Annotated in this window: 100 protein-coding genes (1 of these 100 running past the window's edge); 44 read left to right on the forward strand and 56 right to left on the reverse strand. The window is 46.4% G+C overall.

What is annotated here, in order from left to right:
• From PV783_RS01965 to PV783_RS02015, 11 genes are all read right to left on the reverse strand, one after another.
• Positions 1-521, reverse strand: partial view of an efflux RND transporter periplasmic adaptor subunit gene (locus PV783_RS01965; RefSeq protein ID WP_079471256.1) — the start only. 865 nt of this gene lie to the left of the window's left edge; 521 of the gene's 1,386 nt are visible here — the first part of the coding sequence; the start codon lies at positions 519-521; the stop codon falls past the left edge of the window.
• 25 nt (positions 522-546) lie between these two features.
• On the reverse strand, positions 547-1,902 hold the full coding sequence (locus PV783_RS01970) for a TolC family protein (protein ID WP_420986970.1): 1,356 nt from the start codon (positions 1,900-1,902) through the stop codon (positions 547-549).
• A 149-nt stretch (positions 1,903-2,051) separates the two neighbouring features.
• Complete coding sequence (locus PV783_RS01975) at positions 2,052-2,717, reverse strand: ABC transporter ATP-binding protein (protein WP_079471258.1); 666 nt, start codon at positions 2,715-2,717, stop codon at positions 2,052-2,054.
• 80 nt (positions 2,718-2,797) lie between these two features.
• On the reverse strand, positions 2,798-5,206 hold the full coding sequence (locus tag PV783_RS01980) for an ABC transporter permease (protein ID WP_420986971.1): 2,409 nt from the start codon (positions 5,204-5,206) through the stop codon (positions 2,798-2,800).
• 11 nt (positions 5,207-5,217) lie between these two features.
• Positions 5,218-7,602 (reverse strand): ABC transporter permease, encoded by a 2,385-nt coding sequence (locus tag PV783_RS01985; protein ID WP_420986972.1) that lies wholly within the window; start codon positions 7,600-7,602, stop codon positions 5,218-5,220.
• 16 nt (positions 7,603-7,618) lie between these two features.
• Complete coding sequence (locus PV783_RS01990; protein ID WP_420986973.1) at positions 7,619-10,015, reverse strand: ABC transporter permease; 2,397 nt, start codon at positions 10,013-10,015, stop codon at positions 7,619-7,621.
• 152 nt (positions 10,016-10,167) lie between these two features.
• On the reverse strand, positions 10,168-12,555 hold the full coding sequence (locus PV783_RS01995) for an ABC transporter permease (RefSeq protein WP_420986974.1): 2,388 nt from the start codon (positions 12,553-12,555) through the stop codon (positions 10,168-10,170).
• A 4-nt stretch (positions 12,556-12,559) separates the two neighbouring features.
• Positions 12,560-14,917, reverse strand: a complete 2,358-nt coding sequence (locus tag PV783_RS02000; protein WP_420986975.1) for an FtsX-like permease family protein — start codon at positions 14,915-14,917, stop codon at positions 12,560-12,562.
• Between the two features lie 2 nt (positions 14,918-14,919).
• Positions 14,920-17,331 carry an ABC transporter permease gene (locus PV783_RS02005; protein ID WP_420986976.1) on the reverse strand — a complete coding sequence of 804 codons (2,412 nt, stop codon included), beginning with the start codon at positions 17,329-17,331 and terminating at the stop codon, positions 14,920-14,922.
• 27 nt (positions 17,332-17,358) lie between these two features.
• On the reverse strand, positions 17,359-18,048 hold the full coding sequence (locus tag PV783_RS02010) for an ABC transporter ATP-binding protein (RefSeq protein WP_079471266.1): 690 nt from the start codon (positions 18,046-18,048) through the stop codon (positions 17,359-17,361).
• A gap of 47 nt (positions 18,049-18,095) precedes the next feature.
• Positions 18,096-19,343 carry an efflux RND transporter periplasmic adaptor subunit gene (locus PV783_RS02015; RefSeq protein ID WP_420986977.1) on the reverse strand — a complete coding sequence of 416 codons (1,248 nt, stop codon included), beginning with the start codon at positions 19,341-19,343 and terminating at the stop codon, positions 18,096-18,098.
• Between the two features lie 216 nt (positions 19,344-19,559).
• Here PV783_RS02015 and PV783_RS02020 point away from each other — a divergent pair, with 216 nt between their 5' ends.
• The 5 genes from PV783_RS02020 to PV783_RS02040 are packed head-to-tail and all read left to right on the forward strand — an operon-like array spanning position 19,560 to position 25,550.
• On the forward strand, positions 19,560-20,909 hold the full coding sequence (locus tag PV783_RS02020; RefSeq protein WP_079471268.1) for a sigma-54-dependent transcriptional regulator: 1,350 nt from the start codon (positions 19,560-19,562) through the stop codon (positions 20,907-20,909).
• A 56-nt stretch (positions 20,910-20,965) separates the two neighbouring features.
• Positions 20,966-22,306, forward strand: coding sequence for a sensor histidine kinase (locus tag PV783_RS02025; RefSeq protein WP_420986978.1), 1,341 nt, complete (start codon positions 20,966-20,968; stop codon positions 22,304-22,306).
• 37 nt (positions 22,307-22,343) lie between these two features.
• The gene (locus PV783_RS02030; protein WP_363432620.1) at positions 22,344-23,018 is read left to right on the forward strand and encodes a lysoplasmalogenase; all 675 of its coding nucleotides are present in this window, start codon (positions 22,344-22,346) and stop codon (positions 23,016-23,018) included.
• 19 nt (positions 23,019-23,037) lie between these two features.
• A complete protein-coding gene (gene nadB / locus PV783_RS02035; protein ID WP_079471271.1) occupies positions 23,038-24,636 on the forward strand; it encodes an L-aspartate oxidase in 1,599 nt (532 codons plus the stop codon).
• 53 nt (positions 24,637-24,689) lie between these two features.
• The gene (locus PV783_RS02040; protein WP_079471272.1) at positions 24,690-25,550 is read left to right on the forward strand and encodes a lysophospholipid acyltransferase family protein; all 861 of its coding nucleotides are present in this window, start codon (positions 24,690-24,692) and stop codon (positions 25,548-25,550) included.
• A 71-nt stretch (positions 25,551-25,621) separates the two neighbouring features.
• On the opposite strand, the gene PV783_RS02045 is transcribed toward PV783_RS02040, so the two are convergent.
• The 5 genes from PV783_RS02045 to PV783_RS02065 all read right to left on the reverse strand — a co-directional run bounded on the left by PV783_RS02045 (position 25,622) and on the right by PV783_RS02065 (position 29,712).
• The gene (locus PV783_RS02045; RefSeq protein ID WP_420986979.1) at positions 25,622-26,128 is read right to left on the reverse strand and encodes a BON domain-containing protein; all 507 of its coding nucleotides are present in this window, start codon (positions 26,126-26,128) and stop codon (positions 25,622-25,624) included.
• 121 nt (positions 26,129-26,249) lie between these two features.
• A complete protein-coding gene (locus PV783_RS02050) occupies positions 26,250-27,653 on the reverse strand; it encodes an MBL fold metallo-hydrolase (protein WP_420986980.1) in 1,404 nt (467 codons plus the stop codon).
• 134 nt (positions 27,654-27,787) lie between these two features.
• On the reverse strand, positions 27,788-28,147 hold the full coding sequence (locus PV783_RS02055; RefSeq protein WP_012788619.1) for an ArsR/SmtB family transcription factor: 360 nt from the start codon (positions 28,145-28,147) through the stop codon (positions 27,788-27,790).
• Between the two features lie 213 nt (positions 28,148-28,360).
• Complete coding sequence (gene tsaB / locus PV783_RS02060; protein ID WP_420986981.1) at positions 28,361-29,038, reverse strand: tRNA (adenosine(37)-N6)-threonylcarbamoyltransferase complex dimerization subunit type 1 TsaB; 678 nt, start codon at positions 29,036-29,038, stop codon at positions 28,361-28,363.
• A gap of 8 nt (positions 29,039-29,046) precedes the next feature.
• Positions 29,047-29,712 carry a 3-hydroxyacyl-CoA dehydrogenase family protein gene (locus PV783_RS02065; protein ID WP_079471278.1) on the reverse strand — a complete coding sequence of 222 codons (666 nt, stop codon included), beginning with the start codon at positions 29,710-29,712 and terminating at the stop codon, positions 29,047-29,049.
• A 98-nt stretch (positions 29,713-29,810) separates the two neighbouring features.
• Between PV783_RS02065 and PV783_RS02070 the strand changes: the two genes are divergently transcribed.
• Entirely contained in the window at positions 29,811-30,194 is a 384-nt protein-coding gene (locus tag PV783_RS02070) for a RidA family protein (protein WP_111577317.1), read from the forward strand.
• Between the two features lie 54 nt (positions 30,195-30,248).
• On the opposite strand, the gene PV783_RS02075 is transcribed toward PV783_RS02070, so the two are convergent.
• On the reverse strand, positions 30,249-31,919 hold the full coding sequence (locus PV783_RS02075; RefSeq protein WP_420986982.1) for a L,D-transpeptidase family protein: 1,671 nt from the start codon (positions 31,917-31,919) through the stop codon (positions 30,249-30,251).
• A gap of 166 nt (positions 31,920-32,085) precedes the next feature.
• Here PV783_RS02075 and PV783_RS02080 point away from each other — a divergent pair, with 166 nt between their 5' ends.
• Positions 32,086-32,412: a cupin domain-containing protein gene (locus PV783_RS02080; protein WP_079471282.1), complete on the forward strand. Its 327-nt coding sequence runs from the start codon at positions 32,086-32,088 to the stop codon at positions 32,410-32,412.
• 36 nt (positions 32,413-32,448) lie between these two features.
• Here the strand turns inward: PV783_RS02080 and PV783_RS02085 are convergent, their stop codons facing one another.
• The 3 genes from PV783_RS02085 to PV783_RS02095 all read right to left on the reverse strand — a co-directional run bounded on the left by PV783_RS02085 (position 32,449) and on the right by PV783_RS02095 (position 35,610).
• Entirely contained in the window at positions 32,449-33,999 is a 1,551-nt protein-coding gene (locus tag PV783_RS02085; protein WP_079471283.1) for an Rne/Rng family ribonuclease, read from the reverse strand.
• Between the two features lie 456 nt (positions 34,000-34,455).
• Complete coding sequence (locus PV783_RS02090; protein WP_079471284.1) at positions 34,456-35,298, reverse strand: tetratricopeptide repeat protein; 843 nt, start codon at positions 35,296-35,298, stop codon at positions 34,456-34,458.
• Positions 35,299-35,322: 24 nt separating this feature from the next.
• Positions 35,323-35,610 (reverse strand): HU family DNA-binding protein, encoded by a 288-nt coding sequence (locus tag PV783_RS02095; RefSeq protein WP_073084475.1) that lies wholly within the window; start codon positions 35,608-35,610, stop codon positions 35,323-35,325.
• Between the two features lie 220 nt (positions 35,611-35,830).
• On the opposite strand from PV783_RS02095, the gene mutY reads away from it, so the two are divergent.
• The 6 genes from mutY to PV783_RS02125 all read left to right on the forward strand — a co-directional run bounded on the left by mutY (position 35,831) and on the right by PV783_RS02125 (position 41,723).
• The gene (gene mutY, locus PV783_RS02100) at positions 35,831-36,904 is read left to right on the forward strand and encodes an A/G-specific adenine glycosylase (protein ID WP_420986983.1); all 1,074 of its coding nucleotides are present in this window, start codon (positions 35,831-35,833) and stop codon (positions 36,902-36,904) included.
• Positions 36,905-37,101: 197 nt separating this feature from the next.
• Positions 37,102-37,560: a single-stranded DNA-binding protein gene (locus PV783_RS02105; protein WP_079471287.1), complete on the forward strand. Its 459-nt coding sequence runs from the start codon at positions 37,102-37,104 to the stop codon at positions 37,558-37,560.
• Positions 37,561-37,683: 123 nt separating this feature from the next.
• Entirely contained in the window at positions 37,684-39,036 is a 1,353-nt protein-coding gene (gldE, locus tag PV783_RS02110; protein ID WP_227024458.1) for a gliding motility-associated protein GldE, read from the forward strand.
• 22 nt (positions 39,037-39,058) lie between these two features.
• Positions 39,059-39,661 (forward strand): hypothetical protein, encoded by a 603-nt coding sequence (locus tag PV783_RS02115; protein WP_420986984.1) that lies wholly within the window; start codon positions 39,059-39,061, stop codon positions 39,659-39,661.
• 72 nt (positions 39,662-39,733) lie between these two features.
• Positions 39,734-40,303: a DUF3109 family protein gene (locus PV783_RS02120; RefSeq protein ID WP_363432589.1), complete on the forward strand. Its 570-nt coding sequence runs from the start codon at positions 39,734-39,736 to the stop codon at positions 40,301-40,303.
• Between the two features lie 46 nt (positions 40,304-40,349).
• A complete protein-coding gene (locus tag PV783_RS02125; RefSeq protein ID WP_111577313.1) occupies positions 40,350-41,723 on the forward strand; it encodes a LutB/LldF family L-lactate oxidation iron-sulfur protein in 1,374 nt (457 codons plus the stop codon).
• Here the strand turns inward: PV783_RS02125 and PV783_RS02130 are convergent, their stop codons facing one another.
• From PV783_RS02130 to carB, 5 genes are all read right to left on the reverse strand, one after another.
• Positions 41,724-42,929, reverse strand: a complete 1,206-nt coding sequence (locus PV783_RS02130; protein ID WP_420986985.1) for a TonB family protein — start codon at positions 42,927-42,929, stop codon at positions 41,724-41,726. It lies immediately after the preceding gene.
• Complete coding sequence (locus PV783_RS02135) at positions 42,922-43,500, reverse strand: RNA polymerase sigma factor (RefSeq protein ID WP_079471295.1); 579 nt, start codon at positions 43,498-43,500, stop codon at positions 42,922-42,924. The genes PV783_RS02130 and PV783_RS02135 overlap by 8 nt, the downstream gene beginning before the upstream one ends.
• A 153-nt stretch (positions 43,501-43,653) precedes the next feature.
• Positions 43,654-45,168, reverse strand: a complete 1,515-nt coding sequence (purH, locus tag PV783_RS02140) for a bifunctional phosphoribosylaminoimidazolecarboxamide formyltransferase/IMP cyclohydrolase (RefSeq protein WP_420986986.1) — start codon at positions 45,166-45,168, stop codon at positions 43,654-43,656.
• Positions 45,169-45,180: 12 nt separating this feature from the next.
• On the reverse strand, positions 45,181-47,277 hold the full coding sequence (locus tag PV783_RS02145; protein ID WP_420986987.1) for a ComEC/Rec2 family competence protein: 2,097 nt from the start codon (positions 47,275-47,277) through the stop codon (positions 45,181-45,183).
• Positions 47,278-47,736: 459 nt separating this feature from the next.
• On the reverse strand, positions 47,737-50,553 hold the full coding sequence (gene carB, locus PV783_RS02150) for a carbamoyl-phosphate synthase large subunit (protein WP_111577308.1): 2,817 nt from the start codon (positions 50,551-50,553) through the stop codon (positions 47,737-47,739).
• A 201-nt stretch (positions 50,554-50,754) separates the two neighbouring features.
• Between carB and PV783_RS02155 the strand changes: the two genes are divergently transcribed.
• The 4 genes from PV783_RS02155 (at position 50,755) to PV783_RS02170 (ending at position 53,456) form a co-directional block, all read left to right on the forward strand.
• Complete coding sequence (locus PV783_RS02155) at positions 50,755-51,369, forward strand: hypothetical protein (RefSeq protein ID WP_420986988.1); 615 nt, start codon at positions 50,755-50,757, stop codon at positions 51,367-51,369.
• Positions 51,370-51,569: 200 nt separating this feature from the next.
• Positions 51,570-51,812: a hypothetical protein gene (locus PV783_RS02160; protein ID WP_079471300.1), complete on the forward strand. Its 243-nt coding sequence runs from the start codon at positions 51,570-51,572 to the stop codon at positions 51,810-51,812.
• Between the two features lie 50 nt (positions 51,813-51,862).
• Positions 51,863-52,789, forward strand: coding sequence for a DUF692 domain-containing protein (locus PV783_RS02165; protein WP_420986989.1), 927 nt, complete (start codon positions 51,863-51,865; stop codon positions 52,787-52,789).
• A 4-nt stretch (positions 52,790-52,793) separates the two neighbouring features.
• Positions 52,794-53,456 (forward strand): hypothetical protein, encoded by a 663-nt coding sequence (locus PV783_RS02170; RefSeq protein WP_420986990.1) that lies wholly within the window; start codon positions 52,794-52,796, stop codon positions 53,454-53,456.
• Here the strand turns inward: PV783_RS02170 and PV783_RS02175 are convergent.
• Both PV783_RS02175 and PV783_RS02180 read right to left on the reverse strand, forming a co-directional pair.
• Positions 53,451-54,605: an MFS transporter gene (locus PV783_RS02175; RefSeq protein WP_079471303.1), complete on the reverse strand. Its 1,155-nt coding sequence runs from the start codon at positions 54,603-54,605 to the stop codon at positions 53,451-53,453. The two genes, PV783_RS02170 and PV783_RS02175, sit on opposite strands and share 6 nt — an antisense overlap.
• Before the next feature lie 27 nt (positions 54,606-54,632).
• Positions 54,633-55,379 carry a DeoR/GlpR family DNA-binding transcription regulator gene (locus PV783_RS02180; protein WP_079471304.1) on the reverse strand — a complete coding sequence of 249 codons (747 nt, stop codon included), beginning with the start codon at positions 55,377-55,379 and terminating at the stop codon, positions 54,633-54,635.
• An 83-nt stretch (positions 55,380-55,462) separates the two neighbouring features.
• On the opposite strand from PV783_RS02180, the gene PV783_RS02185 reads away from it, so the two are divergent.
• Complete coding sequence (locus PV783_RS02185; RefSeq protein ID WP_079471305.1) at positions 55,463-56,020, forward strand: 5' nucleotidase, NT5C type; 558 nt, start codon at positions 55,463-55,465, stop codon at positions 56,018-56,020.
• Between the two features lie 19 nt (positions 56,021-56,039).
• Here the strand turns inward: PV783_RS02185 and PV783_RS02190 are convergent, their stop codons facing one another.
• Positions 56,040-56,579: a hypothetical protein gene (locus tag PV783_RS02190; protein WP_111577303.1), complete on the reverse strand. Its 540-nt coding sequence runs from the start codon at positions 56,577-56,579 to the stop codon at positions 56,040-56,042.
• A gap of 146 nt (positions 56,580-56,725) precedes the next feature.
• Complete coding sequence (locus PV783_RS02195) at positions 56,726-57,325, reverse strand: helix-turn-helix domain-containing protein (RefSeq protein WP_079471307.1); 600 nt, start codon at positions 57,323-57,325, stop codon at positions 56,726-56,728.
• A 490-nt stretch (positions 57,326-57,815) separates the two neighbouring features.
• Here PV783_RS02195 and PV783_RS02200 point away from each other — a divergent pair, with 490 nt between their 5' ends.
• From PV783_RS02200 to PV783_RS02215, 4 genes are all read left to right on the forward strand, one after another.
• Positions 57,816-58,091: a hypothetical protein gene (locus tag PV783_RS02200; protein WP_079471308.1), complete on the forward strand. Its 276-nt coding sequence runs from the start codon at positions 57,816-57,818 to the stop codon at positions 58,089-58,091.
• Positions 58,092-58,348: 257 nt separating this feature from the next.
• The gene (locus PV783_RS02205) at positions 58,349-59,494 is read left to right on the forward strand and encodes a tetratricopeptide repeat protein (RefSeq protein ID WP_363432564.1); all 1,146 of its coding nucleotides are present in this window, start codon (positions 58,349-58,351) and stop codon (positions 59,492-59,494) included.
• A 112-nt stretch (positions 59,495-59,606) separates the two neighbouring features.
• Positions 59,607-61,520, forward strand: a complete 1,914-nt coding sequence (gene acs / locus PV783_RS02210; RefSeq protein WP_079471310.1) for an acetate--CoA ligase — start codon at positions 59,607-59,609, stop codon at positions 61,518-61,520.
• A gap of 73 nt (positions 61,521-61,593) precedes the next feature.
• Complete coding sequence (locus tag PV783_RS02215; protein ID WP_420986991.1) at positions 61,594-62,538, forward strand: alpha/beta hydrolase; 945 nt, start codon at positions 61,594-61,596, stop codon at positions 62,536-62,538.
• 175 nt (positions 62,539-62,713) lie between these two features.
• Here PV783_RS02215 and PV783_RS02220 read toward each other — a convergent pair whose 3' ends face one another.
• The 6 genes from PV783_RS02220 to PV783_RS02245 form a co-directional block, all read right to left on the reverse strand.
• The gene (locus PV783_RS02220) at positions 62,714-63,280 is read right to left on the reverse strand and encodes a L,D-transpeptidase family protein (RefSeq protein ID WP_079471312.1); all 567 of its coding nucleotides are present in this window, start codon (positions 63,278-63,280) and stop codon (positions 62,714-62,716) included.
• Positions 63,281-63,409: 129 nt separating this feature from the next.
• Positions 63,410-66,349: a M16 family metallopeptidase gene (locus PV783_RS02225; protein WP_420986992.1), complete on the reverse strand. Its 2,940-nt coding sequence runs from the start codon at positions 66,347-66,349 to the stop codon at positions 63,410-63,412.
• A 155-nt stretch (positions 66,350-66,504) separates the two neighbouring features.
• Positions 66,505-66,846 carry a hypothetical protein gene (locus tag PV783_RS02230; RefSeq protein ID WP_420986993.1) on the reverse strand — a complete coding sequence of 114 codons (342 nt, stop codon included), beginning with the start codon at positions 66,844-66,846 and terminating at the stop codon, positions 66,505-66,507.
• A gap of 29 nt (positions 66,847-66,875) precedes the next feature.
• Positions 66,876-67,814 carry an outer membrane beta-barrel protein gene (locus PV783_RS02235; protein ID WP_079471315.1) on the reverse strand — a complete coding sequence of 313 codons (939 nt, stop codon included), beginning with the start codon at positions 67,812-67,814 and terminating at the stop codon, positions 66,876-66,878.
• 19 nt (positions 67,815-67,833) lie between these two features.
• Positions 67,834-68,901: a hypothetical protein gene (locus PV783_RS02240; protein ID WP_420986994.1), complete on the reverse strand. Its 1,068-nt coding sequence runs from the start codon at positions 68,899-68,901 to the stop codon at positions 67,834-67,836.
• 23 nt (positions 68,902-68,924) lie between these two features.
• Positions 68,925-69,410, reverse strand: a complete 486-nt coding sequence (locus PV783_RS02245) for an RNA polymerase sigma factor (protein WP_079471317.1) — start codon at positions 69,408-69,410, stop codon at positions 68,925-68,927.
• Between the two features lie 382 nt (positions 69,411-69,792).
• On the opposite strand from PV783_RS02245, the gene kbl reads away from it, so the two are divergent.
• The 4 genes from kbl to PV783_RS02265 all read left to right on the forward strand — a co-directional run bounded on the left by kbl (position 69,793) and on the right by PV783_RS02265 (position 73,932).
• The gene (kbl, locus tag PV783_RS02250) at positions 69,793-70,980 is read left to right on the forward strand and encodes a glycine C-acetyltransferase (protein WP_079471318.1); all 1,188 of its coding nucleotides are present in this window, start codon (positions 69,793-69,795) and stop codon (positions 70,978-70,980) included.
• Positions 70,981-71,149: 169 nt separating this feature from the next.
• On the forward strand, positions 71,150-71,959 hold the full coding sequence (gene blaOXA, locus PV783_RS02255; protein WP_420986995.1) for a class D beta-lactamase: 810 nt from the start codon (positions 71,150-71,152) through the stop codon (positions 71,957-71,959).
• A 148-nt stretch (positions 71,960-72,107) separates the two neighbouring features.
• A complete protein-coding gene (locus PV783_RS02260; RefSeq protein ID WP_079471319.1) occupies positions 72,108-73,127 on the forward strand; it encodes a VWA domain-containing protein in 1,020 nt (339 codons plus the stop codon).
• Between the two features lie 10 nt (positions 73,128-73,137).
• On the forward strand, positions 73,138-73,932 hold the full coding sequence (locus PV783_RS02265) for a tetratricopeptide repeat protein (RefSeq protein WP_336388878.1): 795 nt from the start codon (positions 73,138-73,140) through the stop codon (positions 73,930-73,932).
• 542 nt (positions 73,933-74,474) lie between these two features.
• Here the strand turns inward: PV783_RS02265 and PV783_RS02270 are convergent.
• The 4 genes from PV783_RS02270 to PV783_RS02285 all read right to left on the reverse strand — a co-directional run bounded on the left by PV783_RS02270 (position 74,475) and on the right by PV783_RS02285 (position 81,300).
• Positions 74,475-75,599 (reverse strand): efflux RND transporter periplasmic adaptor subunit, encoded by a 1,125-nt coding sequence (locus tag PV783_RS02270; RefSeq protein ID WP_310274337.1) that lies wholly within the window; start codon positions 75,597-75,599, stop codon positions 74,475-74,477.
• A 40-nt stretch (positions 75,600-75,639) separates the two neighbouring features.
• Positions 75,640-78,882 (reverse strand): efflux RND transporter permease subunit, encoded by a 3,243-nt coding sequence (locus PV783_RS02275; protein WP_420986996.1) that lies wholly within the window; start codon positions 78,880-78,882, stop codon positions 75,640-75,642.
• A gap of 36 nt (positions 78,883-78,918) precedes the next feature.
• Complete coding sequence (locus PV783_RS02280; RefSeq protein WP_079471322.1) at positions 78,919-80,334, reverse strand: TolC family protein; 1,416 nt, start codon at positions 80,332-80,334, stop codon at positions 78,919-78,921.
• A 102-nt stretch (positions 80,335-80,436) separates the two neighbouring features.
• The gene (locus tag PV783_RS02285) at positions 80,437-81,300 is read right to left on the reverse strand and encodes a helix-turn-helix domain-containing protein (protein WP_420986997.1); all 864 of its coding nucleotides are present in this window, start codon (positions 81,298-81,300) and stop codon (positions 80,437-80,439) included.
• 143 nt (positions 81,301-81,443) lie between these two features.
• On the opposite strand from PV783_RS02285, the gene ispG reads away from it, so the two are divergent.
• The 6 genes from ispG to PV783_RS02315 all read left to right on the forward strand — a co-directional run bounded on the left by ispG (position 81,444) and on the right by PV783_RS02315 (position 87,288).
• Entirely contained in the window at positions 81,444-83,405 is a 1,962-nt protein-coding gene (gene ispG, locus PV783_RS02290) for a (E)-4-hydroxy-3-methylbut-2-enyl-diphosphate synthase (protein WP_420986998.1), read from the forward strand.
• Positions 83,406-83,486: 81 nt separating this feature from the next.
• Positions 83,487-83,789, forward strand: a complete 303-nt coding sequence (locus PV783_RS02295) for a hypothetical protein (RefSeq protein ID WP_079471325.1) — start codon at positions 83,487-83,489, stop codon at positions 83,787-83,789.
• Between the two features lie 215 nt (positions 83,790-84,004).
• Positions 84,005-85,003: a c-type cytochrome gene (locus PV783_RS02300; protein WP_420986999.1), complete on the forward strand. Its 999-nt coding sequence runs from the start codon at positions 84,005-84,007 to the stop codon at positions 85,001-85,003.
• 21 nt (positions 85,004-85,024) lie between these two features.
• Entirely contained in the window at positions 85,025-85,444 is a 420-nt protein-coding gene (locus tag PV783_RS02305; protein WP_420987000.1) for a DsrE family protein, read from the forward strand.
• A gap of 10 nt (positions 85,445-85,454) precedes the next feature.
• Positions 85,455-86,372, forward strand: coding sequence for a molybdate ABC transporter substrate-binding protein (locus PV783_RS02310; RefSeq protein ID WP_420987001.1), 918 nt, complete (start codon positions 85,455-85,457; stop codon positions 86,370-86,372).
• A gap of 22 nt (positions 86,373-86,394) precedes the next feature.
• Positions 86,395-87,288 carry a LysR substrate-binding domain-containing protein gene (locus PV783_RS02315; protein WP_079471328.1) on the forward strand — a complete coding sequence of 298 codons (894 nt, stop codon included), beginning with the start codon at positions 86,395-86,397 and terminating at the stop codon, positions 87,286-87,288.
• Positions 87,289-87,304: 16 nt separating this feature from the next.
• Here the strand turns inward: PV783_RS02315 and PV783_RS02320 are convergent, their stop codons facing one another.
• The 6 genes from PV783_RS02320 to PV783_RS02345 form a co-directional block, all read right to left on the reverse strand.
• A complete protein-coding gene (locus PV783_RS02320) occupies positions 87,305-87,811 on the reverse strand; it encodes a GNAT family N-acetyltransferase (protein WP_111577292.1) in 507 nt (168 codons plus the stop codon).
• 28 nt (positions 87,812-87,839) lie between these two features.
• The gene (locus PV783_RS02325) at positions 87,840-88,589 is read right to left on the reverse strand and encodes a metal-dependent hydrolase (RefSeq protein WP_420987002.1); all 750 of its coding nucleotides are present in this window, start codon (positions 88,587-88,589) and stop codon (positions 87,840-87,842) included.
• A 110-nt stretch (positions 88,590-88,699) separates the two neighbouring features.
• A complete protein-coding gene (locus PV783_RS02330) occupies positions 88,700-89,191 on the reverse strand; it encodes a lipocalin family protein (RefSeq protein ID WP_079471331.1) in 492 nt (163 codons plus the stop codon).
• A gap of 129 nt (positions 89,192-89,320) precedes the next feature.
• Positions 89,321-89,812: a hypothetical protein gene (locus PV783_RS02335; RefSeq protein ID WP_336387573.1), complete on the reverse strand. Its 492-nt coding sequence runs from the start codon at positions 89,810-89,812 to the stop codon at positions 89,321-89,323.
• Positions 89,813-89,943: 131 nt separating this feature from the next.
• Positions 89,944-90,417, reverse strand: coding sequence for a hypothetical protein (locus PV783_RS02340; protein ID WP_079471333.1), 474 nt, complete (start codon positions 90,415-90,417; stop codon positions 89,944-89,946).
• Entirely contained in the window at positions 90,408-90,908 is a 501-nt protein-coding gene (locus PV783_RS02345; protein ID WP_420987003.1) for an RNA polymerase sigma factor, read from the reverse strand. The genes PV783_RS02340 and PV783_RS02345 overlap by 10 nt, the downstream gene beginning before the upstream one ends.
• A gap of 317 nt (positions 90,909-91,225) precedes the next feature.
• On the opposite strand from PV783_RS02345, the gene PV783_RS02350 reads away from it, so the two are divergent.
• Genes PV783_RS02350 through PV783_RS02360 form a run of 3 tightly spaced genes read left to right on the forward strand, consistent with a single transcriptional unit; the run spans position 91,226 to position 94,089 of the window.
• Positions 91,226-92,497 carry an acetyl-CoA hydrolase/transferase family protein gene (locus PV783_RS02350; protein ID WP_420987004.1) on the forward strand — a complete coding sequence of 424 codons (1,272 nt, stop codon included), beginning with the start codon at positions 91,226-91,228 and terminating at the stop codon, positions 92,495-92,497.
• A gap of 52 nt (positions 92,498-92,549) precedes the next feature.
• Positions 92,550-93,521, forward strand: coding sequence for a lipid A-modifier LpxR family protein (locus PV783_RS02355; protein ID WP_420987005.1), 972 nt, complete (start codon positions 92,550-92,552; stop codon positions 93,519-93,521).
• Positions 93,522-93,546: 25 nt separating this feature from the next.
• A complete protein-coding gene (locus PV783_RS02360; protein ID WP_420987006.1) occupies positions 93,547-94,089 on the forward strand; it encodes a hypothetical protein in 543 nt (180 codons plus the stop codon).
• Here the strand turns inward: PV783_RS02360 and PV783_RS02365 are convergent.
• Positions 94,076-94,552 (reverse strand): SRPBCC family protein, encoded by a 477-nt coding sequence (locus tag PV783_RS02365; RefSeq protein ID WP_336387577.1) that lies wholly within the window; start codon positions 94,550-94,552, stop codon positions 94,076-94,078. The two genes, PV783_RS02360 and PV783_RS02365, sit on opposite strands and share 14 nt — an antisense overlap.
• A gap of 106 nt (positions 94,553-94,658) precedes the next feature.
• On the opposite strand from PV783_RS02365, the gene PV783_RS02370 reads away from it, so the two are divergent.
• Together PV783_RS02370 and recR are read left to right on the forward strand one after the other, a co-directional pair.
• The gene (locus PV783_RS02370; protein ID WP_079471338.1) at positions 94,659-96,116 is read left to right on the forward strand and encodes an Ig-like domain-containing protein; all 1,458 of its coding nucleotides are present in this window, start codon (positions 94,659-94,661) and stop codon (positions 96,114-96,116) included.
• 60 nt (positions 96,117-96,176) lie between these two features.
• Entirely contained in the window at positions 96,177-96,797 is a 621-nt protein-coding gene (gene recR, locus PV783_RS02375) for a recombination mediator RecR (RefSeq protein ID WP_079471339.1), read from the forward strand.
• An 88-nt stretch (positions 96,798-96,885) separates the two neighbouring features.
• On the opposite strand, the gene PV783_RS02380 is transcribed toward recR, so the two are convergent.
• Complete coding sequence (locus PV783_RS02380) at positions 96,886-97,104, reverse strand: hypothetical protein (RefSeq protein ID WP_079471340.1); 219 nt, start codon at positions 97,102-97,104, stop codon at positions 96,886-96,888.
• Positions 97,105-97,527: 423 nt separating this feature from the next.
• Here PV783_RS02380 and PV783_RS02385 point away from each other — a divergent pair, with 423 nt between their 5' ends.
• The 6 genes from PV783_RS02385 to PV783_RS02410 all read left to right on the forward strand — a co-directional run bounded on the left by PV783_RS02385 (position 97,528) and on the right by PV783_RS02410 (position 103,419).
• Positions 97,528-98,544, forward strand: a complete 1,017-nt coding sequence (locus PV783_RS02385) for a homocysteine S-methyltransferase family protein (protein WP_079471341.1) — start codon at positions 97,528-97,530, stop codon at positions 98,542-98,544.
• A 45-nt stretch (positions 98,545-98,589) separates the two neighbouring features.
• The gene (gene metH, locus PV783_RS02390; RefSeq protein ID WP_079471342.1) at positions 98,590-101,355 is read left to right on the forward strand and encodes a methionine synthase; all 2,766 of its coding nucleotides are present in this window, start codon (positions 98,590-98,592) and stop codon (positions 101,353-101,355) included.
• 126 nt (positions 101,356-101,481) lie between these two features.
• Positions 101,482-102,246 carry an exodeoxyribonuclease III gene (locus tag PV783_RS02395; RefSeq protein WP_420987007.1) on the forward strand — a complete coding sequence of 255 codons (765 nt, stop codon included), beginning with the start codon at positions 101,482-101,484 and terminating at the stop codon, positions 102,244-102,246.
• Between the two features lie 12 nt (positions 102,247-102,258).
• Positions 102,259-102,561 carry a DUF4286 family protein gene (locus tag PV783_RS02400; protein ID WP_420987008.1) on the forward strand — a complete coding sequence of 101 codons (303 nt, stop codon included), beginning with the start codon at positions 102,259-102,261 and terminating at the stop codon, positions 102,559-102,561.
• Between the two features lie 316 nt (positions 102,562-102,877).
• The gene (locus PV783_RS02405; RefSeq protein ID WP_029465307.1) at positions 102,878-103,147 is read left to right on the forward strand and encodes an HU family DNA-binding protein; all 270 of its coding nucleotides are present in this window, start codon (positions 102,878-102,880) and stop codon (positions 103,145-103,147) included.
• Between the two features lie 152 nt (positions 103,148-103,299).
• Positions 103,300-103,419, forward strand: a complete 120-nt coding sequence (locus PV783_RS02410) for a 30S ribosomal protein THX (protein WP_079471345.1) — start codon at positions 103,300-103,302, stop codon at positions 103,417-103,419.
• Between the two features lie 75 nt (positions 103,420-103,494).
• Here PV783_RS02410 and pdxH read toward each other — a convergent pair whose 3' ends face one another.
• Positions 103,495-104,142: a pyridoxamine 5'-phosphate oxidase gene (pdxH, locus tag PV783_RS02415; protein ID WP_420987009.1), complete on the reverse strand. Its 648-nt coding sequence runs from the start codon at positions 104,140-104,142 to the stop codon at positions 103,495-103,497.
• 85 nt (positions 104,143-104,227) lie between these two features.
• On the opposite strand from pdxH, the gene PV783_RS02420 reads away from it, so the two are divergent.
• Positions 104,228-105,346 carry a DUF3298 and DUF4163 domain-containing protein gene (locus PV783_RS02420; RefSeq protein WP_159454371.1) on the forward strand — a complete coding sequence of 373 codons (1,119 nt, stop codon included), beginning with the start codon at positions 104,228-104,230 and terminating at the stop codon, positions 105,344-105,346.
• A gap of 68 nt (positions 105,347-105,414) precedes the next feature.
• Here PV783_RS02420 and pyrH read toward each other — a convergent pair whose 3' ends face one another.
• The 8 genes from pyrH to PV783_RS02460 form a co-directional block, all read right to left on the reverse strand.
• Entirely contained in the window at positions 105,415-106,128 is a 714-nt protein-coding gene (gene pyrH, locus PV783_RS02425; RefSeq protein WP_079471347.1) for a UMP kinase, read from the reverse strand.
• A 201-nt stretch (positions 106,129-106,329) separates the two neighbouring features.
• The gene (tsf, locus tag PV783_RS02430; RefSeq protein WP_079471348.1) at positions 106,330-107,154 is read right to left on the reverse strand and encodes a translation elongation factor Ts; all 825 of its coding nucleotides are present in this window, start codon (positions 107,152-107,154) and stop codon (positions 106,330-106,332) included.
• Positions 107,155-107,286: 132 nt separating this feature from the next.
• Complete coding sequence (rpsB, locus tag PV783_RS02435; RefSeq protein WP_079471349.1) at positions 107,287-108,282, reverse strand: 30S ribosomal protein S2; 996 nt, start codon at positions 108,280-108,282, stop codon at positions 107,287-107,289.
• 92 nt (positions 108,283-108,374) lie between these two features.
• Entirely contained in the window at positions 108,375-108,764 is a 390-nt protein-coding gene (gene rpsI / locus PV783_RS02440) for a 30S ribosomal protein S9 (RefSeq protein WP_079471350.1), read from the reverse strand.
• 14 nt (positions 108,765-108,778) lie between these two features.
• A complete protein-coding gene (rplM, locus tag PV783_RS02445) occupies positions 108,779-109,222 on the reverse strand; it encodes a 50S ribosomal protein L13 (RefSeq protein WP_079471351.1) in 444 nt (147 codons plus the stop codon).
• Positions 109,223-109,489: 267 nt separating this feature from the next.
• Positions 109,490-110,866, reverse strand: coding sequence for a RagB/SusD family nutrient uptake outer membrane protein (locus PV783_RS02450; protein ID WP_420987010.1), 1,377 nt, complete (start codon positions 110,864-110,866; stop codon positions 109,490-109,492).
• Between the two features lie 53 nt (positions 110,867-110,919).
• Positions 110,920-113,985 carry a SusC/RagA family TonB-linked outer membrane protein gene (locus tag PV783_RS02455; RefSeq protein WP_420987011.1) on the reverse strand — a complete coding sequence of 1,022 codons (3,066 nt, stop codon included), beginning with the start codon at positions 113,983-113,985 and terminating at the stop codon, positions 110,920-110,922.
• Positions 113,986-114,258: 273 nt separating this feature from the next.
• A complete protein-coding gene (locus PV783_RS02460; RefSeq protein WP_336387581.1) occupies positions 114,259-114,951 on the reverse strand; it encodes a zinc metallopeptidase in 693 nt (230 codons plus the stop codon).
• Between the last annotated feature and the right edge of the window lie 392 nt (positions 114,952-115,343).

Here is a 115,343-nt window from a genome sequence, read left to right on the forward strand (position 1 = left end):
TGTTGCACGGCGGCGTTATAGTCTGCCAGGGAAGCGAGATAGGTGGCTTCCGCTGTTTCAAACTCTGACCTGGAGATCACTTTCTGGGCAAGGAGTTCTTTGTTCCTGTTGAAGGCAGCCTTGTTTTGATCAAGACGGGCTTTAAAGGAGTTCAGCGCCGCAGCGGAATTGGCCAGCTGCGCCTGCGACTGGCTCATGGAAGCCGCGGCTTTGTCTACCATCGATCCGTAGATATCTGCGTATATCCGTGCCAGTACCTGTCCTTTTTTCACGGAATCACCTTCCAGGATGGGCAGGTCTGTGATTTCACCTGAAACGTCGGAGCTTACTTTTACTTCTATTTCAGGATAAATTTTACCGCTGGCGGTAACCACTTCTATAATATTTCTATTAGAAGCATTGTCTACAGCAACTTTAATTCCTTCTTCTTTACCAATAACCCCGGACGCTTTAAGCACCAGGAACAAAATAACGAGTGAACAAAGTATGCCTATGAACCAGTAAAGTTTTTTCTTCTTCATAAAGCAATTTAATTTCCAGGGTTGGCTACAGTGATATTTTCTGGTCCCTGTAGAATTCCAGCAATTTCATTTTAAATATGTAATCGTATTGAGCAAGCACCTTGTTTACCTGCGCATTATACAATTTACTTTGCGTTGTGATATAATCAATGGTGTTCATTAATCCGAGATTGAAGCGTTTGGTGGCAAAATCATACGCTTTCTGGGCCGCCATTACCCCTGTGGCAGATGCGTTATATTTCTGTAAAGCAGCTACTGCATTGGCATGGGCGGTATAAATATCCTGCCTGAGCTTTTGGTGATCCAGGTCACGGATCAGCTCCTGGCTATATATATTTACTTTGGCTTTGGCTACGGTAGTACGTTGCTGCCAGCCATTAAAAATAGGAATGTTAAGTGTTAACCCAAGATTTTTCCTGTAGGTATTGCTGATCTGGTCATGAAACGGCAGCACTTTCGTTTGCGCAATATCTTCATAATAGTTATTGGCGTAGTAGGTACTGAGGCCGCCGCTGATGCTCAGGTTGGGATACAGCTGCGCTTTGGCCGCCTGGTATGCTTTAGTGGCGCTCTGGATTTTCAGTTCGTCCGATTTTACCAGCGGGTAGTTGGTTAAAGCGGCGCTATACACCATTTCCGGCGCCATTTCCTGCAGGGCAGCTAATGGCAGGGAAGAAATATTTTCCGGTACATCCGGTTTAAAAGGAATTTCAAATCCGAGGTTGAGGTATGCCTTCATCTGGAGAATAGCCAGGGTCACATTATTCTGGGCGGTAACCAGGTTGCTGCTGTCCAGCGCCAGCTGCGCTTCGAGGTCGGCCTGGTTGCTTTCCGGTACGGATCCCGCGATCACCAGCTTTTTGGTGTTATCCAGGTTGGAGTTGGTAAGGCGTACGTTTTCTTCGTTTACTTTCTCCGTTTGGATATTGAGCAGTATCTGCAGGAAGGCGGTGGCTACGTTAAAAGCGAGGTCGTTCCTTGCTTTTTCCAGCAGGAAACTGTTAGCCTGTGCATCCAGTTTGTTGGCGGCAATTGTTTTTTGCTGATAAAACCAGCTGAAAAGGTTCGCCTGCATATTCAGGTTACCGCTGGAGTTAAACACGGTTTGGTTAACATACTGGTTATCTCCCAGGCTGGCACTTCTACCATCAGTATACCCTCCTGTTACTGATCCGCTGAAACCAGGGATCATTTGCAGGCGGCTTTGCTGTAAAGTGAGATCTGCCAGGCGTTTCTGTACTTCCTGTTGTTTAACCGTCAGGTTATTTTGCAGTGCATAATCCACACAACGTTGTAAACTCCACGTATCCTGCGCATCAGCGGAAGTTATGTTAGCAAACAATAAAATCAGGATTGCTCCTGCTATTCGGGATATTCTCATAACATTCCAAAAATATAATAATTGTGATGATACTTTTCCACCCTTCTTGATAGAAGGCAAAAATTTAGTAGGTATGGCAGTATACCTCACTAATTGAGCGTACAACATAATCTTTTTTTTACAGAATTCTTAAAACTGATCCGCCTTTATTATGGTTGAATATGTCCATCGCGGATCTGGATAACGCGGTTGCCATAGGTGGCATTCACGTCTGAGTGGGTTACCTGCACAATTGTAATTTTATCCTGTTCGTTCAGGTGTTTAAACAACTGCATGATCACCTTTGCCTGATCGGAATGCAGGTTACCGGTGGGTTCGTCGGCCAGGATCACCCGGGGTTCCGCTACAATAGCGCGGGCAATACCTACCAGCTGTTGCTGTCCGCCGGATAACTGATTGGGGAACAGATCTTTTTTGGCCACCATGTTAAAGCGGTCCAGCACATCTGCCACCCGGCTTTTTCTTTCTGAAGCAGGTATATTCTTATACAGTAACGGCGTTTCAATATTTTCGTACACGGTTAACTCATCTATCAGGTGATATGCCTGGAACACAAAGCCAATGGAGCCCCTGTGCAATTGGGTCCGTTTTTTCTCGTTCATCTTGTCTACACGCTCTCCCTCAAATAAGTACTGTCCCTCGGATGGTTCTTCCAGTAAACCCAAAATATGCAGTAAGGTGGATTTCCCGGAACCGGAAGGTCCCATAATAGATACAAACTCGCCTTCATTGATCGTGAGGTCAATATCTTTCAGGATGTAATTTTTTCCGAATCCTACCGGGTAATGCCTGGAAATTTTCTGCAATTGTATCATGATCGGTAATTTGTTTTTTAATTTACATTGATATTTTCTGCATATCGGCTCAGCAATATAATTAAAAGTAGCTGCTCCGGTTATTCAGATTTTAGTGCGTTGACCGGGTTACTCAAAGCCGCCCTGATCGTTTTTATACTCATAGTAGCCAATGCCAGTATAGCCATTAGTCCGCCGCCGGCGGCAAACACCCACCAGCTGAGCGGCGTGCGGTAAGCATAGGACGACAGCCAATGCTGCATGGCCCACCACGACAACGGGATAGCCAATACGAAAGCAATACCTACCAGCTTCATAAAATCGCTGGTGAGCAGGGTCACCATCTGCCATACGGAAGCGCCCAATACCTTCCGGATGCCAATTTCCCGGGTGCGCTGGTTAGTGGTAAAAATAACCAACCCCAATAACCCCAGCGCGCTGATAAAGAATGCCAGTCCCGCACACCAGTTTAAGAGCTGCCCTGTACGTCGTTCTTCTTCATATAAAGCTTCTATACTTTTATCAAGAAAATTATAGCTGAAGGTTTCCCGTGGGTACACTTCTTTCCAGGCTTTCTCCATCTTTTCAAGTGCATGCTTCCAGACGATACTGTTTTCGCCGGGGGCCCGCAAAAGCACGTGCATGTTGCGGTGTTGCCACAACGCATCACTTGTCAGGGCCAGTGCCGGTATTTCCTTACGGGTGCTGCTGGTGTAAAAGTTTTTCACCACGCCTACTACCGGGTGACCCTGTACTATTTCCCCGATCACATCCTGCGGATTACGGAATCCCAGCGCAGTTACTGCTTTTTCATTTAACACCCATTCCGCAATGGTATCGCTGGTGCGCAGGTTTCTGCCCGCCACAAATTTCAGGTCATATAGTTTTGCATAGGCACTGTCGCCATACCGGATCTCCACATTCTTATTGATTTCTTTATCTCCTTTATGATAACTGAAGGTGCTGCTTACAAATCCCCTGAATAAAGGCGGCATTCCTCCCTGGCTTACCAGGGCGATTTCCGGGATAGCCGACCACTTTTCCTGGAGTGTGTTACGCTGACTGGCCGCATAGCCGCGAAAAGGAGTGCGTACCGTTACCACGGCATCTTTCCGGAAGCCGGGATCGCGGCTCAGCGAAAAGTGCACCTGTTTGCTCACGATGATGGTAGCTATGATAAATACCTGCGCTACCACGAACTGTGATACCGTTAAGGTTTTACGCAGCCATAATTTTCCTGCGGCCGACTGCACCTGTGTTTTTAATACCGCTACCGGCTCAAACCTGGCCAGCACCATTGCCGGGTAAATACCTGCCAGCAGCGTAATGGCGATACACAGTCCGGCCAGGAACAGCGCCGTTTGCCAGCTGTACAGGGTCATCGCCGTTAAACCAACTGGTAAAAAAGAGTGGAATGCCATTATCAGCAAAGGCGTGATCAATGCAGACAGGATGCATGCCAGCAAAGTAAGCAACAACGTTTCACTGAGAAACTGGGTGATCAGCTGGGGGAAACTGCTTCCCAGCGATTTGCGGATACCGGTTTCCCTGGCCCTGCGGGCGGCCTGGGCGGTAGTAAGATTAATAAAGTTGATCCCCGCCAGCAGCAACAACGCCAATGCTACGCCACCCAGCGCATATAACCGGGTTAAGCTGGCCGGCCGGCCCTGTGCCGTATAATCTTTATTGAAATGAATATCGCGCAGCGCCTGCAAATGCAGGGTGGTTTTGGTATAATCAGCTACCCGGTGCTCATCTTTCAGTTTTGTGAGCTGCGCAGTTACTTTCGGTACATTGGCCGATGCGTTTAGTTTTACGAGTAGCTGTGAACTGGCATTCACACTATTCCACTGGTCGAGGCTATACATTTCTTTTAACCCATTGCTCTGCAGCGTAGCCAGCGAAATGAATTCTTTGTTGGCAAAATCAGAGGGATATTGCAGGTCGGCCACTATTCCACTTACTGTTGTACGAATGGTATCGTCATAAATAATTTCCTTCCCCAGTACCGCCTCCGCGGGCAATCCCGGGAAATAGGCGGCCGCCTTGCCGGAGGTTAATACCACTTTAAATGGCTGCTGCAAAGAGGTTTCAGGAGATCCTGCCAACCACTGATGCGGGATAAGACTGAAGTAATTTTTATCTGCATAAATAATATCCTTTCCGTTCTTAAAATCCTTTCCGTTAACGGTAATCCTGCCGGTGATGTCATTCTCAAAAAACGGCGCTACTGTTTCGGCGGCAGGAATATAATTTGCCACCATGCCCGCTACCGGCGCGGCAATGCCAGAATTTTTAATGATATCGCCGTTGAAATCAATTTCCGTTACCACCCGGTAAATATGGTCGCCATCCTTTTCAAACCGGTCGAAGCTGTTTTCATAATGTACCACCAGGTACACCATCAACGCCGCGCTGATGCCCACTACCAGCCCCATGATATTGATTATGGAGAAGGCTTTGTTGCGCCAGATACTTCTGAAAGATACCAGTAGAAAATTCTTTAGCATGATACAAGTGTTTATTCTGATCTCAGACTTTTAACCGGGTTCATTAATGCTGCTTTTACCGACTGTAAACTCACCGTGAGCAAGGCTATTACAATAGCGATAGCACCTGCCAGCAGGAAAGTACCTGCATGTAAACGGGTATGATAAGCAAAGCCTTCCAACCATTGATGCATGGCATACCAGGCAAACGGGGAAGCGATACAAAGCGATATCAGCACCAGCTTAATAAAATCTTTCGACAGCAAGGCCACCACGCTGGTGGCAGAAGCGCCCAATACCTTGCGGATGCCCACTTCGCGGGTACGTTGTTCTGCAGTAAACGCAGCCAGTCCCAGTAAACCAAGACAGGAAACAAGGATAATAACGATAGAAAAGGTTGATAAAATGGTACCGGTTCTGAATTCCGATTTATATAATCCGTTAAAGTCTTCGTCCATAAAATGATACGCGAAAGGCACTGCGGGCAGATAATCTTTCCAGATGCTTTCTATTCCCGCTATTACCTGTTGCTGATTATCCCCGGAAGTTTTAACGAGGATTTCCCCAAACCATTCATATTCCGGGAAAACAACGATGGGTTCTATTTTGCTTTTCATAGAAGCAAAGTGAAAATCTTTCATCACGCCTTTAATTGTTCCGGCGCGGCCATTCATCACCATCCGCTTTCCTGTTGCGGTTTCGGCTGTCCAGCCCAGTTGCTTTACCGCGGTTTCGTTGAGAAAGAAGTGGTATACCCGGTCTTTATCTTCTTTTAAAACATCCAGTATATCTGCGTCGGTTAAGTTTGCGCCGGCCAGCAATGAAATCCCCATTGTTTGCAGGTAATCTTTCTCCACAGGGATAGCGGTAATATTCATGCTATAGTCTGCCGGTTTCCCTTCCAGGCTGCCAATCGTATATCCACCACCTACCGATACCGGTGAGTCGTAGGATGCACTTACGTATTTTACACCTGATTGTTGCAAGAGCCGGCCTTTAAACGTTTCCAGCATCTGCCGGTTAAAGTTTTCTCCCGACAGCACCAATACCTGCGACCTGTCCAGTCCTATTTTCTTATGCTGGATATATTTCAGCTGGTTGCCCATCACCAGTGTGCAGATAATAAAAAACACCGAAGCCGCAAACTGAAACACTACCAGGCTTTTACGGATGCTGCCGCCCGAACCATGCATCACCCTTCCCTTTAATACCTGTACCGGCCGGAAGCCCGACAGGAACAGGGCCGGATAAGTACCTGCAAAAAAAGTAGTACAAAGAAAAATACCAGCCAGCCATAGGTAGATGTGGTAGCTGCCCAGTCCGAGCTTCAGGGTAGTACCGGCCATGTTGTTAAATGCCGGCAACAGTACCAAAGCAATCATTATTCCCAGTACCATCGCGCAAAAGGAGATCAGCGTAGACTCTGCAATGAACTGCCAGAACAGCTGTCCGCGTACTGCGCCCAGGGCTTTCCGCACACCGATTTCGCGGCCTCTTTCCGCAGAACGGGCCGTGGCCAGGTTCATAAAGTTGATGCACGCAATCAGCAACAACAACGCCGCGATAATGGTAAGGATATAATTATAGCGGATATCCCCGCCTGGTTCTGTTGAATTTAGAGAGATAGAATGGAGATGGATACCGGGTACAGATTCCGGCACAAAACCGAACGTAACGCCACTCCTGGTAGCATTGCCCATCTGTTCTTTTACCAGGTTGGTTAACCTGCCTTGCAGCGCACCGGCAGTAGTGTTGTTTGCCAGTTGTATGTACGTATAATCATTCGCGGAATTCCAGGTGTCTTGTTTGCCCAGCGAGGCATAGCTGGCTATAAAATCAAACTTCAGGTGCGTGTTCGCAGGAGGATCTATTGCCACACCGGTTACCTGGTATTCCTTTCTGTTATTAATCTTTAGCGTTTTACCTACTATATCAGTAGTTCCAAAGTACTTCCTGGCCATCGTTTCAGACAGCACTATCATATTGGGGCCACTCAACACAGTAGCTGCATTTCCCGCTATCAGCGGGAAAGAAAACATGTTGAAAAAGGCGGGATCTGCGTAAAGAAAGCTATTCTCGTTCATTACCTTATCCCCGTAGGCCACTGTGGTAGCCGAAGGATAAACCCTGGAGATGTATTTCACTTCCGGGAAATCTTTCATCACCGGCGCCAGTCCGCCCGGCGTGAGGGCGGTGTGAGTCACCGGCTGGTCCTTTTCGCCATAGTCGAGACGGATACGGTACAACTCCGCCGCATGCGCGTGGAACTGATCATACGTCCATTCGTTCCGGAGGTACAGCGCCAGCAGTATGAAACAGGCAATGCCCGCAGAAAGCCCGGTGATATTGATCGCCGAGTACAGCTTGCGTTTCATCAGATTTCTTACCGCTGTTTTCAAATAATTACGCCACATCATAGGTGATATTTTAACGTTAATCCCTGGTTAAACTGTTTACGGGGTTTGCCAGCGCAGCTTTCACCGACTGCAAACTCACGGTTAAAAAAGCAATGCATACCGCCAGCAGCCCTGCTACCCCGAATACCCACCAATGAATGGTGGTATGGTATTCAAATCCTTCCAGCCAGCGGTGCATGAAATACCAGGCTGCCGGGGTGGCTATCAGTACTGCCACAAGTACCAGGCGGAGAAAATCTTTCGACAACAACAACACAATACCACTCACAGATGCACCTAATACTTTACGGATACCAATTTCTTTTTTACGGTGCGCCATCACCAGCACGGCAATTGCAAATAATCCCATGCAGGAAATGATCACGGCGAGAACAGCGCCACTCATAAATATCTTTGAAAACCGTTGTTCCTGTCTGTATAACCGTTGTGCATTTTCATCGAGGAAAGAAGGATCGCTTTCTGCCAGTTCATTAATACCTTTCCAGAGCGTAGTGATCTTTTTCAGTGAGGCTACCGGGTTGTGGGTTTCCACTTTTACGAAGATATAGTTCAGGGGAGCATTCATGATCATCACCAGCGGATCAATTTTCTTGTGTAACGATTCAAAGTGATAATCCTTTACCATGCCAATTACATGTACCGGCGGCTCATCGTCGCTCATCCGGAAAGTTATGCCTACCGGATCTGTTACGCCCAGTTGCTTCGCCATCAGTTCATTGATTACTACAGCACTGCTGTCTGTTCCGTATTCCCGGGAGAAATCGCGGCCGGATAATATTTTGAGGTCCAGCGTTTTGGCGTAGTCGTAATCTACTGCGAGGCATTGCGTGGAAACGTGGCGGTCTTTATAGATGAAGCCCCGGGTCCAGTTGCCGGAAGAGCCATCTTTTCCCATGCCCAGGTTTAACATGCTGCCGCTCACGCTTCTTACCTCACCCATTTCGGCGAGCCTGTTTTTCATGGTAGTGATATCCGAAGGCGTGGCATTATCGAGCGGGATACTGATCACCTGGGAAGAATTATATCCTAACGGGGCCGACTGTATGAAATTAAGTTGTTGCCAGATGATGGACGTGCAACTGATCAGCACTACCGCCACCATAAATTGTACAACAATGAGTCCGTTGCGGACACCACTGCTTTTACCCATGCCCATCTTGCCTTTCAGCACCTGCAGGATATTGAGCCGCGCCACTTTCCAGGCCGGGTAACCACCTGCCAGTAACGTGATCAGGAAGAAGCCGGCAATAGTGCCGGTTACTACCCATATATTACGGAATACACTCAGCGCAATATGATGCCCGAACACCTGGTTGTAATAAGGCAGCAGGAGTATCATCAGCCCCAGGCTCAGTACCAGCGCAAAGCAGCACAACAGGAACGCTTCTGCCCAGAACTGCAGCAGCAGCTGACCATTCTGCGCCCCGAGGGATTTCCGCAAACCTATTTCACCACTGCGGGCAAAGGATCTGGCTATAGAGAGATTAATAAAGTTGATAGCGGCAATACCGATAATCAGCGTAGCAAGGATGATCATCAGCCAGGGATAAAATTTATTCAGGCCACTGTAAAAAGAGCTGTCTGCGTCCAGGTGGAAATCTTTCAGCGGAAGTCCTTTCAGGTAAAACACGTTTTTAACGCCCCCTGCGTTTTTTTGCAGGTCTTCTATCTTCCCTTTATAATATTTGTTCACCACCATGTTCATATTTTTCTCGAAAGAAGTTTTACTGACGCCCGGTTCCAGCTGAACAAACAAAGGAAAATTTGATGCGCTCCAATCGTTTTTGGTGCTATTATATTCGGGTTCATTTTCAAACCGTGTGAGCAACTCGAAATACATCCCTGAGTTATCGGGAATATCGGCGGCTATTGCGCTTACAATGAAAGGCTGCCATTTACCATTCAGGTTCAGTTCCACAGTTTTACCTACCCCATCGGTATCTTTAAACAGGATTCCCGAAGCGCGCTTTGTGAGTACTACCTGGTTCAGTTGCTGTAATGCACTATTCTTATTTCCCTTAATCACCGGGAAGGTAAACATCTTCAAAAAATCCTTGTCTACCATTTGCGCACCCAGGTAGTAATGATTGGCGCCATATCTTACCGGCACATTATACCCGGCTATAAACGTGATACCTTTTACGCCCGGTACCTCTTTCTGCAAAGCCACTGCCAGTGGTTTCGACATACTGGAACCTGTTTTCACCTGGCCGCCGGTGTCTTCGATACCAATCAGCTGGTATATATCTTTCCCGTTCTCATGAAAATTATCGTAGGTCCATTCCCGGTATGCAGTAAGAGACAAAAGTAGTGCGGCACACAATGCGGTACTCATTCCCACAATGTTAACGGCGGCGAACACTTTTTGTTTCCGCAAATTTCTCCAGGCAATCTTTAAGTAACTCTTTAACATACGGCTATATTTAAAGTGATAAAAAATAAAAGCAGGGCGTGTAGACACACACTCTGATTTGCTGTTCACTTGTTATTCTATCTTTAATGCGTTTACCGGGTCCCTGATGGCGGCTTTCACGGCAAATTCTATGTAATTGAATAGTAGCATAGTCAATCGTTTCTCAGGTTATCTGCCGGGTTCACTTCAATAGCTCTCCAGGTTTGTGAAAAAATGGTGACCAGTGCCAGGAATACCAGGAATAAAAAGCTTCCCAGCATTGCCAAAATGCCTGTGCTTACCCGGTAAGCAAATATCTGCAGGAAAAGCAGGCTACTGATATATCCCAGTGGCAGGGCAATACATCCCGCTATGACGATTAATTTTATATAGTTTTTAGACAAAAGCATTAACAGCCCCGCCGCACTGGCGCCCAGTACTTTGCGGATAGCGATTTCTTTTCTGCGGGTAAAAGAGGTATAGGCTACAATGCCCAGCAGTCCTAATGCAGCTATCAAAGTGGTAATGAACACCAGGAAACCCAGCATGGAAACCACCTCTCTTCCGTCGCGGCTACCTAGCTGCTCATCCATCCATTCCGAGGTGAATATTTCCCCGGGATGCATAGCAGCCCATATTTTCTTCACGTCTGCTACCTGCTGTTCTTTATCTCCTTTCAGCATTGCTAACTGCAGCTGATGGAATTCGGCAGGCACAAAACGGATCGCCATCGGGCGGATATTTACTTCTATCGGCTGGAAGTTGAAATCTTTTACTACGCCAATGATACTTACAGGCAGGGAATCGGACAGGAACAAGGTTCTTCCGATAGCGTCTGCAGGAGATTTTATACCCATTACGCTGACCGCCTTTTCGTTGATAATAATATATTGTTCTTTTTCAGCAGAAGCGGATTCGGGGAAAGTAGTGCCAGCCATCAATCTCAGGTGCATTACTTTGAGGAAGTCCGCATCCCCGGCGTAGTAACCAAATTCCATTCTATCCTTGCTCTCACCAGTGCGGATAACGCAAAAGTTACAATGTCTTGGCATTCCTAATGTTCCGGAACTGGCAGTGGCTGTTCCCACATCCTTCAATTGCAGCATCCGCTCCTTCATCCGTTGGAAATCCGCATCCGCCAGCGGTACATTCAGGATATCTTTACGATAGAAGCCCATGTCCTTAATGGCTTTATAATGGAATTGCCGATACACTGTTACGAGGAAGATGATGGCGGTTAACGACAGGGAAAACTGGATGACGATGAGTGTTTTTCTTAATCCCAGTCCGCCAAACAGTTTAATATCGATGAGGTTCTTTAATACCTTAGCCGGCTGAAAAACAGATAGGGCCCATGCGGGAATAGCGCCTGCCACTATACCAATGACGATGCTGAACAAAAGGAATAGCATAAGCAACCGGGGCTCCAGCAGATTGTTGTCGGGAACCGGTAATCCCCTGAAATGCGTGGACTGCATCAGCAACAGCAATAAAACCGCCATGATCAGCGATAATATACACATGATCACAGATTCCGTAATAAACTGTAAAAATATCTGCCAGCGTTGCGCGCCATTTACTTTCCGCACGCCTACTTCTTTGGCCCGCTGTAAAGAACGCACAATGGATAAATTGGTGTAGTTAAAACAGGCGCAGATAATCAGCCCCAATGCCACGCCTATTTCTGCCAGTATTTTGCCCCAGGGCGGCGTACCGCCGATGTCGTCCACCAGCTCCTGCGATGGTGTGATTTTGCTAAGCGCCTGTGGCTCAAAAGCCATGCTGCCCTGTCCTTTCTGTACCAGTCCGTCGTAGCGGTGGGCCTGGTCTTTCAGGGCAGATTCCAATGCCGATAACTTTTCGCCGCGACGCATCACCACATAGGTATAGCTGCTTTGTACCTGGTCCCAGTTATTCAGTTTGTCCGGCAATACTTTACTTTGTTCCAGTAAAGGCACAGACGACATCGCCGCAAAGGCTTCGTAATCGATATGTGATTTGGAGGGTGCAGGTTCCATTACCCCACTAACGATAAAGCTGCCAAAGCGATCGAACTGGATTACTTTTCCCATCGGATCATTGGTGCCAAAAAAGCGTTGGGCTGTTTCTGCCGTAAGTACAATACTATTGGGAGTAACTAACGCGGTGCGGGGATCACCTGCGGCCAGTTTAAAGCCAAACACCTCAAAAAAGGAAGGCGTGGCAAATGTCCCGCTGATATAGATCTTCTTCTTATCTATTTTCCCTTCTCCGTTCAAAACACCGTATAAAGTAGCCTCATTTTCAACGGCAGCATAATTATTTTTCAACGCCGCACCCATTGGCAAGGGCACACTGGCCATATGATATTTTCTTCCGTCCGGCGTTTGCGCATGGGTAGTGATTCTCCAGGTACGCGAAGCAGCAGGGTGAAAGTTATCATAACTGAAATTTTCCCTGACGGAGATCAATACGATCAGGCATACCGTCATACTCACCGCCAGCCCGGCTATGTTGATAAAGGTAAACAACCTTTGCCGCTGCAGATTTCTGAATGTTATGACGATATAACGCTTGAACATAAAATTACTCGGCTTTTAAAGATTTTACAGGATTGGCCATAGCGGCCTTCACCGACTGGAAACTCACCGTTGCCAACGCTATCACCACTGCCAGCACACCGGCAATGATAAAGATCCAGGCAGATAAATTTGTATGATACGCAAACCCGGATAACCAGTTATTCATCATGTACCAGCTGATAGGCGTGGCCAGTAAGATACCAATGATCACCAGGGTCAGGAATTCTTTTGAAAGCAAACGGGTAACGTTCATTACAGAAGCACCCAAAACTTTGCGGATACCAATTTCCTTTTTGCGCTGCTCGGCAGTAAAAACGGATAATCCGAATAGTCCCAGGCAGGATATCAGGACCGCCACCACCGCAAATACCTGCGCCAGTTTACGCAACATCGTTTCCGACCTGTACATGTTGTCAAACGTTTCATCAAGGAAATGGTAATCTACCGGGTAGCCGGCGTTCAGTGTATTGAACACCTTTTCTACAGCCGCCACCTGGCCGGATACTTCTCCTTTTGCCAGGCGGATCATCATATAGCCGTTATCCTTTGGTTCCAGCATCATCACCATTGATGAAATATTTTCCCGCATAGAAGCAAAATGATAATCCTTTACCACGCCGATAATTGTTCCTTTTCCTTTCCAGAAACTGATCTGTTTTCCTAACGGGTGTTTCATGCCCATTACACGGGCGGCTGTTTCATTGATGATATAAGCGCCGGAGTCTGAAGCAAAATCACGGGAGAAATCGCGGCCTTCCTTCATCGTCATTCCCATAGTGGAAACATAGTCGTATCCCACCTGTTGCGGCGCGGTATTTACAATCAGCTTATCGGGTTTTCCTTCCCAGCCCAGGTCGGCACTTGTACCGCTAATAGACAGTGGCAGGAAACTGTTGTAGGTAAACGACTTTACCTGCGGCAGCTGCGCCAGCGATTGCTCAATAGCGTTCTGGTTGGCAGAAAAGCCTTCATCCAGCTCTATATACATTACATTTTCTTTGTCAACCCCCAGGTTACGGTGGTAGATATACTGCATCTGGTTGTAGATCACTACGCTGCTCACAATAAAAATGAAAGAGAGTACAAACTGCAGCACCACCAGGTTTTTCCGGAACAGGGAAGCGCCGCTGCCGCTGCTCAGGTCACCTTTCAATACCTTCACCGGCAGGAAACGCGACAATACAAAAGCAGGGTAACTGCCGGCCAGCAAGCCGGTCACCAGTATTACACCCAGTATCCCTAACAGGTATTTAAGGGTAACAGGCAACGTAAACGTGATATGTTTGCCTGTAAAATTATTGAACGCCGGCATCAGCAGGTATACTATTGCTGCCGCAGTAACGGCTGCAATAGCGCACATCAGGATTGCTTCCCCGGTAAACTGCAGCATCAGTGAAAGCCTGGAGGCACCCATTGATTTACGTACACCTACTTCCCGGGCTCTTTTGGAAGCCTGTGCCGTGGATAGGTTCATGAAGTTGATACAGGCTATAGCCAGTACAATAAGTGCCGTAATAAAAAACAAACGCACATATTCAATTCTTCCGCCGGCTACTTTTCCATTTTCATATTTTTCATGCAGATAGATGTCCCGGAAAGGTTGCAGCCATACGTCGTTCTTATTGCCGGGGTTAAGTTTAGCGTAGTGTTGCTGCATCTTTGCAGTGAGACGGGAAATATCCGTACCGGGTTTTATCACCATGTAATTATAAATGCTATAACTACCTGGTTTCAGCAGCCAGGGATCTTGCTGCAGGGAAAGCGCAAAGGGCAGGATAAAGTCAAACTGAATGGATGACGCAGCGGGTACATCTTTCACGATAGCCGTTACCTGTAATGCATTGTTCTTTTCCACGTTAATGATCTTTCCTACCAGATCGGTGGTGCCGTAATATTTTTTTGCAAATGATTCAGTCAGTACAATGGATTTGGGTTGCGTCAGCGCGGAATGTTTATCTCCGGCTACTACCGGAAAATCCATCTCTTCCAGCAGGTTAGACGTGGCGTATATATAATTTTTTTCCAGGCCGGATTTCTGCGCGGTTTTAAACAACATATTGCTATAAGTCGTGCGCACTTTCACGTTCGCCGTTATCTCCGGGAAATTATCTTTCAGATCATCTGCCAGTACAACAGGTGTAGCCGTCATGGTACGTATACCACCCCAGTCGACATTCGCCTGCAGCCGGTAAATATTCTTCCCGTTTGAATGGAACTTATCAATACTGTATTCATCCAGTACCCAGCAGAGGATAAACATGCACACTGCCATACCAAAGGCCAGCCCTGCGATATTCACCGCAGCGAAAAACCGGCTTCTTTTCAGACTCCTCCAGGCAATGCGGAAATAGTTCTTAATCATGTTTATTCAGATCTAAGTGATTTAACCGGATTCATTAATGCCGCTCTTACAGATTGCAAGCTGACGGTACACAATGCTATCAGCACTACCACAACGGCAGTGAGTAAAAACACCCACCACTCAACGTGTACCCGGAAAGCAAAGTTCTGCAGCCATTTTTCCATACCGTACCAGGCTATGGGAGAAGCAATGCAGATACCTATCAAAACCAGTTTGAGAAAGTCTTTCGATAACAACAATGAAATATTGGCAACAGAAGCACCCAGCACTTTGCGGATGCCGATCTCTTTGGTACGCTGCCGGGAAATGAGCATAGACAATCCCAGCAGGCCCATACAGGCTATAAAGATGGCGAGGCCGGAGAAGATACCGAATAATTTGCCCAGTGTACGTTCAGAGGCATACTTCGACTGTATATCAGCTTCCACAAAGGTGAAATTAAATGGTACGTCCGGAACGATGCTGTTCCATGCGGCTTCCACACGCTTTAATATCGCCTTCTGATCGCCGGCGGCAAGCCGCAGTGTAATGATAGCTACCTCTTCCTGCCTTACCATGTAAATGATAGGATCTACCGCCGATTGCAGCGAGCGGAGGTTAAAATCTTCCACTACTCCTATAATGGTGCCGTGCCTGCTCATATAGCCTGGTCGCCATTCAATCCGTTTACCCACAGCATCATCTTTAAATCCAAACTGCCGTGCGGCGGCCTGGTTTATGATATAGGCATCAGATGAATCAGTGGCCAGCGCCGGGTTAAAATCACGTCCGGACACCAGTTTGATACCGGTTGTTTTAAGCAGGTCAAAATCCGATTGAATGATCCCCGCTACGAAACCTTCTTTATCATCTTCACCCTCACGTACTACCGGGTTATTGTTAAACACGCCACTGCCCATTAAAAAGTTATGCATGGAAGCCTGCTGCACACCTGACTGGTTTAAGAAAGAAGATTTCAGCAGTGCAACTTTAGCGCTGCCATCCACGCCGGACAGGTATATATTTACGAGATGCTCTTTGTCGAATCCGAGGTTCTTTGTTTGCCAGTAACGAAGCTGGGAAAATACCACTACCGTGGAAATGATCAGCGCTACGGCTACCGCAAATTGCGCCACTACCAATCCACGACGTATCAGCACACGGGAACCGGAAGTAATAAAATTGCCTTTCAATACGCGTACCGGTATCAAACCAGACAGGTAAAGCGCAGGATAGCTGCCGGCTACCAGGCCAACAACCAGTACCAGCAATAATAAACCAGCATATAAAAAACTATCTGCGGAAGAAAGTAATAACAGTTCTTTACTTGTAATGGTATTAAACAGCGGCATTACCAGGCCCACCAGCAAAATAGCCAGCACAAAAGAAATGATACTGATCACCAGTGATTCTGTGAGAAATTGCATGACAAGGCTCTTTCTTTCAGCGCCCAGCACTTTACGTAATCCTACTTCCTTTGCTCTTTCATGCGCCCGTGCAGTGGTGAGGTTCATAAAGTTGATACAGGCAATCAGGATCAGGAAAACGGCTATAGCAATGTATAACCAGATCAACGGAGAATTATCCACTCCTTTGTCGCCTTCCGGGTGCAGGTGTACATTTTGAATAGGTTGTAATTCCAGCGCAAACTGTATATTATGCCGCTTCAATATTCCACCAATATGAGTGGATACAAAAGCTTTTAATTCTTTGGTGAGTTTATCAGGATCTGTATGATCGGCCAGCTGCACATAGGTAACATTGTTGCCGAACATGAACCACTGGTTTTCCACGTCGTTTCCCGCTTTTAATCCTTCTTTAAGCATCGTGGAAAACGACATGATCATCGTCATGCGAAGATCTGTATTAGCCGGAAAGTCCTTTGCCACGCCGGTTACCGCGCAGCTGTAGCCATTCCCTACCTTTATCAGTTTACCAATTGGGGATTCATTTCCGAAGTATTTTTTTGCAGCAGATTCGGTTAATACAATGGAATAAGGTTCTTTTAAAACAGTAGCAGGATTCCCTTCCAGTAAAGGGAAATTGAATACCTGGAAGAAGGGTTCATCGGCAAAGGCCGTATTTTCTTCCCAGATTCTTTTATCTCCTGCAGTATAAAGTGTACTCCCCGGTGCGAAAATGCGCACGGATTCTTTTATACTGCTGATATCTTTTTTCAGATTGGGACCAATAGGAAACTGGGTAGCGGCGCCGTAATCTGTGTTACCGGTTGGGCGGGTGCTTTGAGTTGTAACGCGATAAAGGTTATCCGTATTATGGTGGAACCTGTCAAAACCCAGCTCATCGCGCACATACAGCGTAATCAGTATACAACAGGCCATGCCCACAGCCAGCCCGGAGATGTTGATCACCGTAATGAACTTATGGCGCTGCAAATGACGGACAGCAATTTTGAAATAGTTCCGAAACATCATGATGTGGTTTTAGAATGGCGGAAAAAATCACACATGAAACTGCTCCTTGATATTCTCTGTCACCACGCGTCCATCAAACAGGTTGATAATACGGTGTGCAAACCCGGCATCATATGGGGAGTGCGTTACCATGATCAGGGTGGTACCGGAGTTGTTCAGCTCCTGCAACAACTTCATTACTTCTTCCCCGTTGGTAGAGTCCAGGTTACCGGTGGGCTCATCCGCCAGTATCAGGTTGGGCTTGGCTACCACGGCGCGGGCAATGGCTACTCTTTGTTGCTGACCACCGGACAGCTGCTGCGGGAAGTGGTTACGGCGGTGCATAATGTTCATGCGTTCCAGCACCTCTTCTACCTTCACTTTTCTTTCAGCAGCGGGAACTTTCAGATAGAGCAGGGGCAATTCCACATTCTCGAAAACGGTCAGCTCATCAATGAGGTTAAAGCTCTGGAACACGAATCCAATGGAACCTTTGCGAAGCTGTGCTCTTTGTCTTTCACTCATACGCGCTACTTCCTTATCCCAGAAGTGATACTCGCCATCGCTGGGGTTATCCAGCAGACCCAATATGTTCAGCAAAGTGGATTTGCCGCAACCGGAGGGTCCCATGATCGCCACAAATTCTCCATCCTGCACTTCCATGTTAATACCATTGAGAGCAGTGGTTTCTACCTCTTCTGTTGTAAACAGCTTCTGTAAGTTAACAGTGCGTATCATAAGTGTTATTTATTTTAAATGCTAGTTTATATAAAAAAATGGATGAACTAAAAGGATAAAACATCTTTGTTACCGAAATTCTCATAAGAGGAAGTGATCACCTGGTCGCCTGGCTGCAGGCCTTCCAGTACTTCAAAATATAGCGGATTTTTGCGGCCCAGCGAAATATTACGTTTTACTGCGCGGTTGCCGCTTTTATCCACTACATATACCCAGTTACCACCGGTGTCGGAGAAAAATCCGCCGAGTGGTAAAAGGATGGCTTCTGCGGACTTACCCAATACAAGGCGGATAGGAGAGGATTGTCCACGGCGGATGCCTTCCGGCGTATTCTTTTCAAAGGTCATATCGGCCTGGAAACGGCCGCTTTTTACTTCGGGATATACCTTTGTAACCAGCATTTCGTAAGATTTGCCATCGAATTCGAAGGTGGCTTTCAACCCGGCAAATACCTGTGAAACATAGTGTTCGTCTATATCGGCGCGTAATTTAAATCCATTCAGGTCATCGATCTGGCCAATATTCTGGCCGGCGGTGATGCTGGAACCAACTTCCACGTCGATGGAAGAGAGCTGTCCGGATACCGGGGCGCGAACAATCAGGCTGTTCAGGTTTTCCCGCATCAGGTCCAGGTTACGCTGGGTTCTGGCCAGGGTGCCCTCCAGCTGGGTAATCTGTATTTTGGCATTGTCCAGCTGGTATTTCTGGGATTGCAGCTGGATATCTTTCTGACGGAGGAGTCCTTCCAGTTCAAATTTGTTTTTGTTGAACTCCTGGCGGGCAACGATCTTCTCTTCCACCAGTTGCTTGTTCCGGTCGTACAGATCCTGTGCAGCTTCTATCTTGGCGTCGATATCTGAAATGGTTTGCTGCATGGTAAATTCCTGCTGGCGGATGCTCAGGCGGGTATTCTGCAGTTCATTGCGTAAACGGTAGATCTCTGTTTCATGGTTTACAAAGTCCATCATCATACGCTGGTTATCCAGCCGCAGGATAGAGTCGCCTTCCTTTACCATACTACCTCCATCCAGGTACTTACGGCTTACATATCCGCCTTCAATGGCATCCAGGCGGATGGTTTTCAGGGGCATTACCACAGCGGTAACGGCAATATATACATCAAAGGTTCCTTTCTTTACTGTAGAGATAGTGATCTTGTCCTTTTCTACATTCAGGGTGGCCCGGTGATCCGCAAAAAGCAATGTATACAACAGCAGCATTGCTACTGCCGCGCCACCACCTATCATCAGGATGCGCTTTTTATTCCAAAACTTCTTTTCTAATTTTCTGTCCATGTTTTTTAGCGAAAAGTTTGCTGACCGGAGAAAGTCAATCCACATGCCAAAGCTGAAAACCGCTTACCAGCAACGTTTTCAGGGAAAAATGGTTTAAAAAAACGTCCTTTGCCGGACAAGCGGTGTCCATAATCGGACACTTTTAAAAGTTCCTGAAATTAGCTGTGGGTTTGAAAGAATCTTTGTTTAATATTGTCACCTATTCACCATTCGCATATGACTACCATGCAACCAGGAAAGATTTTAATTGTTGATGATGATGTAGATGTTTTACGTGCGGCCCGCCTGTTACTTAAAAGACATTTCGAACAGGTTGATTTTGAGAAGAATCCGCAAAAAATACCCTATCTCGTATCCAATTTCGATTACGATGTAATCCTGTTGGATATGAACTTTACACGCGACCTGAGCAGCGGAAAAGAAGGCTTTGAATGGCTCGATCGGATCCTGGATATAAAACCGGAAACGGCCGTTGTATTATTCACTGCTTATGGCGACGTGGAAATGGCGGTAAGGGCTATCAAGGCCGGTGCAGTTGATTTTGTGCTCAAACCCTGGGAAAACGAAAAGCTTCTTGCCACTATTCAAACAGCCTACAACAAACGTGCAGCCCAACAGGATAAACCACCTGCTGCGGTACATCATCCCGGCAACCAGGTAATCGGTAAAAGCCCCGGTATGCTCGCCGTATTTGATACCGTATCCAAAGTAGCCGCCACGGATGCAAATATCCTCATCCTCGGTGAAAATGGTACCGGTAAAGATATGCTGGCCCGCCAGATACATGCACAGTCGAACCGGAGCAGCAAACCCTTCGTAAGCGTAGACCTCGGCGCCATCAGCGAAACCCTCTTTGAAAGTGAACTGTTCGGCCACGTAAAAGGCGCCTTCACCGATGCCCGCGAAGACCGCGCCGGCCGCTTTGAAGAAGCCAACGGAGGCACCATCTTCCTGGACGAAATAGGAAACATTTCCATCCCCTTCCAGGCAAAACTGCTTACTGTACTGCAAAACAGGTCGGTTACAAAAGTAGGTTCCAATAAAAGTATACCCATCGACGTTAGACTGATCTGCGCCACCAACCGCAACATCTCGCACATGGCTGCGCAACACCTGTTCAGACAGGATCTGCTCTATCGTATCAATACCATCGAAATACACCTGCCGCCACTGCGTGAACGCGTGGAAGATATCATCCCGCTGGCAGAACATTTCCTGCAGCTGTACCGAGATAAATATAAACGCCCGGTAAACAGCATGCACGAATCACTCATCACCCAGCTGCAGCGGTACGACTGGCCCGGCAATATCCGCGAACTGCAACATGCACTGGAAAGAGCCGTGATCCTCTCACAGGGAAAAACACTCCAGCCCAAAGATGTGTTTGTGAAAAGTAACAACAACGCCGATCAGGCAATGGACACCGGCTATAACCTGGAAGAAATGGAACGCAACATCATTTCCCAGGCGATGAAAAAATGCAACGGCAACATCACCGAAGCCGCCAAAGAACTGGGACTTAGCAGGGCCGCCCTTTACAGAAGACTGGAAAAATATAACATATAGCCGTTGGCTTTCAGCGGTTAAATAATCACTGAAAGCCAATAGCTAAAAGCGCTCCAATGAATCGTTTCAGCATTAATATCAGCTTACGGGTTATCCTGCTGGCCGCCACGCTTACAGCCGCTATCTGGCTGTTCATGCACAGTATGCAGCCACTCACATTCCTGCTGATCCCGCTGGTATTAATACAGCTGTACGGTATCTATCATTACCTCAACCGGATTAACCGTAAACTCACGCTGTTCCTTGAGTCTATCCGCTACGAAGATTTCTCTATCCGCTTCAGCGCCGACAATAAACTCGGTAAAAGTTTCAGTATGCTCAACCACCAGTTCAACGAAGTACTGGAGGCCTTCCGCCAAACCCGGGCAGAGAAAGAAGCTAACCTGAAATATATCGATACCATTGTGCAGCACATCAGCATTGGAGTATTATCATTTGATGCAGAAGGCAAAATAGAACTCATTAACCCCGCGGCATTCCGCCTGATGGGCATCTACCGGCTGCGTAATATTCATGAGCTGAAAACAGTTCATCCGGGCCTGTCGGAATTACTGATGGAATTATCGTCGGGCAATAAAACGTTGTATGCTACGCGGCAGGAACAACAACTGTCTATTCACGCTGCCACCGTGCGTTTGCAGGGACGGCTCATCAAACTTATTTCTATCCAGAATATCCATTCGGAACTGCAGAAAAAAGAACTGGAAGCATGGCAAAACCTCACCAAAATATTGCGCCACGAAATCATGAATTCTGTAACGCCTATTGTATCGCTGATTGGTACCATGCAGGAAATTGTGGACCTGGATATAGCTCCCGGCGCACAACACCAGGAAGGGATCTCCGACTTACGAGAAGCCCTGCAAACAGTAGAAAGCCGCAGCAAAGGCATCATGAACTTTGTAAATGCCTACCGCGATTATACCACCCTGCCGCAACCCCAGTTTACTACGGTTAATGTAAGAACTCTGGTAAACTCCGTGAGCAGCCTGTTCCAGGCAGATATGAAGCAGGCAGGCATCCGGTTCTCCGTAGAAACAGAGGCCGAAAATATGGAGATCCATGCGGATATATCGCAGTTGCAAATGGTGTTGATCAACCTTGTCAAAAATGCAATGGATGCACTGGAACATACGCCGGAAGCAACCATCAGCATGAAGCTGTATCTTAACAACATCCAGCAGATATGCATTGAAATTACAGACAACGGCCCTGGTATTGATAAAGACGCCATGAACAAAATATTCATCCCTTTCTTTACTACCAAGAAGAAAGGGTCCGGCATTGGTTTAAGCCTGTCTCAACAAATCATACAAATGCATGGCGGACAGCTGAAAGTGATCAGTCCGGGCATTAACGGTAATGGCACTACGTTTTATATCCTGTTAAATACTTAGCAGAAATATTTGTAAATTACTGATACAATCCCTTTCCATGTTCCGCCCAAAGCATTTGGTTATTTACTTTCTTGTACTATTGGCTGATATCCTGTTGATTGCCTTTGGCAGGGAGGAATACCGGTATGCCACCAAGCCGCTGCTGATGATTTTACTGGCGGTGTATGTGTTGTATACCAATGTAAAAATGCCCCGTTCATTCCGTATCTTTTTATTGCTGGCATTATTCTTTTCTTCCCTGGGAGATGACCTGCTGTTGTTTGAAAACCTTTTCCTGCCGGGCCTCGGCAGCTTTTTCATTGCACAGGTGATGTATTGTGTCTTCTTCCTGAAAATAAGATACAGCAATCTGCCGGTACCGCTGTGCCGGTATCCGTACATATTCCTCAACGCTGTTGTCATTATCCTGTTTATTCTTTTCCTCCTGCCCTACCTGGGCAGTTTAGCCGTACCCGTTATCGCGTATTCAATCACCCTTTTCTTCCTGGTACAATGCGTACTGCATGCCTTTCATTTCCGGCGGCAACCTACCGGCTGGTATTCCCTGGCTGGCGCTATATTATTTGTGATTTCAGATGCCATGATAGCAGTGGGCAAATTCTATCATCCGTTTCCCGGTGGCGATATCCTGGTGATGCTCACCTATGGTTTTGCGCAATGGGGACTGGTGTATGGCAGTACGGAGTACTTCCGGGTAAAAATTAGCCGGTAATTCTTACTTTTGTCTAACTATGCAGCAAACAGACTTTCTTGTCATCGGTTCAGGAATTGCAGGGCTCACTTATGCGCTCAAGGTGTCACAACAATGTCCGGATAAAAAGATCACCGTCATCACAAAAAGCCGGGAGGATGAAACCAACACCAAATACGCCCAGGGCGGCGTGGCGGTGGTAAATGACCTGGAGAATGACAGTTTCGAGAAACATATAGAAGATACGCTCATCGCGGGCGACGGGCTCTGTAACGAACAGATAGTAAAGATCGTGGTAACCGAAGGGCCGGAAAGAGTGAACGAGATCATTGAATGGGGCGCCAACTTCGACAAAAACGCCGATGGCGATTTCTCTCTCGGCCGCGAAGGCGGGCACTCCGTTTTCAGGGTGATCCACCACAAGGATGTTACCGGCAAAGAAATTGAACGCGCGCTGCTGGAGGCCATCCACCAACGTCCAAATATAGAACTGGTCACACATTGCTTCGTTGTAGATCTCATCACCCAGCACCACCTGGGCTACCTGGTCACCAAATCCACGCCCGATATAGAATGCTATGGGGTGTATGTACTCAACCTCGCTACCAATAAAATAGAAAAGATCCTGTCTAAAGTAACGCTGCTGGCTACCGGTGGCAATGGCCAGGTATACCGCAGTACCACCAATCCCAACATCGCTACCGGCGATGGCGTGGCAATGGTGTACCGCGCAAAGGGCCGTATCGAAAACATGGAGTTCATCCAGTTTCACCCTACAGCCCTCTACCAGCCAGGTGTAAGCCCTTCCTTCCTCATCACCGAGGCAGTAAGAGGCGATGGTGGTATTCTCCGGAATATCCACGGGGAAGACTTTATGCACAAATACGATCCGCGCCTGTCGCTGGCTCCGCGCGATATTGTGGCCCGCGCCATCGACAGTGAAATGAAGATCACCGGTACAGAACATGTATACCTCGATTGCCGGCACATGGACCTGGAGAAGTTTATTCATCATTTCCCCAATATCTATGAAACCTGTAAGGCCGCAGGAATTGATGTGGCCCATCAGATGATCCCGGTATCGCCTGCCGCGCATTACAGCTGTGGCGGTATTAAAACCAATGAATGGGGTCTCACCTCTATCCGTAACTTGTATGCCTGTGGCGAATGCGCCAGCACCGGGCTTCATGGCGCCAACCGTCTTGCATCCAACTCACTGCTGGAAGCAATGGTGTTTGCCCATCGCTGTTTTATGGATGCCACGAGCAAAATAGATTTACTGGAGTTCAAAGAAAATGTACCCGACTGGGATGCCACCGGCACCAGCGCACCCAAAGAAATGATCCTGATCACCCAAAGTTTGAAAGAGCTGAAGCAGATCATGAGCGATTACGTAGGGATTGTAAGAACAGACGTACGTTTGCAACGCGCCCTCCGCAGGATGGATATCCTGCATGAAGAAACGGAAGACCTCTACGAAAAAACAATGGTATCACCGCAATTATGCGAACTGCGTAACCTCATTACGGCAGGATACCTGATCGTAAAAGGAGCCGCCTTCCGTAAAGAAAGCAGGGGACTTCATTTCAACACCGATTATCCGTTTAAGAGCGAACTGGTACAAAACATTGTACTGTAAGCTAAACGGCTGTCTTTCATTACCTTTGCGTTGGATTTACAACAATCAGGAATATGTATTATCTGCTGCTTGCTTTTTGCTATAGCCTTTCCATATTGCCATTCCCGGTACTTTACTTCATCAGCGACGTATTATACGTGCTGGTGTACTATGTGATCGGGTATCGCAGGAAAGTAGTGATGGAGAATCTGACCCAGGCCTTTCCGGATAAGTCAAAGGAAGAACTCACCCTTCTCGCTAAAAAATATTATCACAACCTTACCGATATGATGGTGGAAACCATCAAACTGCTTACCATGAGCAAAGCACAGCTGCAAAAACGGTTCCAGTGCGACCTTACGGTATTGCATGAATTATATGCACAGGGTAAAAGCTGCCAGTTACACCTCGGGCATAACTTTAACTGGGAGTGGGCAAACCTGTTTTGTATGCAGGGCGTGGCATTTCCATTCCTGGTAGTATATATGCCGCTTACGAGCAGGCCGGCCGACCGGATGTTCCGTCATTTCAGGGAAAAATTCGGCACCATCCTCATTCCTGCCAACGATATGGGCAACAGCATGCGGGCATGGACCAACAAACAATATTTAATTGCGCTGGTGGCAGATCAGAATCCAGGAAACCCGCGTAGCTGCTACTGGTACCCCTTCCTCAATAAAATGACGCCGTTCTACAAAGGCCCGGAAATGGGCGCTAAAAGAAGCAATATCCCCGTAGTGTTTGTGGACATCCGTAAGGTAAAAAGGGGTTATTATCATGCTTCACTGAAGCTGGCCTTTGAAAATCCGCAACAGGAGCCTGATGGCGCTATCACAGAAGCTTTTGTAAAATATCTCGAAAAAAATATTCATGAACAGCCTGAAGTATGGGTGTGGAGCCACCGGCGCTGGAAACATGAATATAAAGGGAAGTAAAAAATAGTTTTTTTACAGGAGATGGATACCTCATTATCTCCTGTGTTGCTTCATGCTTTTACCACACTATTTTATTTAACCTGTACGTTATTCGTTATTTTTTTTGCGGAGAACTGTTGTGCTATCTGCAGCATACTACGAACGTTTTTCTTTTTCACCATTCCGTCGAGGATAATTTCCCCGTTTGAAACAGTAACCCTAACGTTGTTAAACTTCCGGGCAGCGTACACAGAATCGAGTGAGTGTTTCAGGAGATCGTCAGTATTGGGTGCTGCCGGGGCAGGCGATGCCGGCTGGGCAGGCGGGGCTACTACGGCTGTTTTTACGGTAATATTATCCTGTACCGACTTCACTCCTTTCAATCCTTTCAACGCGTCTTCAGCGGCCGATTTGGCTACTTCATCGCTCACCTCACCACTAAGCATCACTACCCCGTTCTTCACATCTGCGGTGATACCGGGAATGTTACTCAGCTTTTCATTCACCTCTTCTTTTAACTCCGCATCCGAAGGTTTACAGGCGAACATCAGCATGTTCATAAACATCAGCAAGGCTATTGCCAGGGTTTTGATTGTCATGCCTAAACAATTTTGTAGCAAGAAGTTAACAAATACGCGGGGAATAGCCAAAAGAAAACGGGAGCGATAAGAAGAAGATTATGCCTCTTTTTATCGCTCCCGTTTAAAAATATAGCGAAAATTAGTTCAGTACTGTTTTTTCCTGAACTACCTGTAATCCTTTCTGGTCCTTCATTTTAGCGAAACCGCCTTCTATGTTACGCAAATTGTGGATACCTTCTCTTTTCATAATAGAGCAGGCAATGATGCTGCGGTAACCACCCTGGCAATGTACGTACAGGTTGTGATTATCTTCCAGGTCTGCTAATTTTCCCGGGTCCATCATATCACCGAGGGTAATGTTAAGCGCATTCTTGATGTGGCCATCAGCAAATTCGATAGGCTTACGAACGTCGATGATCACCAGGTTGGGATCATGCGGAATGTCCATTGCCAGTTCGTCTGCTTCTACGGTGATGATCATATCTTTTGCTTCGCCGGCTGCTTCCCATGCAGGGTAGCCACCATTCAGATAGCCGACAACGTTATCAAAACCTACACGTGCCATTCTTACCACGGTTTCTTCTTCTTTACCGATAGGGGTAACCAGGATAATGTCCTGGTCAAACGGCAGGAGGCTGCCGGCCCATTCCGCAAAGCGTCCTTCCAAACCGATGCTGATAGCGCCGGGTACATATCCGTCGCCAAATTCAGTAGCCGGACGTGTATCGAGGATCAGTGCTCCTGCTTTACCTTTTGCTTTGAATTCAGCAGGGGAAAGTGGCTGCATAGCCTTTTCCATTACTGCTTTCAACGCATCGTATCCTTCCTTGTTTATTTTTGCGTTGATAGGGAAATAAGATGGCGGTGTAGCTAAGCCGCTGGTCACTTCTTCTATAAATTTATCTTTATCTGTTGCCAGTAATGCGTAGTTGGTGGCTTTTTCCTCACCGATGGTGCTGTAGGTATTTGGTCCCAGGTTTTTGCCACAGGCAGAGCCAGGGCCGTGTGCGGGGTATACGATTACGGCATCCGGTAATGTTTTAATCCGGTTGTTGAGCGAATCGAACAGGTATCCGGCCAGTTCTTCTTTGGTGAGGTTGCCGCTGAAAAGATCGGGGCGGCCTACATCTCCAACGAATAAGGTATCTCCGGTAAATACGGCGTACGGCTGTTGCTGTTCGTCTGATAACAGGTAACAGGAAGATTCCAGGGTATGCCCGGGTGTGTGCAGCACTTTAAGGGTTACTGCGCCGATCTCAAATACTTCATTATCTTTTGCTATGTAAGAGTCAAAGCTGGTTTCAGCGTCCGGGCCATATACGATTTTTGCGCCGGTAGCTTCTGCCAGTTCCAGGTGTCCCGAAACAAAGTCAGCGTGAAAATGAGTTTCAAAGATGTATTTAATGGTAGCGTTGCGTTCTCTTGCCAGATCCAGGTATACTTCAATATCACGCAACGGGTCAATCACTACCGCGATCCCGTTGGATTCTATGAAGTATGCCGCTTCCGACAAACAGCTGGTGTACAATTGTTTTACGTACATGGTTTTTGATTTTTACAAATTTACAACTTCTGAGGCTGTACACTTATGGATAAAATCTATACCAAAATAAAAAAGTAGCCGTATGGCTACTTTTTTATATAATACTTTCCGTAGTGATACACGGATCAATGCTTTTAACCAACAAGTTCTTCCACAAACTTCGCCACTTCAGCAATACGTTGCTTGTTGATGGTGTAGTGAATAAACTTACCATCTCTTTCTGTAATTACAATGCCAGCACGCCTTAATATGGCGAGATGTTGCGATGCTACCGATTGTTCCAGACGCAATTTCACGTAAATCTCCGTCACGGTCATTTTCTTGTGATCTTCCAGCAGCTTAATCATCTGCTGGCGCAGCTTATGGTTGATAGCACGTAAAACCATAGCAGCTTTCTTTACGGCAATGTAATCCAATTTGATCTGGTCTTTTTCATTGGTACCTCTAGAAATAATAAGAGTATTAGAAGAGGTAGTTAATAATGTTTTTTCCATCGCATAATAGTTTTAAAAAAATGATGAAATGAAAGGGATCAACGGACAGTACTCGCAAACAGTTAGACAACAATTGCGGTAATCGATTTATACAAAAATATAATATCTATCACAATAAAAAAAATTTCCATACCTTAATTTATCATATATATGCCCCGGATACTTGCAAATTAGATGTAATTTGACTATTCTATGACAAAACTAAGGTATATGTCAGGGCTTTTGAGGGGAATAAAAGGGCTTGAGGTAGAACGGACTGAAATAAGCCAGGTCAACGAATAGCTTTTTTTCATAAGCCTGCGCCGACAAAGGCGCCATATGTGCAGCACTTATCACATATTCTGCAAAAATAGCGTTTTTGTGTGAAGATATCATTAGTTGCCATTTGGGGCTGCCATCCCCGAAGAAGTAGATCTGGTGCGCCGCCAACTGTTCATCAAGAGAATTTGGCTCCAGGATCATTGCCTGTGGCGGCATGATCTCCTGTAAGCGGGCATCATACAAGCCCATAAACACTTCCTGCCTGCGGGCGTCCAGCATAGGACAATATAACGCCTGTTCATTTTTTACTTCGGAGGTTAAACCCTGCGCCATCATCTGAAGCGTGGAAATGGCCAGCAGCGGCTTACTCCAGGCATAACATAATCCTTTGGCAGTAGCCACGCCTACACGTAGCCCGGTATAGGAACCCGGTCCGGCACTTACTGCTACCGCATCCAGCTGCGCAGGAACAATGCCCTGCTCCTTTAATATCTGCTGAACAAACACGATCATAGTGGCTGCATGGTCCTGCTGCTTTTCATTCACCAGCGTTTGAATCACCTGCCCATCGCGGGAAAGGCTTACAGAGCCTGTTGTTGTTGCGGTATCTATATTCAGTATAAGTGCCATGTAAAAAATTAAATCGCTTCGTAGGCTGTTTGTAATGAGGCTGCTACCTGGTACCGGTCGTCGCCGGTTGCATCATGTACCGCCTTTAATACTTCATACACCTGCTTTATGCCTATCCGTTCGCTCCATTCGAAAGGCCCGTAAGGATAGTTGGTGCCTAAACGCATGGAAGTATCAATATCCTCCGGCGTTGCAGTGCCTTCCTGCGCCGTAAGAAAAGCTTCGTTAATGATCATGCATATCACCCGCGGCGTTACCAGTCCTACAGCATCCGCTACCAGCAGGTATTCCCAGCCCAGTTTATACATGAGGGTATCCAGCGTTTCCTTTTGTCCTTCATCCAGCACTGTTACTTCCAGTACCGGCATATTCACCAGCCCGGTCAGAAAGTTGCAGCCCATGATATTGAATCCCTGCTCAAACGCATACTGGCCGATGATTTCGGTCAAAGACGTTTTCACTATCCCTGCCAGCACCGGGATTCCCGGATTTTTTGCATACACCATCGCATGATCCGGCCGGTCATCGAAAATAAGATCCAGCACCAGGTCAAATGCTTTGAGAGATAAGACCTCTTCCAGGCTTGTTTTCCATTGTACATCATGATGCTTCGCCATTCCCTTCTCCTGCAATTCATCAAAGCGCTGTGCATCTGCTATTACCAGGATATTCATGCGTTAAATTTCGGCAAACCTAATAAAGAATCACTAATTATAATGCATCTGCTCCGCATACATTGGTGCGTTCTCAATTATTATTTACTTTCGTTTTCATGGAAAAGCAAATCATTAACACCAACAATGCGCCCGCTCCTATAGGGCCTTATAACCAATCTGTGAAAGCAGGTAATACCCTGTATGTATCCGGCCAGATAGCCCTGGATCCCGTTTCCGGCGAGTTGATCAAATCCGGTATTGTGGATGAAACCCACCAGGTAATGAAAAATTTACAGGCCGTTCTTACTGCTGCCGGACTGGGGTTTGAGCACATCGTAAAAACCACCATCTTTATAACAGATATGAAAACTTTCCCGCAGGTGAACGAAGTATATGGCAGTTATTTCACCAGCGACTTCCCCGCCAGGGAAACCGTAGAGGTTTCAGGGTTACCTAAAGGGGTAAACGTAGAAATTTCTGTAATCGCAGTAGGAGCTTAACTTTACAGCAATACAGCGGAGAGAGAAGCTCTTCCCTCCGCTGTATTTCATATTTTATTTACCAAATAAAGAGGCTGCCAGTTTTTTATCGTGGCCATACACGTCATCCCTGAAATTCAACCGGCCCTCGCTATCTACAAAGGCGGTGAAGTACACAATGAAAACGGGTACTTTTTCTTTTATCGTTACAAACTTTTCTTTACCACCATTCATAGCGTCGTCAATTTTCTTTTCTGTCCAGGATGAATCGCCACGCAGCAGCCATTCTGCAAGGTGCTTGGGCTCTGCAATCCTGATACAGCCGTGGCTGAAGGAACGCTTGTTTTCTCCAAACAGGTAACGCGCAGGCGTATCGTGGAGGTAAATGTTATACTCGTTAGGGAACAGGAACTTCACTTTGCCGAGTGAGTTTTTACCACCAGGTTTCTGCCTTACGATGTAAGGAAAATTCGCTCCCGAATATCTCGCAAAATTGATAGAGCCCGGGGCAATAACTTTACCGCTGGCGCCCACTATTTCCATATTCTGACGGGCAAGATACCCGCTGCCGCTGCGTTTAAGGCCCGGCAGCACTTCACCGCCCAGGATACCCGGAGGTACATTCCAGTAAGGACTGAACACTACATAACGCAGGTCTTTTGTGAAAATAACCGTGCTGGCGCCCGGCTTACCCACTACCACATTACAGCTCCACGATAATTTCCCTTTATCATACACATGCATTTTAAACTGCGGGATATTTACCAGGATATAATCCGTGGTAGGCTCTATGGGCACCCAGCGTAAACGTTCCATATTGAGCAGGATCTTTTGAATACGATCCTGTACGGGCGTATTCAGTGCATCCAGTACGCCTTTGGTGATGAGGCCATCTTCTTTCAGTCCCATCCTCAGCTGGAAATTACGCAGCGCAGAATCCAGCGCTACTGTGAACTGACGGCTGGTATCGGTTCCTTTCAGGTCGCCATAGGCTTCCAGCCTGGTTTTCACTGCCGCAATTACTTCAGAAGAATCTCCTTTTTTGAAACTCTTCTGGGTGGTGCGGATGGAATCCCATTTGGTGGAAGATTCGATCTGCGCCAGTTTTTTCAGTTGCTGACGCAGCATGATATAGTGCCTGTTTACCGGTTCATCATCTTCAAAAGCATTCGTCTTTTTATTCACCATAGAGTCCAGCAGGCTCTCCATATCAATTTTCTTGCGGGGGATAAACCATTCCAGGTCTTTGGCGGAATCAGCGGTAAGTCCGCCCCATACTTTATTTCCATAGGCAAAGAATTGCGCGGTAAGCAGCATTTCAATGCGGGGAATGGCGGTATCACCGGGTTTCAGACCCACATCACTCACCAGCAGGGTATCTGTAAGCCGCTGCAGATCAGGGTTCATCAGGCTGCTGTCTTTAATACCATAGGCCGCGTCATTCTTCATCATGTTGATGAAGTTACCTGCCTGTTCAGTAAGACCATCTTTATTGATCCAGGCAAAATGGTAATCGCGTTTACGGTAAAAGTTGCGGATATATTCGTCATAGGCGTCATACGAGGTATGTGACTGCAGGAAATTATTTACATAGTTGCTGTCGATAGTTTGTTCAATATACTCCTGTTTGGTATAGTGAGTGGTATCTCTAGCTTTTGTTTTTTTCCGGGAGCCGCCCTGCTGCTGACAGGCAGCAAAAATAATCAGTGTCAGTAAGGCCAGTGAGGAGTAAAAACGTATAGTCATAAGCGTAATGGATGTTGAATTATTTACTTAAAACAAACATGACAATCAAACTGTTGGGATTGGAAGGGTATTATGTGGTAAATGTATGAAATATATATACTTATCGCTTCAGACCGTTGTTAAAATCTGGTGTATCAGCTATATTTAATATCTAAAAGATATAAAAATGAACAAACCTGCTCCTTTGGATACTATTCCTGTAAAAAATACGATTGCCGGGCATTATGGCCGGTTTGTGCATGGCAGTAAGAGTACATTGGCTTTCTGGGAGATAAAGGCGGGATTTGAATCGCCGGTACATCAGCATCCGCATGAGCAGATCACTTACATAGCGGAAGGTGTGTTTGAGATGAGCCTTGATGGCCGGAAGTATACGCTGAAGCAGCATGATACACTGGTGATTCCGCCGGATACGCCGCATGGCGGGCGTGCGCTGGAGGATTGTAAGATCATCGACAGTTTTAGTCCTGCCCGTGATGATTACAGATATTAAAAAGAAAAGGTCCTGGTTAAACCAGGACCTTTTCTTTTATAATTTAATTTCTTCGTCGTTAGCGTCAAAGAAGCGATATTCAGTAAGATGGTAATTGGAGTCAGCTTTGAGTTTTATCCATTTCTTATATTGGAAGTACCATTTCCATTGTTTGGATGCCAGGAATCCTTTGGTAAGGAAGGCATGCAATATAGGGTGAACGCGGATGGTAAGACCTTTGTGTTGGTGATTGAGCAGGTATTGCAGGTTCTTTTCGATGTCTTCGAGGATCAGCATGGATGCACCGATTTTGCCGGTTCCTCTGCAGGTAGGACAATCTTCTGCCACGGAGATGGTGATCTCAGGTTTTACCCGTTGGCGGGTAATTTGCATGAGTCCAAACTTCGAGATGGGCAGGATGGTGTGTTTAGCTCTGTCCTGGGCCATGAATTTCTCCATAGCTTCAAAGATAGCTTTCTTGTTTTCCGGCAGTTTCATATCAATGAAGTCAATGATAATGATACCACCCAGATCACGCAGTCTTAATTGCCGGGCAATTTCAGCAGCGGCTTCCAGGTTGGATGCGAGGGCATTTTGTTCCTGGTTGTTGCTGGAGCTTTTGTATCCGCTGTTCACGTCTACAACGTGCAGGGCTTCTGTGGCTTCAATGATGAGGTATACCCCGCTGTCGAGATTCACGGTTTTACCGAAGGAGGCTTTCACCTGCCGGGTAATCCCGAAGTTGTCGAATATGGGGGAACCGTTGTTGTAATAGTTAACGATATCAGACTTTTCCGGCGCAATCTTCTGGATGTACGTTTTGGTGTCAGTGTAGATATTTTTATCGTTTACAACGATGCGGTTAAAGCTCTCATTGAGCAGATCACGGAGGATACTGGCAGTTTTGGTTTGCTCGCTCAGGATCTTTTGCGGGGCTACGCCTCCACTGAGATTTGCCTGGATATTTTTCCAGGTTTGAACGAGGGTGGTCAGATCTTCGTGTAATTCTGCAGTTTTCTTTCCTTCAGCGGCGGTGCGTACAATAACGCCAAAGTTGGGCGTTTTGATGGCTTCCACGATTTTCTGCAATCTTTTTCTTTCTTCGGAGGAGTGGATTTTTTTAGAAACCGCAACAATATCATTAAAGGGTGTTAACACTATAAATCTTCCGGGTAAAGAAATTTCGCAGCTAAGGCGTGGGCCTTTAGAAGAAATGGGTTCTTTCAGAATTTGTACGAGGATATTGGGTTTGCCGCCCAGTACATCCGTAATTTTACCGGTCTTGACTATTTCCGGTTCATTTTTAAATTTGGTAAAATCAAATCCATCGGGCGTTTTATCGCTGATGGCCATTGAAGTAAATTTAAGAATGGAGCGGATATAGGGGCTGAGATCCGTGTAATGTAAAAAGGCATCTTTTTCAAAGCCTACGTCGACAAATGCAGCATTTAAGCCGGGTATCAGCTTTTTCACCTTACCCAGGTACAAATCGCCTACTGAGAAGTTAGGATTGCCACTTTCGTGATGTAACTCCACTAGCTTCTTATCTTCCAGTAACGCAATTTCCACCCCTGTGGGAGCCGCATTTATAATAAGTTCCTTATTCAAGCGTCCAAAATTTTAACCTTTAAAACTTCACCTTTATGCTATGCACACGGCTATTTAAGAACAGCTTACTGCATACCAAAACAATAGCTCACCTATAAAGTTAGCGTATTTCTTCACGTTCGTGATGAATGGATTGCTTAAGGGTTCAGCGATCACTGCAGGTAATGTCCGGAGAATTCAATTGCGGGATCTATGGAAACAACCTGCATGACTATAGCAATTTAAGAAGTAAATGCTAGAATCATGCAGGATATATGAAAATTTTTATCCGACCACCGCGCCGGGAGCATACCTTGTTAGTATAAATGGCGGGAAACTGGAGTAATTATTTCTTCTTACTTTTATGCCGGTTCTTTCTCAGTCTTTTTTTACGCTTGTGAGTGGCAATTTTATGTCTTTTTCTTTTCTTACCGCAAGGCATACGCTGATACTTTTTTAAATGATTGAAAAATAATATTATTGAATACTTTTAATGTAACTATCTACTTCTTTCTTCAGTTCCGGATCGGTCATGAGTTGTTTGCTTTTTTCAAACAGTTCAATCGCTTTCTTCTTGTCTCCCTTGCTCCGGTACGATTCTGCCAGCACAAATAACACTTTTGCATTATCCGGGTGGTTCTTCGCAACGCCTTCCAGTCTTTCGATAGCTTTATCGTACTGACCTGATGTAATAGCAAGGTTAGCTAAAGTAACCTGTGCGTCGATATTATCAGGGTGTGCTGCAACGACTTCTCTCAGCTTGGCTACGCCGGTCATAGGTTCACCGGTGTTCATGTACACCATAGCCTGTGATATTTTCAGCGTATCATTTGCCGGGTTCAATTGTATTGCCTGATCAAACAAAGTAATTGCCTGCTGGGCTTCCCATTTTGCTACACGCGGATCTTCTGCATGTTGCAAGTGGGCCAAAAATAAATTGGCTGCAAAGGTGAGGCTTTTTTCGGAATTTTCCAACTTAGCGGCTTCGCCAAGATAATATGCGGCTACGGGCAGCTGGTTGAGGCTGTCCCAGGTGTTGTACAATTGATGGTACGCGGCTATCTGTTGGGTTTTCACATCCCCGCGGACAACATTTGTTTCAATGGTATTTACCTGTAAAAGTTTTTCAGCAGGAATTTTCCCTTTTGCGGTTTCCAGCAGTTCAGAGAAGGCAATAGGTGCTACATCCTGTCCACCCTGCATAGGGGCGGCAGATGACATAGGTTTCTTTTCCGACCGGGGCACAGTACGGCCAAAGGCGAATAATATCACCAATAGTGCTACCGCAGCACCCACCAGAAGAACTTGTGATTTTTGCATCGCCTAAATTATTAGGCTGCAAAATTAAGAACTTTTGAGCTTCTTTACTTCAGCAACAAATTCTTTCGAAGGTTTAAATGCCGGAATAAAGTGCTCGGGGATCTCCACAGCTACGTTCTTCTTGATGTTACGCCCAATCTTGGCGGCCCGTTTTTTTGTGATAAAACTTCCAAACCCACGGATATAAATGTGTTCTCCGTTAGCAAGAGCTTCTTTCACCTCTTTAAACATGGCCTCAAGTGTGACTAACACATCAACTTTGGGGATGCCGGTTTTTTCAGCAATGTTGTTAATTAAATCAGCTTTTCTCATATGAAAGCGAGAGGATTACTTTACTCTCAAAGTTAATTTAAAAATTCTAATTGCTGAATTTTAAGCAAATAAATTTTATCATTTTTTCTTATAACTGGTATTGGCGATAAATTATATTTATTTGCAGGCCCGGAAATGGGTATCCGTTGTACCTTATAGGGTTTTTGTACAGCATTTGCCATATCAATATACTAAATAATTTTATTAAAATAATATATAAATGATATCACCCCGACAATTTTTTACCGAAAAATTACTGGAATGGAACCGGGAAACGAATACCCGCAACATGCCCTGGAAGGGTGAAAAAAATCCCTACCGGATCTGGCTGTCTGAAATCATTCTTCAGCAAACCCGCGTGGAGCAAGGCTGGCCCTATTATGAAAGATTCATCCAGCACTATCCCACCGTTAAAAAACTGGCTGCCGCACCAGATGAAGAAGTGTTCCGTTTATGGCAGGGATTAGGGTATTATGCCCGCTGTAAAAATATGTTGGCAGCCGCCCGGGAAATTACGGCTACCTATCAAGGTAAGTTCCCCGACCAGTATGAACAGATCAAAGCGCTCAAAGGAATAGGCCCTTATACCGCCGCCGCCATCGCCTCCTTTGCCTTCAATCTTCCCTACGCCGTGCTTGATGGCAACGTTTTCAGGGTCCTCTCCCGCTATTTTGGAATCGAAACACCTATCGACAGCACTGCCGGAAAGAAACAATTCGGCACTCTCGCCCAGGAACTGCTGCCACAGGGCCTCTCTGCCGAATACAACCAGAGTATCATGGACTTTGGCGCCGTGGTATGCAAGCCTCAGCAACCTCTTTGCGGGGAATGTGTGCTCCGCAAAAAGTGCGTGGCCCTGCATGAACAACTCGTTCCACATCTCCCGGTAAAAACAAAAAAACTCCTGATCAAAAAAAGATATTTCAATTATCTCCTTGTTCACTATAAGGAAGATATATATATCCGTAAGAGAACAGACAGCGATATCTGGCAGAACCTGCATGAGTTTGTGCTCATCGAAACAGCAGGCCCTTCAGACATCACGGCACTGCAATCGTCGGGAGCCTTTGACCCCATCCTGGGGAAAACGCCTTTTGAAATAGACCGGGTGTCGGCTCCGTTTAAACAACAACTTACCCATCAAACCATTCACAGCCAGTTTATCAGCATCACGGTGAAGAAGGCGCCGGCTATCCCGGGGTATACCCTGGTGCCCCGCAGCAGCCTGAATAACTACGCTTTTCCAAAGACCATCACAACCTTTCTGGAAAGTAATCACCTGCAATTATTCTAATAAGCACGCATAGAGAATAAAAATATACATTAAGTGTTAAGCCACTTCAGGAATAGTGCCCGGTAACGAAATCCGGCTTAACCTGCTGCCAGTAAGAAATTTTTCCCTATCGATTGGAAAAAAATATTAACTTTAAGAAGGTTGTTTATTTATTAAAAGAAGAACTTTTTAACAATAGACTAAAAAAACCTACAACTATGAGAGGTGTTAATAAAGTAATCCTGATAGGCAATTTGGGCAGAGATCCGGATGTACAGTTTCTGGAAGGAAATATCGCAGTAGCCAAATTTTCACTGGCTACCACTGAAACGTTCAAAGACAGAGCCGGCAAGCTCATTTCACAAACAGAATGGCATACGGTGGTGCTATGGCGGGGACTGGCCGAACTGGCGCAGAAATACCTGCACAAAGGTAGTCTTGTTTACATTGAAGGCCGCTTGCGCACCCGCAGCTGGGAAGACAAAGAAGGCAATAAGAAATTTGCCACCGAAGTTGTAGGAGATAACCTGGTTATGCTGGATAAACGCATGGACCTCAACAACCAAGATCACCCCATACCTCACCATAGCAGTACGGGTTCAGGCAGTGGAGAAAGTTTTCCGGGACTGGAAATCCCCCCTTCACTGAACGAACCAGCAGACGATCTGCCTTTTTAGTTGCAAAAAAATATTAAGTTTTAAATGTACGTAATCCCATATAGGGACATTACTTATATTTGCGTGCAGGGAAAGCAATTCCATGAATTACTTTCCCCTATTTTTTGATTAATTACATCAAAGTTGAACATCTTGGGCATCCTTCCGGCAAGCTACGTATCCTATTTTTTACAAGCCAGCGCACCAATTGGCGCCCCTAACGTGGTGGTATTTCTGCTTGTTATTTTTATTCTGCTCCTGCTAACCTTTATTGTTTCCGGTGCGGAAGTAGCCTTCTTTTCCCTTAACCACAAGGATCTGAATGTGCTTAAAACACGCCAGAATGCCTCGGGCAAACTGATCACCAGACTGCTGGAAAAGCCAAAATCACTGCTCGCTTCCTTACAAATTGCAGGTGTATTGCTCATGATCGCATTTATCATGATCACCAATTACCTCGTTACCCAGATGGAAGACCTGCAAACACTGCCGGTAGTATCCCTCCTGGTAAGGATTTCCGCGATCTGCCTCATCTTACTCTTCTTCGGCCAGATCCTCCCCCGGGTATGGGCCGCTCAAAACAATATCCGTTTTGCCACCTATTTCGCCTGGTTCGTAAGCGGTATCCATGCCACTATGGAACCCATCAGCGATTTTTTTGTTGGCCTAAGCACCAGCATCGAAGACCGCTTCTTTCACCGCGGCAGCGGCCCGGTAAATTACCAGGAAATCGATGAAGCCATCGAAATGAGCGTGGACGCCACCGCCTCCCAGGAAGAAAAAAATATCCTGAAAGGCATCCTTAAATTTGGCAATATCACCGTAAAACAGATCATGCGCGGCCGTTTGGACGTAAATGGCGTGGAATACGACAGCACTTTCGGCGATATCGTGAAAAGTGTAGCCGACCTGCATTATTCCCGTTTACCTGTTTATAAGGACAACCTGGACAATATCGTGGGCGTTATCCACACCAAAGACCTGCTCCCCCATCTCGACAAAGGCAATACCTTCGACTGGCACGAAGTAATGCGCCAGCCTTTCTTTGTGCATGGCCATAAACTGATCGAAGACCTGCTCTCTGAATTCCAGAGCAGACGGATGCACTTTGCCGTAGTAGTGGACGAATTTGGCGGTACCTCCGGCATTGTAACCCTGGAAGATATCATGGAAGAAGTGATCGGCGATATCAAGGACGAATTTGATGAAGAAGAATTTAACTACAACAAAGTAGATAACTTCACCTACGTATTTGAAGGCAAAACCATGCTGAACGACGTTTGCCGCATCATGAACATCTCTCCTGAAACATTTGAACCCGTAAAAGGCGAAAGCGACTCTCTCGGTGGTCTTATACTGGAACTGGCCGGAAAATTTCCTGAAGAAAACAGCGTTATTAACTACAATAACTTCGATTTCACTGTACTGGAAGTCAATAAAATGAGGATCCAGAAGGTACAGGTAACCATCAGGCCGGACGCTGCTGAAAAAGTGTAACTGCCTGTTAAATAAGCGTAAAATGCCAGCGATTAAAGGAAAGGCCCTCGCACTGATCATCGGCCTGATGTGTATATTTGCCTCCTGTGAAAACGTACCCACACCGAAGCCCAGAGGCTATTTCCAGGTAAAATTTCCGGATAGAAAATACCGCACCTTCGATATGCCCGGATATCCTTACACATTTGAATACCCGGCATACGCCAATATCGTCAAAGACACTTCCTTTTTTGGCGCAGCACCCGAAAACCCTTACTGGATCAATATAGACTTTCCCTCCCTGAACGGGAAAATTTATATGAGCTATAAGATCATCGGGCCCGGTAACAACAGCTTCCGCAAACTGGTGGACGATGCCTTTAAAATGACCTACAAGCATACCTATAAGGCAGAATATATCGATGAAAACAAGATCCATACAGCAAACAATGTAAGCGGTACCTTCTATGAAGTGGGTGGTAACGCTGCCTCCTCGAAACAATTCTTTGCCACCGATTCGGTAAAACACTTCCTCCGCGGCGCCCTCTATTTTGACGTTACGCCCAACGCAGACTCTCTCGCACCCGTTTACCGGTTCCTGGAACAGGATATGTGGCATATGGTGGAAACCCTGCGCTGGAGATAAGCCCTGAATGCTGTAACTTTGTGGTCTTAATAAGATTGTCTGTCTGCAATTTCAGGCAAAAGACCATTCCCGATGATTATCATTGACGATAAATACATAAGTGACGAAGTAATTGAGGAGCAATTTGTGTGCAATCTGTCTGCCTGCAAAGGCGCCTGTTGTGTAGCGGGCGACTGTGGCGCTCCACTGGATAAAACAGAAGTTAAAACCCTGAAGAAAATTTATCCGAAGATTAAATCTTACCTCCGGGAAGATGGTATCAAAGAAATTGAGCACACCGGTACCAATACTACCGACGATGAGTATGGATATGTTACCCCCATTGTAAACAAAGGCATTTGTGCATACGCCACTATAGACGATCACGGCATAGTAGGTTGTGGCATCGAGAAAGCATACAATGATGGAGTGGTTGATTTCAAAAAACCTATTTCCTGTCATCTCTACCCTATCCGTATTAAAAAATACGAAACATTTGAAGCAGTAAATTATGACCGTTGGGAGGTTTGCAAACCCGCCTGCAAGAACGGTAAAACCCTTCAGGTGCCAGTGTATCGTTTCCTTAAAGATGCTTTGATCAGAAAATACGGCACGGAATTTTATGAAGTGTTGGACAACATCGCAAGAAAAGAACACGGGTAAATCATTTTCGGATTTAACTATCTTTAATTAGGAATATTGCTTGCTTATGCATCAAACAGCATCTACTTTTCTGGAAGAAAGTGAAAAGAAAGCGTCTGATCTCGGCCACCGGCAGACGATCAACTTCAATATAGGCAAATACAATACAGCTGTAAAAGCCGGTAAACAACAGTTTACGGATTTACCCGGCGCAAGGGAAAGAGCCAAGAACATCAAGTGGAGAGCTATTGAGCACCTGGATAATCACCTGGAAGAATTCGAGCAAAACTTTACCCGTCGCGGCGGCAAGGTCATCTGGGCCGAAACTGCCGAACAGGTACAACAGGAAATACTGGCCATTTGCCAGGCCAAGCAATGCAAAAGCATCGTAAAAAGTAAGTCGATGGCTACCGAGGAAGTACACCTGAACGCCTTTATGGAAAGTAATGGCATCGAGTGTGTGGAAACTGATCTCGGGGAATATATACAACAACTCGACGGAGAACCGCCATACCACATCGTTACCCCGGCCATGCACAAAAGCAAGGAGGATGTGGCCCGCTTGTTTGCAGATAAACTTGGTACTGATCCCGGGCTTACACCAGAGCAACTAACACTGGTTGCCCGCGAAAAGCTCCGTCACAAATATCTCCAGGCGGAAATAGGTATCACCGGCGCCAACTTCATCATAGCAGATACCGGCTCCATAGCCGTTACAGAAAATGAAGGCAATGCGCGTTTAACCACGGCGTTTCCCAAAACTCATATTGTATTGGTGGGTATTGAAAAAGTACTCCCTTCTATTACAGACCTCAGCCTGTTCTGGCCTTTGCTGGCTACCTATGGTACCGGTCAGCAGATCACCGCTTACAACAGTATTTTCAGCGGCCCCCGGCAGGAAGGAGAAATCGACGGTCCGGAGGAAATGTATGTGATCCTGATGGACAATGGCCGTACCAACATCCTGCAGGATACTACTGCACGTGAAAGCTTATACTGCATCCGTTGCGGCTCCTGCCTCAATGCCTGCCCTGTTTATAAAAATATTGGCGGTCACTCATATGCCGCCACCTACAGTGGTCCTATCGGCGCTGTGATTACCCCTCACCTGAAAGGGATGGACTCTTACATGCACCTGAGCTTTGCCTCTTCGTTGTGTGGTAACTGTACTGAAGTATGCCCGGTGCGCATTAACCTGCATGAACTGTTGCTGCATAACCGTCAGAAAGCAGTAGAGGAAAACTATACTTCCGGGGGAGAGAAATTTGCCTGGTTTATGTGGAAGCAAGGCTGCAGCAGCCGCAAAATGATGAACTTAGCCAGTGGAAAAATGAAAAATTTCCTGCTGCGAAGATTCTTTGCCAAAAGCTGGGGAGATAACCGCGAACTACCTGTATTCGCCTCCAAATCCTTTAACCAGCAATGGAAAGAGCGGAAATAGCTACTTATCTTTCTGCACATTAAATTTTACCCTGACTTTTACTTTAGCGGGCTTTCCGTCTGAAGCAGGTATCCATGCCGGGCCTTCTTTGATCACCCGGATGGCTTCTGCATCACACGCATCATTCAGGTGACGGATAATTTTAAAGTCCTGCAGGCTACCATCCGGCATAACGGTAAAGGATACACGTACAGTACCGTTATATAGGTTATCCGGGTTAACAGTTTTGGTTTTAAGATAATTTTGAAAAGCGGTTTCCCCGGTTATAGGAGCAGGCGCCCGGTAGGCATTGATATCAGTATCGTCAGATGACACGTCTACTCCTGCCACCTTCCCTTGCAAGAATGCCTGAGTGCCGGAATCAGAAATGGCGCTTTCTTTGACAACAGTTACTGCACCCGTAACATTTTGTTTCTTTTGTATACCATAACCAATCACTACTACTTCGTTTAATGCATTCTTCTGACTATCCAGTTTACCCAGTGAATAATTATTTTGCCCCCTTATCATTATCTGTTTCTCTTTATTTGGTGCAGGAGGGACTGCAAAATTCCGCTGTTGTTCAGCGCGCTCCGCCTGAATGGCCGTGGCCGCAGCGGGAACACTACTATCGACATCAGGTACTCTTCTACTAACAGAAGGAACTGTTTTATCTGCCGCCTCATTTTTGGCGTAGGGTACTATTTTATCCGCTGCTTCAGTTACCGGCTCCTGTTTTGCCGTTTGCTTTTCGGCAGTTACCGGTTTAGCGGGTGTTGGAGGAGTATTTTTTTGGGCAGGATGATCAGCATTTGCCGGCGATGGTGCGGTGTCTCCATGTTCGGAGAATACAGACGCCGGTTCCTTCGCAGAATTAGATGTATTTACGCCGGCAATAGGCGTTTGCCGTTGCTGTTCCCACAGGAACCAGCCTGCAGAAAACATCAGCAGCAAAATGGCTGCCGCCGCGGCTATTCGATAAAACATCGGGCGGATGCGGCCTCTGGAGGCAATTCTTTCAGACAATCTGGCCGCAAGGTCTTCCTGGTGGGCGGTTTGTTCCGGCGTGTGCAAGGCATAGCCTTCCAGCGCATCAGCCAGGAACGGGTCGTCCAGGGCCTGACGCTCCAGGGCATGCATGGCTTTATCGTCCAGCTCTCCCGCCAGGTATTGGCGGATGAGTCCGGCGAGTTCTTCCGGTTTTATATGTGGCCGCTTGTCAGTCATTTTGTTGTTCCATACATATTTTCAGGTTCCGCTTTCCGTTCTGGATGTAGCTTTTCACCTTATTCATTTCATATCCGGTGATAACGCTCACTTCCCGGTAGCTCTTTTCCTTCAGGTAAAACAAGTCTACACTGCGTTTTTGTTCTTCCGGCAAGGTTTCCAGGCATTTTTCCATGCTCTGCAGGTTATCTTCCAGTGATACTCCGTTTTCATGATGCCCGTTTTCCCCGTTTTCCACAATGGGGTGATCATCAATAGACACCTGGCGGGATTCCTTATTTTTCATTGCCCGCAGCTTCATTAAACAATGATTGCGCGCAAGTACATGCAGCCAGCTTTTAAAATTCTGGACTTCATGTTGCTTCAGTTTTATAATTAACTCCTCAAAGATCTGCATTACTGCATCTTTGCTGGCTTCTTCATCAAAATATCTCAGGCATACGCCGTATACCAGGTTCATATAACGCTGGTAAAGGGCTGCAAGAAAATCCAGTTTGCCGGTGGTTTTAAACTCCCCGATCAACCAGGCATCATCTGCATCCTGCATGATATTTTGTTGGATAAAAGACATTTGTAGCTGCTATTCGCTTATGGTCCTCGCTTTTAGGATGATATTGATTTACAAGTCAACAATACTATTATTATTTTTTGAATATTATAAGATGAAAATAAGAAAGCACCGGGAAATTCCGGTGCTTTCTCTTATAAATTCTCATAATTACCGTTAGTGTCTGAAGTGACGCATACCGGTCATTACCATCACCATATCATGTTCTTTACAGAATTCGATGGAGTCATTATCCCTCATGGAGCCACCGGGCTGGATCACCGCAGTAATGCCATGTTCGTGCGCAATGCTTACACAGTCGTTGAAGGGGAAGAATGCATCAGAAGCCATTGCTGCGCCTTTCAGATCGAAGCTAAACTGGCCTGCCTTTTCAATAGCGTGGCGCAGCGCGTCGATACGGGAAGTCTGACCACAACCTTTACCAATCAGTTGCTGATCCTTTACTAATGCGATAGCATTTGATTTCAGGTGTTTGCAAACGATGTTGGCAAATTCCAGGTCAGATTTTTCAGCCGGTGTAGCTGGACGGGCCCCTACTTCATTCCATTCTTTGTAGTTACCATTATCGCTGTCCTGCAGCAAAACGCCATTCAATACATTTTTGAACATGTATTTGCTCTTTACCGGTTGTTTCTGTTCCAGGAGGATGCGGTTCTTTTTGGCCTGCAGTACAGTAAGTGCATCGGCATCAAAGCCCGGAGCGATCAGGATTTCGAAGAAAATTTCGCTGATGGATTCCGCAGTGGTTTTGTCGATTACCTTGTTGGTTACCAGTACGCCGCCAAAAGCACTTTCCTTATCGCCTGCCAGTGCTGCGTCCCAGGCTTCTTTCAGCGTAGCACGGGAAGCAATACCGCAAACGTTGGTATGCTTGATCACAGCAAAGGTGGTGGCTTCAAATTCCTGGATCAGCTGGCATGCAGCGTCTACATCCACCAGGTTGTTGAAGGATAATTCCTTGCCATGTAGTTTGTTGAAGATTTCGTTGAGGTTACCATAGAAAACACCACGCTGATGTGGGTTTTCACCATAACGGTTCACTTGTCCTTCCGGAATAGAGAGCTGGAAGTTTACGCCCGGCTCATTGTTCAGGAAATACTGGGAGATCGCCACATCATAGTGAGCGCAAACTTCAAATGCTTTAGCAGCAAAGCTTCTGCGGTCTTCAATGGTAGTAGCGCCGTTGTTATCGGTCAGTACTTTTTCGAGGTCGGCGTATTGATCTTTAGAAGCAACAATCACCACGTCTTTGTAGTTTTTGCCGGCTGCACGGATCAGTGATACTCCGCCTATATCAATTTTTTCGATGATGGTTTGTTCTACCGTGGTGCTCTTCACTGTTTCCTCAAATGGATACAGGTCAACAATTACCAGGTCTATTTCCGGAATCTGGTATTCCTTCAGTTGTTCCAGATCCTGTGGATTATCACGGCGGGCCAGAATACCACCGAATACTTTAGGATGCAGGGTTTTAACACGTCCACCCAAAATAGAAGGGTAAGCAGTCAGGTCTTCAACAGCTACACATTTCACACCCAGGTCCTCAATAAATTTTTGGGTACCGCCGGTGGAATAGATGGTAACACCTTGTTCACCTAATTTTTTAACAATGTTCTCCAGGTTATCTTTATAGAAAACGGAGATCAACGCTGATTTAATTTGCTTTTGCATGAATGGAAAACATTAGAAATTAATAACATAGGCTCCCTGGTCCGGAACCGAAAAGAAGCGCAAAGTTAACACGTAACAATCACTTTTCCATTTCTCAATCCTCCGCGAACTATTTGAAGCCGCAAAAATAAGCGTATCAAACGTATAAAAATCACCCAATCGCCTGATATCCAACGATGGATTACGTGTCAATAAAATATAATTGGTCCGGAATTTTTCAGGTGGCGCCCGATCCGGCAATGCGCTGTCTATGATCAGTAGCCGTTTTCCTTCAAAGCTCAGAAAGCGGCCATATTGCTGAAAAGAAGCCGGTTTGCCTGGATGAACGCGCAGGTTTGTGCGTGTATTCAGGAGTTGCTGCGCTACAGGTAATTGCCATACGCTGTCATTACCGGTAAATTGCACGAGGTTACCTTTAATACAGTCAATTGCCGTATAGGCGGGCACGTTATAAACAATGATACTGCATTGCGAGCGGCAGGCTACCACCCAGCTAACGCGGGCGATCAGCAATCCCCAGATACAAAGAAAGCCCATCCACAGGCCGGGCCGGAACCTGACCAGTAGCCACAGTGCCAGTACTGCAATGAGCACATAAAGCAATACCGTTTGCGCCAGTGAACAGTGAATATCCGTGATCAGCGCACCTGGCAGCTCTCCTATCCACCGGATGCAGTTGTTCATTCCGAGAATCATGTATTTCAATGCGCTTCCCAGCCAAACGGCCGGAGTCCCGAAGGGAGCCAGCAACAGCAGCATCACTTCTCCATAAATAATTACGGTAGATAAGGGCACCGCAATCAGATTAGCCGGCAAAAAGTAATTGGGAAACTGGTGAAAGTAAAATAAACTCACTGGTGTAGTGATCAGTTGCGCCGCCAGCGATACCGCCACCATTTGCCAAAGCCAATCTGCCCACCTGTATTTCCATTGGAACAGGCGGTAAATGGGCTGGTAAAAAAGCAGGATACTTAGTACCGCGAGATACGACAACTGAAACCCTGCATCCACAGCCAGGTAGGGATTAAAGCATAGTAATAAGGTAGCCGAAGCGGCCAATGTGTTGTAAATGCTGCTATGCCGGTGCAATACAAAACGCCCGATGGTAATGCCTGTAAACATCACTGCAGAACGAAGTACAGAGGCAGATGCACCGGTGAGTAATGCAAATCCCCACAGCACAAGCAAGATGATCACTGCTCTGGTAATATGCAGCCAGCGATGTGCCGGCAGCCATTGCAGCAACCATAACAAGGTACCATACAACAGCGCAAGATGCATCCCTGAAATAGCAATAACGTGTACAATGCCGGTATTACTATAACGCTGCACTACATCCCGGTCGAGGTCCTGGCGGTAACCAATAAGCAGCGCTTCCGCCATACCGGCTTCTGGTCCGTTTCCAATATATTTCTTCAGGTTATACAGGCAATAATCCCTCGCCCGCAGCAATAACCTGCGCACCGGGTGCCCGCGATTGCGCGGTAACCGGTAAAAATCTCCGTTGCGGAGATACAGCTGCTGATAAACCTGTTGCGTTACCATGTATTGCTGATAGTTAAACGCTCCGGGATTGCCGTTACATTTGATCAATTCAGGCCGTTTCCGGGCGATTAATTCATCTCCGTAATGAAGGGCAGGTGTAAGACTATCCTTGCCCGTATAAAGCAATAAACAGCCCTTTACTGGCATCCATTCGCCTTTCCTGCAGATGGCTATCACTTGTGCTGTGGTTTTAAAGGAACGGGGCTTTTCCTGTGGCGGTTCATTTATACGCAACAGGTAAAACGGCGTGTCTGTAGTGCATCTGTCATAAAACCCTTTACTGTGGCGGAGATCAGCATTATATAACAACAGGCCGCCGCAACAGCTGATCAACATAAAGAGGAGTATTCCCGGCAGCCAGGCGGCGGCAAACCGCCATTGCAGCGGTAGAAAACGAAACACTGATGTCCCTGCCATACAACAGCAGATCGATACAATGTATAAAACAGGATACACCGGGATATACAGCTGAAGAGTGATCCCAGCCAGCAACGGTACAACAATACGCAGAAAAGGCGCACGCTTCCAGCACATCACAACAAACAATGTAGATTCAAATTCCATGTAAGGGTTAACTTTTTATCGGGTAAACAAACCTCGTACTTATACGCAGCAAAAGCGTTTTGGAAATGTTAAAAAGGAAGATATTTTAGCCGCTAATATTTATATATGATAACATGAGAACTTTCACTTTACACAAATAAATTCCGGCAAATCACGCGAGATTAACTTCTTTTTAAGATATTAATAATCAATATATATTATATTATACATTATCTCATCTGTTATTGATTAGTTAACATCTCTTTTAAATATAATATTATTTGTAAACTGCATTACCGGTCACGCTATATGAATTGTATCAAGATTCAATAGTCGTGTCTTTAATGGTTATTTTGAGGGAAAAGAAGGAGCCTGATTTTTATCAGGCTCTGTTCATTTCAGATAAATCGATTTATACATAAAAAAGCCCTTCCGGTATACACCGGAAGGGCTTTTAATATTTGGTTCCTTCACAGGAAACTATTTGCTCAGATACATGCTCTTTTCTTTAAACAGCTGTCTGAAATATGGATCACGCAGATCCTTGATAAAGCGGATCGCTTCTCCCGTAGATTTCATTTCAGGGCCCAGCTCCTTATTTACACCCGGGAACTTATTGAAAGAAAACACCGGCTCCTTGATGGCAAAACCTGTGAGGTTCTTTACAATGGTAAAGTCCTTCAGCTTATTAGCGCCTATCATCACCTTAGTGGCAATGTTCAGGTAAGGTACCTGGTAAGCTTTGGCAATAAATGGTGTAGTACGGGATGCACGCGGATTGGCTTCAATCACAAACACATTACCATCTTTAATGGCAAACTGAATGTTGATCAAACCACGGATATCAAGCGCACGTGCAATCTTTTCCGCATAGTACTCCATAGTAGTTACTTCGATGGGCGACAGGTTGAAAGCCGGCAGCAACGCGTGGCTATCGCCACTGTGGATACCCGCTGGCTCAATATGTTCCATCACACCCATTACATGGAAGTCGGTACCATCAAAAATACCGTCTATTTCCGCCTCCTGGCAACGATCCAGGAAGTGATCAATCAATATCTTGTTACCTGGCAGATGTCTGAGCAGGCTCAGTACAGATTCTTCCAGTTCTTCTTCATTAATAACAATCCTCATACGCTGCCCACCTAACACATAGGAAGGACGTACCAGCACCGGGTAGCCCACTTCTTTCGCCACATCTATAGCGTCGTCTGTGTTGTAAGCGGTACCGTACTTAGGATAAGGAATGCCCAGTTCTTTCAGCATGTCGGAGAAACGGCCGCGGTCTTCCGCAATATCCATATTGTCAAAGGATGTACCGATGATCTTCACACCGTTTGCTTCCAGGCGCTTCGCCAGTTTCAGCGCAGTTTGCCCGCCCAGCTGAACGATCACTCCCTCCGGTTTTTCCAGCTCCACAATTTCCCAGAGATTTTCCCAGAATACCGGCTCGAAGTACAACTTATCCGCCATATCGAAATCGGTTGATACGGTTTCCGGATTACAGTTCACCATGATCGCTTCATATCCGCAATCCTGGATCGCCTGCAAACCATGCGTACAGCAGTAATCAAACTCAATACCCTGGCCAATTCTGTTTGGACCGGAACCGAGTACAATGATCTTTTTCTTATCGGAAGGAATGCTTTCGTTTTCTGTATCGAAAGTAGAATAGAAGTAAGGCGTTTTTGCTTCAAACTCTGCGCTGCAGGTATCTACCATTTTAAAGGTGCGGCGGATACCCAGTTCCTTACGTTTAGCGTATACTTCATCTTCATCGCAATCGCCAAACAGGATAGCCAGCTGCGCATCGGAGAAGCCCATTTTCTTGGCGTCTCTCAGCATATCAACGGAAACAGTCTGCAGATCAAGTTCCAGCAATTGTTTTTCCAGGTTAACGATATCCTGGATCTGGTGCAGGAACCAGCGGTCAATAAAGGTGAGCTGGTGAATATGTTTTACCGATACACCCGCCATCAAAGCATCTTTGATACGGAAGATACGATCCCAGGTTGGACGTTTTAATTTCTCGATCAACTGCTCACTCTTCATGAGTGATTTACCGTAGTAACCCAGTCCCAGTGCATCGTTTTCGAGGCTCTGACAGGCTTTCTGCAGGGCTTCAGGGAAAGTACGTCCGATAGACATTACCTCTCCTACTGACTTCATCTGCAGTCCTAAAGTATCATCAGCTCCTTTAAATTTATCGAAGTTCCAGCGCGGCATTTTAACGATCACATAATCCAGTGCCGGTTCAAAGAAGGCAGAAGTTGTTTTCGTGATCTGGTTCTCCAGTTCATCCAGTGAATAACCAATAGCCAGTTTCGCAGCAATTTTTGCAATCGGGTACCCGGTTGCTTTGGAAGCCAGTGCAGAAGAACGGCTTACACGTGGATTGATCTCGATGGCAATCAGCTCTTCGTTTTCAGGATTGAGGGAGAACTGCACATTACAACCACCGGCAAAGTTGCCGAGGTCGCGCATCATCACCATCGCTTTGTTACGCATGTCCTGGAAAGCAGTGTCGCTCAGGGTCATCGCAGGAGCCACCGTAATGGAATCGCCGGTGTGGATACCCATCGGGTCGAGGTTTTCCACGGTACAAATGATAACAACGTTATCATTCTTATCACGCAACAATTCCAGTTCATATTCTTTCCATCCGAGTACGGCTTTTTCCACCAGTACCTCGTGGATCGGAGACGCTTTCAAACCACGGTCCAGCGCTTCATCCAGGTCTTCTTTACTATGTACAAAACCACCACCGGTACCACCCAGTGTGAAAGAAGGACGGATTACCAGCGGAAATCCGATTTCCTGGGCGAACTCTTTCCCTTCCAGGAAGGAGTTGGCTGTTCTGGCAGGCGCTACAGGTATTCCCAGCCGGATCATCCACTGACGGAACTGTTCGCGGTCTTCTGCCTTATCAATGGCTTTGATGTCTACTCCAATCAGGCGAACGTTATTTTTTTCCCATATTCCCAGTTCGTCTACCTCCTTACAAAGGTTCAGCGCAGTTTGGCCGCCCATAGTAGGTAATACGGCATCTATCTGGTTTTCTTCCAGAATCTGCTCAATGCTTTCCACGGTCAGTGGCAGCAAATAAACCTTATCGGCCATCATAGGATCCGTCATGATGGTAGCCGGGTTGGAATTAATCAAAATCACTTTAATTCCTTCTTCCCGCAGCGAACGTGCTGCCTGGGAACCGGAATAATCAAATTCGCAAGCCTGACCAATAATAATGGGTCCAGAACCGATAATGAGTACAGATTTGATAGATGAGTCTTTTGGCATTTGTGTAATCTATTGAAAATGAAAAACCAAATTGATCTTTCTGCCGTGTGAGGGAACAAAAAAATCGTGCAAAGTTACGGGATTTGAAGTTTATAAACGGAAATAAATTTTGTTTTGGGAGAAGATTTTTTGAAAATGGATTGAATATAGATGGATTTATATAGAAGAAATACGTTATTTGGGAGAAATATCATTCCAGGTATGCAAGAAATTCCTGAAGCGTGGAAAACTGTTTTAAATAAATACGGAGGCCAGGCAACATTTATTGAGGGTGATTATATTCAGCCGAATTACTGCTTTAATTTTGCTTTTAATTATCATCTCACAGAGGGGCACTTATCCTTTTCCTGGAGACACACCAAAAATACCTATGAACAACAGCAAAAATTCAAATGGCACGCAGCCGATGATCCGAGGCGGGAAATTGGAAACATTTATGATACACAAACAGTACTATTGATGGAGCTACCGGCGCAAAAAAACAAGCTGAAAATTTATAATGCCGGTCCGGTCACTACTCTGTTAAGCCGGCTATACTCAGGCAAAATCAGCACAGGCCATGCAGACTTTGACAAAACCTTCATTACCATTGCTAAACCAGCCCTCATAGTGCCCAATCTGATGCCTTATCTGCACTTTTTATTACACCCCTCACTAGCTCCCTCGCTGACGCTTAATACCAGCTGGCAGGATGCACAAACTTCGCTGTTCTACCTGAGACTACAGATCAATCAATTGATAACAGACGAGCAGGACCTCGGATTCATACTGGCCAATACCCATAAACTAACCGACCAATTAAACCAATATAACTAGATATCACCCGGGTATTCCCCGCTCTCCATTTTCCCGTATAAATACTTATCATGATCTCATCTTATTCTCCTAACTTTATCATCCGCAGTTAAAATACTACGCTGCAACCCCAAAAAGACTGGCACTAAATTCTACAACAGCCCTGCCCCGCAGGGAATTCCTCTTTATTTCATATTTAAACACCCCAAAATTCAAACGTCATGCGTACAGCTGAAATTCATTACGGCGACAACGGTCACGTAGATGTTGCCGTTCCAAAAGGCACCAAAATGGAAGACATCACCAAACTGCAATCTATGGTGATCAAACAAATCAATCCCCGCGGATGCCAGGCATGCTTATCCGGCGTTCACTTTAACATCCGGGAAAAACTGGAACAGGTGATCAAAGTGGATCTGGATAAAATGGCTGTCATCAAAGACATTGCAATCAAACAACATTAATGCGGATGCCGTCCCGGCGCCACCGGGACGGCTCTTAAAACCTCCTCACCATGTCACAAGTATTATCAACAGCCAGGGTGGGCCATCTTTATCAGCAAACTATTCCGCAGCTGGGCGTAGGGCTTCTCTACAACCCTTCGCTGGAACTATACCTGGACGCATGCCCCGGTATCTGCGATTATGTGGAAATCATCCCGGATATGTTCTGGACTGATCGCGGGAACAATACGCCGCAACGGTTTGAAGAAATTGAATCGTGGATGAAAGTGCTGGATAAAATAGCTGCCACATATCCTTTAACTTCTCACAATATCTCCTACTCTCTCGGCAGTGCAGGCATCTTCGATAAAAACTATCTCTATAAAATGAAAGAATGGCACGAACGCTATCGCTTCAAATGGCATAGCGATCACCTCTCTTTCGTAAAAGTGCATAACGAACAACAGGAAGAACACAATGCCGGACTCGCCGTGCCGGTGCCCTATGATTACGAAGTGCTGGATATGATCGGCGGTCGCATCAATGCTATCAAACGTTCCATCAGCACACCTTTCCTGGTAGAAAACAATGTGTACTTCATCGACCTGCCCGAACAGGAACTCAGCGAAACAGCCTTTCTCAATGAGCTGTCGCGCGATACTTCCTGCGGCTTGCTGCTGGATATCCATAACGTATACACGAATGCGGTGAATCACCACTTCGATGCAAAGGCATTTATTGCACAGCTGGAATTGGATAAGGTCATCGAAATTCACATTGCCGGCGGAAACGAGATGGCCGGCATGTACACCGACTCCCACGCAGGACCCTGCCCGCCGGAAGTATGGGAGTTACTCGAGTATACGTTACCGTTAGTACCCAACTTATGCGGCATTACTTTCGAGTTTCATGAATCTTATTTTCACCTGCTGCAATTTGAAGGCGTTACCCGTGAGCTGAACAGGGCAAAAGCAGCCTGGAACCTTTATCATACCTGAAACTATGTCACTTTTATCTTTTCAGAAAGCACTCACAGATCTGATTGCCTCCCCGCAATTATGCCTGCAGCTGCGGAATGAGCCGGCAGCGGTATTATCACGGTACGATCTTACCAGCCGCGAACAACGGCGGTTGCAAACAGTGGTATACCAACAGGGCATGTCGGTAAGCTGCACCCTGTACCGGGTAAACAGGATCACACCCATTTACACGATGCTTCCGTATACCTGTTTTTTATTGGGAGAACAGCTGATGCCGGTAATAGAAGAATTTTGGGCCATCGACAACCGTTCAGATCTGCAATTCAAAAGGGAGATCAACATCTTTGGTGAATTCCTGTTACAGAAATTACTGAGCGGGGAAATTGTAAATCCTTACCTGCGGGAAATTGTAGTGATGGAACTGGCCATGAATGAATTGAAATTTTTACCGCGGGAGTTATTAATGGAAACAGGCGATGATGAAACAAGCATACATCCGCTGGTAAGGCTGGTGCCATTTGATCATCCGCCGGAACCCTTGCTCACCGCGCTTGCCGGCATGAAGTTACCTGAGCGGGAAGAAGATACCGGCGAATACTGGCTGATGCTCGATCACCGGGAAGAAGAACTTTCTTTCCGCGCGCTGCCCCATAAAAATGGAGCAGCGGCGGTAGCAGGATTATAATTTGATCCTGGACGACATGACCGCTATAGCAGCGCCCATTACGGCAATCATAGTAAAAGCCACGCCAAGATTGGTAGCCTGCGCTACAAACCCGATCAACGGAGGACCAAAAAGAAATCCGAAATAGCCGATAGTAGATACGGTGGCCAACGCCATTCCTGGTGGCAGTTTGGTAGATTTGCCCGCGGCACTGTATACCAGCGGCACTACTGCAGATACGCCCGCGCCCACCAGCATAAAGCCCAGCATAGCCGGAACGAAGTAAGGGAAGATAACAGCTACCAGCAAGCCACTGGCAGTGAGGCCACCGCTTATCAGCAACATCTTTTTAACGCCAAGCCGTGTAGTCAGGTAATCGGCCACAAAACGTCCGGATGCCATTGTACTCATGAAGGCAGCATAGCCGGCGCCGGACCATCCTTCCCTTACCTGTATCACCCTGCGGAAATATACCCCGCTCCAGTCAAACATAGTACCCTCGCAAATCATAGAGCACATCGCAATAATTCCAAGTGTAAACAGGAAGGCATCCGGTTTGCCAAATAAAGAAGGAGCATTGTTTTCATTGGTTACGCGTACTACCAGCCGGTTCATGGTAATGACAATAAGGATCCAGGAAACTGCGGTAATAATTAAAAAGTGATACACCGGCGCCAGGTGCAAACCTGTCATCCAGGTACCAAAAGCCGCCCCGGTAAAACCCGCTACACTCCACAATCCGTGAAACGAAGCCATAATGGAACGGCCGTACATAGCCTCCACACCTACTGCCTGTGTGTTCACCGCAATGTTGGCGAGGTTACCGAAAAAGCCAAAGAACACCAGGAATACGCTCAACTCCCAGGAAGTATGCGCAAGACCAAGCACCGGCAACACCGCCGCATACGCGACCGCTGCAATGAGCAATATCTGGCGGCTGCCATATTTCGATACCAGTATGCCGGCAACCGGGAGGGAAATAATAGAGCCCACCGGAAGTGCCAGCAGCACACTTCCCAGCCCGGCATCATTCAGGTTTAATGCCAGCTGAATATCCGGAATGCGGGAGGCCCAACTGGAAAAACATAGTCCGGTTAAAAAAAACAAGGCGCTCACCGCAATGCGTGTAGCTCTTTTATTAATCATTACCATCGATAGATCGTGTAACATCTTCGGTCAGATAAAAGTTAAAATTGATCAGATTACCTGTATTCCCAGGTTAATATACGGTTTCAGAGATGGCAGATCCGGATTGTCTGTAATAATAGTATCCAAACCTGTAATATCGCATACTTTAAAAGGTTCTGCCGTACCCATTTTATCACTGGTAGCCAGTGCAATGGTTTTATTGGCAGATTCCACCATCACGCTTTTCACATCTGCTTCCCCAAGATCCAGGCCCGTTACGCCTGCATCCGGATGCAAACTGCAGATGCCCAGAAAGCAAATATCCGCCCGCATTTTTTCCAGCATGCGGATGGTATCCATTCCACCGGCTGTTTGGGAATCCTTACCAATCAACCCGCCGGTGAAAATTACTTCAATCACAGGATGCTCTATCAGCTGTGCTACGATAGGTACGCTGTTCGTAATAACGGTAATATGAAGATTAGAAGGAAAGAGTTTAGCCAGCATTAAAGTAGAGGTACCCCCATCGAGAATAATGGTTTGCCCGTTGTGCAGGTACGCCAGGGCTTTGGTGGCAATATGCTTTTTATCATCTTCATGATATACGATACGCTCTTTAAAAGAGTAAGGATTCGGCGAATGCGGGATGGCGCCTCCCCTTACTTTGATCAGCTGCCCGTTTTGCGCCAGGGATTCGAGATCCCTGCGCACCGTATCTTCCGATACCTGCAAATCGCTGCTAAGCTCTGTTTGCAGCACTTTATGATCTGTTTGCAGCTTTTTGAGGATATAATCCAGCCTTTCCTCTCTCAACATGCTCATGCTATTTTATGCAATATTATGAAAGATTATGCAATAATTTGCAGAATATCGCATAACTTTGCATAAAATAGCAAAATATGGCAAGAATAGCAATCGACATGGACAATGTAATGGCAGACCTTACCCAACATCTGCTGGACGTATACGCAAAGGAATATGGCGAAGTAATAGATCCGGAGCGTTTGAACAACATCCCGGAAGGCAGCGCTTTCCCGGAAGGAGTAGCAATGAAAATATTAAGTGCCCCGGGATTTTTCAGGGGGATACCGGTAATGGCCGGCAGCCAGGAAGTAGTAAAGGCGCTGGCAGAACAACACGAGGTTTTCGTTGTATCTGCAGCTATGGAATTCCCCCTGTCGCTGGCGGAGAAACATGCGTGGCTGAATGAACACTTCCCTTTTATCAGTTGGAAAAACATCGTATTCTGCGGTTCCAAAACCATTGTGGAAGCGGACTACATGATTGACGATCACGATAAAAACCTGAGTACCTTTAAAGGAACACCACTGCTGTTTACAGCACCGCACAACTTACCCCTTACAGATTACAAACGGGTAAATAACTGGGAAGAAGTAGCTGAATATTTTGCGCTCAGTCCTGTACAAAACGAAAAACAATTGCTGGCTGTCAACTAAAAGCCGGCAATTACCCGGCTTACCTGGCTTCCAGGGTATTAATCCTTTTTTCAAGGGTATTTACTTTACGGGCGTATTGTTGTACCTCCATACACTTGTCCAGGTACGCCTCCACCCAGTTAACGCCCTGCTTCAGGGCTTGTGGGTCTGTAAAGTAGCCGGGGGATAATTGCAGGTGCTCCTGCAACAGTTCCAGCTGCACGTGGCTGAATTGTGCGGAGTCCAGCCATTCCTGTATTTCATCCAACGATAAATGCAGCAGCGCTGCCAGTTGCTTATCTTTTATTTTCTGCTTCGCAAGATATAACTGCAGCAGCTCACCCTGATGCCAGGTATTTCCTTCCAGTGAATTCCAGTGGTAAAAATCTTCCAGTGTAACAGGAACGGCAGCCAGCAACAGATCCAGCTTTTCTCTTTTGATAGACGCCTGTGAAAAATAACGATACAGACCCTGCGGGGTTAGTTTAACTTTCCTGGCATAATGCAGGATCACAATTTCCTTATGCCTTAATATACGCCGCAACCTGGCGCCTGCATGAACATAATATGGAACTGACATTTATACAACTCCTGTTTTGGTGAAGAATGGGGTGTATACAAATATAATACTTTTATATTCTCAAAACAGTGGTTGTCCTCTTGAATTTTAAAGCGCACCGGCTATAAACTATCAACAAATATCATTATAACAAACAAGTGGTAGTTTTAATTGTTTTGTTTGCGGAAAGCCGCCAGTTCTTTCTTTATCTGCAACAACTCGTCTTTCAGTGCAGCATGACTTTTCAATAACTGTGTATATTCTTCCAGCTGCTTATAATATTTTTCTCTCAACAGCATCATTTCTTCGCTATCCGTGTTGCGGGCTTCCTGTACAACACCTGGATTAAGAAAGCTATCCACAGTCATATCCAGCCCTTTCGCTACCCTGTCCAGCTCATCAGGTGAGAAGTTTTCTTTCTCAAATAAATTATACATCGTGCGGCGGCTCATGTCCAAACGGCCTGCCAGCTTACTTTTATTCAATCCTTTTTCCGCAATGATATGCTGCAAACGTTCCCCGTGATGTATACTTTTACCATTCGTTAATTGCATGGCGCCGTTCCATCTCATAAACTCCTCGGGGGTTATACCAATAAGGGCACAAAAACGCTCCATAGTAGCGCGTTTCATGTCACTCTTCCGCAAGTGATAATGAGCGATTTGATTTGTAAAACCGGCCATAGTGGCGAAATCAACAATCTTTATTTTCTTCTGCTTCAAGATCTGTTTCAACCGGTGTCCCATGTGTATCAGGCTCGACTGCATCCCTTTTCATTTTAAATTATGATGCTACATACAGGATGACCTGTCGTATTATCGTATAATTTAACAATTAATATTTCATTCTGTAAATAAAAATATCAATTTAACGAAAAAAATATAAGTCCGTAAGTAGCCCTGGCCAACAAATACCTGTACTAACTATAAAGGGTATACGCAAAAAGATAACAAGAAATATTTATCGATTTAATAGCGCTGAAATCAGAATGATAATAAGCAGGATTATTGTGTAAGCAATACACATCATTTACAGAATAACGAATCATAAACAAAAGGGTAATAATTCTCTCAAACCCGCTACTGCAAACAGTTACATCATTCCATATTTTTTTTGAAGAAAGTAATATTTTATAATTATAAATTGCATTATTATAAATACATTTGCTTACACCTTAAAGTAACTTTAAAACATGTTCTACTATTCCGACAATTCATTTGTTAACCATATCCAATCATTCTGAAAACAATACCCATTATGAGCAAAGAACCAATAAATGTGCTACTTGACATTCATACCAAACTTTCCAGTCTTCCTGTGCTGTTCAGGGAGAAAGTATGTGAAGAATGCAACTGGAGCACACCCACATTTTATCGCAAGATGCGCGGAAGAGATAAACCCAATCCAAATGAGAAAGGAAAAATCATTCCGGCACTCAGCAATGCGGAAAAGCAACGAATCATTGAAATTATGGAAGAAGTATTTGCATCCGGCGAAGATGACCTGGAAAAATACCGGAAACCTTCCAAATGATCACTGTTGCCTTTCATCCCGCCGTTTGTAGAAACATCTTCCGTAAAAGTAATCAAGCGCCGTAAAGCCTTGTTCGCCACCCCGGGCTAACAAGGCTTTACTTTTTAACTCTCTTGAGTTAACCAGGATCCCCTTCCGCATACCGTATCCCCCGGTAAGCATCCTCCTAAATACATCTTTTATCCTTCCGGCCAGCATCAACTAAGTTTTTCTTTTTAAAACTAAATTCTTAGTTTTAAGGATAAATACTACCTCTTATGCATAGGACAACCCAGTGGTTTATCAGCCTGTTTCTACTTATTAGTATCACAACAGCCGCACAGGCGCAGGAATCTATCGACCGCACCCAACTGATGGAATACCTCCAGAACCAACAGTATGATGCCGCCATCAGCTATCTGCAGCCACGTGTACAGGAAAATAACATCGCGCAGCTTTCCCTCCTGGCATATACCTATTACCTGTCAGGAAAAACAAAAGACGCCATGACCCATTATGAAAAGGTATTGGCGCTGGACAGTAACAATATACCGGCACATCAGTACCTTGCCAGCATCAGCATGCAGCTGGAAAGCCCGCTGCCGGCCATTTTTCACTACCGGCAAATTGTACGGCTGCAACCCGCCAATGCCACGGCATACAAACAACTCAGCTTCGCCTGCTTCGCAGCACAACAGCCGGATACCGCCTTTATTTACCTGCAAAAAGCATATACACTCAACCCGGCAGATCCAAAAGTAACCGCACGCCTCGGGGAAGAACTGATCGAAAAGCAACAATATCCGCAGGCAGACAGCATCCTGCGCACCTTTCTGAAAACAGACTCCCTTCAGCCCACCGTTATCATGACCGCCATCAGATCGGCCTGGTTCCTGAAAAACTATACCCGCTGCACAGACCTCGGTACACAACTGATGCGCATGAATATCCTGTCGCCCAATACCTTCAGCATTGTTGCTGCCGCCTGGTATACGCTCAAGCAATACCAGCAATGCATCGGTGTATATGAATACCTCCTTGCCAATAAAGGCCAGTCTGAAACCATTATGTATTACGCAGCCCTCGCGTACACGGAATTAAAAAACTATACCGCCAGCAATGAACTGCTGCAAACCTGCATCGACATGGCCACCTCTAAAAGCCTGGATAGTTACTATAGTGGAAAGTCGGCCAACTACGAAGGGCTCCGTCAATACAAATCAGCCGTCGCCAACCTGGATACGGCCTACTACCTTTTTCATCAACCCCTGCGCCAATACAGTATTGGCCGCATTTACGAGGTACATCTCCACAACAAACCGCTTGCTACCCGTTACTATAAACGCTACCTGCAACTAGGCAATCCCACCAACCCCCAGGAAGCAGATGTTTACAAATACCTCCGCTCATATGTTGAAAAATAATCTGCTTTTAATATGATTTTTTAGATTATTTCTACCAAACCATCTGGTTTTTCTTAAATTTAAAGCCCGTTAGGAAAATGCTTGTACTTAACCAATAAACAATTACGGTGCTATGTCGTACCCATACCAGATCAAGAGTATCGAAGATTATCAGCAGGCTTATCAACAGAGTGTTATTGACCCGGAAGGCTTCTGGGCCAATGTAGCAGACCATTTTTACTGGCGTCGCAAATGGGACAAGGTATTGGACTGGAATTTTAAAGACCCGGAAATCAAATGGTTTACCGGTGCTAAACTAAACATTACAGAAAACTGCCTGGATCGTCATCTGGGCACATTGGGCAATACTCCCGCCATCATCTGGGAGCCCAACGATCCGGAAGAACACCACCGCATTATCACTTACCGCGACTTATACAACAAAGTTTGCCAGTTTGCGAATGTGCTGAAGAACAACGGTGTTAAAAAAGGCGACCGTGTTTGCATTTACATGGGCATGATCCCGGAACTGGCTATCGCCATCCTGGCCTGCGCCCGTATTGGCGCGGTTCACTCCGTAGTATTCGGAGGATTCAGCGCGCAGTCTATCGCCGACAGGATACAGGATGCACAGTGCAGCCTGGTGATCACCTGCGACGGCGCCTATCGCGGCGCAAAGGATATCCCGCTGAAATCCGTTATGGACGACGCCCTGATGGCATGTCCATCTGTAAAAAAAGTAATTGTATGTACCCGCACCCGCACCCCGGTAAGTATGCTGAAAGGCAGGGACCTGTGGTGGGAAGATGAAATAAAACAGGTGGAAACAATGGGCAATCCGCCCTGCCCCGCTGAAGAAATGGATGCAGAAGATCTCCTGTTCATCCTCTATACTTCCGGCTCCACCGGCAAACCTAAAGGCGTGGTACACACCTGCGCCGGCTACATGGTTTACGCCAACTACACCTTTGTAAATACATTCCAGTACCAACCCGGCGAAGTATATTTCTGTACTGCAGATATCGGCTGGATCACCGGTCACAGTTACATTGCCTACGGTCCGCTCAGCGCAGGCGCCACCACTCTCATGTTTGAAGGGGTGCCTACTTATCCGGATGCAGGCCGGCTGTGGGAAATTGTAGATAAATTCCGTGTAAACACCTTATATACCGCACCAACAGCCATCCGCAGCTTAATGAGCTATGGCCTCGGCCCGGTTAATCATAAAGATCTCAGCTCCCTCAAAAAACTGGGCAGCGTAGGAGAACCGATCAATGAAGAAGCATGGCATTGGTTTAAAGATAATATTGGCAAGGGCAAATGCCCCATCGTGGATACCTGGTGGCAAACAGAAACCGGTGGTATTATGATCACTCCTATTGCCGGCATCACCAAAGAAAAACCAGGATACGCCACCCTGCCACTGCCAGGTGTACAACCTATCCTGGTAGATGAAAATGGAAAAGAACTCAAAGGCAACGGCGTAAGCGGTAACCTCTGTATCAAGTTCCCATGGCCAGGTATGCTGCGCAGCACCTACGGCGACCACGAACGTTTCCGCAAAACATACTTCTCTACCTACGAAAATCTCTACTTCACCGGCGACGGCTGTATGAGAGATGAAGACGGCTACTACAAAATTACCGGCCGCGTGGACGACGTACTCAATGTAAGCGGCCACCGTATCGGTACCGCGGAAGTGGAAAACGCCATCAATATGCACGCCGGCGTAGTGGAAAGCGCTGTGGTTGGGTATCCTCACGATATTAAAGGCCAAGGCATTTATGCTTATGTGATCACCGAACGGCTCACACATGATCCCGAACTGACTAAAAAAGATATCGCGCAAACAGTGGCCCGCATCATCGGCCCCATTGCAAAACCAGATAAGATACAGATTGTAAGCGGTTTGCCTAAAACCCGTTCCGGCAAAATTATGCGCCGCATCCTGCGCAAAATTGCTGAAAACGATATGGACAACTTAGGCGATATCTCTACCCTGCTGGATCCTGGTGTGGTAGACGAAATCAAGAAAGGAAAACTGTAACATATTCCGGAGCTATTTAAAAACGAAGGGATGCAGGATAACTCCGCATCCCTTTGTTATACCTGATTATACAATGAAGCGTTTCTTCAAAAGGCTGGCCTGGACCTGCGTAGTCCTTTTCATATTACTCAATATCATCGGGGCCTTTCATGCCTGGAAATTCACCCATTTCTATGAAGACGGCGGCCGCAGGAACAAACTCCCGGAACAAATGAGCACCGGGGAAAAAATAAAAACCATCCTGTTTGGCGTACGCATCGCCAAATCCGTTACTACCAGTTTTCCATCAGTACCTTATGAAACCGTATTGCTGCATACCGCCGGCGGGCTCCGGCTCGAAGGCTGGTGGATCCCGGCCAAAGCAGCTAAAGGCACCGTTATCCTGTTTCATGGTTATAACGGTAATAAAGGCTCGCTGTTTCCGGAGGCGGACCGTTTCCGCTCACTTGGCTACAATATTTTTTTACTCGATTTCCGCGCCCACGGTAACAGCGAAGGATATACCTGCAGCGTGGGCTACAAAGAAGCAGAAGATGTAAAACTGGCCTGGGACTACGTAAAAGAAAAAAGCAACCAACCCATCATCCTCTGGGGGGTAAGTATGGGTGCTGCCGCTATTTTAAAGGCGGTTCCTGAATACGGGCTCACACCAAAGCAGCTGATCCTTCAGTGCCCGTTTGCCACGCTTACAGACGCCGTAAAAAGCAGGATGCGCTCCGTTCACCTGCAGGCATTTCCGTTTTCACAGATCCTTACCTTCTGGGGAGGAGTAGAACAGGGTTTCTGGGGCGCCGGTTTTAAGCCGGAAAGCTACGCCCGTCAAATACATATGCCGGTGCTATATTTCTACGGAAAACAGGATATCCGGGTAATGCCACAAGAAACGCAGGAGGTATTTTCCCATTTGGGCACCCGGCAAAAAAAGCTGTATATTTTCCCCAATGCAGGACATCAGTCGTTTTGCGGCAAAGATTCCGCAGCCTGGATGAAGGAAGTCACCGCTTTTCTGCAACAATAAAAAAGCGCGCACCATACGAGTGGAGCGCGCTCTTCACAGGATCTGACCCGCCGTTTATATTTGAGTCATGATGCAGTATCACTGCACCACTAGATGCCGTACCTGTTTATGGCGGAGGCTAAATTACAACATGCAACTGCCGCCGGAAGTCACTGCAAATTAATCAGCAAAAACCTTACCGGCGAATAACCACCGGGGTACCTACTTTGATTACCTCGTATAATTCATTGACATCTGAGTTTTTCATACTGACACAACCCAGTGTCCAGTTAATACGTGCTTCCACATAGCTATCCCGGATCCCGGAATTATATTCCACCCCGTGGATACCGATAGCCCCGCCAATACTGGCGCTCGACGATACCATGCCCTGTGACTGACGGTCACGGAATTTCTGCCAGGACACCTCGTTGGGATAGTCCAGCAGCATGAACCGGCTCCAGCTTTTATCCACTCTTTTGGTTAAAATATGGAAGGTCCCTTCCGGTGTTCTGCGATCACCTTCAACTTGTTTATCGGTTTGGTCGCGGTTACCAAATACCACCTTGTAGATTTTTCTCAACGTTACGTCTTCATATACATACAACCGGTAATCGCTTTTATCTATCAGCAGGAAAATTTTATCAGGATCAATGTTGGCAGCATTTAACCTTACACTATACAAATCAGATTCGTTGATAAATCCACTTAGCGGCAGCAGCAACAGAACAGCTACCAACCAGTAATGACAGCACTTCTTCATAGGAGTAATAAATATGCAGATAACGTAGCAGAAGAATAATTTATTGTTTGGGAGATGGGTAGAAAATAGAAAGGCACAAAGCGTAAAGCTTTGTGCCTTTCTATTTTACCTGATTTTTCCTTACCGTAATCAGTAGCCGAAAATCTCTTCCAGCGTGAGTTTCTTCACATCGCCATATTTTTTCAGATCGTCCATGCTGATCTTCTTTTCAGAAGCAACAATGCAATAAGTATATGGTTTATGCGCGAGGTTCTCTTCGTGGAACTTCTTCACTTCGTCAAAGTTCATTTTGTCGATAGACTCGTACACCTGTTTGCGGATATCCGTATTTAATCCCAGCTTCTGAGCCGCCAGGTAACTGAAAATGATACCATCGTTGGTGATACGTTCTGTTTCAATATCCTGCTTCATGCTTTCCTTGGCGGTTTGCAGCAGTTTATCGGCACGGGGCATATCGTTCAGCAGTTCGTTCATGCCTACAATAGCGTCATTCATTTTATCTGCCTGGCTGCCTACGTAAGCCACTACAGAATAGCGCTCATCTTTTTTATCAGGAGATGCGTAGTAAGCATAGGTAGAATAAGCCAGCGCTTTGGATTCACGGATGGTTTGGAATACCACAGATCCCATACCGCCACCAAAGTAGCTGTTGAACAGGGTAACCACACCTGTGTTAGCCGGATTGTATACCGTTGAATTTCTCAGCCAGTTTACTTCTGTCTGTACCATATCATAATCTGCGAACAGCACCTGGTTTTTATCCTGGTTGTCTTTCGCAAATTTCACGGCTTCCGGTGTAGCTTTAAAGGTGGCTGGCAGCGGATGCAGTTTTTTCACATCAGCTGCGGCAGTGGCCAGTGGCTGTGGTCCCCAGTAAATGATGGTATGCTTGTAAGTAGGCAGTTCATGTAAAATGGTAACGAGTTCTGATGCGGAAATACCGTCCAGCTCAGCCTGGCTTAACTGGTTGTTAAACGGATTTTTAGCGCCATACATCGCGTAATTCACCACCCCTTTCATGATAGCGCCCTTATTCAGTTTGCTGTCGGAGCGGCCTTTCTGGATACGGCCTTTCAGTGCTGCCAGGGCCTCTTCGTTAGGCTTGCAGTTAGCAATCACATGTTCAAATAAGGTAACGGCCTTATCAAAGTTTTCCTGCAAACCACTGATCACGATTGTGGTGTTTTCAGTGGATGCGGATACGCTGAAGTTACAGGCAATGTTATAAAACTCCTTGCTGATCTGCTCAGAGGTATATTTATCCGTGCTAAGGTATTGCAGGTATTGCGCTGCCAGGGCCAGTTTCTTATTGCTCCAGGTACCCATATCGAAACGGTAGTAGAGGTGGAAAAGACCATTGTCTTTGTTCTGCACATACATCATATCGGTGTTGCCCACCGCTGTTTTCTGGATATCTTTTTCATAATCCAGCCATTGTGGTTTTACCGGTGTGGCAGGTATAGCGGCCACCTCCTGCAGGAAAGATGATTGTGCTTCCCTGTTTACTTCTACCGGGGTAATAGCAGGCTTCTCCACTTTTTCGATGTTCTTGTCTTCGCCCTTGCGTTTGTAAATAATTACATAGTTGTCGTTGAGGAATTTATTGGCATAGTCAACAATCTGTTTTTTGTTAACCGTACCCATATCATCCACATAGGCCACATCGTACACCCAGTTTTTACCCCTGCTCTTGATGAAACCATCCATGAGGGCGGTAGCGCGGTTGTTATTGCTTTCCAGTCCCTGCAGTTCGCTCAGTTTGGCGTTATTAACGATGGCTTTCACCAGGGTTTCATCAAAATCTCCTTTCTTCAGGATCTCCAGTTGACCCAGTAAAAGTGCTTTCACTTCTTCCAGGGTTTGGCCCTGTTTGGCTTTACCACTCAGCGAGAAGATGGAATAGTCTTTCAGGCCCATTACACCGGCACTGGCGTTCAGCACTTTCTGTTGTCTGTTGATATTCAGGTCCATTAAACCTGCTTTACCATTTTCCAGTATAGACGACATTACGCCCAGTACCAGGTTGGATTTGGTATCGAGCGCTCCGGGCATTCTGAAGGCTATATCTACGCTTTCAGCATCGGGGCCCAGTACTTCTTTTACTACCGGTGATTTGATCGGGGCTTCCGGAGCAGGCTTGTATTCCTTTACCGGTTTGGCTTTCATGTAACTGAATTTCTGATCGATAGATTTGATCACATAATCCGGATCAAAATCACCCGCCATTACGATGGCCATGTTGTTTGGCACATAGTATTCGTTGTAGAATTCGCGGATTACTTTCAGGTTTGGATTTTTGAGATGTTCAACGGTACCGATGGTAGATTGCTGACCATAGTTGTGTGTGGGAAACAGGGCTGCGAGCATCGTTTCGTACACTTTGCGGCCGTCATTATCCAGTCCGCGGTTCTTTTCTTCGTATACCGCTTCCAGTTCGGTGTGGAACAGGCGGAAAACGGGGTCGCGGAAGCGCTCGGCCTGTACGGTCAGGTATTTGTCTATGGCATTGGAAGGGATATCTTCCTCATAAATGGTTTCTTCCACCCAGGTATGCGCGTTGGTACCCTGCGCGCCCATGCCCGACATCATTTTGTCGTATTCATTGGCGATCGCATATTTGGCGGCCACTCCGGAAACGCTGTCTATTTGATGATAAACTGCTTTACGGGCAGCCGGGTCCACTGTTTTATTGTATTTATCATACAAATTGGAGATCTCGTCGATCAGTGGTTTTTCCTTTGCCCAGTCGAGCGAACCATACTTTTCGGTGCCTTTAAACAGGAGGTGTTCCAGGTAGTGCGCCAGGCCGGTGTGGTCTTTCGGATCGTTATCGCTACCGGCGCGGGTGCCGATCAGTGTCTGGATGCGGGGATCTTTTTTATTGACACTCAGGATAACTGTGAGGCCGTTTTTCAGTGTGTAGAAACGTGCCTTCATGGGATCATCGGAAACGTACTTATAGGTGTAACCGCCAGCAGTAGCCTCCTTCCATTGATATTTTCCCTGGGCTCCCGCTACTTTCAGCGAGCAGGCAAACAGGAATAGTAATACGACTCTTTTAAGACTCATACAAATAGTTGGTTTTTTGAAATTAGTCTGTCAAATATACCGGAAGTCCAAATTATAAAGCGGGAAAAAAGGGGAGAATTGTATGAGCGGTAGATGCATAGGAGTTGCAACCGGTTGCCGGCCCGGTGATCAACTTAACAAGATAAGGGGTGATCTCAGGGGTTCTGATTATTATAAATGGTATACTTTCCTCTTACAAAAACCTGGTTAAAAAGCAGGGAATCTATGGCCTTGCTGTTATTAACGGTTTGTTTTTCCGCCTTCGGCCGGCTCCTGTTACGGCTAACCGGAACGGCTATGGTATTGGAGGCAGGAACTACCTGGGAAATGTACCTGGCAGCAGGGATGCCGGCTGGTGCAACTGCTAACGGCAACTGCTCTGGCTGATCAATAAGTAAATTGTTTTTTTCGAGTCTAACGCCTAACAAACGTTTCTCACAGGAGTGAATCCATGCAATGCAACCAATACATGTCATCAAAGCAACAAAAGAACGCATAAACACAATTTAGGACTGGCTAATAAATCTTAGAATCCGTTTAACCGGATACCTATTGAAAATGGATATTGTTGTAACCCATAGTCATGTAATGCCGTAAGGGCAAAGTTTGCATACAACTTTACAGGTCCATAGCCCAGTTCACTGGTAAGGCCAAAACGCCACTTGTTGAGATTGAAGTCGTCCGTTTTTCTAACCTTGCCTCTTTCTTCACTAACCTGCTTGGTTCTGGATTTGAGGAGATAACCACCGGAGACACCAAAGCTCGCCTGGAACGCACGGCTCGGGCGGGCAGGGTTAGAATTAAAATTAAGCATTACCGGGATTGATATATATTCGGCAAACAGCTTATTCTTTGAAAATTCTACGGAATCTCTGATTATTTGTGTAGGATAACCCGGCAAATATGTAATGCTCCGGGCATACCTATAGTTATTCATCTCTAATCCTAAAGCATATAACAAGTTAAGTTTGTGTTTTGTTATATTAAGTCGCTGTTGAAACAGCCAAATATTAAAATTAATTGATTTTCCGGTGATTAGCTTAAACTCTGAAGGCGTTAAAGGCTCACTGGCATCCCTGGGAGCAAAGGTGGCAAGCCCTACGGCAGAGTAATCATATGATTTAGACACCGGGGCAGGCGCTCCGTTATAATAAGCGCTGTTATTGGGGTAATAATTTATAAAGCTGGCGCCGTTATAGTCGCTGTGATCAATATAGTTGTTGAATCCCAGGTCAAAAACGAACCATTTGGTCTGCAGGTTCTTTTTGAGCTTCTGGCGTGCATAGGCGGTATCGTTATAGAACTTATAACTGGTACGCCCCTTATCATTCTTGCCTTTGATAATGATCAATCCTTTGATCTGTATGGTGTCCGGTGGTGCCGGTGTATTTTTATCTGCCTTTTGCGCATGAGCCCATCCGCCACATAATACCAGTAACAAAATGAGTAAAAATTTATGCTTCATATGCTATGACCATGATTTATTATTTATTCCTTTTACGGGAAAAAAACTTCGCAACATTGGTTACCTTATCTAAAATCCGGCTGTCGCTGCCACTAACGGACATGATCAGCTCACCCGGAGCCCCGGGCTGTTCGGTTACAGGGACTATCTTATTATTTAAATGATCGTTTGTTTTGGGCGTATTTGCTGCTGCCAGTACCGTTTCCTTATTCACTTCCGGGCGAACGGCCGCAATATGGGCATTACCCGCCTGTTGCAGGTGCTCTTCCACTACTTCACTCATAGAGTTGCGCTGTGGAGGCAACTGGGAAATAACCGGCGCCTCTGTTTTGGGGGCGTCTGCGGCTGCCAGTACAGGTTCATTTACCGGGGCGGCAGCGGGTTTGCTGTTGCGTGGTGTTACCGTCTTACGGCTCTTAGCCAGTAACGGTTGATTGGTGCGCGGTGTAACGGCAGGTACTTCCACTGTTGCGGTTGCAGATTGGTCCGGGGTAGCAGGGGTAGTTATTGCAGGAGCAACGGCTGGTGCCGGTACAGTGGCAGCTGGTGGCGTGTTTACCGCAATAGCTGGTTTTTGTGCCGGTTGATCACCTGCCGGTAATAACCAGATAAACAGGCCCGCTACTACCGCGGCAGCAGCAGCTCCCCACATCATACGGCGATACACCGGGACAACCCGGCGTTTGCTGCTTCTGTACAGGGATGCTTTATCAGTAAATACCAAAGTGGTATCGGGCGTGAGCTTGGTGGCCTGCAATAAGGCCAGTTCCCGCTGCGCAGCCGGGTGTTGCTGCAGGTATTCCTGCAAAGTGGCTTCCTCAGCGGCCGTCAGCTCGCCGTCGATATAACCCAGCATTAATACTTCGTAATCAACGGCCGCTGTTTTATATAAAGCAGCTTTATTATCAAAAACAACGTGTGTATCCGGCGTCAGTTTTGTTCCTTCCAGCAATTCCAGCTCCTGGCGGAACTGGGGATGCTTCTGCAGGAAAAGTTCCAGCGCGGCCTGTTCTGTCTCATTCAGCTCACCGTCGATGTAGCTGAGGAGATAGGACTCGTAGTTTGATATGTTAATTTCTATCGACAAAAATCTAATTTATTACAAAAATATTATATAACATTCTCCATTTTTACCAGGTAATTCTTCAGATGGATCCTGGCCCTGTGCAGGTAAACCTTTACCTGGGAAGGATTCAGCTCCATCATTTCTCCTATTTCCTCGTAGGAATATCCTTCATAGTCCTTGAGCATAATTAAGGAGCGCTGTACCTCACTGAGCTTGGATAATGCCTTTTCTATCACTTCCTTCGCGTTATGTATCTTATGATCCGAAACTTTATCCTCGTCTTTAAACTGGTCTACAAGTGTGATCCGCTTTACCTTACGTACATGATCGATCATATTGTGGTATCCAACTGTAAACAGGTATGACTTAGCCTTTTCAAAAGGCACATCCTGGCAGTGTTTCCACAATATCTCGAATGAATTCTGTACTACGTCCCTGGCGTCTTCCGCATGCTCCAGATTCTTTACTATAAAGCGGAATAAATTGTCCGAATACAGATCCACGCATTTATTGTACTCCTTTTCCGTCATTCCGGTGGTGCGGGATTTTAGTGCTAAGTTCCGACAAATACTTTAATACCCATCATTGACCAAATCCATTTTTGTTACCCACACCTACTCTAAAGCTGGTTCATTTATCCCGCACAGTTGTAGTAACAGTTCCTTTCAAACTGAGCATCAACCTCTTATCAAGTATGCTCTTTCAGCATCTTTTAACAAAGGGGTGAATTATCAGTTTTCCACTTCATGGTATTAATAATCATGATAGTACTATGACGGAGGGCGGCGGGCAAATGTTACACCTGGGTCAAACTTTTTGCATATCCGGCCGTTACTGATTTACGCGATAAATAATCGTAATACATTTATTGCCCATAACTTTGGTAGATCCACTTTAAATATTGCAATTTTTATGAATGAGAAGTTTATAACCCGTTTACGGGAGGAACTCGGCGATATCAATAAAGCCGGCCTGTACAAGAGAGAGCGCATTATTACATCTGAGCAGGGGGCTGAAATACAGGTGGGTGGCGAAACAGTACTTAATTTTTGTGCTAATAACTACCTGGGCCTGTCGTCTCATCCTGCAGTGGTGAAAGCTGCCAAAGATGCAATTGATACCCACGGCTATGGCATGAGCAGTGTTCGCTTTATCTGCGGCACACAGGATATTCACCGGGAACTGGAAGAAAAGATCTCCAAATTCCTGGGTACAGAAGATACTATTTTATACGTAGCGGCCTTTGACGCCAATGGTGGCGTATTTGAGCCCTTGTTCAATGAACAGGACGCCATCATTTCTGATGCCCTGAACCACGCCTCCATTATCGATGGCGTTCGTCTCTGCAAGGCACAGCGCTTCCGCTACGAACATAACAATATGGCCGACCTGGAGGCAAAACTGCAGGAAGCCAAAGACTGCCGCAGCCGGATCATTGTTACAGACGGCTCATTCAGCATGGATGGCACCATTGCCCAGCTGGATAAGATCTGCGACCTGGCCGATAAATACAACGCCATCGTAATGTCCGACGAAAGCCATTCCTCCGGATTCCTGGGCAAAACCGGTCGCGGTACCCATGAATACCGTGGCGTAATGGGCCGCGTAGATATCATCACCGGCACCCTCGGCAAAGCACTGGGCGGCGCCTCCGGCGGATTCACCAGCGGACCAAAAGAAGTGATCGACATCCTGCGCCAGCGCAGCCGTCCTTACCTGTTTTCCAACTCCGTAGCACCCAGCATCGTAGGCGCTTCCATCGCTGTACTGGATATGCTGAGTGAAACCACCACCCTGCGCGACAAGCTGGAATACAATACCAAATACTTCCGCAGCAAAATGACGGAAGCCGGATTTGACATCAAACCGGGCGACCACCCGATTGTTCCGGTAATGCTTTATGATGCGGTATTGAGCGCCCAATTTGCCGATAAACTGCTCCAGGAAGGCATCTACGTAATCGGGTTCTTCTTCCCGGTAGTACCGAAAGGCCAGGCCCGCATCCGCGTACAGCTGAGCGCAGGCCACGAACAGGAACACCTCGACAGGGCCATTGCCGCCTTTACCAAAGTAGGTAAGGAACTGGGCGTGATTAAATAAGATTTGCTACCGTACCCGGTGCATAAAGACTGAGTATGATTAAATAAGACTGCGGGTTAGTGGGGAGATAGACGCCGGAATAATCACGGTTGCTATCTCCCTGCTAACCCGTAATCGTTTTTCTTACGCCGTAATTCTTACTTTTGCACCTCATAACTACTCAATCATTATGCAGATGAAACGATTTGGCTGGATGTTGCTGGCGGTTGGCCTGTTCCTCGCTGCCTGCGCACCGAATAATGTAAAAGAAGAACAAGACTGGGAAAAGTATTTTGCCGAATACAAAGTAGAAGGCACTTTCATGTTATTCAACAACAGCCAGGGCGTCTTTAAAGTATATAACCTCGACAGGGCCAAGAAACGCTTTCAGCCTGCATCTACCTTCAAAATATTCAACTCCCTCGTGGGCCTGCATACCGGCGTCATTAAAGATACCAGCATGGTAATCCGCTGGGACAGCGTAACCCGCCAGTTCCCTGCATGGAACCAGGACCTCAGCATGGCCCAGGCATTTAAACAGTCGGCAGTACCTTACTTCCAGGAAGTAGCGCGCCGTATCGGTCAGCCAACCATGCAACTGTGGCTCGATTCCATTAAGTATGGCAATATGAAAATCAGCCGCCTGGATACCTTCTGGCTGGATAATTCCCTGCTCATTTCCCCGGATGAGGAACTGGGCTTTGTAAAGAAACTTTACTTCGACCAGCTGCCTTTTGCCAAAACAACCATGAAAACCGTACGGGACGTAATGCTCATGGAAAAAACACCGAAGTATGAGCTGTCTTACAAAACAGGATGGGACTATAACGATGTAAAAAAATTAGGATGGGTAGTAGGATGGATTGAAGAAAACAGGCACCCTACTTTTTTTGTGCTGAATATTGAAACAGAAGATCCTAAAGTAGATATTCCTAAAGTACGCATGGCCATCCTGAGAAGCATCCTTACAGATGCCGGTTACTTTAAAGGCGAAATGTAGTAATTCACCTTTTCCGGCTACGCCAACTCTCCGGGATCGTTAAAAAAACGATAAAACCCCACCCCTACGGCTTGCAATACGTGACAAAAAAATTATTTTTGATATCTTACCTGGTTTACTACCGGTAACGGATATCTTAAAATCGAATATGTTACGCTTTCAGCATAGTGAATATTTATGGGCACTGGTGCTCCTGTTGGTTTTACAGGTGGCCTTCCTGGGCGTGTCCTGGTGGAAACGCCGCTCTATACGCCGCATCGGGGACAAGGCACTGGTAGAAAAACTCTTTACCGGCTACTCCCGCAAGCTGTTTATATTAAAGTTCCTGCTTATTTTCCTGGCCTTCTTCTTTGGCGTAGTGGGATTGGCCAACCTGCAGAAAGGCAGCCGCATGGAAAAGATCACCCGTAAAGGCGTGGATGTGATGATAGCGCTGGATGTAAGTAAAAGTATGCTGGCTACCGATGTGCAGCCGGACCGTCTTACCCGCGCCCGGCAGCTGATCAGTAAACTGATGGACAAGCTGGATAATGATCGCGTGGGCCTCGTGGTATTTGCCGGTAACGCTTACCTGCAAATGCCCCTCACCGTTGACTATTCTGCCGCCAAAATGTACCTCAGCACCGTATCCCCGGATATGATCCCAACACAGGGTACCGCCATTGGACAGGCAATACAGGTATCTGACGATGCTTTCAACAAAAAAGAACGTAAACATAAAGCCCTCATCATTATTTCCGATGGAGAAGATCACGATGAAACCGCGATCCAGCGTACCAAGGCCGCTTTTGAAAACGGCGCCGTTACCAACACCATCGGTATCGGTTCAGTAGCAGGTTCTCCCCTGCCCGACCCCGAAACCGGTAGCTATAAAAAAGACAGGGAAGGCAATACTGTTATTTCCAAACTGAATGAAGCAGAGTTGAGAAGCATTGCCGCCGCGGGTAAAGGCATTTATCAGCACCTGGATAACAACACAGACGATGTAGTGAATACCCTCGTAAGTAAAATAGATGGCATGGAGCAGAAAGAATTTGGAGAGAACGTATTCACAGATTATAACAGCTATTTTCAGTATTTCCTGGGCGTATGCCTGGCACTGCTGCTGATTGAATTTTTTATTCCTGAAGTCCGCCACAAGCGCACTCCTGAATCACCAGCAGTTTAATTCATTACTCATGAAAATCATTTTTATAAAATACTGTTTCCTTATTGCTGCAGTGATGCTCGTGAGCCTTACCGGATTCGCGCAGAACGGCTCCAATAAGTATATCCGCAAAGGCAACGAACTGTATAAAAAACAACAATACACCGATGCGGAAGCCAATTACAAAAAAGCACTGGAACAAAATGCCCAATCTGCCGAAGGCAGTTATAACCTCGGCAATTCCCTCTATCAGCAAAAACGTTACGACGACGCACGCGCGCAATATGCCAACAGCCTGAAACTGGGCGGTAAACCAGCCATCAAATCAGACGCAGATTATAATATCGGTAACACCTTCATGGAAGGCAAAAAATGGGAAGAAAGTATCAAATCCTACAAACAGGCATTGAAAATCAATCCCTCCGATGAAGATGCCCGGTATAACCTCGCCTATGCCCAGGCCATGCTGAAAAAACAACAGCAAGGCGGCGGTGGTAATGACAAAAAAGATAACAAAGACAAGGACAAGAATAAAGACAAGAACAAAAACGATCAGAATAAAGACAAAAATAAAGATCAGAACAAAGACCAGCAGGATAAAGACAAGGATCAAAACAAAGACCAGAACAAGGATCAACAGAATAAAGACCAGGACAAAGGCGACAAAGACAAGCAGGATCAGCAGAAGCCTGAACCTCAACCCAGCAAGATGAGCAAGCAGGAAGCCGAACGCCTGTTACAGGCTTTATCACAGGAAGAAAAGAAGCTACAGGACAAAGCAAAGAAAGTAAAAGGCCAGATAGTACCAAAAGAAAAAGACTGGTAGTATTTTCATCCTCCACATATCACACATCCCAAAGCAGGCTCATCCCGCTTTGGGATGTTTTATTTAGGGGGCCTGAGGAGACATAGTGCATGGGGAGTGCATGGGGAGTGCATTAATAGTGCATGAGGAGTGCATGCTAACTGTATGGATAGTGCATGGATGATCCATGATATACGCAGGTCCGAAGTATTGGAGAAGCATCCGGGAAGTAACACCGGCATTACCGGGAATATATCTTAATCATCTCCCTAAAAAATAAAAAACCGGAATAGGAATATTCCGGCCGTTTTACCTAAACCTACAATTGCTACGCGGCGTAACAATTCTCTTTCGTGTTTTAAAGCAACAGCGCCCCCTGTACGGAAGCGCTGTATTGCCTGATTCATCAGGGAAGTATGTTTGCCTGCTACCCGTCACTCTTTACCTTGCCGAATACAGTTCGTTAAATGATTCTTCTGTTCGTTGATTCTTCTGCTTTTCTGATGATTCCTGATCCAGTTGATTCCTTTTCCTGCAAACACCTTCCCACCTTTAAACACACATTATTTTGCCACCGCTGTTAACGGCGTTCCTTCTTTTATTTCATCACTGCCGTTCTGCACCAGCTGGTCGTTGTCGGATAAATCACCGAATACTTCCACCTGCCCGTTGGATTCATTCCCGCATTTCACCGGGATCCACACCGCTTTATTGTTCACGGCCTTGATCACAAATACTTTCTCTGAATTGCTGATGATGGCGGATTTAGGCACGATGTACACATCTTTTTTACCTGGCATCGGCATCTGTACTTCTGCATACATACCCGGAAGCAGGCGGGCTGTTTTGTTGGCCACATCCATTTCCAGTATTTCAGAACGCAGCTTCACATCCAGGCTACCGGCAATACGGTTCACCTTCGCGGTGAAAGTATCTCCCGGCAGGGATTTCACGGTAAAGCGCACATTGCTGGCATGATGCGCATCATCAGTATAAATTTCAGGTACAGCCACGGATAAACGCAGTTTCTGTTGTTCTTCCAAACGGAACAACGGCTTATCGGAGCCCTTACCCGCAGGGCCTACATAAGTGCCCGGATGCACATTACGCTGGCTGATCACGCCGCTGAACGGCGCGCGGATCACCAGGTAGCCCAGCATTTGCTGTACTTCATGGTAAGAAGAACGGGAGGATAACAACTCTGCGCTATCGGCGCTCATTTTCTCAAACGCCATATCCAGGTCGTTGGGAGAAATGGTACCGGGTACTTTACTGGTTTTAAGCAAACGTTCGTAAGTAGCGCGGCTGGCGCGGAACATGGCTTCCTTTGTATGAAGCCTGGATTGCGCTTCCAGCAGTTGTGTATTCATTTCCGGCGCATCCAGTGTAGCCAGCACCTGGCCGGCAGTTACCTGGCTGCCCAGGTCTACATTCACATTTTTCACATAGCTGTTCACCTTTGCATAGAGATCGGCAAACTGAAACGGCTTTATTTCTCCGGGTAATTTCAGGGAAGCATCCAACTGGCTTTTCTGCAGGTGAATAATTTTCACCTGAACGCGCCCGTCTTCTTTTTCATTTTCATCGTCTGCCCGGGAACTGTGGCAGGCGGTGAAAAACAAACCGATGGGCAATAATGCAGCAGCCGCCATGACCCGATACGACAGGCTGTATTTATTTATATTCATGATATTGATATGTCGTTTAGTCATTATAGTTATACTTGAATTAAACACGCGCCGCCCCCGGAACATAATACTGGCTGTTTTCATCTTCAGGGTCCAGTGACACGGATTTCACGGTCGACTTTTGCTGTACCCAGGCGAAGATCAACGGTAAAATAAACAGGGAAGCAAAAGTGCTGGCTATCAACCCACCAATTACTGCACGCCCCAGTGGCGCCGTTTGATCGCCCGCTTCACCCAGCCCCGATGCCATCGGGATCATACCTGCCACCATGGCGATGCTCGTCATCAGGATAGGACGCAAACGGATAGAAGTACCTTCCAGTGCGGATCTGCGGGAATCATGATTTTCCAGCCGCAGCTTCTCTGCATTGGTGATCAGCAGGATCGCATTGGCTACCGATACGCCCACCGACATAATGATCCCCATATACGATTGCAGGTTGAGCGTGGATCCGGTAATGAGCAACATAATCAGCGATCCCGCCAGCACCGCAGGAATAGTAGACACAACTACCAGCGCTACTTTGAACGACTGGAAATTGGCCGCCAGCAACAACAGGATCACGATAATGGCTACCAGCAATCCTGACTGTAAGCTATCCAGCGTTTCATTCAGCAGGTTCATCAAACCACGCTTCTCTACAGTAATTCCACGCGGCGGTTCACCTGCACGTTTGATAGCTGCTGCCACCGCGGCGGAAGCGTTACCAAGATCTTTCTTATGGATATTGGCGCCGATGGATACAATCCTCACTGCACCAATACGGTCATACTCTCCTACCACGGTATCCGGCTGTAACGTAGCCACATCCCCCAGCGAAGGCCGCGTATTGTTTTTACTGATGGGAATTGCGGCCATATCGTTGATGCTCGACATTTCATTTTCCGGCACAGAGATCTGTACAAAATAAGACGTGGCATTCTTCTCGTCCAGCCAGTTGTTCTTCTCTGTAAAACGGCTGGAGGAAGTGGAAGCCGTAAGAGATTTAGCAATATCTGTAATGCTTACGCCCAGCTGCCCGGCCCTTTCCCGGTCGATGTTTACACGGATAGCCGGGTAATCCATCGGCTGATTGATCTGCACATCACGCAGGTAAGGAATCTTCTTCATTTCTGCCAATACCTTTTTCGCATAGGGCACACTTTCTTTCAGGTTTTTACCCATGATGGCAATTTCAATCGGCGTGGAAGCGCCCTGGCTCATTACCTTATCGGTAAGATCTATCGGCTCAAAGCTCATCTTTACTTCCGGCATTTGTTCGTGGATCCGCTTACGCAGCTTCTCTTTGAACTCGTCCATATTGATTTTAAAATCTTCTTTCATATTCACCTGCAACACGGCTTCATTAGGCGTAGCCATAAACAGGTAAATGGGGTTGGTAGAATAGGACGATGGATGAGTACCGATGAAGGAAGAAGTGATGTCGATGTTTTTGGCGCCGACTACTTCCTTCAGAATTTCCGTCGATTTAATAAGCATGGTTTCCGTCCGTTCGAGGCGTGTTCCTGTGGGCTCTTTCAGCCTTAACTGGAACTGGCCGTTATTCAGTTTAGGCAAAATATCACGGCCAATAATGCTCATACACAGTGCTACTATACCAATTACCCCAATAAAGTAAGCGCCAATCACCAGTTTCCGTCTTTTCAGCAGCGTTTCCAGCCAGCCGATAAAGCGCAGCTTAAAGCGATCGAAGCCGAAAATAGTTTTGGCGTGTTGTTTTTCATCTGCAATTTCTGTTTCAATATACCCGGCTGTTTTATGTGCATCGTTGCTATGCACATGCGGGTGGCCATGATGCTTGAATTTGTTGGCGTCCAGCATCCAGTTGGCGAGGATAGGCACCAGCGTTTGCGACAGCAGGTAAGACGCAATCATGGAAAAACCAATAGCCAGCGACAGCGGCATAAACATCGCACGGGGCACGCCTTTCATGGTGAAGGAAGGCGCAAACACCGCGAGGATACACAACAGGATCAGGAGTTTCGGGAAAGCAATTTCCTGGCACGCATGCCAGATCGCCTGTGCTTTTGGTTTACCCATTTCCAGGTGCTGGTGGATATTTTCAATGGTTACTGTTGATTCATCTACCAGGATACCGATGGCCAGCGCCAGGCCGCTCAGCGTCATGATGTTGATGGTTTGCCCGAACAGTTTCAGCAACATCACTCCAATGATAATAGATACCGGGATGGTGATGATCACAATATACGCGCTGCGCCGGTCGCCGAGGAACAGCAACACCATCAACGCGGTAAGTACAGCGCCTATCACGCCTTCACTGATAAGGCTTTTCACGGCATTGATCACATATACGCTCTGGTCAAACACAAAAGAAATCTTTACATCTTCCGGTAATAATTTCTGGATATTGGGTAATGCTGCTTTCAGGTTATTTACTACCGTCCAGGTGGAAGCATCTGCTGTTTTTATTATAGGGAGATATACAGAGCGTTTTCCATTAATCACTGCATAGCTACTGGTTACGTCTGCCGCATCTTCTACCTTCGCCACATCTCTCACAAATACGGTAGGGCCATCTCCCATTACCAGCGGAATGTTTTCAAATTCCTTCACAGTGCGTATCACGGTGTTGGCGGGTGTGAGATAGGTGATATCGCCGATACGCACGTTACCGGCCGGTGATATCTGGTTGTTATCTTTGATGGCGGCTACAACCTGGTCGGCCGAAAGATGGTGACTGCGCATCAGTTCAGGATCTACATGGATCACAATGGTGCGGGAGTTCCCGCCAAAAGGCGCCGGTGAAGTAAGACCGGCAATACGGCTGAACGATGGTCGTACAATGGTCATCGCCAGATCCTGCAATTCGTTGTTGGTGCGCGTGGGACTGCTCAGTGCCAGCTGGCCGATCGGTAAAGTAGATGCGTCGAAGCGGATAATAAAAGGAGGCTGCGTACCAGACGGCATCGAGGAAAATGCACGGTTGGCCATTGCTGTTACCTCAGCCGCGGCCTGCGCCATGTTTGTCCCTTCGTAAAAAGAGATCTTGATCATGGTAAGACCCTGGATATTTTTGGCCTCAATATCTTTTACACCTGTTACATACAGGAAGAGGTTCTGGTAGTTGGTGGCAATAAAGCCTTCCATCTGCTGCGGCGACATACCGCCATAAGGCTGTGATACGTATATAGCCGGCAAGTTAAGATCCGGGAAGATATCTATTTTAATATCCCGCGTTGCTTGAATACCAAAAAACAATAGTCCCATCACTACTACAATGATAGCTATCGGTTTTTGTAATGCGGTTCTGATCAGGTTCATACAATTATATTCAGGAAGTGAATGTCTTCCGGTTAATTACAGTTGATTCAAAAACAGTTGCAGATCCCCTACGGTAGCGGACTTATACAGTATCGCCTGCCACACGCCATTATAGGCAATATCCCGGTCTGTTTCCGCGCGGTTAATGTTATACAGCGCCTGAGCCAGGTCGGCGATATTAGACAACCCGTTTTCATACAACGTACTTTTCTGCAGGAAGGCGTCGCTGGCGGCTTTCAGGCCGGTGGGCGCTTCCCGGTATTTCTTCACTGCATTGTCTATCTGTTGTTCCGACAGCTGCAGCTGATGTTGCAAGCGGCTGTAGGTTTGATTGTATTCATTCTTCAATCCTTCAGTAGTATAGTGCTGACGCGCTACCTGTGAGTGCGTGCGCCACAGGTCAGTAACCGTCCAGGAAAGATTGAGGCCCACGAGATAATTGGATACCTGCGGTTTCACACCCGACCAGTATGCCTGGCTGTAGTGGCTGAGGTTAGCAGCGCTGTAGTCGTAGTCAAAACCGGAACCGCGCGTTTGCATCACGCCCATAAAAGACAGGCGGGGCATCGCGTTTTTGCTGATCAGCTTTTGATTGGCATCGCTTAATGTTACGCGGGAACTGAACAATTTTAGCAGCGGCTGATTTTTCAGTGATACAGAATCCTGTGCAGATACGGTTTCCAGCAGCTGGTTGGGTATTTTAGTAACAAAGGTGGTGTCCAGTGTAAAGTCCTGCGGTGGTACGTCCATCATTTCCGCCAGTTTATTGCTCTGTGCATTTTCGTAGTTCACCGCGTCTACCAGTGTGAGTTTTGCTTTGGATACTTCTGCGTTGGCGATGGAGCTGTCTACCCCGGCACTGAGTCCGTTCAATGCGCGGGAAACGATAATATGCTGCAGGTCCTGCGCGCGTTTCAGGTTGGACTCCATAGAACCCCGCAGGCGCTGTGCAGCCAGGAGGTTCAGATAAGCGCCGGCGATGCGTACCTGTTGTTCAAACTTTTCCTGTTCCAGGTCGGCCTGGTTGGTGTACAATTGTTCTTTCGCGGCCTGTACTTTTGCGTGCTGGCGGCCAAAGGTTACTACGTCCCAGCTGATATTAGCCAGGTACAATCCGCCGAAGGCGGCATTCCAGTTTTGTGATGGCAGAACGGGTCCGGAAGCACCGGTAGTCCAGCCTTTGTACCCCCACATAGGTCCATTTTCACCATTCACGGTACCATAACTATTTTGAGCGGCAAGGTTCAGATCAGGTAAGTATTCTCTTTTTACTGCGCTGATATTTGCGGTAGCTGCTTTAGCATAGTTTTCTTTTGCCTTGATGGACTGGTAATTTTTCAATCCTGTTTGTAGTGCTTCCTGTAAGGTGAGCGGGCGGGTTTGACCCATCACGGCCGCCGAACAGCAGCCTGCTGCAATAACCAGCAGGCAAAGCGGTTTCCAGATGTTCATATATTAATCTATAGCGTCTGATAAAAGCCGGCTGATGCGGGCTATGCAAATATAGACAGGGGTAAGCGGCAGGTGTTAGGACAATTCAGCTATTGACTTGTACTATTTGAACATCATGTCCCGGAAATCCTGGGGAGAGATGCCGGTATTATTCTTAAAAAAACGGCTAAAGTAAGCAGGGTCCTCGAATCCAAGCTCATAGCAGATCTCCTTGACACTTTTGTGACTGAACGCCAGGTTTCGTTTCGATTCGAGTATAATCCGGTCGTGTAATAATTCGGTAACGGTACGGCCGGTGGTTTCTTTGGTGATTTCGTTCAGTCTTTTAGGAGTGAGGGCAAAGGCGCCCGCATAAAAGGCTGCCTGGTGTTCTGTGCGGTAATGCTGTTCCAGCAGTCGTCGCAGCTGTACTACACGGCCATCGTGAGCCAGCGGCATCATGGTTTCCGCGGCATTGCGTTTCTTTTCCCGTTCTATCAGCAACAGGAAGGCATTCAGGTAATGTTTCACAATGCCCCGGCTGCAGGCAGGCGCGCAGGATTTCTCCCTGCTCATCAGTTGTATCAATCCCAGGAGAGACTCCGAGGTATGGCCGCTGGTACTGATGGGGCCGTATCCGTGCCAGTTATCGAAAAGCGAAGTAAAATCGTAGAGGGTTTCCTTATCGTGTTTATTAGTAAAGTAAAATTGCTCTGTGAAATACAGAAAATACCCTTCCCGCTCACAATCCAGCTGATGTACCTGTCCGGGACGAAGCAGGAAAATCATATCATCTTCCACATCATACCACACAAAATCCACCATGTGCCTGCCTTTCCCTTTGGTAATCCATATAATCTGAAAATGATCATGACGGTGCGGCTGATCGGTTAGTTCATTGCGGAACATGCCCAGGGAAGCTACATTAAACTGCCCGGAAAAGGGCAATTGCTGGTAAGGTATATCTATGCTTTTATTCAGTAACATAAAGTGGGTCAAAAATAAAGCTTTATCCCCTATTTAGATAGCCCTGCGCCCGCCGTTCGTGGAATTTAATGTAGCTTTAAGTTGCGGTTCAATAATACCACAGGTTTACTAACTTTGCTTCCGCAGGAAAACAAAAACTACGTATGCAGCTTTATTGCAACTCTCTGACAGAATACAAACGACTGGCCACTCTGGAAGTAAAGGTGGGAGATCTTATCATCGGAAATTTTAACCCGGTCCGCATTCAAACCATGACCACCACCGATACCCTGGATACCGCTGCTACCGTGGCGCAAACCATCCGTTGTATTGAAGCCGGTGCTGAACTGGTACGCATCACCGCCCCCAGTAAAAAGGAGGCCGATAACCTGCTGGTCATTAAAAACGAATTACGTAAACAGGGTTATACCACTCCCCTCGTTGCAGATATCCATTTTACGCCCAATGCAGCCGAAATAGCGGCCCGCATCGTGGAAAAAGTACGGGTAAACCCGGGGAATTATGTAGATAAAAAGAAATTTGAACAAATAGACTATACCGACAGCGAATACCTGGAAGAAATAGACCGCATCCGCGAACGCTTTTCCCCGCTGGTAAAAATCTGTAAAGAGTATGGCACCGCCATGCGCATAGGTACCAACCATGGCTCCCTCAGCGACCGTATCATGAGCCGCTATGGCGATACGCCCATGGGTATGGTGGAAAGTGCGATGGAGTTTTTACGTATTGCCGAAGACCTGCAATACCGCAATATAGTGCTAAGCATGAAAGCCAGTAACCCACAGGTAATGGTACAGGCATACCGCCTGCTGGTACAAACCATGGAACAGGAACTGGGCCACTGCTACCCACTGCACCTGGGCGTTACAGAAGCCGGCGACGGAGAAGATGGCCGTATTAAATCTGCCATCGGCATCGGCGCCCTCCTGGAAGATGGCGTAGGTGATACCATCCGCGTTTCCCTCACAGAAGATCCTGAATTTGAACTCCCGGTTTGTAAGGATATTGTGAAAAGATATACTAACCGTAACGACTATACGGCTATTCCGCCGGTAACCACTATCCCCTATTCTCCCTTTGAATACAAACGCCGCGAAAGCGCGCCTGTGGAGAATATCGGCGAAAAGCAGGTACCAGTGGTAGTGGCAGATTTCAGCGACAACAACAGCTTACAGCCCGCCGATCTGAATGCCATCGGTTATACTTACGATGAGCCCAGCGATAAATGGAATATCGGGGATGCCGCAGCAGATTATATCTACACCGGCAAACAATTGCCTGCCTTTGGTCTTCCCGGCACACTGCGCGTTGTAATAGATGCAGAATACTGGCAGAGCATAGCCGACAAACAGGAACTGGTACCTTACTTTGATGCCCGCCACTATGTAACGGCCTGCGAACAAAATGAAACCGGCCGGATCAACTTTGTACAATTCGACTGCAATCACCTGGATACGGAACATCATGAACAACTGCTGCTGCAACTGGCTAACCCGGCTACAGCAGCCAGCACCGTACTGGTGGCCACGGCTTCCGGCAGCAATGCGATGGCGGCTATCAGGCGCCTGTTCATCTTACTGCTCAACAAAAATATTACAGTACCTGTCGTTATCCATAGTATCAGTAATCAGCCTTCGGCAGATGAACACCTGATCCACCATGCCACGGAAGCCGGCGCACTGTTGCTCGATGGCTTCGGCGATGGATTATGGCTAAGTAACCAGCCCACGCAGCCCGGTCAGCATGCCACGCTGAACAACATTTCCTTTGGCATCCTGCAGGCTACGCGTACCCGTATCTCCAAAACAGAATATATCTCCTGCCCGTCGTGCGGCCGCACCCTGTTCGATCTCCAGGAAACCACCGCCCGCATCCGCGCTGTTACCCATCACCTGAAAGGCGTGAAAATTGCCATCATGGGTTGTATTGTAAACGGCCCCGGCGAAATGGCCGACGCCGACTTTGGCTATGTGGGCAGCGGCGTAGGCAAAATTACGCTCTACCGCGGTAAGGAAATTGTGAAACGTGGCCTCAACAGCGATGTTGCCGTAAACGAACTGATAAACCTGATCCGTGAAAATGGTATGTGGGTGGAAAAAAACTGATTATTAAATCTGGCTTAAAAACAGCGACAGCGGATACAGCAATGCCGGAAAAAGCTTAATTTTTCGTAAAACATATTTGATATGAAAAAGTTCCTCACCGGATTGTTGGCCATGTTTATGGGTTTAACCGTAGCAATGGCTCAAACACCCGCCACCGCTAAAAAAGAAGCAAAACCAAAAACAGAAAAGAAAGCAGAAAAAGCAACACCCGCTACTCCTGCTACTCCCGCTGCCACTACTAAAACAAAGAAAGACGGCACACCGGATAAACGCTATAAAGAAAACAAAACAGCCGCAGCTCCTGCAGGACCAACTAAAAAAGACGGAACGCCTGATATGCGCTACAAATCAAACAACAAAAGCGCAGGTAAGAAAAAAGCATAACCGCTACCTGTTACTGGATAATAATTTTAGGCAACCCCGTACAAGTCAATACTGTACGGGGTTTTCTTTTTCCGTTATATTTTTCTACATTTATCGTTTTACTTTTTTTATATAGATGTCAATAACGATTGGTTATCACTGATAGTTATTAGTTATTTGACTTCGCTCTGGTGGCCTGTTACTTTTGTAGCGTAATCCACCAACCTGTAATTTTAATGGAAACCAATAAAATCCAACGTTATAAGCGGATCCTTTCCGGGCTATTTGCGTGCCTGTTGATGTTAATACTGCTGGCAGGCTTTGAAACATTTTATCTCTGGACACGCTACCTGTTCCCGGCTGCGGCGCCTATGCCTGCATTGCAGGCCGCCCCTGTAAAAGGCTGGCAGCCTCCAGCTGTAACCACATTGCCTTCCGGTGAAAAAGCCGCCGCCATTGTTTACGGACAAACACTGATCCGCGAAACGGCGCGATACCTCGGTCCAAAAGGAAGCGTGCTGCAGATCACCAATGGTATGAACTGCCAGAACTGTCACCTGCAGGCAGGTACCAAACCCTTTGGCAATAACTATAGTTTTACTGCGGCATCGTACCCTAAATTCAGGGCCAGATCCAACAGCTCGGAAACGCTGAACAAACGCATCAGTGATTGCTTTGAACGCAGTTTAAACGGCGTGGCGCCAGATAGCAACAGCAAAGAAATGACGGCCATAAAATCTTATATAGAATGGCTGGGCAGTGAAGTACCGCCGCATGAAAGGCCCGATGGCAGCGGCCTCCGGAAGCCGGCCTTTTTATCGCGCGCTGCCGATCCACAGAAAGGCGCGCACATATATACACAACAATGTAAAAGCTGCCACGGCGCCAATGGCGAAGGCGTAAAGGATGCCGACAGCATTGCATTTATTTATCCTCCGCTATGGGGCCCGCAAAGCTACAACGATGCCGCCGGGCTTTACCGCCTCTCTAACTTTGCCGGCTATGTGAAAAATAACATGCCTTTCGGCGTGGATTATAACACGCCCGTTCTTTCCGATGAAGAAGCCTGGGATGTAGCCGCATTCATCAACTCACAACCCCGGCCACATAAAGATCAGTCGGCCGACTGGCAGGATCTTAAAAAGAAACCCATCGACTTTCCTTTTGGTCCCTATGCAGATGCTTTTTCCGCAGAACAACATAAATACGGACCTTTTAAACCCATGCAACATTAACCGTCATCAAAAACGTACACCATGAAAAAAATAACACTCCTGCTCTGTCTTTTCACCCTGCTAAGCGCCCAATATGCCATGAGCCAGCGTAAACCCAGATACAGGGCTGTTTACCAGCTAAACAGCGACGATGATAAAGTGATCCGCAATACCCTCCGCAATATCAAAAATGCGCTGGAAGATCCGCGGCTGCAAAACCAGGTAATCATTGAACTGGTGGCCCACGGCGGCGGTGTAACGGCTTACAGAAAGGATCATCCCTATGAATCCCTGCTACAGGAACTGCAATCAAAAGGCGTGCTGCTGGTAGAATGCGAAAACACCCTGCGGGAAAGGAAAATCTCCAAAGAAGAATTATTTCCCTTCATTCAATATACTCCCAGCGGTAATGGTGAACTGATTATAAAACAGGCAGAAGGCTGGAGTTACATACACCCATAAACCAACCATCATGAAACAATTTATCACTACGCTGATAGTAACACTACTATCAGTACAGGTTTTGCATGCCCAGGACCACCGCTTCGACCCTCCCTGGAATACGCCACCATCCGGCGGTGTAGCCTTTACGGTACCTGGCATCGACAATGTACCCGACCTTTATGGCGACATTATAGATCCGCAGCTGGTCATCTTCTTTGCAGGTAACCAGTTTATGGTGATCGATTCCCTGATCACTGATTTTAAAAAGACATATCCGCAATATCAACGCGTATTTGCGGAAACATTACCACCAGGTATCCTGGCGCAGCAAATCATCACCGGGTCGCTGGTATTGGGTAATCTTCGTATAGCCGTAACGCCCGATATCTATACCGCCGGGAAGGGCCGTATAGATCAGTTGCGGGATAGCTTCTCCCTGGTAAAAAACTACGCAGGAAATACCCTCGCCATCATGGTGCAACGGGATAATCCAAAAAACATCCGTGGACTGGCAGATCTCGGGCGCAAAGATGTGCAGGTAAGTATGCCCAACCCCGCCTGGGAAGGCATTGGCAAACGCATAGAAGAAGCTTATGCAAAGGCCGGCGGCATCGCTTTACAACAAGCCATCATGAAAGAAAAAGCAGCAAAAGGCAGTACTTATCTTACTAAAATACATCACCGGGAAACACCGCTGCGCATTCTCCGGCAACAGTCGGATGCAGGTCCTGTGTGGTTTACAGAAGCATACTACCAGCAAATGATCCATCACCCGGTGAGTGTGGTGAATATTCCTGAAAAGGAAAACATCAAAGCGTCTTACTGGGCCGGTATATTGAAAAGCGCACCACATCCGCAGGCGGCCAGGGATTTCATGGACTTCCTCATGGGTCCCGCCGGACAAGGTATTTATAAACACTTCGGCTTTACGCCGCCTGAGTTGTAAGGTATTTTTGTATTTTTAGTGCATGTTCGATTTCAGACTCAAAGTATTTCACACTGTCGCCAAGCGTCTCAGCTTCACCAAAGCTGCAGAGGAATTATATATTTCACAACCGGCTGTTACCAAACATATACATGAACTGGAGCAACAGCTGGGCATGGCGTTGTTTGAAAGGATCGGGAATAAAATAAAACTTACCCGCACGGGAGTGCTGGTGATGCATCATGCAGAAATTATTTTTACCGATTACCGCAACCTGGAGTATGATGTAAATCAGCTGAAACACATGCAGGGCGGACTGTTGCCCATAGGCGCCAGCACTACTATTGCGCAATACCTGATCCCACCGCTGCTGGCGAAATTCAACCAGCGGTACCCCGATGTAAAAACATCGCTCACCAGCGGAAATACCGAGCAGATAGAACAGGCATTATTTGAAAAAAGCATTCAGCTGGGTATCATTGAAGGCAGTTCCAAAAATCCTTTGCTGAAATATGTGGAGTTTGCAAAAGATGAAATTGTGCTGGTGGGCAATATGAAGCATCAGTATGGCAATGGCGAACCGCTTAGCGCCGCCGATCTTAAAACCATTCCCCTGCTGATGAGGGAACACGGTTCCGGCACGCTGGAAGTGATTACCGAGGAGCTGAAACGCCTGAAATTAAAAATCACCGATCTGAACGTGGCCATGTATATGGGCAGTACAGAAAGCATCAAATCATACCTGCACCATTCGCCCTGTGCAGCCTTTATTTCTTCACAGGCCGTGCAGCGCGAACTGGAGCTGGGAGAGTTCAGAATATTACCGGTAAAGAATTTCAAACTGGTAAGAAAACTTCACTTCACTTACCTGCAGGGCTTACAGGATAAGCTTTGCCAGCTTTTCATCCGTTTTGCAAAACAGAACATGGTGGAATAACGATAACGTATCTACGCTATTTATTCAGGAGCTGCCAGTGCAGCATCTCCCCGGGCGATTTCACTTCCTCCATACCCAGGTGCTGCAGCACCTTCATGGAAGCGGTGTTGGTAACATCGCACTCGGCGATCAGCTTTTTCACATGTGGCTGCCGGAAAGCCCATTCCACCAGTGCGGTAGCGGCTTCGCGCATATACCCTTTTTTGCGCCAGGAAGGCAGCAGGGTATAGCCTATTTCTATCACACCGTTTTTATCGGGGCGTCCTTTAAAGCCGATATCGCCGATCACGGTTCCTTCTTCTTTATTTACAATGATCCAGAGCATCCAGGGAAACGACCGGGGATCATGCTGGAGCAATTCAATAAAATGTGGCAATTGTTCTTTCAGGTCTGGTTGCGGCCAGTTTTCCGGGATGTTTGCCTGCAGCGTTTCGCGGGCATGCGGATGTTCCAGGAATATCTGCGTAAGCAGTGGCAAACGGCAGGGATATATGAACAGTCGGTTGGTATTCAGGGGTAACATATGTCGGGATTTATGGCATATTCGTTCACTAATGATGGCTGGCCTTCACAATAGCGGTATCCAGTATTTCGCCAGGCTTCAGTACATGAATCTGTAAGCGGTCCAGGTCTTCCGTCAGCGCGCGCAGCCGCTCAGGCGTACCCGTGAGCGTAGGCATTGTTCCGTAATGACAGGGGATCAGGTGTTTTACTTTCAGCAAACGCGCAGCAAATGCGGCTTCCAGTGGTCCCATTGTAAAACGGTCGCCGATAGGCAAAATGGCGATATCCGGCTCATATATCTCACCAATCAGTTCCATATCACCAAATACAGACGTATCTCCGGAATAATATACAGAGATGTCGTCGCTCATCCAAACAATGAAACCATTGGTGGCGTGCGGGTAGCCGATTTTACCGTCCGGCAGGGGGATATGCGCAAAATGAAAGGCATTGGTCATGGTTACTTTTACATCCATTACAGACAGGGTGCCACCGGCATTGAGCGGTTCAAACGCATGATCCGGCACGCCCTGTTCCTGCAAATAAAACCTCACTATCGGGTTGGCAATCACTTTGGGCGACCTGGTGCGGATAATGTCCACCATTTTACTGTCGAGGTGATCACGGTGTCCGTGTGTAATAAGGATGAGGTCTATCTTATCCGGAATCGCTAAACCGGGAGGCAGTGCAGGATTATTCGTATACCAGGGATCTATTAATATCACGTGACCTTCGGGGGTGGTAATCCTGAAGCTTGCATGCGCCAGGAACTGAATCTGTGACTGTTGCGTGCTCATAGTAATGGTGCTTGGTGATCTAAATATACATCTTTTGGAAAAAAGACAGCGGAGACCAAAGAACATGATCTCCGCTGCATTTAATAAGCTAACACTATGAGCGATAGCGGTTATTTACGTTGCAGGGTGTATATAATGGCTGCACTTTTATTCTCGAAGCTGATGTTTGCTCTCCAGGTCATAACACTACCGGCGCCGGTGATTTCCATGCGGTAACCTTCGGTTACATTCTTTGCTTTATCGCCACTGTACAGCTTTTTGAAGCCGAACATGCTTACGCCGCCACTTTTGGTCAGCGACCAGGCAATGTTCTGGGTAACAGCGCTGCAACCATTTTCTGTAGAGGTGAGCGTGTAGGAACCCATCGCATAATTATCCGGCAGGATCCACTGGCTGCCGATAAAGCACTTGGCGTTGGCTTCATCAAATACAGTTACTTTGGCGTTTTCAGGAATTCCTTCGTATTTAATATCAGTTAAAACCCAGTTACCTTTTACGGCGCCTTTATTAATGTCTTGGGTGACACCTTGTTTTGGGGAGCAGGAAGATGCAAAAACGGCAACTATCGCCATTAGTAACGCTGCAAATGAAAATTTTCTCATGGGAAATTAGTTTGTGTGTTTAAATGCCAATGTATTCAACACGCAGCTATCAAATAAGGTTTTATAACAGCCGGAATACAGGGGCAATTTCAGCATTTGCAATAAACGTACCAAATGAAAGATGCCCGTTTAACGGGTTACAGGGGCCGGATAGGTTGCAGGCGGCACTTTGAGCTTAAACAGGATATCTTCCAGCATCTGGGCGCGGTGGTAGAAATGCCAGGTACTGGCCGCCAGCGACATGGCCAGTACGGCGAGGGCAATAAAAGCGCAACGCCACCATACGCTTACAGTGATCCGGCGGTTCCAGAAAGAGTCGAGGGGGATATATGTATGATGAAAATTCGTATGCTCATAGGGGTTATAACCGCCCCGTGGACGGTCTTCCCAATCCTTATCCGGTTTAATCCGCTGCAAAACGGCATTTTTTATTTTTACCGGTGGCAGGGAACCTTCTTCCATCAGTTTGTCTTCTATCCGTAGTTCTGCGGCAGTAAATTCCAGGTCCAGCAACGGGTAAATCCGGCGCAGGTGCAGCAGCTCGTCTTCCTGTTCAGGAGAGGCGAGCCCCAACAAATAACGCTCAATAATGCCGCTTTCTATATAGTTACTGATGTTCAAACTGCCCGTTTAAATTAACCAAGGATATAAAATATAAATAATAAATACTATATCTATAGATACGTTAACCCACTTCTGGTGGATTCTCAAAATGGTAAAATCTTTAAAATAACGACAATCCGGATAGAAAATTATAACAAGGGGTTTTGTGTTTGTTCCTGCCGGATCATCTGGTGCAGGTTGTCGCTACGTTGTTGTTCCTGCGACATACGGTACTTGAGGTAGTAAAAAATGGCCAGGAAAAGAAAAACCTTGGACATAATGAAGAAGATAATAAAGAAGATCTTCCACCAGCGGTGAACTGTGATGTGATCACCATCTTTCGGCTGGATGTTGATAAACGTATAATTGGAAGAAGGATCTGAATAGGCATGTCCATCTTCCCACCTGATTTTCTGCAGCACCCGGTCGCGTATTTCCGCGGGCGGCATGGCGGGCTCATCAAACGCGGCGCTTTCCAGGCGGCGTTCAACGTATTCGACTTCCGTATCCAGTTCCGGATACAGCCTTCTCATGTGCTGCAGCTCTTCCACTTCTTCTTCAGAAGCCAGGCCCAGCACGAAGGACTCGATAATACCGCTTTCTATGTAAAATTTTAGTTCCAAGTCTTTTTTAAGAATTGTCTGAAAGACTTCATCGCTTCTTTCAGGGTGTCATTTATCTGCCCCTCCGGCAAAGCCAGTAAGCGGGCTATCGTTGTGATTGATAATCCTTTAAAATAACTAAGCCGGAACACCTGTTGTTGATCGGCTGGCAGCATCAGGTAAAATTGCTGCAATAAGCCATCTTCCTGCTTCATCAGCTCCGTACCGGATAACGCGGTCTCCGGCAGGGCCTCCTTGATGGCGAATTCTCTCGCTTTACGTAGTAACCAGGTAAACAAAATACGATGACCCGAGGTCCGGAATGTTCCAATGTTTTGGAATGACCAGAGAAATACCTTTACTATCACTTCATTTGCACGCTCTTTCACCGGCACAAGCTGCAATACAATGTTATAAAGAGCCCCGGCGTAACGGTCGTATAACAACTCTTTTGCCGCAGGATCTCCAATTATTAACTGCTCAATGAGCCTCTGCTCACTTATATTTGCCAAATCTCGCCGCAAAGAAGTTGTGTACCAGGTTTAGAATGCTAATATATAGAAATAAAACAGGGTGTAGGTCATAACACCTATATGAATTTATCAACATGCCTAGCTAAAATGGATAACTATGGCCATGAACCCGGCTGGTATAGCCGGTATTCCTATAATTCAGTGTATCCTTCACCGTTATTTAACCTCCTGGCTCCAACAATTTCCCATCCGGGTTGTTGAAATTTATCAGCACTGAGAAGTATTAAAAATACAACATGATAACGCTCATAGTTATTCTTTTTGCCGCACGATAATTTTGGAGAAAATATCACCGCATGTCTTACACATCCATTACAGCAGCTGCACAGCTGATCCAGTCCGGCCATACCGTATTTATCCATACCGCGGCAGCCACTCCGCGGGAGCTTGTCAACGCCATGACCGCCCGCAGCCATGAACTGAAAAAGGTGCGGCTGGTAAGCATCCATACCGAATGGGAAGCGCCCTATGCCTCCCCTGAACACGCGCACGCATTTGAAATAGACGCCTTCTTTGTAGGCAAAAATATCCGGCAGGCGGTAAATGAAGGCCGGGCCAACTACGTTCCCATGTTCCTCAGCGAAATACCCAGGTATTTCCGTACCTGCGAACAACCGATAGACGTGGCGCTCATCTCTGTTTCCCCGCCGGATAAAAACGGCTACTGCACCCTGGGCGTATCCTGCGATGTTTCCAAAGCCGCCGTGGATACCGCTAAAATTATCATCGCGGAAGTAAACCCACGCATGCCCCGCGTACTGGGCGATGGCGTTATTCATATTTCCAGGATAAACGCTGCCGTGGAAGTAGATTACCCTATTTATGCCCAAACCATCCGGCCATCCACCCACGTAGAACTGGCAATAGGCCGCAACGTGGCCTCCCTTATTGATGACCGCGCCACCTTGCAGATGGGCATCGGCGGTATTCCAAACGCCGTTTTGCAATGCCTCTCCAATCACAAAGATCTCGGCATCCACACCGAAATGTTTTCCGATGGCATCATCGACCTCGTGGAAAGAGGCGTAATCACCGGCAAATACAAAGCCGTACACCCCGGCCTGCTCATCTCCAGCTTCGCCATCGGGAGCCAGCGGCTGTACGACTTTATGGATACCAATCTCATTATGCGGCTCATGGATGTGGAATACGTGAATAATCCCACCACCATCCGCAAAAATCCAAGGGTAACTGCCATCAACAGCGCCATAGAAATTGATATCTTCGGACAGGTATGTGCCGACTCAATCGGGTTCAGACAATACAGCGGCGTAGGCGGACAAATGGATTTCATGCGTGGCGCAGCCCTCTCCGAAGGAGGCAAACCCATTATTGCCATTCCCTCTACTACCTCTAAAGGTGTTTCCCGCATCGTATCGCAGCTGCAACCCGGCGCCAGCGTAGTTACCACCCGGGCGCACGTGCATTATGTGGTCACGGAATACGGCATCGCCCATCTGCGTGGGAAAAACCTGCGGCAAAGGGCACAGGCCCTCATCGATATTGCTCATCCGGATCACCGGGAAGCACTGGAAAAAAAAGCATTTGAGATATTCAGGGTATTCTGATATTAATGCCAATTTTATGAAGGGATTTCTTCCGGTCATACTGCTTTGTATCATGGCAATAACCGCGTCCGCGCAAATCACGCAGGACGCCACCAAACAATTAAGGATATACGAAGACGACGACTACTTTAATGTGTGGGGACGGGGAACAGACCGTGGCTACAGCAACGGCAGCAGCATAGGTTATCTCTACATGAAAAAAAAGAAATCAGTATTCCTCGATAAATGGATACTTCCCGCAGCAGGCAGGAACGCTGTTAATGTATTTGAGTGGAGTGCCATGCAGGTCATGATCACCCCTAACCAGATTGCAGATACCAGCTTTAACCCAAAGGACTTTTATTATGCCGGCGCATTGTATGCCACCCACGGGCTCACCTCTTACAACCCCGAAAAAAAGTACAGCTTCCATTCGGAATTTGTATTCGGCGTGCTGGGCCCGTGGGCGTTTGCCAAAGAAACCCAAACCTTCTTCCATAAACTTATCGGTTACCAGCCACCCAGGGGGTGGGAATACCAGGTGCCCAATGCACCGCTGATCAACTATAGTTTCACCTATGAAAAAATGTTGTGGAGCCCTGTTGATTACCTCGAAATTATTGGCAGCGCCAATGCTAAACTGGGTACCATGACTACCGCCGTAAGTGCCCTCACCTATATCCGGGCAGGACTTTTCAATCCTTACTTCGGCAACCGCAGTTTACCGGTGGCCGTCAAAAAAAGATTTCAGCTGTATGCTATGGCCAGGCCACAATTTACTTTTACAGGATATAATGCGCTGCTGCAGGGCGGTATTTTTAAGTCGAGGGATACCAATTTTGAAGATTTATCCAACTACCAGCAAACGCGGATGCGGCACTTCAGCATTGGCATGGATTACGGCATCGGGATTGTTATTAACCGCGCCACCATCAGCTATACACAGAAAACCCGCACCGAATGGATGAGCGGTACCGGGAAACATTCCGTGGGCAATATTACCCTCCTCATCCCGATCTCCCGTAAAACTATTCCCGGCGATTAATGTTATCTATCAAAACATATTTCCCATGCATGTTAAACTGATAGTACTTGCTGTTTGTATAATGGCCACTGTTTCCTGTGCCAACAGCGGTACAAAAACGGAGAGCGACAGCACTGCCGCCGGCAGTGATACCACGCTGAACGTAGCGCCCAATCCCAACAGCCAGCTTGAAGTAAAACCCATTTCCGGCTATTTCCTGAAAAACACGATTACGGTGAATGACAGTCTTACCTTCTGGCTCATTGATAACCAGGCATCGTTCGACAGCCTGTTTGGAATGGCTAAAACCATGAACAATACCATCGATAAGCCCGACTTTGGCACGCAGATCGTAGTGGCCGCCACTATGCCGCCGACTTTTTATGGTACGCAGATTCAACTGGAATCCGCTACGTCAGATAATGCAAACAACAACGCCTCGCTGCATTTTGTGGCTACTTCCAATCCCAGCAGAGGCAGCGCCAGCACCGTTCCGCTATGGCTGGGTGCCGTTCCCAAAACCGGCAAAAGCACCTTCCAGCTTTACACCGGCGATCATTTAACAAAAACCATCACTACTCAGCAGTAGGCCGGCCAAATATTTTTTCAACGGCCTGAAACCGGTATGCAAACAGGGCTTCCAACTGTTTCTTTACAAACAACCGGTGAGCCAGTTTACCGAGCCAACCAAAAGGCAGCCGGTAATGAACCAGGTCCGTCATTTTTACGCCGCCGGGTACTGCCTGGAAATGATGTTCATGGTGCCAGATGCTGTAGGGGCCTACCCGTTGCTCATCTACAAAATAATCCAGGTATGCTACATGGGTGATTTCTGTCATCCATTCCAGCGGAATGCCCGCTACCGGTGATACAAAATAGGTGATAATCTGTCCGGGGTACACCTGCCCTGTGTAGGGCGGGGAAGTAACGGTGAACCGCATAGTGGGAGGCGTAATATGCGCCAGGTTATTGGGGTTGGAAAAATAGTTCCAAACCTCCTCCGGTGGGGCCGGGATCACCTGGGTATGTTGCATGAAATAAATACTTGCCATATATAAGATTAAGGAAAAAATATGGTTCTGGTCATTAGCAGCTGCCAAATTCGTATTTCTTTGAAATGAGTTCGTAAGTTTGTGCCTGATTAATCCGATCAGGTACATGAATCAATATATCAGGGGCTGGGTTTTCTGGCTGATGTTTATACTCGTTTCCATTTCATTTACGCGATGCGCCAACATTGTGCCACCCAGCGGCGGACCGAGGGACAGTGTGCCTCCCGTATTGCTGCAGGCTAACCCCAGGGATTCCACCCTTCACTTCAACAGCAAAAAAGTGACGTTCATCTTTGATGAATATGTGGAACTGGATAATGTGAACGATAAGCTGATTGTATCGCCAACGCTGAAACGCACGCCAATTGTCACGGCCAAGCTGCACACGGTAACCCTTGAAATAAAGGATACCCTGAAACCAAATACCACCTATACTTTCAATTTCGCGGACGCTATCCGGGATATCAACGAACGTAATATTTCGGCTGATTTCCAGTATGTGGTGTCCACCGGCGACTATCTCGACAGCCTCCAGGTGTCTGGTCACCTGATAGATGCGGAAAACGGCCGGGTAGACAGTAACGTGGCTGTTATGCTGTACCGCGATCTGACCGACTCCATTGTGTCGAAGGAAAAACCGGTGTATTACGCTAAAACCAAAGGGGATGGCTCGTTCCGCTTTAAGAACATTGCACCCGGCTCGTATAAAATTTTCGCCCTGAAAGAAGAAGACCGTGATCTGCAGTATAGTCAGCCTACGGAAATGATCGCCTTCGTGGAAGCGCCGATTGTGTTAACAGAAAGCAACCTGGCCGATGTGAACCTGCTGTTGTTTATGGAAGCAGATAGTACCATCAAGCCACCACCGGAACCTGTTGATTCTTCTATGCTTGAACAGGAAGAGGAAGAAAAGAAAAAGAAGAAGCTGCCGAAACTAACCGCTACTCCTACGCTTGATGGAGGAATGCAGGAATTGCCGGCGCCGCTGAAGATTACATTTTCGCTGCCACTGAGGAACCTGGACAGCGCCAGAACCATTCTTGGGGAAGACAGCGCCTACACGCCGGTTACCTTTACCAGCACAATGGATTCTACCCGTACCCAGTTAACAATTGGCTATACCTGGAAAGAAGGCACTCCATACCGGTTCATTATTCCTAAAGATGCGCCTACCGATACTGCGGGGCAGCAACTGGCCAGGCCGGATACCCTTAATTTCCGGACCAAAAAGGTAGCAGATTACGCCATTTTCACGGTTACAGAACTCAATATCAGCGATAGTACAAAAAGTGCCATCAATGATTCTGCCATGCACTATGTAGTGCAGCTGGTACAGGATAAAACCATTAAATATTCCGGCACTGTTGTAAACGGCAAGTGGAGCCAGCGGTTTATTACACCCGGCGAATACGACATCCGCGTGTTGCTCGATACCAATGGTAATGGCAAATGGGACCGTGGTAGCTACTATACCAAGCCTAAAAGGCAACCGGAGCGGGTAATCAATATTGAAAAAGTAAACCTGAAGGCGTACTGGACGGTACCCAAAAAGATAAGCATCTAAATAATCGTTGCGGAGGGAACAGTGCTGCTCCCTCCGCTCCAATATTCCTAACTTTGCACTATGATATTTTCCTCTGCGCTGATAGAAAACGCGGTAAATGAATTTGCCAAACTGCCGGGCATCGGTAAAAAAACCGCCCTGCGGCTGGTGTTGCACCTGCTGAAGCAGGAAACAGCCCAGGTGGAACAGTTTGGGGATGTGATAGCACGGATGCGGCAACAGATACAGTTCTGTAAGGTTTGTCACAATGTGTCGGATGCGGAAGTATGCAGCATCTGCAGCAGTCATTCCCGGCAAAAGCAGGTGGTATGTGTGGTGGAAAGCATCCGCGATGTGATGGCCATTGAAAATACGCAGCAGTTCAATGGCTTATACCATGTACTGGGTGGAATCATTTCTCCTATTGATGGTATTGGTCCTGATCAGCTGAATATTCATTCGCTGGTAGAAAGAGTTCAGTATCAGGGAGTAGAAGAAGTGATTATGGCTGTAAGTCCTACTATTGAAGGGGATACTACTATTTACTATCTCTCTAAAAAATTAAAAGAATTCCCGGTAAAAATTACCACTATTGCCCGTGGTATTGCCTTTGGGGGAGAGCTGGAATATGCAGATGAGATGACGCTGGCCAGGTCTATCAGCAACCGGTTACCGCTGGAAAGCTATGTACAGAACAAATAAATAACTTCCTGAAGTGATATAAAAAAAATACGGGTGCTCAATAGCACCCGTCTTCGTTTAACCTGTAATTCCACGTTATGAAAAGTTGTCAGACAGCATCCTTTGAAGGATGGTCCGGAAATATTGTATGATTGGTTTCTGATTCCTGTTGTTGTTGCAGCTCTTTCCACCGCTGCATTTCATATTTATTCAAGAAGCATACCTTAAACACTTCAGACTGGTTTCCGTTGCCGGATTGGGGCACTGGTTGTAATCCCAGGCTTGCCAGGTGCTGATGCAGGGTATGAATATGTTCTGATATAGTCATGACTGACGTTAGTTTTGTTGTAATAAAATATTTGAGAAGAACTAATGATGAATCTGTTAATTGCAGCAACGGCAACTACAAGGAGTGCAGGCAAAGGGCTGGTGGGAGGCCATAACCGGGTAAATCACTATATTTCTATCATTTTGTTGCATTGTATCTTTCTATTACCCTACAAATATAGTAGACTTTGTAGACTACTTCCAAATTAAATTTATAGGTATAAACAAAATCTATATTTATTTATAGAGATATATAGCCTGAAAAAGAGCAGATCAAAGCCGGGCAGATCCCGGAATCCACGCAAATCACAAAACAATAAATTAGCTGGGAAAAGGTTATATTTGTGGACTCGTTCAGGGTGGATTTGTTTATTGTTCGACCCTGTTCTTTTCTTAACTGTAACTAATAAACGCCTTGATAAATATGAAATCTTTACAAGACTGCGCCAATGAGCGCATACTTATTATCGATGGTGCAATGGGCACCATGATTCAACGATATCAACTCCAGGAATCCGACTACAGGGGCACCCGCTTTGCTAACTATCCCAGTGATCTTAAAGGCAATAACGACCTCCTTAATCTTACACAGCCTCATATTATTGAAGCCATTCACAAGGAGTACCTGGAAGCCGGGGCTGACATTATTGAAACCAATACTTTCAGCAGCACTTCTATTGCTATGGCCGACTACGATATGCAGGCACTGGCCTATGAGCTGAATGTAGCCGCTGCACAGATAGCCAAAAGAGCTACTGCAGAGTATACCGCTAAAAACCCCGACAAGCCCCGTTTTGTGGCTGGCGCCATAGGGCCCATGAATAAAACCCTGTCGTTGTCGCCGGATGTAAATAATCCCGGGTTCCGCTCCGTATACTTCGACGAAGTGGCCGCAGCCTACGAAGAACAGGTGCGTGGCCTCTCTGAAGGCGGTGTGGATATCCTCCTGATAGAAACCATTTTTGATACGCTGAACTGCAAAGCAGCGATCTATGCCATCAAGAAGTACTACCGCGAATCGGGGAAACCCCAGATCCCGGTAATGATTTCCGGTACCATCACAGACGCCTCCGGCAGAACCCTCAGCGGGCAAACCCTGGAAGCATTCTATATCTCTGTGATGCACGCCAATCCGTTCTCCATCGGTTTAAACTGCGCCTTAGGCGGTCAGCAGATGCGCCCCTATGTAGAGGAGCTTTCCAACATAGCCAGTTGCTACGTTAGCTGCTACCCCAACGCCGGCTTACCAAATGCCTTCGGGGAATATGATGAGGAACCGGAAGATACCGCCTGCATTATTGAAGACTTTGCCGCCTCCGGCTTTGTTAACATAGTAGGTGGCTGCTGCGGTACCACTCCTGATCATATACGCCACATTGCAGAACATGTGAAACATATCAAACCACGCCTCAAACCCGTATTAGCCGAAACACTCGCCTGATCAAACCGTGGCAGGTTTTCTATTCAAACATCACTTACAGCAGAAATGAGCGAAACAACTATAAATAATACAGATACCGCCAACGAACCTATTGTCAGCGAAGAACGCAGGGTAATCAAACCCTTTATGCGCCTGAGCGGATTGGAACCTTTGGTGGTAAGACCTGAAACCAACTTCATTAACGTAGGGGAACGTACCAACGTAACCGGCTCCAAGAAATTTGCCCGCCTCGTAAGAGAAGGACTGTTCGAAGAAGCCCTGTCTGTTGCCCGTCAGCAGGTGGAAAGCGGTGCGCAGATCCTCGACGTAAACATGGACGATGCCCTGCTCGACGGGGAAACCGCCATGTCTACCTTCCTGAACCTCCTGGCAGGAGAACCGGATATTTCCCGTATCCCGGTGATGATCGACTCCAGTAAGTTCTCCGTCATTGAAGCCGGGCTGAAATGCGTACAGGGTAAATGTATTGTGAACTCCATCAGCTTAAAGGAAGGAGAAGCCAAATTCATTGAACAGGCGCATATCTGCAAAAGCTACGGCGCTGCAGTAGTTGTAATGGCCTTCGATGAACACGGCCAGGCCGACACCGAAGAAAAAAGAGTGAGCTTCAGTCACCGCGCCTATAAAATACTCACCGAAGTAGTGGGATACGATCCCCAGGATATCATCTTCGATCCCAATATCTTCGCCATCGCCACCGGTATCGAAGAACATAATAACTACGCCGTAGAGTTCATTAACGCTACCCGTCGCATCAAACAACTGATGCCCCTGGCAAAAATCAGCGGCGGCGTAAGTAACGTATCCTTCTCTTTCCGCGGTAACGAAACCGTGAGAGAGGCCATGCACTCCGTATTCCTGTTCCATGCCATCAAAGCAGGCATGGATATGGGTATTGTGAATGCCGGGATGCTGCAGATTTATGACGACATTGAGCCAACCCTCCGCGAACTTTGTGAGGATGCCATACTAAACAGAAGAGACGACGCAACCGAAAGGCTCATACAATTCGCAGAAACCGTAAAGGCCAAAGGAAAAGTAGTAGAGAAAGATGAAACCTGGCGACTGGGCTCTGTGGAAGATCGTTTGAGCCACGCCCTCGTAAATGGTATTACAGATTATATAGATGGTGATACAGAAGAAGCGCGCCAGAAATACCCGCGTCCGCTGGATGTGATCGAAGGCCCGCTGATGGCTGGTATGAACATCGTGGGCGATCTCTTTGGCAGCGGTAAAATGTTCCTCCCGCAGGTGGTAAAAAGCGCCCGCGTGATGAAAAAATCCGTGGCCATCCTCACTCCATATATTGAAGAAGAGAAATTACGTATACAGGCCGAACATGGCGGAGAAATAAAAGCCGCCGGTAAAATTTTGCTGGCCACCGTAAAAGGCGATGTACACGATATCGGTAAAAACATTGTAGGCGTAGTACTGGCCTGCAACGGCTATGAGATCATTGACCTCGGTGTAATGGTACCGGCTGAAAAGATCCTCCAGACCGCCCGCCAGGAAAAGGTGGATATAATTGGTTTGAGTGGCCTCATCACGCCTAGTCTCGATGAAATGGTACACGTAGCCCGCGAACTGAAACGGCAGGATTTCAATATTCCGCTGATCATCGGAGGCGCCACTACCAGCCGTACACATACGGCTGTTAAAATAGCCCAGGAATATGCGCATGGCGTAGTACACGTACTGGACGCGTCCCGCAGCGTAACCGTTACCGGCAGCCTGCTTAACAAAGCGCTGAAACCCGACTTCCTGGCCGGTATACAAACTGAATATCAAAAGCTGAACGAAGCTTTCAAGAATAAAAAACAAACCAAGCAATTCCTCCCGATTGCTGCAGCACAGGCCAACAAAACCGTCATTAACTGGGATACCTTTACCCCGGTAAAGCCTAAAATGACCGGTGTGATGAAGTTTGAGAACTACGACCTCGGGGAAATTGCGAAGTATATCGACTGGCAGCCATTCTTCATTGCCTGGGAACTGCATGGTAAATTCCCGCAGATCCTTACCGATGAAGTAGTGGGCGTAGAAGCCACCCGCCTGTTTAATGATGCAAAGGAATTATTAAACAAAGTGATTGAAGAAAAATGGCTGGGCGCCAATGCTGTTATTGGGCTCTATCCCGCCAGCAGAGTGGCCGCAGATTCCGTGATGGTAACACCCGAACAACCGGACATTAAACCGGTACAGCTGGAATTCCTGCGTCAGCAGGTAAAGAAAGCACCGGGGCAGCCGAACCTTTCCCTCGCCGATTTCATTGCTCCTGCCGAATCCGGCAAAACCGATTATATCGGCGGCTTTGCGGTAACCACCGGCGTAGGCATTGAAAAGTGGCTCGATAAATTCAAAGCAGAACACGACGACTATAACAGCATCATGCTGAAAGCACTGGCCGACAGGCTCGCCGAAGCCTTTGCAGAACTGATGCACGAACGGGTACGTAAAGAGTTCTGGGGATATGCTACAGAAGAACACCTGAGCAACGAAGACCTTATCAAAGAAGCCTATGCAGGTATCCGTCCGGCGCCGGGATATCCCGCCTGCCCTGACCATACCGAAAAGTGGAAATTGTTTGATCTGCTGAACGCCACCGAGAATACTGGTATTACCCTTACCGAATCACTGGCCATGTATCCCGCTTCCAGCGTGAGCGGCTGGTATTTCGCCAACCCGGAAGGTAAATATTTCGGTCTCGGAAAAATTGAAAAAGACCAGGTAACAGACTATGCTGCCCGTAAGAACTGGACAGTGGAAGAAGCCGAACAGTGGCTCCGTCCGAACCTCGAATACGATATCTAAAAGCATTACAGCCTGAATTGTTACGGATCTGTGGAGGGATAACAGCGGAATTTTTCGCCTTTATTATCTGACCACAGGTCCGTAATTCGTAAATTTAAGGAGGTAATTCCCTAAACAACACCCAACATGAGAATCATATCTTACAATGTGAATGGCCTGAGGTCAGCCATGACTAAAGGTTTTACAGAATGGTTACAAACAGATCCCGCTGATATTATCTGCCTGCAGGAAATAAAGGCCCACCAGGAAAATATCGACTTTCAGCAATTCGACAATCTCGGCTATGCACATTACTGGTACCCTGCGCAAAAGAAAGGGTACAGCGGTGTAGCAGTGCTCACCCGTATTAAACCCGACTTTGTACAATATGGTAGTGGCCACGGCCAGAGCGACCTCGAAGGCCGCTTTATAAGGCTTGATTTCGGCGATATTACCCTGATCAATACTTACTTCCCCTCCGGTACCAGCGGCGACCTGCGGCAGACCTATAAATACCAGTGGCTGGAAGAGTTCTTTCAATACCTCGAAGAACTGAAGAAAACCCGCCCCAACCTGGTTGTATGCGGCGATTACAATATTTGTCACAAGCCAATAGATATCCATGACCCCGTGGGCAATAAAAACTCCACCGGTTTCCTGCCTGAAGAACGCGCATGGATGGACCGTTTCTTTGAAAGCGGCTTTGTAGACAGCTTCCGTCATTTTAATACAGATCCTCATCAGTACAGCTGGTGGAGCTTCCGGGCCAATGCGAGAAACAATAACAAGGGCTGGCGTATCGACTATATCAACGTATCCGCACCATTGAAAGGGCTGCTGAAACATGCCACTATTTATCAACAGGTAAAACACTCAGATCATTGTCCGGTGTTCGTGGAGCTGGCAGTATAAATAAAGAGGCGTATGATTATATATAATGTAACCACCAAAGTGGCCACAGATACATCTTTACGGTGGCTGCAATGGTTGCGGGAAGAACATATTCCGGCGATGCTGGCTACGGGATTATTCCGTGATTACCGCATCAGCCGCCTGCTGGAGCAGGATGATGAAGAGGGTCCCACCTATGTTGTGCAATATTTTGCAGACAGCCTGGACGACTATCAATCCTTCGCAGACCAGTACCAACAGGCCCTGCGGCAAAGAGGATATGAGCTTTTCGGTGATCGTTTTATTGCGTTTACAACCGTAATGGAGGTGCTTTAAGTAAGGGATCTTTACTAAACTTATCCACAGGAAATCCACTATTTTCGGGGCATCCGGACTTTGGTACAATAGTTGGCTCAAACCCGCGTTAATAGTAAAAAAGCAGGCAAACATGCCACGGTACAGGGTTCTATGCGATCCTGCTAAAAGGTTGTCCTTTAGCACGTAAAAGACCAATCAGCTGTAACCGTTACCAGTAGCGTTTTTCAGCCTATAAAATTTTCTATAAAAAAGCTGTAAAAAATTTGGTAATCTGATAAAACGCGCTATATTTGCTCACATCAAACATTTTTTCACTAGTTAAATCTTACTAACTATGAACAAAGCCGAATTAATCGACAAGCTTGCTAAAGATGCAGCTATTACCAAAACCCAGGCTAACGAAGCTCTGGACTCTTTCACCAAAGCTGTTGCTGATACCCTGAAAAAAGGTGGTAAAGTAACTTTGGTTGGTTTCGGTACTTTCTCCGTTTCTAAACGTGCTGCACGTAACGGTAGAAACCCACAAACCGGTCAGATCATCAAGATCAAAGCTAAGAAAGTTGCTAAGTTCAAGGCTGGTAAAGCTTTATCCGACAAGCTCTAATCAGTTAACACAACTTATTCAAGCAAGGAACAGTTATGTTTCTTGCTTTTTTTTTATATCAAACGGCCAGTACTACGCTATTTCATCGAATTACAGTATTTTGCAGCCTGATAACATCATATTTAACAACAACAAACTTCAAATTATTCGTTATGGGTAGAGGAGATATTAAAACCAAAAAAGGTAAGATCTTCAGTAAATCTTTCGGTAAGGTTAGATCTGCAAAGACCAGAAAAAATACTGCCGCAAAAGCTGCTGCACCAAAAGCTTAATTTTACGCTTTTAGTAAAATGCCGCTAAGATTATTCACATAATCTTAGCGGCATTTTTATTTGGAAGATGGATTGTCAAGGCGCCAGGCGCTCAATTTTCCAGCCACCTTCAGGTGTTAATGTATACAGGATCCTGTCGTGCAACCGGCTGCTTCTCCCCTGCCAGAATTCCATCACCTGTGGCTTCACTATATAACCTCCCCAGTAATCAGGTCTCTGGGGGGCCTCCTGCTGATATTTTGCCGCTACCTGGTCTACCTGTTCTTCCAGGAAAGATCGGCCCGGAATGACCTTGCTCTGTGGCGAGGCAATGGCACCGATCCGGCTGCCCTCCGGCCGGCTGTTGTAATACTCATTACTTACCGATACCGGCGCCTTACTAACGGTACCCTCTATACGAACCTGCCGCTCCAGCTCCCGCCAGAAGAACAACAGACTAACATGCGGATTCAGCGCCAGCTCCTGCCCCTTGCGGCTTTCGTAGTTGGTAAAAAACAAAAAGCCATCGTCATCAAAACTCTTTAATAATACAATCCTTGCAGACGGACGGCCATCTGGCGTACTGGTGGCCAGCGTCATGGCATTGGCTTCATCAATTTCACTGCTGATAGCATCGTGCCACCATTTCCCAAACTGGGACAAGGGATAAGGCGCTACCTCACTTTCATCCAGGGAAGCCAGCTTATAATCTTTTCGTAAATCAGCTATTTTCTGGTTCAACATGGTCTGTTATTTTTATGATTCAAACGGGTCCTCAAAGGTATGGAAGGATAATAGTAATTTTGAGGTACCTGATATAAATCATACTATGAAAAGAGTTTCTCTACTGGTACTGCTGATAGCTGTTGCACTACTCTCCTGTCACACAAGAAATAACAACAATGGCAAGGCACCGGCTAACACCGCCAACATCATTGTACCACTGGCTTCTACCCCCCTTTTCTATACCCAGCTCAAAGGAAAACTGGGCAATAAGGAAATTACCATGCAATTGCTGAAAACCGCGCCCCACCTGTTCCGCGGCTACTATTGCGACGATAGCACCGGGCAACCCATTTCTTTATGGGGCACCCTGGATTCTACCCTGGTGAATATTTATGAAGAAACCAATAACAGCTCGGAAGACCGTCTCTTCAGCGGTTATTTTTCTGATGATGGAAAATTTAAAGGCGTGTGGCATGGTGATGGCACCTCTTATCATTTTGAACTGCATACCGATCTGAAAAACGCTGTACCGCTGAAAGTATTCTACCAGATCGATTCTGCACGGCTGGCGCCATCCATATCCAAATCGCCGGTAGGCACCGTGTCCAACAGTATCATCTGGCCCGACTCCCTGGTGGATAGCACCATCGCCCGGTTTATTATAGGCCAGGTAACAGGAAACAGCCGCGCTACCGACCCGCAGAAATTCCTGCGAAAAGGAATCGACTCCTTTATCCTGAGCTACCGCTATTCGGCTAAAGATGCCGACAGCACAGAGTTTAACGATAATACCACTGCCGTATCATGGAACTGGACTACAGATAACGATATGAAAGTGGTGTATAACACCTGGCCTTTACTGGTGATAGAAAAGTATGCATACGACTTTACCGGCGGGGCCCATGGCAACTGGGGCGCCACCTATTACACGCTGGATCTGTCTAAACGTAAAGTGCTTACTCCCGATGATATTTTTAAACCGGGTTATAAAGAAGCGCTGAGCGGGTTGCTGGACAAAGCTTTCAGAAAACGGTTCAATATGAGTGAAGAAGATGCATTGGATCAGAACCTGCTGGTAAAGAATATCCCGCCAAATAACAATATGATCGTTACCGGCAAGGGAGTAGCGTTTAGTTATGTGCCTTACGAGATCGGGCCATATGCACTGGGCCAGGTAACCCTGTACATCCCGCTTTCGGAGATGAAAAGTATATTAAAATAACCGCCGGTTGAGGGCATAAAAAAGCAGCAAAGAACAAATAGTCTCCGCTGCTTTTTTTATGCGTTTACTTATCCCTTTACTAAAGTACCCACATTTTTGCCCATGATCACGTTCAGGAGGTTACCCTGACGGTTCATATCAAACACGATAATAGGCAGCTTATTTTCCTGGCAAAGGGTAAAGGCTGTCATATCCATCACGTTGAGGGATTTCTGGTATACTTCTGAGAAAGTAATGGTTTCGTAGCGGGTGGCTGTTTTATCTTTTTCAGGATCAGCAGTATAGATTCCATCTACACGGGTTCCTTTGAGGATTACATCGGCCTGAATTTCTATAGCGCGTAAGGAGGCGGCAGTATCAGTAGTGAAGTACGGGTTACCGGTACCTCCTCCGAATATTACTACGCGGCCTTTTTCCACGTGACGGATAGCGCGGCGGCGGATATAAGGTTCTGCGATCTGTTCCATTTTGATGGCAGACTGGAGGCGGGTATAAAGACCAACTCTTTCCAGACCACTTTGGAGAGCCATACCATTGATTACGGTGGCGAGCATTCCCATGTAATCTCCCTGGGCTCTTTCAATACCGGTATCGGCTTCGTTCATTCCGCGGTAGATATTACCTCCGCCAATAACGATGGCTACCTGAACTCCCAGATCGGTAACTGCCTTAATATCGTAGGCATACTGAGATATCACCTTCGGATCAATACCATAATTTGCATCCCCCATGAGGGCCTCCCCGCTCAATTTGAGCAAAATACGCTTATACTTTGGCAACATGACGCTATAAAATATTGTAAGATTGTGATTTTCCTAATACTGATTACGGTATTCTAATATACAACTTAAATGCAGAAAGGAGGAAAGGAAGAAAAAAATGCCTTTTCTGATACCTGTTTACTGTCCTTTTATGTGTATGATTAGTTATGCGCAAAAAAAAGGAGAGAAACGAATTCTCTCCTTTTTTTTGATATGTTTTTCTTAACCTAAAGCAACTCGCTTAAAGCTGGTTACTTTCAGGTCAGCATCTACGGACTTCAGGTAATCCGCTACGGACTTGTTATTGTCCTTAACGAAAGCCTGTTGCAGCAGGGTGCTTTCTTTGAAGAATTTATTTACTTTACCGGCAGCGATCTTTTCCGCCATTTCAGCAGGTTTGCCTTCTGCTTTCACCTGTTCAACAGCGATTTCTTTTTCGCGGGCGATCAGTTCAGCAGGAACGCTATCTGCATCAACTGCGATAGGGCTCATTGCTGCGATCTGCATAGCGATATCTTTACCTACTTCTTCAGAAACAGGCTTAGAGAAAGCAACCAGTACACCCATACGGTAGTTACCGTGAATGTAAGAGGTTACGCCACCAGCTTCAACGAATTCGAATTTATTGAGGGTGATTTTTTCACCGATTTTTGCAACCTGGTCGTTTACTTTATCAGCAACGCTTGCGCCATCCAGTTGAGCAGCATTCAGGTCTTCAACGGTTTTGATACCGCTGGCCAGTGCCAGATCAACGATTGACTGTGCAAATTTTACGAAGTCTTCGTTCTTAGCAACGAAGTCAGTTTCACAACCCAGACCCACGATAACGCCGGATTTACCATCTGCCGCTGTTTTAGCGATGATAACGCCTTCTTTGGTTTCACGATCGGAACGTAAAGCGGCCACTTTCTGACCTTTCTTACGCAGGTAGTCTACTGCTTTTTCAAAATCGCCATCACTTTCTACCAGTGCCTTTCTGCAATCCATCATACCAGCACCAGTTTGCTGACGCAGTTTATTTACATCAGCTGCTGTAATTGTTGCCATGAGCTATAATTAGTTTTATGTTGTAAAAATTATTGCAAGTACTTAATCTGCTTTCAGCTATTAGCCTTTAGCTGTTAGGGACCATATTGGTTGAACTAACTGCTAAAGGCTAATAGCTAAAAGCTTAAAATATTATCTTCCGCCGCCTGGTTTTCTTGGACCGCTGCTGCCGGCGCCAGATGGACGACGTTGTCCGCCTGCTGCACCACCACCACGGTTAGCACCGCCACCGCCACGGTTAGCGCCACCGCCCTGGCCACCAGGACCACGGCCGCCGCCACCACGGTTAGCACCGCCCGGACCGCCTGGACCACGACCACCACCTGGTGCTCCTGGTTTGCGACCTCTTTCACGGTCTTCACCACCTTCAACTTCAAATTTGCGTGCTTTATCGTCTGCTTCTTCTTCTTCCTCTACTTCTTCAGATTTCTCTGTAGCTCTTTCAGAAAGACCTTCAGCGATAGCTGCGCAGATGTAGCTGGTGATGATAGCGATAGATTTAGTAGCATCGTCATTCGCAGGGATAGCGAAATCTACTTTGGTAGGATCGGAGTTGGTATCCACCATACCGAAAGTAGAGATACCCAGACGCTTAGCTTCTGCCAGTGCAATGTGTTCGTGGCTGATATCAACCATAAACAGCGCTGCCGGTACACGTGCCAGTTGGGCAATACCACCCAGCACTTTCTCCATTTTCTCTTTATCGCGGCTTAAAGTAAGACGTTCTTTCTTGGTAATGTTATCGAATGTACCGTCCTGCAGCATTTTTTCAATGCTCTGCATTTTCTTTACACTCTTACGGATCGTAGAGAAGTTGGTGAGCATACCACCTAACCATCTTTCAGTTACGAAAGGCATGTTGATGTTACGCGCAGCATCTGCCACGATTTCTTTCGCTTGCTTTTTAGTAGCAACGAACATGATCTTCTTACCGCTCTTTGCGATAGATTTCAGGGCAGCTGCTGCTTCCTGTAATCCTTCTACGGTTTTGTTCAGATCAATGATATGAATACCTTTCTTTTCTGCGAAAATATAAGGCAGCATCTTGGGATTCCACTTTTTCTTCAGGTGACCGAAGTGAACACCTGCCTCCAGTAACTGCTGCTGCAATGAGGTATTATTTTCCATGTTTATATTGCTCAATTAAAAGGATCAAATAATGTTTAGCTTTTAGCATCCGGCGAATTAGCCCGGAGCTAACGGCCAATAGCTCAAAAATATTAGCGTTTAGAGAACTGGAAGCTTCTTCTTGCTTTCGCTTTACCTGGTTTCTTACGTTCAACTCCACGTGGATCACGTTTCAGCAAACCCGCAGCTTTCAATGCAGGACGGAACTCAATGTTCACTTCGCATAAAGCACGGGCAATACCCAGCTTAATAGCTTCTGCCTGACCTTTGATACCACCACCCTGTGCATTCACTTTCACATCAAATTTATCGAGCGCCTCGATAGTTTTGAAAGGCAGTTCCACCTGGTTCTGCAGGTAGATCAAAGAAAAGTAGTTTTTATAATCTTTGTCGTTAACAGTAATGTTACCGGTACCCTTGTTGATGTAAACACGGGCAACAGCTTCCTTACGACGACCTATTGTATTTTTTTGCTTTTCCATGTATCAGAGAAAAATTAGAAAGTTAATGGTTGTGGTTTCTGCGCAGCATGAGGATGTTCAGCACCAGCATATACAAATAATTTTTTGTACATCGCACGGCCCAGACGGTTTTTAGGCAACATACCTTTAACAGCCTTTTCGATCAACACTTCAGGACGGCGACGGATCAGGTCCTTTGCTAATTCGATTCTCTGACCACCTGGGAAACCAGTGTAGTGCATGTATTCTTTTTCCTGCATTTTATTGCCGGTCAGGGCAATCTTCTCTGCATTGATCACGATGATATAATCACCACAATCAGTATGAGGTGTATAGTAAGGCTTGTTTTTACCCCTCAGGATAGCAGCCATCTTAGCAGCTACTCTTCCGAGTGTCAGGTTAGTAGCATCTACTATATGCCAGTCACGCTTTACGTAAGCGTCGTTAGCCGATTTAGTTCTGAAACTTAATGTATTCATTGTTGTATACGATAAAAATTACGTCTTGTAAACAATTCCCCGATTATGGGGAGTGCAAAGGTACATTGCTCATTCTTAATAACCATACATTTTGGGCACTTTTTTACGGATCACCCTTGCAATTGATTGATTTTCAATAAAGAATTTGTATAAAAGTTATTAACAGCAGCTATCCACACGGTTGATAACTACTTTTTTTATCATATAAGTGCATAAAAAAGCACCTGGTCAAACAACCAGGTGCCTTTTCTTAAATAGCCATATATCTTAATACCCCTGATTCTGGCTCAGGTTGGGATTTACATCTCTTTCAGATTGCGGTACCGGTAAAACCAGTTTAGGATCATTGTAGTTCAGGTTACCCACCTTCAGCTTCAAACGCTTAACCGTCCACAAACGGTCGCCTTCAAAGGCAAGCTCCCTGAATCTCTCATCCGCAAAGTCATTGGAAGTAACCACAAGCAACGGCGTGGCTTTTGCCCTGCTCCTCACCTCGTTTATATCTTCCAGCGGAGTTACACCTCCAACAGGAGCTCCGCCCTTGCGGAAGTTAGCTTCAGCCCTTGTCAGGATTACTTCAGAAAGACGAACAATAGGGATCGCCTTATACAAATCCTTGAATTTGCCGGTGTAAGTACCGGGAGCACCGGTAATGCTCACCCCGCTATATACAAAAGCCTTACGCGTATCATTGTCTTCATAACGATCCAGGAACGCAGGCAAGATCTGTGCATCCCCCCTTCCAACAGGCTTTGCAGCATAGAAAGTGGTCATACCATTGTTAGATGTACCGGCATTACTCTGCGTAGTTTGCTGGATAGTGAAAATGTCTTCAGAGGAAGCAGCTATATTATTAAATGCCTTCTCAATGGTGCTTTCCAGGTTGAAACCGCCATTAGTGATCACATCATTGGCGGCAGTAGCCGCTTCTGCATACTTTCCCTGGTTCATATACACGCGAGCCAGGAAAGCCAGCGCGGAATACTTGTTGGCACGGCCGTCATCATTAGATTCCGGTAATCCTGCAGCCGCATCTGTGAGGTCTTGTATCACCTGTTTGTATACGTTTTCAACAGAGGCTCTTGGTTTGTTATCTCTATCAGGTACATACGTTCCTACAGATTCCAGTATCAGCGGCACGGCTTCATTGGTGGTGGTATTACCGGCAGAATAAGGCTGTCCAAAGAAATTTACCAGGTCGAAATAAACGATGCCCCTGATGAATTTCGCTTCTGCTGCGATACTCTTTTGCTCACTTGTATCTACCACACTGATTTTTTCCAGCACGGTATTTACGCCTGCAATGGCAATATAGGCGCGGCCCCACATGCCTTCTGCAATGCTGAGCGTTTTATCCTGTCTTTTCTGGAATACCTGTCTGTAGTTAACAAAGGTACCTACCCATTTCAGTTGCTCATCGCCTGCCAGCAAATCAGCCACAAACAGGTTACGTTCTCCGAAAGAGTTAAAATGCTGCAACGCACTGTAACTTCCAAAGAGAACCGCTTTTACATCCTCTCCCGTGGTGATTTGTTCGGGCGTTATCTGCTGTTGAGGAAGCACATCCAGTTTTTTATTGCAACCATTACCCGCTATCAGCATAAGCCCTAACGACGCATGGATTATATATTTTGTGATTTTCATGTTTTGAGTGTTTTTAATTTACGATAACAGAACCTTTAATTACAGCTGGTCCATCAAAAACGGATATTCACGCCTGCTGTAAATGTTCTTGCCTGAGGAATGGTATAAAAGTCAACCCCACCGGAAGTATTGGTAGACGTATTTGTTTCTGATGCCAAAGGAGCTGTATTCACTTCCGGATCGCTCAGGTAATCGGTTTTAGTCCAAAGATTGTAACCTGCCACATATACTTTAATACCTTGAATCTTCAAAGCAGACATCGCTCTTTTAGGCAGGTTATAGCTCAGTGTTACATTCTTCAAACGGATATAAGAACCATTATAAATATAGCGGGAAGTTGCCTCTGCACCGGTACCATAATAGTAGCCCACCTTAGGAACATTGGTAATATCGCCAGGTTTCTGCCATCTGTTAAGGATGTCTCTTGTCTGGTTATCCAGCCCGTTTGCAAATCCTGTAGTCTGATAGATACCTGCACCGTTGTAAATGGAATTACCATTTACAAATGTGAAGAAAACACTCAGGTCAAATCCTTTGTAGGAGAAATTATTCGTGAAACCACCGGTAAAATCAGGGTTAGAATTACCCACCACCATTTTAGGCGCTTTACTGAACTCTGTTGTGGTTTTGCCACTTGAATCGAGATACAATGCTACGCCTGTTTGAGGATCTGCACCAGCAAACTTCGGTAAATAAAAAGATCCGATCGCTTCTCCTTCAACTGCACGTTGTGATCCGGTATTGATGATCTGTCCCTGGAGATCAGTGATTTTATTCTTATTGTATGCGATGTTGAAAGTAGTATTCCATTTAAATTCACCTTCCAGGTTACGGGTAGTCAGGGAAAATTCTATCCCTTTGTTTTCCATTTTTCCGAGGTTACGGTAAATGCTGGCATAACCGGTGGTAAGCGGAATATTTACACTTAGTAACAGGTCTGTTGTATTCTTTTTATAGACATCTATTTCTCCGGAAATCCTGTTATTTATAAATCCGAATTCAAGACCCGCGTCTACCTGAACTGTTTTTTCCCATTTCAGATCAGGGTTACCAATGGTTTTTGGCTGAAAACCTGGCAGATTGGGATAGTTGGTAATGTTGTACAGGGACAGGAAGCGGCTTTCACCTATTTCGGCGTTACCTGTTAAACCCGCACTGGCTCTCAACTTCAGGAAACTGAGCGCTTTTGATTCTTTCAGGAAATCTTCCTGCGAAATTACCCAGCCCAATGAACCGGCAGGAAACACACCGTATCTGTTATCCGGACCAAAACGGGAAGAACCGTCTGCCCTTATACTAAATCCTGCCAGATATTTTTCGTTATAGCTATAGTTAGCTCTGAAGAAATAAGAAAGGAAAGTATACTTGTAGTTTTCAGAACTACCGAAAGTTACTGTGGTAGCTCCTGACAGATTCTTCACCGCATCAGACGGATAACCTTCTGCCTGGATACTCGCAGAACGGTTATCATTCTGCAGATAACTCATACCTAACACCATAGACAATTTATGCTTGCCACCCAGTTCAGGATTAATGGTGAAAAAGTTGTTGGTGTTCAGGGATATACTCTGTGCATTAATGGATTGTCCTTTACCAATGCCGGCTCCATCCTGCGATAGTTTACTTTTGAAGTAATCTTCGTTCATGTTAACGATATCCGTTCCTACTTCAGAGCGGAAGTTCAGCCAAGGCAGGAATTGGTAGCTTGCATAAACATTCCCGAGAGTACGGAAAGTGATCTGTTTATCGGTATCGTATAATGCATCCAGCAAGCCGTTGTCATACAAAGTTCTTGCATTGGGCTTTCCTGTTTCAGGATCAATTAATGGAGAAATAGGTACCTGTGCCACCAGCTGACCGGGAGTAGAGAAAGAGTTATCATCCGTAACCCTGTCGAGCTGTGAACGGTTAACGCTCATGTTGATACCGATGTTCAGTTTTTCAGTAGCCTGGTGATCAAGGCTCAAACGCGCACCATAACGGGTAAACCTGTTATTGATTACTATCGCATCCTGACCGCTGTAGAAACCGGAAACAAAAAATCTTGTCTTTTCGTTACCACCAGTAGCGGAAAGGTTTACCTGGTTGGATCTTGCCACATCACGATATACCTGGTCTTCCCAGTTGGTATTTACAGCCAGGTTCCGCCAGTCGGTACCTAATGAATAATAATCCAGGATATCCGAGTCATACAATTTTGTATAGTCTTCTATAGCTTCCTGCTCGGTACCATAACCGGTATCGCCATTGGCGAAATCTGTTTTACCATCATTTACTGCTGCCTCATGGATCAGATCTATATATTCTTTTGCATTCAGGAATCCGCGCTTTTTTGTTGGCTTGGCCCAACTTGTGTTTACATCCAGGTTAAAAATTGTTTTCTGGTTAAGCTTCCCTTTTTTGGTAGTTACCAGTACCACGCCATTAGAGGCGCGGGCTCCGTAAATAGCCGATGCAGACGCATCTTTCAGTACTTCTACTGATTCAATATCATTTGGGTTAATATCAACGAGGGGATTGGTAACTTCATTATTGGCATCTGACTGGAGGCTGCTTTCAACGGGCATACCATCCACAATGTATAATGGCTGACTGCTGGCGGAGATAGAAGAGGTACCACGAATTCTTACTTTGATACCCTGTCCTACTTTACCACTACCGGATTCGATTACCACACCGGCAGCCTTACCCTGAATAGCCTGTTCAAAGCTTGGCACAGGTATATCTTCTATTTCTTTAGCGTTGATCTTGGCAATGGATCCGGTTACATCGCGTTTAAGCTGGGTTCCGTAACCTACCACCACTACTTCAGAAATGTCTTTGGTACTGCCACCCAATGCAACATTAATAGTACTTCTGCCAGAAACAGGCACTTCCTGGTCGGCATAACCAACAAATGAGAATATGAGTGTAGAAGCACCGGGTTCCACATTCAATTTAAATACACCGTCGGCGTTGGTAACGGTCCCTTCTTTAAGACCTTTCACCTTAATGGTTACACCTGGCAAGGGACTACCATCTCTCTGGTCGGTAACTTTACCGGTAACTTGTTTGGACTGGGCAAACGAAAGCATACAAAATAGCAATAGGATGCCCATAAATGAGAAGAATCGCATCATGGCTCTGAGTTTAGATTTAGATTTATTGTCAGCAGGCTGAACTATTTGGTTGAACTATTTGGTTGAATGATTTGGTTGAACAAGTGATACATTGGGCTTAATTCTCATATAAGCAAAACACCGGAAAATTGGTTGACCTTTTCCGTGGAGTAAAACTAAAAAAAAATTTCTACTTTTCTTAATTAAATGTTAAAAGAACTAAATCTAAGGGGATTTTTAAACAAAAAAAGGCAGCCATCAGGCCGCCTTTAATAATATAATAATCTTATCTAATTAGTTATTCCTGCTCCTTGCACCCGTATATATTAATACATAATATACCAGCGTGGCGATAGAAGCGAGTGCCGCTACTACATAAGTCATGGCAGCCCACCAGAGGGCATTTTTCGCCTTATCGTGTTCCTCCCTGCGCATAATGGTGGTGTTATCCAGCCAGGCCAGGGCCCTGCGGGAAGCGTCGAACTCCACGGGCAGCGTTACCACGGAAAATACGGTGGTAAGCCCAAAAAGGATAATACCCGCCAGTAACAGCTGCGGGAAGGTGTTTATGAGGAGGATACCGGCCAGCAGCACCCATGAAACGATATTGGAGCTGAACTGCACAATGGGTACCAGCCTGGACCGGAGGCCCAGCCAGGGATAGGCAGCCGCGTGCTGCACTGCGTGTCCGCACTCGTGGGCGGCCACGGCTGCAGCGGCCACATTGGCGCCGTTGTATACGTCGGGACTCAGGTTTACCGTTTTATCGGCCGGGTTGTAGTGATCGGACAGAAATCCTTCTGATTCACGTACCTGAACACCGTATATCTGATTGTCTTTCAACATCTTCTCTGCAATCTGCTTACCGGTTAAACCGGAAGAGGTGGGTATTTCGCTGTAAGCCCGGAACTTACTTTTGAGCACGAAGCTTACCAGCAGGCTGATCCCCACAAAAATCAGCGATAAAAACATGATTCCAGGTGTCATAATGATATAAAGTTAGATGATCTTATGGCACAAATATCTCACCAGATCCCCCCTTTTAAGTTTTATTTAGCACTTAACTGCCATCCCTGCTTTTTGTCCGGAAATTATAAATTTAACACTGTCATTATGGCGTTAAAATTATTTTTTACCGCAAAAAAGCGCCTGTTTGTCATTTAGAAAAATGTGTTTTATTAACATTTATTCATATACAAAAATCATCAACATCAACCCTATTTATCAACATTTTACGAGCCTCCAATGAAAGTAATATTAGATAAAAACAACCCCTGAAACAAGCGATGGCAGCCACTTTCTCAGATCCTGCCAATACCTCAAAAGTTATTCACATCAATTAAATAAACTTTTTTATTCTGAAGCCATTTTGTAATTTA

This window comes from Chitinophaga sp. CC14, from assembly GCF_048957795.1.
GTDB classification, from domain to species: domain Bacteria; phylum Bacteroidota; class Bacteroidia; order Chitinophagales; family Chitinophagaceae; genus Chitinophaga; species Chitinophaga ginsengisegetis.

Excerpts from the sequence above, each read along its gene's own strand:
- tsaB (WP_420986981.1), bottom strand. The coding sequence starts at position 29,038 with ATGGCACTTATACTGAATATAGATACCGCAACAACAACAGGCTCTGTA.
- PV783_RS02370 (WP_079471338.1), top strand. The coding sequence starts at position 94,659 with ATGAATCAATATATCAGGGGCTGGGTTTTCTGGCTGATGTTTATACTC.
- PV783_RS01985 (WP_420986972.1), bottom strand. The coding sequence starts at position 7,602 with ATGATGTGGCGTAATTATTTGAAAACAGCGGTAAGAAATCTGATGAAA.
- PV783_RS02125 (WP_111577313.1), top strand. The coding sequence starts at position 40,350 with ATGCATCAAACAGCATCTACTTTTCTGGAAGAAAGTGAAAAGAAAGCG.
- PV783_RS02115 (WP_420986984.1), top strand. The coding sequence starts at position 39,059 with ATGCCAGCGATTAAAGGAAAGGCCCTCGCACTGATCATCGGCCTGATG.
- PV783_RS02355 (WP_420987005.1), top strand. The coding sequence starts at position 92,550 with ATGGCAATAACCGCGTCCGCGCAAATCACGCAGGACGCCACCAAACAA.
- carB (WP_111577308.1), bottom strand. The coding sequence starts at position 50,553 with ATGCCAAAAGACTCATCTATCAAATCTGTACTCATTATCGGTTCTGGA.
- PV783_RS02410 (WP_079471345.1), top strand. The coding sequence starts at position 103,300 with ATGGGTAGAGGAGATATTAAAACCAAAAAAGGTAAGATCTTCAGTAAA.
- PV783_RS02305 (WP_420987000.1), top strand. The coding sequence starts at position 85,025 with ATGAAAAAAATAACACTCCTGCTCTGTCTTTTCACCCTGCTAAGCGCC.
- PV783_RS02065 (WP_079471278.1), bottom strand. The coding sequence starts at position 29,712 with ATGAATATCCTGGTAATAGCAGATGCACAGCGCTTTGATGAATTGCAG.
- PV783_RS02320 (WP_111577292.1), bottom strand. The coding sequence starts at position 87,811 with ATGTTACCCCTGAATACCAACCGACTGTTCATATATCCCTGCCGTTTG.
- PV783_RS02315 (WP_079471328.1), top strand. The coding sequence starts at position 86,395 with ATGTTCGATTTCAGACTCAAAGTATTTCACACTGTCGCCAAGCGTCTC.
- mutY (WP_420986983.1), top strand. The coding sequence starts at position 35,831 with ATGATATCACCCCGACAATTTTTTACCGAAAAATTACTGGAATGGAAC.
- ispG (WP_420986998.1), top strand. The coding sequence starts at position 81,444 with ATGCAGCTTTATTGCAACTCTCTGACAGAATACAAACGACTGGCCACT.
- PV783_RS02165 (WP_420986989.1), top strand. The coding sequence starts at position 51,863 with ATGTCACAAGTATTATCAACAGCCAGGGTGGGCCATCTTTATCAGCAA.
- PV783_RS02175 (WP_079471303.1), bottom strand. The coding sequence starts at position 54,605 with ATGTTACACGATCTATCGATGGTAATGATTAATAAAAGAGCTACACGC.
- PV783_RS02070 (WP_111577317.1), top strand. The coding sequence starts at position 29,811 with ATGGAAAAGCAAATCATTAACACCAACAATGCGCCCGCTCCTATAGGG.
- PV783_RS01995 (WP_420986974.1), bottom strand. The coding sequence starts at position 12,555 with ATGTTCAAGCGTTATATCGTCATAACATTCAGAAATCTGCAGCGGCAA.
- PV783_RS02365 (WP_336387577.1), bottom strand. The coding sequence starts at position 94,552 with ATGGCAAGTATTTATTTCATGCAACATACCCAGGTGATCCCGGCCCCA.
- PV783_RS01970 (WP_420986970.1), bottom strand. The coding sequence starts at position 1,902 with ATGAGAATATCCCGAATAGCAGGAGCAATCCTGATTTTATTGTTTGCT.
- PV783_RS02385 (WP_079471341.1), top strand. The coding sequence starts at position 97,528 with ATGAAATCTTTACAAGACTGCGCCAATGAGCGCATACTTATTATCGAT.
- PV783_RS01980 (WP_420986971.1), bottom strand. The coding sequence starts at position 5,206 with ATGCTAAAGAATTTTCTACTGGTATCTTTCAGAAGTATCTGGCGCAAC.
- PV783_RS02400 (WP_420987008.1), top strand. The coding sequence starts at position 102,259 with ATGATTATATATAATGTAACCACCAAAGTGGCCACAGATACATCTTTA.
- PV783_RS02220 (WP_079471312.1), bottom strand. The coding sequence starts at position 63,280 with ATGAAGAAGTGCTGTCATTACTGGTTGGTAGCTGTTCTGTTGCTGCTG.
- purH (WP_420986986.1), bottom strand. The coding sequence starts at position 45,168 with ATGCAAAAGCAAATTAAATCAGCGTTGATCTCCGTTTTCTATAAAGAT.
- PV783_RS02155 (WP_420986988.1), top strand. The coding sequence starts at position 50,755 with ATGCAAGAAATTCCTGAAGCGTGGAAAACTGTTTTAAATAAATACGGA.
- PV783_RS02330 (WP_079471331.1), bottom strand. The coding sequence starts at position 89,191 with ATGAGAAAATTTTCATTTGCAGCGTTACTAATGGCGATAGTTGCCGTT.
- PV783_RS02120 (WP_363432589.1), top strand. The coding sequence starts at position 39,734 with ATGATTATCATTGACGATAAATACATAAGTGACGAAGTAATTGAGGAG.
- PV783_RS02380 (WP_079471340.1), bottom strand. The coding sequence starts at position 97,104 with ATGACTATATCAGAACATATTCATACCCTGCATCAGCACCTGGCAAGC.
- metH (WP_079471342.1), top strand. The coding sequence starts at position 98,590 with ATGAGCGAAACAACTATAAATAATACAGATACCGCCAACGAACCTATT.
- PV783_RS02235 (WP_079471315.1), bottom strand. The coding sequence starts at position 67,814 with ATGAAGCATAAATTTTTACTCATTTTGTTACTGGTATTATGTGGCGGA.
- PV783_RS02050 (WP_420986980.1), bottom strand. The coding sequence starts at position 27,653 with ATGTACGTAAAACAATTGTACACCAGCTGTTTGTCGGAAGCGGCATAC.
- PV783_RS02325 (WP_420987002.1), bottom strand. The coding sequence starts at position 88,589 with ATGAGCACGCAACAGTCACAGATTCAGTTCCTGGCGCATGCAAGCTTC.
- nadB (WP_079471271.1), top strand. The coding sequence starts at position 23,038 with ATGCAGCAAACAGACTTTCTTGTCATCGGTTCAGGAATTGCAGGGCTC.
- PV783_RS02185 (WP_079471305.1), top strand. The coding sequence starts at position 55,463 with ATGGCAAGAATAGCAATCGACATGGACAATGTAATGGCAGACCTTACC.
- PV783_RS02195 (WP_079471307.1), bottom strand. The coding sequence starts at position 57,325 with ATGCAGTCGAGCCTGATACACATGGGACACCGGTTGAAACAGATCTTG.
- PV783_RS02020 (WP_079471268.1), top strand. The coding sequence starts at position 19,560 with ATGACTACCATGCAACCAGGAAAGATTTTAATTGTTGATGATGATGTA.
- pdxH (WP_420987009.1), bottom strand. The coding sequence starts at position 104,142 with ATGTTGAACCAGAAAATAGCTGATTTACGAAAAGATTATAAGCTGGCT.
- rplM (WP_079471351.1), bottom strand. The coding sequence starts at position 109,222 with ATGAATACATTAAGTTTCAGAACTAAATCGGCTAACGACGCTTACGTA.
- PV783_RS02270 (WP_310274337.1), bottom strand. The coding sequence starts at position 75,599 with ATGAATATAAATAAATACAGCCTGTCGTATCGGGTCATGGCGGCTGCT.
- PV783_RS02180 (WP_079471304.1), bottom strand. The coding sequence starts at position 55,379 with ATGTTGAGAGAGGAAAGGCTGGATTATATCCTCAAAAAGCTGCAAACA.
- PV783_RS02000 (WP_420986975.1), bottom strand. The coding sequence starts at position 14,917 with ATGATTAAGAACTATTTCCGCATTGCCTGGAGGAGTCTGAAAAGAAGC.
- PV783_RS02225 (WP_420986992.1), bottom strand. The coding sequence starts at position 66,349 with ATGAGTCTTAAAAGAGTCGTATTACTATTCCTGTTTGCCTGCTCGCTG.
- pyrH (WP_079471347.1), bottom strand. The coding sequence starts at position 106,128 with ATGTTGCCAAAGTATAAGCGTATTTTGCTCAAATTGAGCGGGGAGGCC.
- PV783_RS02130 (WP_420986985.1), bottom strand. The coding sequence starts at position 42,929 with ATGACTGACAAGCGGCCACATATAAAACCGGAAGAACTCGCCGGACTC.
- PV783_RS02450 (WP_420987010.1), bottom strand. The coding sequence starts at position 110,866 with ATGAAAATCACAAAATATATAATCCATGCGTCGTTAGGGCTTATGCTG.
- PV783_RS02005 (WP_420986976.1), bottom strand. The coding sequence starts at position 17,331 with ATGATGTTTCGGAACTATTTCAAAATTGCTGTCCGTCATTTGCAGCGC.
- PV783_RS02285 (WP_420986997.1), bottom strand. The coding sequence starts at position 81,300 with ATGTTACTGAATAAAAGCATAGATATACCTTACCAGCAATTGCCCTTT.
- tsf (WP_079471348.1), bottom strand. The coding sequence starts at position 107,154 with ATGGCAACAATTACAGCAGCTGATGTAAATAAACTGCGTCAGCAAACT.
- PV783_RS02230 (WP_420986993.1), bottom strand. The coding sequence starts at position 66,846 with ATGCGTTCTTTTGTTGCTTTGATGACATGTATTGGTTGCATTGCATGG.
- PV783_RS02025 (WP_420986978.1), top strand. The coding sequence starts at position 20,966 with ATGAATCGTTTCAGCATTAATATCAGCTTACGGGTTATCCTGCTGGCC.
- PV783_RS02300 (WP_420986999.1), top strand. The coding sequence starts at position 84,005 with ATGGAAACCAATAAAATCCAACGTTATAAGCGGATCCTTTCCGGGCTA.
- PV783_RS02405 (WP_029465307.1), top strand. The coding sequence starts at position 102,878 with ATGAACAAAGCCGAATTAATCGACAAGCTTGCTAAAGATGCAGCTATT.
- PV783_RS02145 (WP_420986987.1), bottom strand. The coding sequence starts at position 47,277 with ATGGAATTTGAATCTACATTGTTTGTTGTGATGTGCTGGAAGCGTGCG.
- PV783_RS02275 (WP_420986996.1), bottom strand. The coding sequence starts at position 78,882 with ATGAACCTGATCAGAACCGCATTACAAAAACCGATAGCTATCATTGTA.
- PV783_RS02055 (WP_012788619.1), bottom strand. The coding sequence starts at position 28,147 with ATGGAAAAAACATTATTAACTACCTCTTCTAATACTCTTATTATTTCT.
- PV783_RS02040 (WP_079471272.1), top strand. The coding sequence starts at position 24,690 with ATGTATTATCTGCTGCTTGCTTTTTGCTATAGCCTTTCCATATTGCCA.
- PV783_RS02205 (WP_363432564.1), top strand. The coding sequence starts at position 58,349 with ATGCATAGGACAACCCAGTGGTTTATCAGCCTGTTTCTACTTATTAGT.
- PV783_RS02360 (WP_420987006.1), top strand. The coding sequence starts at position 93,547 with ATGCATGTTAAACTGATAGTACTTGCTGTTTGTATAATGGCCACTGTT.
- PV783_RS02310 (WP_420987001.1), top strand. The coding sequence starts at position 85,455 with ATGAAACAATTTATCACTACGCTGATAGTAACACTACTATCAGTACAG.
- PV783_RS01990 (WP_420986973.1), bottom strand. The coding sequence starts at position 10,015 with ATGTTAAAGAGTTACTTAAAGATTGCCTGGAGAAATTTGCGGAAACAA.
- recR (WP_079471339.1), top strand. The coding sequence starts at position 96,177 with ATGATATTTTCCTCTGCGCTGATAGAAAACGCGGTAAATGAATTTGCC.
- PV783_RS02265 (WP_336388878.1), top strand. The coding sequence starts at position 73,138 with ATGAAAATCATTTTTATAAAATACTGTTTCCTTATTGCTGCAGTGATG.
- PV783_RS02245 (WP_079471317.1), bottom strand. The coding sequence starts at position 69,410 with ATGACGGAAAAGGAGTACAATAAATGCGTGGATCTGTATTCGGACAAT.
- kbl (WP_079471318.1), top strand. The coding sequence starts at position 69,793 with ATGAATGAGAAGTTTATAACCCGTTTACGGGAGGAACTCGGCGATATC.
- PV783_RS02260 (WP_079471319.1), top strand. The coding sequence starts at position 72,108 with ATGTTACGCTTTCAGCATAGTGAATATTTATGGGCACTGGTGCTCCTG.
- PV783_RS02030 (WP_363432620.1), top strand. The coding sequence starts at position 22,344 with ATGTTCCGCCCAAAGCATTTGGTTATTTACTTTCTTGTACTATTGGCT.
- PV783_RS02080 (WP_079471282.1), top strand. The coding sequence starts at position 32,086 with ATGAACAAACCTGCTCCTTTGGATACTATTCCTGTAAAAAATACGATT.
- PV783_RS02420 (WP_159454371.1), top strand. The coding sequence starts at position 104,228 with ATGAAAAGAGTTTCTCTACTGGTACTGCTGATAGCTGTTGCACTACTC.
- PV783_RS02135 (WP_079471295.1), bottom strand. The coding sequence starts at position 43,500 with ATGTCTTTTATCCAACAAAATATCATGCAGGATGCAGATGATGCCTGG.
- PV783_RS02455 (WP_420987011.1), bottom strand. The coding sequence starts at position 113,985 with ATGATGCGATTCTTCTCATTTATGGGCATCCTATTGCTATTTTGTATG.
- PV783_RS02010 (WP_079471266.1), bottom strand. The coding sequence starts at position 18,048 with ATGATACGCACTGTTAACTTACAGAAGCTGTTTACAACAGAAGAGGTA.
- PV783_RS02090 (WP_079471284.1), bottom strand. The coding sequence starts at position 35,298 with ATGCAAAAATCACAAGTTCTTCTGGTGGGTGCTGCGGTAGCACTATTG.
- PV783_RS02295 (WP_079471325.1), top strand. The coding sequence starts at position 83,487 with ATGAAAAAGTTCCTCACCGGATTGTTGGCCATGTTTATGGGTTTAACC.
- PV783_RS02095 (WP_073084475.1), bottom strand. The coding sequence starts at position 35,610 with ATGAGAAAAGCTGATTTAATTAACAACATTGCTGAAAAAACCGGCATC.
- PV783_RS02395 (WP_420987007.1), top strand. The coding sequence starts at position 101,482 with ATGAGAATCATATCTTACAATGTGAATGGCCTGAGGTCAGCCATGACT.
- PV783_RS01975 (WP_079471258.1), bottom strand. The coding sequence starts at position 2,717 with ATGATACAATTGCAGAAAATTTCCAGGCATTACCCGGTAGGATTCGGA.
- PV783_RS02105 (WP_079471287.1), top strand. The coding sequence starts at position 37,102 with ATGAGAGGTGTTAATAAAGTAATCCTGATAGGCAATTTGGGCAGAGAT.
- PV783_RS02460 (WP_336387581.1), bottom strand. The coding sequence starts at position 114,951 with ATGACACCTGGAATCATGTTTTTATCGCTGATTTTTGTGGGGATCAGC.
- PV783_RS02200 (WP_079471308.1), top strand. The coding sequence starts at position 57,816 with ATGAGCAAAGAACCAATAAATGTGCTACTTGACATTCATACCAAACTT.
- rpsI (WP_079471350.1), bottom strand. The coding sequence starts at position 108,764 with ATGGAAAAGCAAAAAAATACAATAGGTCGTCGTAAGGAAGCTGTTGCC.
- acs (WP_079471310.1), top strand. The coding sequence starts at position 59,607 with ATGTCGTACCCATACCAGATCAAGAGTATCGAAGATTATCAGCAGGCT.
- PV783_RS02215 (WP_420986991.1), top strand. The coding sequence starts at position 61,594 with ATGAAGCGTTTCTTCAAAAGGCTGGCCTGGACCTGCGTAGTCCTTTTC.
- PV783_RS02170 (WP_420986990.1), top strand. The coding sequence starts at position 52,794 with ATGTCACTTTTATCTTTTCAGAAAGCACTCACAGATCTGATTGCCTCC.
- PV783_RS02015 (WP_420986977.1), bottom strand. The coding sequence starts at position 19,343 with ATGGACAGAAAATTAGAAAAGAAGTTTTGGAATAAAAAGCGCATCCTG.
- PV783_RS02160 (WP_079471300.1), top strand. The coding sequence starts at position 51,570 with ATGCGTACAGCTGAAATTCATTACGGCGACAACGGTCACGTAGATGTT.
- PV783_RS02075 (WP_420986982.1), bottom strand. The coding sequence starts at position 31,919 with ATGACTATACGTTTTTACTCCTCACTGGCCTTACTGACACTGATTATT.
- rpsB (WP_079471349.1), bottom strand. The coding sequence starts at position 108,282 with ATGGAAAATAATACCTCATTGCAGCAGCAGTTACTGGAGGCAGGTGTT.
- PV783_RS02280 (WP_079471322.1), bottom strand. The coding sequence starts at position 80,334 with ATGAACATCTGGAAACCGCTTTGCCTGCTGGTTATTGCAGCAGGCTGC.
- PV783_RS02045 (WP_420986979.1), bottom strand. The coding sequence starts at position 26,128 with ATGACAATCAAAACCCTGGCAATAGCCTTGCTGATGTTTATGAACATG.
- PV783_RS02350 (WP_420987004.1), top strand. The coding sequence starts at position 91,226 with ATGTCTTACACATCCATTACAGCAGCTGCACAGCTGATCCAGTCCGGC.
- blaOXA (WP_420986995.1), top strand. The coding sequence starts at position 71,150 with ATGCAGATGAAACGATTTGGCTGGATGTTGCTGGCGGTTGGCCTGTTC.
- PV783_RS02190 (WP_111577303.1), bottom strand. The coding sequence starts at position 56,579 with ATGTCAGTTCCATATTATGTTCATGCAGGCGCCAGGTTGCGGCGTATA.